Raw genomic sequence first — 83,243 nt, 5'->3', positions numbered from 1 at the left:
AAGCCATGCGAGAGTAGGTCATCGCCAGGGTTTATACCCAAAAACCCCGCTGCTCGCGCAGCGGGGTTTTTCTTTTTTTGCAGGCACCTGTTTTTCGTGCCTGCCGCCCAAGGGCAATCATGTGAGCTGGCGCATAGGCGCTGCTCCCAACGTCTCCCTGGTGAAATCAGCGCTGTGGAACCACCCGATCCCATCCCGAACTCGGAAGTGAAACGCAGCTGCGCCGATGGTAGTGTGGCTCAAGCCATGCGAGAGTAGGTCATCGCCAGGGTTCAAACCAGAAACCCCGCTGCCCACGCAGCGGGGTTTTTTCTTGCCCGGTACGCATGCCCGGCAGTGACGACCGCTGGCCGTCAAACACACACAAAAAAACGGCGCCCCGAAGGGCGCCGCGGATACACATCGGCAGGACCGGCGCTTACTTGGTTGCCGGTGCGGCCTTGCCCTTCATCATCTCGTCGCGCGCCGCCTTGAACGGATTGCCTTCGTACCAGTTCGGCCAGCGATCGCCGGCGGCCAGTTCCTTGCCCACGCCGTGCAGCAACTGCAGGTCTTCGATGGTGCCGTCCAGCTTCCAGGTGGCTGCGTCGAACTCATCCTTCGGGCCGTGGTAACGATTGCGCCCGTAGTCCTCACCGGCCTTGCGGCCCGCTTCCACACCGCCTTCCAGCAGGTCTTCGCCGCCATCGGCATACAGCGCCGGCACACCCGCCTTGGCGAAGTTGAAGTGATCGGAACGGAAGTAGAACCCGCTCTGCACCGCCGACTCACCATGCAGCGTCCGGCCCTGTGCGGCGGCCAGCGGCTTGAGGATGTCTTCCAGCTCCGAACTACCGAAGCCGGTTACCGTCATGTCCTTGGCACGGCCGGCCACCGACATCGCATCGATGTTGATCACACCGGCGATCTTGTCCAGCGGGAAGGTCGGATGGGCGACGTAGTACTTGGAGCCCAGCAGGCCCGATTCTTCCAGCGTCACCGCCAGGAACACCGCCGAACGGGCCGGCTTGGGATCCTGGTGCATCATCGCGTCGGCCACTTCCAGGATGCCGGCCACGCCGGTGGCGTTGTCCACGGCACCGTTGTAGATGTTGTCGTCCGCTTCGCCCTCATGCTTGCCGAGGTGGTCCCAGTGCGCCATGTAGAGCACCGCTTCGTCGGCCCGGCTGCTGCCCGGCAGCACGCCGACCACGTTGCGCGAGGTCTTCTCGGCGGTGGTGCTCTTCAGGTCCACCGACAGCTTGGCGTTCAGCGGCACCGGCTTGAAGCCGCGCTTGTTGGCGTCCTTGTAGGCCTGCGCCAGGTCCAGCCCGGCACCGGCGAACAGCGCCTTGGCGGCATCGGCGCTCAACCAGCCCTGCACCGGCAGGCGGGGTTCCGGATCATTCTTGGCCGGCAGGTCGTACTGCGGTCCGGCCCAGGAGTTCTTGACCACGTCCCAGCCATACGACGCGCCGGCGGTGTCGTGCACGATCAGCGCGGCGGCCGCGCCCTTGCGCGCGGCCTCTTCGAACTTGTACGTCCAGCGGCCGTAGTAGGTCATGCGCTTGCCGTCGAACAGCTTGGCATCATCGACGTGGAAGCCCGGGTCGTTGACGAACATCACCACCGTCTTGCCCTTCCAGTCCTGGCCGGCGTAGTCGTTCCACTGCTGCTCCGGCGCGTCCACGCCGTAGCCCACGAACACGATGTCACTGCCGTCCACCTTCACTTCGGTCTGGCCGGTACGCGTGCCCACCACCATGTCGGTGCCGAACTTCAGCTCGCTGGCCTTGCCGGCCTGGTCGATCTTCAGCGAGGTGGTTTCGTCGGCCGTGGTCTCGGTCATGGCCACGTCCTGGAACCAGCTGTCGCCGTTGCCGGGCTGCAGGCCGATCCGCTGCATCTGGTCGCGGATGTAGTTGACGGTCAGTTCTTCGCCCTTGCTGCCGGGCGCGCGCCCTTCGAACTCGTCCGAGGCCAGCGTCTTCACCAGTTCGGCAAAGTCGGCGGCGTTGATCTCCGGCGAGAACGTGTGCGTGCTGGCCGGCGCAGTGGCGGCGTTGGCATCGGCGGCCGGAGCGGTGGCCGCCGGCGCGGTGTCTTCGCCCTTGCAGGCGGTCAGTGCCGCAGTGAGGGCAAGGCAGAGCAGTAATTTACGGGGCATGGTCAGGTCCTGCAGGGAGTGAAGCCGGCCTGCAGGCGCAGGCCCGGCATGGAATCAGTTTTCCGGGGCGGTATCGGTGTCGAAGGGGACCGCGGTGGCACCGCTGACCGGGCCGGTCTTCGCGCTGCGGTGCACGTACAGCACCACCTCGCGTTCGAACTGCAGGGCGCCGTTGACCACCGCATTGGGCCCGATGATCACGCGCGGCTTGCGGTTCGGCGTCAGCGAAATGCTGAAGCTGGGCTTCTTGATGTGGATACCGCCGTTGACCGCCGAACCGACGCCGACGGTGATATCGCCGTTGACGGTCTCGATATCGCCGGCGAGCCGGGTCTCCACCAGGCCGATGCCACCGTTGACGGTCTCCACGCTGCCTTCGATCTGGCTGCGGCGGTCGGCGAAGATGCTGCCGTTGACCGTCTCCACGTTGCCGCGCGCGATCACGCCGCCCGCCAGCCGAACGCCACCGTTGACGGTGGAGATGCTGCCGGTGCGTGCGCCGTCACCCACTTTGATGCTGCCGTTGACGGTCTCGATGTCGCCCGTTTCCACGCCATCGGCGACCCGGATGCTGCCGTTGACCGTATCCAGGTCGCCGTAGCGCTGGCCGGATTCGGCGCTGATGCTGCCGTTGACCTTGCTGATGTCTTCCTGTGCCACTGCCGGGTTGGCGGCCGCGGCAAGGACGAGCGCGAGCGCCAGGGTCAGGGATGAGGCTTTCATGAGAGGTTCCTTGTCAGTGACATGCGGCTGGCCGGCCGCCCGGCAAAGATGTCACCATGTTGCACTGGAAACCGCATCTGCCTGAAGTCACTGGAACGCCCTTGCGCGACAATGCTTTTCCCTCACGCATCGCTAACACCCGCTGGCCCGTGCTGGCCGGTGGCGTGCTGCTCGTCATCGCCGCCAGCCTGCTGCCGGCGCTCCCGGCCGGTGCCCAGTCCACCCGCGAAGCGGAGCGCAAGCTGCAGAAGCTGCGTACCGAACTGAAGGGCGTCGCGCAGGAGCGCAGGCAGCTGGACAACCAGCGCGGCCAGGCCAGCCGGCAGCTGCGCGAGATGGATGAAAAGGTCGCGCGCACCGGCCGTACCCTGGCCGAAACCGAAGCGGCGCTGCAGGAGCAGAACAGCGCCCTGGCCGACCTGGAGAAACGCCGCGTTGCGCTGCAGGGCGGGCTGCAGAAGCAGCGCACGGAGCTGGCTGGCCTGCTCAACGGCGCGTACCGGCTGGGCAACCATGCGCCGTTGAAGCTGCTGCTGTCACAGGACACCGTGGCCGATGGCAACCGCTCGTTGGCCTACCACCGCTACCTGCAGCGCGAGCGCAGCCAGCGCATCCATGACATCACCAGCGACCTGAAGGAACTGGACACCCTGCAGGCGCAGATCGGGCAACGCCAGCAGCAGCTGCAGTCCACCCGCCAGCAGCAGAAACAGCAGGCCACTGCGCTGGCCAACGACCGCCGCCAGCGCGAGCAGGCCGTGGCCACTCTGGACGAACAGTTCAAGGACCGCAGCGAACGCGAAAAGGCACTCGGCCAGGATGCGAAAGCGTTGGAGACCCTGCTGGCCAACCTGCGTGCCGCCGCCGCGCGTGCCGAAGCCGAACGGCGTGCCGCGGCCCGACGCGCGGCCGCCGAGCGCGCCGCCGAAAAAGCAGCAGAAAAAGCCGCCGCCGACCGCGCCGTGGCCGAAGGCCGTCCGCCGCCGCCGCCGCGTGCCACCAAGGTGCCGCCGGTGGCCGCCGCCGCGCCTGCGCCACGCGTCGGCGGGCTGGGTTGGCCGTTGTCCGGCAATCTGCTGGCCCGCTACGGCGGCAAGCTGCCGGACGGCCGCACCAGCAGCGGCGTGCTGATCGGTGCGGCAGCCGGCAGCACGGTCACCGCCGTGGCCGATGGCACCGTGGTGTTCTCCGACTGGATGACCGGCTACGGGATGATCCTGATCGTCGACCACGGCAACGGCTACATGAGCCTGTACGCACACAACGACACCCTGCTGAAGGATGCCGGCGCTGCGGTGAAGCGGGGTGATCCGCTGGCCAAGGTCGGCAATTCCGGCGGGCAGGGCGTCACCGCGCTGTACTTCGAACTGCGGCGCGGTGGCCAGCCGGTGAACCCGGACAGCTGGTTGCAGCGTCGCTGAACCGTCGCGCGCGCGTTCGTCGGATATTCAACGGGAATTTACCGGCACCTGACGCATAATCGGGACCTGCATCGGTCGTGCGCGCACTTCACCGGAGCATTCGAATTCGACCCCAGGAGTGCTTCATGCGTGTAGCCCGAACCGCCACCCTGCTGCTGGCCATGATGCCTTCGCTGGCGCTGGCCCAGCAGGCCGAACCAGCCGCAGCCGCCCCTGCCGACGTCCCCGCCGACGCCAAGCCGTCCACCGCGGCGAGCAGCGAAGAGGCGGCTACGTCGAAAGTGCCGCTGGAGGAGATCCGGCGCTTCGTGGCGGTATACAACGCGGTGCGTGCGGCCTACGTGGACCCGGTCGACGACAAGAAGCTGATGCAGGACGCGGTGCGCGGCCTGCTGCTGGACCTGGATCCGCACAGCACCTACTTCGACAAGGAAGACGCCGAAGCCTTCGACGAGCAGGCCAACGGCGCCTATGAGGGCATCGGCGTGGAGCTGCAGCAGCAGCCGGACAACGCCAGCCTGAAGATCATCTCGCCGATCGACGACACCCCGGCCGCACGCGCCGGCATCCTCGCCGGTGACCTGATCATCGCCATCGACGGCAAGCCGATCAGCGCCATCCAGGCCAGCGAACCGCTGCGTGGCCCGGCCGGCAGCAAGGTGGTGCTGACCATCGTGCGCGACGGCAAGCCCAAGCCCTTCGATGTCAGCCTGGCGCGCGAAACCATCCGCGTGACCAGCGTGCGCAGCCGCATGCTGGAGCCGGGTTACGGCTACATCCGGCTGAGCACCTTCCAGGCCGACACCGCGGCCGACTTCCAGAAGCACGTGCGGCAGCTCTCCAAGCAGGCCGGTGGCCAGCTCAAGGGCCTGGTGCTGGACCTGCGCAGCAACCCCGGCGGCCTGCTGACCGCGGCAGTGCAGGTGGCCGACGACCTGATCGAGAAAGGCAACATCGTCAGTACGCGTGGCCGTATCAGCATCAGTGATGCACGTTTCGATGCCACGCCCGGCGACCTGTTGAAGGGTGCCCCGGTCGTGGTGCTGGTGGATGCCGGTTCGGCCAGCGCCTCGGAAGTGCTGGCCGGCGCCCTGCGCGACAACCAGCGTGCACGGGTGATCGGCAGCCGCACCTTCGGCAAGGGCTCGGTGCAGACCGTGCTGCCGCTGGACAACGGCGATTCGGTGAAGCTGACCACCGCGCGGTACTTCACGCCCAGCGGCAAGTCGATCCAGGCCACCGGCATCGTGCCGGAAGTGGAGCTCAAGCCGGCCCCGGTGGAAGGCGAGAGTGCCCTGCCTGCGAGCCTGTCCGACTTCAGCGAAGCGACCCTGCCGGGCCACCTGCATGGGGATGGCGAAGGCGAAGAAGGCTACCAGGCCGGCGACGTACTGCCGGGCGACGGCCCGATCAACGACGCACTGGCCGAATTGAAGGCACCCGGTTCGGTCGCCACGCGGCTGAAGGCCGAAGCGGCCAAAGCCGCTGCGGACAAGGCGGCTGCGAAGCCGGAAGTGAAGCCGGAAGTGAAGCCGGAAGTGAAGCCGGAAGTGAAGCCGGCCGAACCGTCGGTCAAGCCCTGACGGCCGGCGGCCGTCACTACCGAAGCCCGCGCCGCGGTAGCGCCGAAGGCAGCGGCAGAGCGAAGCGCGTGACGACCAACGGTCGTCACCCACCACACCAGGCGTGACGACCAACGGTCGTCACCCACCACACCAAGCATGACGGCCAGCGGCCGTCACTACCGGAAGTGCGTCAGAATCCCTGGCGCTTGCGCAGGCGGCGGGCGATCGCTGCGCGCACGTACACGCCGTACACCACCCCGAAGCCGAACCCGGCGATATGCGCCCACCAGGCCACCATGCCGAAGCTCGGGCCGATATGCGCGAACACCACCTGCAGCACCGCCCAGAAGCCGATCAACAGGTACGCCGGCGCGCGGACGAATTCCAGGAACAGGCCCAGGGGAATCACCACGCCCAGGCGCGCCCCCGGGAACAGCGCCAGGTAGGTCCCGATCAGGGCCGATACCGCGCCGCTTGCGCCGATGATGATCTGGTCCGGCGTGCCCATGGTGTACACCGCCACCAGGTTGGAAAACGCCCCGCCGAACAGGAACAGCAGGATCAGCCGCCACGGCCCCAGCACGCGCTCAGCCGGCAGCCCGAAGATCAACAGGAACACCAGGTTGCCGAGCAGGTGCGACCAGTCGGCATGCAGGAACAGCGCGGTGAACAGCCGCAGCACGCTGCCGTCCTGCAGGGTGGCCCACCAGTCCAGTGGTCGCATCAGGCCTGCCGAGAGCGCGCCCCAGTCCATCCACAGGCTGCTGCGCGCTTCATGCGGGCGCGAGATCGACCACAGGAAAGCCAGCCAGACCGTCGCGAACAGCAGCGGGGTCGCCCAGCGGAAGGCGGCTTTGCGACGGGAGGGCAGCGACAGGAACATGGTGGCTAGGGTATCTCGACAGCCGATGGCGGAGGTCTGCGCATTCAGTTTTTTAAGCTGGAAATGCACCCTATCTGTTATTGTTTCATTAACACGTCTGGGTAATACTCGCATACGGCGTCGTATGTCGGGAGGGGAATCCGGCGCGTCCTGGAGGGCCTTGGCCTAAGGGGGACGCAGGCGCATGCAGAGCAAACAACCGCTTTCCGGAGAGATAAAACGATGCAAACCGCTTCTACTTTTGCCCGCATTACGATGCTGGCTGTCGGCATTGCCGGCGTCCTGGCCGCCACCGATGCGAACGCAGCCGCGTTCCAGCTGGCGGAAAAGAGTGCCAAGGGCCTCGGCCGCGCCTTCGCAGGTTCGGGCAGCGCCGAGGGTGATGCCTCGATCATCGCCGCCAACCCGGCTGGCATGCGCCAGCTCGATGGCCGCGTGATCCAGGGCGACCTGAGCGCGATCAGCTTCAAGGCCGAGTTCGAAGGCGCCGGCCGCAAGCCGACCGGCGCTGCACAGACCGGTGGTGACGGCGGCGACGCCGGCATGATCGCTCCGGTCCCGGCCGGTTACTTCCACATGCCGATCGGCGAAAAGGCCCACTTCGGCGTGTCGCTGACCGCACCGTTCGGCTTCAAGACCGACTACGACGACGGCTGGGTGGGTCGCTACAGCGGCCTGAAGACCGACCTGAAGGCGATCGACCTCGGCTTCGCGATGTCCTATGACGTCAATCCGTACGTGTCCTTCGGCGCGTCGGTGTTCGTTGAACACCTGACCATCGAACTGAGCAACAACATCGACTTCGGCACCGCGCTGGCCCAGTCCCGCGTACCGGGCTTCGCCCCGGGCAGTGCCGATGGCAAGCTGACCGTGGAAGGCGACAACAATGCAGTCGGCTGGACCGTCGGCGGCCTGTTCAGCCCGGATGAGAACACCCACATCGGCATCAGCTACCGTTCCAAGGTCGAGCACAAGATCACCGGCGGCGACGCCACCTTCGACGTGCCGTCCAACGCCGCTGCCGTGCTGGCCGTGGCCCAGCCGGGTCGCTTCGTGACCACCAGCGGCAAGGCCACGGTGACCCTGCCGGCGTCGGCCACGCTGAGCGTGACCCACAACATCAACGACCGCTGGACCGTGATGGGTGATGTCACCCGTACCGCATGGTCCTCCGCGTTCGACCAGGTGGTCATCGACTACGCGTCGGCCCAGCCTGATTCGGTGCTGGAGTTCGGCTACCGCGACACCACCTTCGTGTCGCTGGGTACCGACTTCAAGCTGAGCGATACCGTCACCCTGCGTGGCGGCGTGGCACTGGACCAGACCCCGACCACCGACGCCCACCGCGACGTGCGCGTGCCGGACACCAGCCGCAAGTGGCTGTCGATCGGCCTGGGCTGGACCCCGTCGGATAACGTCGAATACAACTTCGGCTACACCCACCTGCTGACCAGCGATCCGAACCTGTTCGTGCAGCCGGGTACCAACAACCAGGGCAACTCGCTGACCGGCAAGTACAAGGTCCGCGGCGACGTGCTGGCTGCGTCGATGCAGTACAAGTTCTGATTCCACGCTTCAACGCGTGACAGCAGGACAAGGAAGCCCCGCGCAAGCGGGGCTTTTTCTTTGCGCACTACAATGGCCCATGGATTTCTCAGACCCCGCGTTCCAGCTTGAGATCGCCGCCAACGTCGCGGCGGCCGCGTCGATCCTGTTGGCCGGGCGCAACAGCGTGCATGGCTGGTGGATGAGCATCATTGCCGGGCTGTTGTTCGCGGTGGTGTTCCTGCAGGCGCGGCTGTACGGGCAGGTGGCGCTGCAGGGCTTCTTCATCGCCGTCGGCGCACTGGGCTGGTGGCAGTGGTTGCGCGGCAACCAGGGCGCGCCGCTGCCGATCACCCGCCTGCGCGCCTCTGCGTGGCCGTGGCTGGTGCTGCTGGTGGTGGCGGGCACGTGGGGTTACGGCTGGATGCTCAGCCGCCACACGGACGGACAGGCGCCCTACGTGGATGCCGGCATCCTGCTGCTGAGCATGGTCGGCCAGTTGATGATGATGCGGCGCAAGCTGGAATGCTGGTGGGTGTGGTTGCTGGTGAACACCCTGGCGGTGCCGCTGTACTACGCCGGCGGCCTGCAGCTGACCGCGCTGTTGTACGTCGGCTACTGGATCAACGCGATCGTCGCACTGCTGCACTGGCGGCGGTTGATGGTGGCCGCGCGCTGACGCGCGCGCGGTCGGAAGCAACGTCAACGTCAACGTCAACGTCAAAAGCTGCGGGGCCGTGGGTTGGCGGGTCCATGGGGGCCTTGGGCATACATCCGGGTTGGACGGGGTAATGAGGAGGGGTCAGAGTCCTTTCGCGCAGCGAAAGGACTCTGACCCGCTCTTCGTTCCTGCACCCGCTGGCCGCCGCGGGAAACCGTCAGGGGTGGGGCGGGGTGGGTTGGCGGGAACGCTCATCCGCAGGGATGCGGATGGCGAGCCTCCAGGGATGGATTCACGGCGTTTCCCGCCAACCCACCCCGCCCCACCCAACCACCACGACCACGACCACCACGACCACCCGCAGCACAGGCGAAAAAAATCAATCGCCCAAGGTCAGCAGCGAGGCGTTGCCGCCGGCCGCGGTGGTGTTCACCGTGACCGTCTTTTCGGTGGCAAAACGCAGCAGGTAGTGCGGGCCACCCGCCTTCGGGCCGGTGCCGGACAGGCCCTGGCCACCGAACGGCTGCACGCCCACCACCGCACCGATCTGGTTGCGGTTGACGTACACGTTGCCGACCTGGATGCCGTTGGTGATGCGGTCCACGGTCTCGTCGATGCGCGAATGCACGCCCAGGGTCAGGCCGTAGCCGGTCGCGTTGATCTGGTCGATCACCGCCTGCAGCTGGTCGCCCTTCCAGCGGATCACGTGCAGCACCGGCCCGAAGATCTCCCGGTGCAGCTGGCCCAGGTCCTTCAGCTCGTACGCACGCGGCGCGAAGAAGGTGCCGTGCGCCGCGTCATCGCCAAGCGTGGCGGCGGCGATCAGGCGGGCTTCGCCGTCCATGCGCACGGCATGGTCCTGCAGGATCTGCAGCGCGTCCGCGTCGATCACCGGACCGACGTCGGTGGACAGTTCGCCCGGGTCGCCGATCTTCAGTTCCTTCATCGCGCCGGCCAGCATGGTCATCACCTTGTCGGCGATGTCGTCCTGCACGAACAGCACGCGGGCGGCCGAACAACGCTGGCCGGCCGAGGTGAACGCCGAACCGATCGCATCCTTGACCAGCTGTTCCGGCAGCGCCGACGAATCGGCGATGAAGGCATTCTGGCCACCGGTCTCGGCGATCAGCACACCGATCGCGGCATCGCGTGCGGCCATCGCGCGGTTGATCGCACGGGCGGTGTCGGTGGAACCGGTGAAGGCCACGCCGGCCACGCGCGGGTCGGCAGTCAGCGCCGCACCAACGGTGGCGCCGTCACCCGGCAGGAACTGCAGCACGCCTTCCGGCACGCCTGCATCCAGCAGCAGCTTCACCGCGTAGTAGCCGATCAGGTTGGTCTGTTCGGCCGGCTTGGCGATCACGCTGTTGCCCGCCGCCAGCGCCGCAGCGACCTGGCCCAGGAAGATCGCCAGCGGGAAGTTCCACGGGCTGATGCACACGAACACGCCGCGGCCATGCAGTTGCAGTTCGTTGGATTCACCGGTCGGGCTGGGCAGCTTCTCGGCGTGCGCGAACTGCTCGCGTGCCTGCTTGGCGTAGTAGCGCAGGAAGTCGACCGCCTCGCGCACTTCGGCCACGCCGTCGGGCAGGCTCTTGCCGGCTTCCTTCACGCACAGCGCCATGAACTCGGCGATGCGCGCTTCCAGCTGGTCGGCGGCGTGTTCCAGGATCGCCGCGCGGCTGGTCGCCGGGGTGCGGTTCCAGGCCGGCTGCGCGGCGACGGCATTGGCCAGGGCCTTCTGCACGGTCGCCGCATCGGCGGCCTGCCAGTGGCCCACCACCTGGCGGTTGTCGGCCGGGTTGGTGACCGGCAGCGAAGCGGCGGTGACGGTGGCGCCGGGCACCAGCGGTGCGGCAGTCCACGGCTTCACCGCGGCATTGAGCTGCTCGGCAAGGGCGCGCAGGGCGTTGTCGTTGGCCAGGTTGATGCCCATGGAATTGTTCCTGTCGTGGTTCTGGCTGCGCAGCAGGTTCACCGGCAGCGGGATCTTGGGGTGGGCGATGTTGGACGGCGAAACGGCGGCGAAGGCACTGACCATTTCCACCGGATCGCGGACCAGCTCGGCAATCGCCACGCGGTCGTCGGTGATGCGGTTGACGAAGCTGGAATTGGCGCCGTTCTCAAGCAGGCGACGCACCAGGTAAGGCAGCAGGTCTTCGTGCGAACCGACCGGCGCGTACACGCGGCAGGGCAGGCCCAGGCGGTCGGCCGGGACCACTTCGGCATACAGGTCATCGCCCATGCCGTGCAGCTTCTGGTGCTCGTACACACCGCCCTTGGCGATGGTGCGGATGGCCGCGATGGTGTGCGCGTTGTGCGTGGCGAACATCGGGTAGATCGCATCGCTATGGCCGAACAGGCGCTTGGCGCAGGCCAGGTAGGACACGTCGGTGTTCTGCTTGCGGGTGAACACCGGATAGCCCGGATAGCCTTCGATCTGCGCGCGCTTGATCTCCGCATCCCAGTACGCGCCCTTGACCAGCCGCACCTGCAGGCGACGGCCGTTGCGGCGGGCCATGTCGGCGAGGAAATCGATCGTGTACGGGGTGCGCTTCTGGTACGCCTGCACCACCACGCCGAAGCCATCCCAGCCGGCCAGCGAGGCATCGGAGAACACCGCATCGATGATGTCCAGCGACAGTTCCAGGCGGTCGGCCTCTTCGGCGTCCACCGTGCAGCCGATGCCGTAGCTTTTCGCCAGTTGCGCCAGTTCCAGCACGCCAGGCACCAGGTCCTGCAGCACGCGGGCGCGCTTGGCGTGCTCGTAGCGCGGGTACAGCGCCGACAGCTTGATCGAGATGCCCGGGGCGTTGTTGACGTCGCCCTCCGGGCGGCCACCGCGGGCCTTGTGGTCACCACCTATGGCATGGATCGCGCGGCGGTAGTCCTCCAGGTAACGCAGGGCATCCTTCATGGTCAGCGCGCCTTCGCCGAGCATGTCGAACGAATAGCGGTAGCTGGCGTTGTCCCCCTTGTGCGAACGCTCCAGCGCCTCGCCGATGGTGCGGCCCATCACGAACTGGTGGCCCATGATCTTCATCGCCTGGCGCACGGCCAGGCGGATCACCGGCTCGCCCACGCGGCCCATCAGGCGCTTGAACGCGCCCGGTACGTCGGCACGGGTGACGTCGTTGATCTGCACCAGCTTGCCGGTCAGCATCAGGCCCCAGGTGGAGGCATTGACCAGCACCGAATCGCTGCCGCCCATGTGCTTCTTCCAGTCCGCATCGGCCAGCTTGTCGCGGATCAGCTTGTCGGCGGTGTCCTGGTCCGGAATGCGCAGCAGCGCTTCGGCCACGCACATCAGCAGTACGCCTTCCTCGCTGCCCAGGTCGTACTGGCGCATGAAGGCTTCGATCGCGCCCTGGTCCTTGGCGCGCACGCGCACCCGGGCCACCAGGTCGGCGGCCAGCGCCTGCACCTGGGCCTGTTCGTCGGCCGGCAGGCGCGCCTGCGCCAGCAGCTCGGTCACGTGGGTCGCCTCGTCCTTCAACCAGGCATCGGTGATCGCCTGGCGGAAGGGGGAGGGGGATGCCGGCAGTTCCGGCGACAGCAGCGCGTCGGCCGGCGGCGTAAAGCCGGGGGCAGCGGGCGAAAGAGTAGGTGCGTTCATGCCGGTCCGGCCAGTGGAAAACTTGGCGATTTTAATCATTTTTTGGCCTGCGGATAGCCCCCTGATCGCCCCTTACGGGATTCCTGATAGCACCGCCCTGTAAAGGATTCAGCTGGATCGACGGGCGCGGCTCGAATTGTGCCGAAATCGGCAAATCGGCCGACGACACATTGCTGTGCTGCAGCATCGCATTTACCGTGAATGGACCTTGTAAGTGTCGAGAGGGCAGGGCTACCATCGAGACGTAACTCGCGGCAGGAACGCAGTTGCGACAGGATCAGGGCGCCGAACGCGCTGCGGGGGATCTGAATACGCAACGGCGACGGTGTCCCCCACGGACGCTTGATGCCCGGGACCAGCTTGAAAGCTTGCTCGCCGCCAGCGATGGCGGTCACCGATGACGTCAAGGGTCTAGGCAATGAAGCAAAGCAGCGCGTGGGGCGGCAGGTGCGTGTCCGGGATCGCCATGATGGCGGCCGGAATGGCTTTTCCGGCACTGGGGTGGGCGCAGTCCGCCGATCCCAAGCCATGGCAGTTGAACATGGGCCGGGGGGTTACCCAGACCTCGCGACTGGCCTGGGAATCGAACATGCTCTCGCTGATCGTGGTCACGGTCATCGGCGTAATCGTGTTCGGCGCGATGGCCTACGCCATCTTCAAGTTCCGCAAATCCAAGGGCGCGGTCGCGGCGACCTTCAGCCACAACACCAAGGCCGAAATCATCTGGACGGTGATCCCGGTGGTGATCCTGGTGGTGATGGCGTGGCCGGCCACCGCCAACCTGATCAAGATGTACGACACCCGCGATGCCGAGATGACCGTCAAGGTCACCGGTTACCAGTGGATGTGGCGCTATGAATACCTGGGCGAAGGCGTGGACTTCACCAGCCGGCTGGACCGCGAGTCTGACCGCGTGCGCCAGAGCGGCAAGGTGCCCACCCGCGAAAGCAATCCGCACTACCTGCTCGACGTGGACAACCGGCTGGTGCTGCCGGTCGATACCAAGGTGCGTTTCGTCATCACCTCCGATGACGTGATCCATGCCTGGTGGGTGCCGGCGCTGGGCTGGAAGCAGGACGCCATCCCGGGCTTCATCAACGAGGCCTGGACCAGCATCGACACCCCCGGCGTCTACCGCGGGCAGTGCGCCGAACTGTGCGGCAAGGACCATGGCTTCATGCCGATCGTGGTCGAAGCGGTGTCCAAGGAAGACTTCAAGCAGTGGCTGGCGCAGAAGAAGCCGGCGCCTGCCGCCGCACCTGCCACGCCGAACGCGCCGGAGACCATCACGCCGCCCGGCGATGGGAGCGCGCCCCGGCAACCGGTGACCCCGGCCGAGCCTGCTGCTGCTGCTGCTGCACCGGCCCCGGCGCCCACCACCGACGCCTGACCCAACCGCCCGTGGCCGCACCGCGGCCACCGTGACAAATCGATCTGAGAGGTGTTTTGCAATGGCGCACTCGGCAGTTGGGCACGACGAACACCACGGTCATGCGCAGGGCTTTTTCCAGCGCTGGCTGTTCAGCACCAACCACAAGGACATCGGCACGCTGTACCTGCTTTTCAGCTTCTTGATGTTCATCATCGGCGCGGCGATGAGCGTGGTCATCCGCACCGAACTGGCACAGCCCGGCCTGCAGTTCGTCAAGCCGGAGTTCTTCAACCAGATGACCACCATGCATGCGCTGGTGATGATCTTCGGCGGGGTGATGCCGGCCTTCGTCGGCCTGGCCAACTGGATGATCCCGCTGCAGATCGGTGCGCCGGACATGGCGCTGCCGCGCATGAACAACTGGTCGTTCTGGCTGCTGCCGGTAGCCTTCGGCATGCTGCTGCTGACCCTGTTCCTGCCCGGTGGCGCACCGGCAGGCGGCTGGACGCTGTATCCGCCGCTGTCGCTGCAGGGGGGCTACAACGTGGCGTTCACCGTGTTCGCCATCCACGTGGCCGGCATCAGTTCCATCATGGGCGCGATCAACATCATCGCCACCGTGCTCAACATGCGCGCACCGGGCATCGACCTGCTGAAGATGCCGATCTTCTGCTGGGCCTGGCTGATCACCGCCTTCCTGCTGATCGCGGTGATGCCGGTGCTTGCCGGTGCGGTCACCATGCTGCTGACCGACAAGTTCTTCGGCACCAGTTTCTTCAACGCCGCCGGTGGCGGTGACCCGGTGATGTTCCAGCACATCTTCTGGTTCTTCGGGCACCCGGAGGTGTACATCATGATCCTGCCGGCGTTCGGCGTGGTCAGCGAAATCATCCCCACCTTCAGCCGCAAGCCGCTGTTCGGCTACCAGGCGATGGTCTACGCCACGGCCGCCATCGCCTTCCTGTCCTTCATCGTCTGGGCCCACCACATGTTCACCGTGGGCATGCCGTTGGGCGGCGAGATCTACTTCATGTTCGCCACCATGCTGATCTCCATCCCGACCGGGGTGAAGGTGTTCAACTGGGTCAGCACGATGTGGCGCGGTTCGCTCACCTTCGAAGCGCCGATGCTGTGGTCGGTCGCGTTCGTCATCCTGTTCACCATCGGCGGTTTCTCCGGCCTGATGCTGGCCATCGTCGCGGCGGATTTCCAGTACCACGACACCTACTTCGTGGTCGCGCATTTCCACTACGTGCTGGTCACCGGCGCGGTGTTCGCGCTGATCGCGGCGGTGTACTACTGGTGGCCGAAGTGGACCGGCCGGATGTACAGCGAAAAGTGGGCGAAGTTCCATTTCTGGTGGTCGATCGTGTTCGTCAACCTGCTGTTCTTCCCGCAGCACTTCCTCGGCCTGGCCGGCATGCCGCGGCGCATCCCGGATTACAGCGTGGCCTTCGCCGACTGGAACCTGATCAGCTCGATCGGTGCGTTCGGCATGTTCGCCACGCCCTTCATGATGGCCGCGATCCTGCTGGCCTCGCTGCGCAACGGTGAAAAGGCCGAAGCGCGCAGCTGGGAAGGCGCGCGCGGGCTGGAATGGACGGTGCCGTCACCGGCGCCGGCGCATACCTTCACCACCCCGCCGGTGATCCGCCCGGGCGATCTGGCCCACGATGACATCAGCCACTGAGGTGCCCATGCACGACGCCAACCCGGTCCGCGATGACATGGCCCTGCGCCGCCAGCGCGCACGCCGCACTGCCCAATGCGTGGGGGCGGTTGCGGTGCTGGTGTATGTGGGCTTCATCCTCAGTGGGGTGATCGGCCGATGAACGCGCCGCAGGCCACGGCCCCGTCCCGGCATGCCGGCCTGCCGCGCCTGATCGGCGTGGCGGTGGCGGTGTTCCTGCTGACCTTCTCGCTGGTGCCGCTGTACCGCATCGCCTGCGAAAAGGTGTTCGGCGTACGCCTGGAACGCGGCCCCGGCGCGCAGGCCAGTGTCGGCGCCGCGGCCGGCAAGCGCACCGTGCGCGTGGAGTTCGACGGCGGGGTGAACTCGCAGCTGCCGTGGGCCTTCCATCCCGAACAGCTGACCATGGACGTGGTGCCCGGCGAGCTCAACGAAGCGCTGTATTTCGCGCGCAACGACGGCAAGGTCGCCATCGTCGGCAGCGCGGTACCGTCGGTGGCCCCGGCGCGCGCGTCCGGCTATTTCAGCAAGACCGAATGCTTCTGCTTCACCGCACAGACCCTGCAGGCCGGGGAGAAGCGCGACATGCCGGTGCGTTTCATCGTCGATCCGTCGCTGCCGCCGGAGATCCGCACCATCACCCTGTCCTACACCTTCTACAAGAACGACGCGCTCTCCGCGCGCCTTGCACCGGCCAGCGTGCCGGCCGATGCGCACGCCGCGCCCTGAGCGCGCCACCGAACCGGACAACGACCATGGCCCAGCTTCCTTCCGACGCCAACGTGTACTACGTGCCGACCCACAGCCGATGGCCGTTCATCGGCTCGATCGCGATGATGGTGACCATGGTCGGCGTGGCCAGCTGGCTCAACGACGCGACGTGGGGCAAGTGGAGCTTCTTCACCGGGCTGGCGATGCTGGTGCTGACCCTGTTCTGGTGGTTCAGCGACGTGGTGCGCGAATCGCAGGCGGGCCACTACAACCAGCAGGTGGACGGCTCGTTCCGGATGGGGATGGTGTGGTTCATCTTCTCCGAAGTGATGTTCTTCGGCGCCTTCTTCGGCGCGTTGTTCTATACCCGCGCGCTGGGCCTGCCGTGGCTGGGCGGCGAGGGCGACGGGGTGATGACCAACGAACTGCTGTGGCAGGGCTATTCGTCCGGCTGGCCGACCAACGGACCCGCCGCGATCGGTGGCCAGTTCCAGACCATCCCGGCGTGGGGCCTGCCGCTGATCAACACGCTGATCCTGCTGACCTCCGGCGTCACCCTGACCATCGCCCACCATGCGCTGAAGGCCGGCCATCGCCGCCAGCTGCTGACCTGGCTGGGCATCACCGTGGTGCTGGGGCTGGTGTTCCTGACCCTGCAGGCGGAGGAATACATCCACGCCTATACCGAGCTCAACCTCACTCTCGGTTCGGGCATCTACGGGTCCACGTTCTTCATGCTGACCGGTTTCCATGGCGCACACGTGCTGCTGGGAACGATCATGCTGGCGGTGATGTGGCTGCGCGCGGCCAAAGGCCACTTCACCCGCGACAACCATTTCGGCTTCGAAGCCGCGGCCTGGTACTGGCACTTCGTCGACGTGGTGTGGCTGATGCTGTTCCTGTTCGTCTACGTGCTTTGAGCGACGCAACGCTTGCCTCAGCGGGCGATGCCGTGCGGCTGGATCCAGCCGCCCCAGATGCCGATGACCACCAGCAGGATCAGCGCCACCGACACCGCGATGCGCCGGGTCAGTGCATTGACGGTGCGCTTGGTCTGGCCCCGATCCACCAGCAGGTAGTACAGGCCGGCACCCAGGTTCCAGACGATGACGATGAGGAACGCAATCACCAGCAGGGTCTTCAGCGAATCGTTCATGCGCGGCTCGATGGCGGGGCGGATGGGCCTATCTGACCGCGTTTGCGGCCGTTTGTCATGATGCGACGGCACACGCGGTTGCTGGGCTGGATGCTGGCCCTGGTGGCGATGGCGGTGTTCTGCCTGCTCGGCTGCTGGCAGCTGCAGCGCATGCAGCAGAAGCAGGCCTTGCTGCAGGCGCAGGCCGCGGCGGCCGCACACCCTCCCAGCACCCTGTCGCGCGCGCTGGCCGCTGCCGGCCCCGTGCACGGCATCGTCGACCACGGCCGCTTCCTGCCGGGGCTGGTGCTGCTGGACAACCAGATGCGCCACGGCCGCGCCGGGGTGAAGGTCTATCGCCCGTTCCGCAGCGACGAGGGCGCGCTGCTGCTGATGGACCTGGGCTGGCGTGTGCTGCCTGCCGATCGCACGCTGCCGGTGATACCGCCGCCGCCCTCCCCGGTGGCCGTGCGCGGCCTGCTGGCGCCCGCGCCGGCGCCAGGGCTGGCGCTGGGGCCGGTGGCCAGCCCTGCCGGTCCGCAACGCTGGCTGGCCAGCCGCCTGCAGTCCGACGCGCTGGCCCCGCTGCTGGGCCTGCCCGGCCTGCCCACGCGCGTGCTGCGGCTGGATCCCGCGCTGCCGTTCGGCGACGAGCGCGATCTGGACCTGCTGCCCAACACGCTGCCGCCGCAGCGTCATCTCGGCTATGCCGTGCAGTGGTTCGGCCTGGCCCTGACCGTGCTGGTGGTGGCGCTGGTGCTGGAATGGCGCCGCCGCCGGCGGTAGTGACGGCCGCTGGCCGTCAATCGCTGGCCGCTGGTGGGTGACGACCGTTGGTCGTCACGCGCTTGCCGGCAGCAGAAGCGTGACGACCAACGGTCGTCACCCACCGAACCCACCACCGAACCCACCGGCACACCCTTCCCCAACATGAGAAAATGCTGCCCATGAACGCTGCTACGTCACCGCAGGACACCGCGCGCGGCAAGGGTCGCCGCACCCTGGTGCTGCTGTTCGTCCTGTTCTTCGGCGCGATGGCACTGGCCGGGGTGCTGCGTTTCTCCGGCTGGCAGCCGGCCGCCCACAAGAACGTCGGCCAGCTGCTGCAGCCGCCGGTTGACCTGCGCCTGCAGCCGCCCGTGCTGGCCAGCGGCGCGCCGTACGCCTGGAAGGGCGAGGAAAAGATCTGGCGCATCCTGGTCGCGCCGCCCGCCGCGTGCGCCGAACAGTGCGTCACTTTGTCGCAGGGACTGGCCAAGGTGTGGCAGCTGTTCGGCCATAACGCCGATAATGTAGAGATCCTTTGGCTGGGAACGCCGCCGGCGCCCCTGGCTGGAACCCCTGCACTGCGCGCGCTGGCACCTTCGCCGGCACTGCGCGCTGCATTGCCCGGTGTCGACGACCCGGCCGGCGTGCCGGTCTACATCGTTGATCCGAACGGCTTCGTGATCATGCGCCATGCGCCCGGCACCGACCTCGGTGGCCTGCGCAAGGACCTGTCCACGTTGCTGAAACTGAAGTGAGCCCTGTTTGATGAGCCTTTCCGCGCGTCCGGCGCTGCACCGCAATTTCCACCGCCTGGCGTGGTTCGCGATGATCATGACCGCGAGCACCATCCTGTTCGGTGCCTTCGTGCGCCTGTCCGATGCCGGCCTGAGCTGCCCTGACTGGCCGACCTGCTATGGCCAGGCCACCTGGCCGCAGCACGTGGAGGAGACCATCGGCCATCCGGCCGCAGACATCCGCCCGCTGGAAACGCACAAGGCATGGCGCGAGCAGGTGCACCGCTTCCTGGCCGGCGCGCTGGGCATCGAAATCCTCACCCTGGCGCTGCTGGCCACCCGCCGTCGACGCTTCGGCAGCGCCGCGGTGGTCACCGCCTGCGTGCTGGTGGCTGCGGGCATCCCGTTGTACATGATGGGCTGGCATGCCACCGCCAGCGTGCTGGCGCTGCTCGGCGAGGTGATCCTGCTGGTCGCCGCGTTCCGCTGGAGCAACAGCGACCTCGCCCGCGCCGCCGTGTTGACCCTGGCCGTGGTGATCTTCCAGGCGCTGCTGGGCATGTGGACCGTTACCTGGCTGCTCAAGCCGATCGTGGTGATGGGCCACCTGCTGGGCGGCATGCTGATGTTCGCGATGCTGGCCTGGATGGCCTGGCGCGCGACCCACCTGCCGATCACCCTGGCCGAAGCACCGAAGCTGAAGTGGCTGCTGCGCATCGGCATCGCCGTGCTGACCGCGCAGATCGCGCTCGGTGGCTGGGTCAGCGCCAACTACGCCGCGCTCGCCTGCGGCGGCGGCAGCCTGTCGCTGGACAATTTCCCGCGCTGTGCCAACCAGTGGTGGCCGCAGCAGAACTTCGCCGAAGGCTTCACCCTGTGGCGCGGCATCGGCGTGGATTACGAAGGGGGCATCCTGGATGGTGCCTCGCGCATCGCCATCCAGATGGGCCACCGCATGTTCGCCATCGTGGTGGCGGCGTACCTGCTCTGGCTGGGCGTGCGCCTGTTCCGTACGCCGAGCATGCGCGGCTGGGCGGTCGCCCTGATCCTCGGCCTCATCGCACAGGTCAGCCTGGGCATCGCCAACGTCAAGATGGCACTGCCGCTGCCGGTGGCGGTGCTGCACAACGGCGGCGCGGTGCTGCTGCTGTTCGTGATGGTCAGCCTGCTGGCCCGCCTGCGGGCACCGGACTGACGCCATGGCCAATTATCGTCAGTACTGGGACCTGACCAAGCCCAAGGTCGTCGCCCTCATCGTGTTCACCGCGCTGGTCGGCATGGTGCTTGCCATTCCCGGCGTACCCAGCTGGGAGCAGGTGCGCCTGGGTGCGCTCGGCTTCTTCGGCATCTGGCTGTCGGCCTCCGCTGCCGCAGCGATCAACCAGCTGCTGGATGCCAAGATCGATGCGCAGATGGCGCGCACCTCGTGGCGCCCGCTGGTGGTGGGCAAGGTCAAGCCATGGCAGGTGCTGGCCTTCGCCGGTGCGCTGATCGTGCTGTCCATGACGATCCTGGTGGTGTGGGTCAACGTCATCACCGCCATCCTCACCTTCGCCTCGTTGATCGGCTATGCGGTGATCTACACCGTGTACCTCAAGCGTGCCACCTCGCAGAACATCGTCATCGGCGGACTGGCCGGCGCGATGCCGCCGATGCTCGGCTGGGCCGCGGTCACCGGCATGCAGACCTCGGCCGACTGGTGGTATTCGGCGCTGCTGGTGCTGATCATCTTCATCTGGACCCCGCCGCATTTCTGGGCGCTGGCGATCTTCCGCCGCGAAGACTATGCCAAGGCGAAGATCCCGATGCTGCCGGTCACCCATGGCGTGGTGCATACGCGCAGGCAGATCCTGGCCTATTCGATCGTGCTGGCGATCATCTGCGTGCTTCCGTACGTGGTCGGCATGAGCGGACCGTTCTACCTGGGCGGAGCGATCGTGCTCAATGCCGTGTTCCTCTGGTACGCGTGGCGCATGCAGGACCCGCCGGACGAACTGTTCTCGATGAAGATGTTCAACTGGTCGGTGGTCTACCTGATGGCGCTGTTCGCCTTTCTGCTGGTGGACCACTGGATCCTGCCCTGGTTGTAATGCCCGGCCGGCAACAGCGCTGACGGCCAGCGGCCGTCACTACCGGCGCGCGCTGACCGTTGGTCGTCACGCCCGTCGCGGATGGTGCACCACATGCTCCGGTAGCGCCGAGCCACGCTCGGCGGAATGTGTCCGGCGCCGATGCAGGAAGCCGCTAAGCATGGCCCGGCGCTATCGTCATCTGGCGCCTCCAACCCATCCGAGCGCTCGCGGCGTGTCAGGAGATTGGAAGGTGGCACACGGACAAGCCAGTGTCCTGCCCTGAGCTGCATGATGAGCATCGTACTTTCCGTCTGGCGCGCGATCCCAAGCGCTTGCAGGAAGGGATAACGGTGCTGCACGAATGTCCGTGCGCGACGCGGGAAGCCTCCATGCAGAAGCGTATGAGAGCAGTATGGGCAATGATTTCTCCAGCACTACTGATTCTGTCGCAAACAGCATCCGCTGAAATCAAGACGCTGAGCCGCGCCAACTGCATAGGATTTATCAACGAGTCGGTGACCTATGACCGTCCGTCCTTCGTTCGGTTCCTGGGCACTTCCGCAAGCACGCACATCCCACAAGGAAACATCAGACCGAAGCATGTTCTCGGGGCAGCCAACAATGGATTCCTCTCCGCCAGGTTTTACGCCGGTGACGGGTCTGACAGCGAGCGCATGCTGGTTCGCGGTTACCACACGTGGGTTACGGCCGGAAGAGTTTGGACATCCAATACAGCCGCTGTTGATTGCAATCTTGTTGAATGGTGACCTGATGAAAATTTCGATCTTGATTCTTGCCGTCATGTCTTGTGGTGCGTGCCCGGAGGTGTCTGCGCAAGCAGGGCCCAACGTAGACGCGGTCGGCCAGTGGCTACGGGATCTGACTGAAGAAGGCGTTGCCCGCCAGCAGGACGCGCTGCTGCACGATGCGCCCAGCGCTGAGGGGGCCTACGTCGTGCAATCCATCGCGGACTTGGACGCACCCCCGATAGTGAAGACACATTTCCAGGACGAGGCAGTCGCGCGGTACACAGGCGTGATGACTGTAGCGATGGGCACAATTCCATCGGTCGCTGCACTGATGGCTCAAACGCCGGTCCGGGTGCTGTCTGACCAGATACTTCGTGAACGGCTGCCCGTCCCGCCGGCTGGCATTGCTGGCACGCCGCTACGGGCTGCCAGGCTCGTCAACACGGATTGGTGGGGAACCCGCAGTGGTATCAACGCTACCGGGCTAAGCCGGATCTACCTCCTGGAGGGGACGGGCTTCATAGAGTTCAGTGAGGACAGTTATCGCTTGGGCGCAGGAAAAATCATTCAGTTCAAGGAAGCGCTCAACGCAACGGTGGGTGATACACCCGCCATGTCCCACATGGAGCGCTCTGTCGATGGAAGGGGAATGGCAGTCCTGTCCTGGGTAACTCCTGAAAAGTCGTTCCAACTGAGGCTGGTGACCGATGATGGTGCGTCGATAGAAAAGGGTGCTGAGCTGCTGATGCAGATTGCAGAGGGCATAGACCGATAGCGCCACGCCAGACGCGGCGGAATGCTGCAGCGTTGGTGATACTGGATGGGACAACCGCCGGGCTTGGCTCGTGGCTACATACCGGCGGGCCGCCTTGAATTGCGCGCAGTACGCCACCATCGCCTCCGTACCTACCCGAAGGAAGCGAGGTGGCACCGATGCACCGATGGATGCGTAGCGCCTGCACGTTGCTGTTGAGCTTGTTGCTGGCCAGTCCCGCGCTGGCCGATGAGACGACTGCCGCGCAGATCCGCCAGCATGCCGGCGAACATCGCCTGCTGGTGATTGGCGAGTACCACGGCACGCGTGAAACGCCGTTGCTGGTGAGGCAGCTGGTCGATGACTACAGCCATGAGGGCGCGCCGGTGGTGCTGGCGCTGGAATTGCCGCGCGGCGAGAATCGGTTGCTGGCGGACTACGTGGAATCGAACGGTGATGTCTCGGCGCGCGATGCACTACGCACCAGCGGCTTCTGGGCCGTGCGTGACGACCAGCATGATGGTCGTCGCAGCCGCGACATGCTCGATCTCATCGAAGCCGTGCGCGTGCTGAAGGAGCATGGCCGCAGTGTGTCCGTGCTGGGCTACGACGTGGATTCCAGCGACGGGAGCAACCAGGTCCGGGATGACGCACTGGCCGCCGAACTTCAACGCGCATACCGGCGCTTGCCCGTGGATGGGACGATGCTGGTGCTGGCCGGCAACGTGCATGCCATGCGTCATCGACCGATGGATGCGCCAGAGGAAATGCAACAACGACCGATGGCTTCGCAGCTCGTTGATCTCGACGTGTACAGTGTCCGGCTGGAGGCCCTGCAGGGTGAGTTCTGGGCATGCATGCAACGCTGCCAGGCGCTGCCGCTGCGTGTACGGGCGGCGCGGCTGCCGCGCGTGGAAACGGCCGAAGATCGCATGTACGACCTGATCGTGTGGATGCCGGAATTCAGCGTGGCGCGGTTGTTTGATTGACGGCCAGCGGCCGTCACTACCGGGCTTACCGGGCTTCTTTGGCGTAGCGCTGGGCGATGATGCCGCACACGATCAACTGGATCTGGTGATAGATCATCACCGGCAGCACGATGGCGCCGAGGCTGCCGCCGGCGAACAATACCTTGGCGATCGGGATGCCGGTGGCGAGGCTCTTCTTGGAGCCGCAGAACACGATCGCGATCTCGTCTTCGCGGCTGAAATGCAGTTTGCGCGCGGCCAGCGTGATCAGCGGCATCGCGATGCCCAGCAGCACCGCCGCTACCACCGCGACCGCGGCCAGCGAGATCAGTGGGGTCTTCGACCACAGCCCTTCGGTCACCGCCGCGCCGAACGCCGAATACACCACCAGCAGGATGGTGGCCTGGTCGGTGTAGCGCAGCAGGCCACGCTGGCGTTCCACCCAGCCGGCGATCCAAGGACGCAGCAGGTGGCCGGCCACGAACGGCACCAGCAACTGCAGCATGATGCCGCCGATGGCCTGCAGCGGGTTGTGGATGCCGCCCTGGGTGCCGGCCAGCGCGGTCAGCAGGAGCGGCGTCAGGAACACCCCCAGGATGGACGACAGCGACGCGCTGCACACCGCCGCAGGCACGTTGCCGCGCGCCATCGAGGTGAACGCGATCGACGACTGCACGGTGGAGGGCAGGGTGCACAGGAACAGCACGCCCAGGTACAGCTCAGGGGTGAGCAGCCAGCCGGACAGCGGATGGAACAACAGGCCCAGCAGAGGGAACAGCACGAAGGTGCAGGCCAGGATCAGCAGGTGCAGGCGCCAGTGCAGCAGGCCGCCGATCACTGCCTCGCGCGGCAGGCGCGCGCCGTGCAGGAAGAACAGCAGGCCGATCGCCACGTTGGTGACATCGTCCAGTACCAGTGCGGCGGGGCCGGTCATCGGCAGCAGCGATGCCAGCAGTACAGTGCCGAGCAGGGCGAGGGTGAAGTTGTCCGGTCGCAGTCGCGACCACCAGCGTGTCATGTCAGGCAGGCTCCTTGGCGGGCGCCCACGCGATCAGATGCGCAGGCTGGCGCGGGCCTTCAGCAGCTCGCGCATTTCGAACTTGTCAGTATCGTCCAAGCCGTGTTGTCGCTGCTTGGCGTTAAGGTCTTCGATGCGCTGGAACAGCAGCTGCTTTTCCAGCTGGCCCACCGCGTCGTGCAGCTCTTCGGTCCACTTCGCTTCGTCGCCGGCCAGCGTCTGCGCGGCCAGCGTATGCAGCGATGCCTGCTCTTCGCGGCCATCGAAGTGTTCCAGCAGCGCGCCGGTGCTGATGTCCGGGCGCTGTTCCACCAGTGCCAGCAGCTCCAGCAGCAGTTCGATGCCGGGCAGGCGCAGGCCATGGAAATGGTGCTGGCCGCCCAGCGACATCGCCAGCGAAGGCTGCTGCAGCAGGATCGCGATCGCCGCGCGGACCAGGCTGCGCTTGGCCACCGGGGTCACCGGCCGGCCCGACGCCGCACGCGCGGCCGGCTGCGCACGCTGGGCGGAGTTGCCGCCCAGCCCGGTCAGCACGCCCAGCTGCTGCTTCATCAGGTCACCGAAGGCGCCATCGGGAATCTGCGCCAGCATCGGCCGGGCCCGTTCGGCCAGCCGCGCCTTGCCATCCAGCGTGCCCAGGTTGATCTCGCGGGTCAGCTCGTCGAAGAAGAACTGCGACAGCGGCGTCGCCTGTTTCAGGCGCTCGTCGAAGGCGGCGGCGCCTTCCTTGCGCACGATGGTGTCCGGGTCTTCGCCATCGGGCAGGAACAGGAAGAACGCCTGGCGGCCATCCTTCATGCGCGGCAGCACCGACTCCAGCGCCTTCCAGCCGGCGCGCCGGCCGGCTGCATCGCCATCGAAGCAGAAGAACACATCCGGCGCGTTGCGGAACAGCAGCTCGGCATGGTCCGGGGTGGTCGCCGTGCCCAGCGTAGCCACCGCCTGGGTGACCCCGAACTGGAACAGCGAGACCACGTCCATGTAGCCTTCGACCACGATCAACCGTTCGATCTTCTGGTTGGCCTGGCGGACCTGCCACAGGCCGTACAGTTCGCGTCCCTTGTGGAACAGCGCGGTCTCCGGCGAATTGAGGTATTTCGGGCCGTCGTCCTTTTCGAACACGCGGCCGCCGAAGGCGATCACCCGGCCACGGCGGTCGAAGATCGGGAACATCACCCGGTCGCGGAACTTGTCGTAGACGTGGCCGCGGTCGTTCTTGGAAAACAGGCCGGCGCGGTCGAGCAGCTTCATCCGCCGCTCGTCCTTGCCCAACGCGTCGCGCAGCCCGCTGTAGCCATCCGGTGCGTAGCCGATCTGGAAACGCGTGCGGTTGGCTTCGTCCACGCCGCGCCCGTCCAGGTAGGTGCGGGCCTTTTCGCTGTCCTCCAGGTTCTTCTGGAAGAAGCGCGCGGCCGCATCCAGCGCCGAATACAGTTCGCGGCCTTCGTCCTGCTGCTGGGCGTTGCGCGGGTTCTCGCTGCGCGGCACTTCCATGCCGACCCGCTTGGCCAGTTCGTCCACCGCATCGAGGAATTCGAGGCGGTCGTAGTTCATCAGGAAGCTGATCGCGGTACCGTGCGCGCCGCAGCCGAAGCAGTGGTAGAACTGCTTGGTGGGCGATACGGTGAACGAGGCCGAGCGTTCGTCATGGAACGGACAGCGCGCCGAATATTCCTTGCCTTGGCGCTTCAGCGGAACGCGGCTGCCCACCACCTCGACGATGTCGGAGCGGGCCAGCAGGTCATCGATGAAAGCGTCTGGAATGCGGGCCATGGCAACCGGCAGGGCACCGCCGGAAGGCAGTGCGGGCGAACGGGAAGTCCGCCTAGTTTACCCGTTGCCGGCGGCCGCGCCCGGCTTGGGCGGCACGATGCCGGCGGCAGCCAGGTGGTGCTCTGCCCGCAGTCTCTCGTCGATCACCGAGGTCATCAGCGCGCCGACGAAGAACACCACCATGGCGTAGTAGATCCACACCAGCGAAATCACCAGCGCGCCCATCGAGCCGTACGCGCTGCCCGGCGCCACCTGCGCGATGTACACACCGATCCCATAGCGCCCCAGCGCGAACAACGCCGAGGTGATGGCACCGCCGATGAAGGCCTGGCGCCACGCCACGCGCCGGTCCGGCAGGTAGTGGTACATGAAGGCGAAGGCCACCGTGTACAGCAGCAGCGTGCTGATGTAGCCCAGCGCGGGCAGCAGCGAAGGCAGCTGCGCGAAGGCTACCTGCAGCATGGTGGTGGCGGTCATCGACACCACCAGCAGCAGGCCCAGCGCCAGCACCACGCCGAAGGAAAACACGCGCTTGCGCAGCCACGCGGCCAGCCCGTCCAGGCGTTCGCCGCTGGTACGGAAGATCAGGTTCAGCGCGCCCTGCAACTGGGCGAACACCGCCGTGGCACCGATGAACAGCAGCAGGGTGCTCCAGATGCCGGCCAGCGAGCCGATGCTGGGCTGCTGGTCGGCGTTCTTCAACACGGTTTCGGCAACCACCGCCACGCTGCTGCCGGCAGCCGTGCCGATCTGGTCGACCAATGCCTGCTGGGCCGGCGGGTACAGCGATGCGGTCAGCCACAGCAGCAGCACCAGCAGCGGCGCCATCGACAACAGGGCGTAGAAAGATACCGCAGCGGCCTGGCTCAGCACGTCCACTTCGATGAAGCGGTTGAGCACCGCCATCGGGAAACTGCGGTTGAGCCGGTCCACGTACTTGCGCATGGCATGCGGGACGCCGCGGTGCGGATCGGCGGCGGCGGGGGCGTTGGTCGGATCGGACATGCGGGCTGTTTTACCAGCGGCAGGTCGAAGAAAGGGTGAAGCGTGGGGCAGGGGAGCGCCAAGCCATGCCCGGCGGCTTTCCGTTACGGCGTTGCAATGCGGTCGGCCGAGCGGGGCTCGGCGCAACCGGGGCAGGCGTTCGCGTCAGCCTGCGAGCTGCTGCTTGACCAGCTTGGACACCAGGCCCATGTCGGCCTTGCCGGCGACCTTCGGCTTCAGCGCGCCCATCAGCTTGCCGATGTCGGCCGGGCTGGTCGCGCCGGTTTCCGCCACGGCGGCCTGGATGGCAGCGACGATCTCGGCTTCGCCCATCTTGGCCGGCAGGTAACGCTCGATCACCACCATTTCCTCGCGCTCGATCTGCGCCAGGTCTTCGCGGTTGGCCGCTTCGTACTGGCTGATCGAGTCCTTGCGCTGCTTGACCATCTTGTCCAGCACGGCGACCACGGCGGTGTCGTCCAGCTCGATGCGCTCGTCCACTTCCTTCTGCTGGACGGCGGCCTTGATCAGGCGCACCACGCCCAGGGTGTGCTTGTCGCCGCTCTTCATGGCGGCCTTCATGTCGTCGGTCAGCTTCAGCTTCATGCTCATGGAGCACCTCGTGTGTCGTAAGTCAGGCAAATGGGGGGCGCCGTGGCGGCGGCCCGGGAACGCAAAAAGCCGGCGACGCTTGCGCGTGCCGGCTTCTTCCCCACCGCGACAGGCAGAACCTGTCGCCATGAGTGCGTCCGATCAGTACAGGCGCTGACGCTTGGTGACGTCGCGCGACGAACGGCGCAGCTGACGCTTCACTGCAGCAGCAGCCTTGCGCTTACGTTCCTGGGTCGGCTTTTCGTAGAACTCGCGCTTACGGGTTTCGGCCAGCACACCGGCCTTTTCGCAAGTGCGCTTGAAGCGGCGAAGAGCAAACTCAAAAGGTTCGTTCTCGCGGACTTTGACGCTGGGCATGGAATCTCCGGACACTGTGTAGAACCGGGTCTATACCCGGCGAGCCGCACATTATAGCGGCGCTTCGACAAACTGCAAGCATCCCGGCCTGAATACGGGCCGGTTTTCTTGCATCTCAAGGGCCTGCATCGCCCCTGAGGAGCACGCAGGGGGCGCATAATACACCACATGCGAGTACTTGGTATTGAATCATCGTGCGATGAGACCGGCGTGGCGGTGTATGACACCGACCTGGCCGGCATCGAAGCCCTGCGCGCCCACGCGGTGTACAGCCAGATCGCGCTGCACGCCGAATACGGCGGCGTGGTGCCGGAACTGGCCAGCCGTGACCATGTGCGCAAGCTGCTGCCGCTGATCCGGCAGACGCTGGACGAAGCCGGCATGACGGTCGGCGACATCGACGGGGTGGCCTACACCGCCGGTCCCGGCCTGGTCGGCGCGCTGCTGGTCGGTGCCGGCGTGGCGCGTTCGCTGGCCTGGGCACTGGAGGTGCCGGCCGTGGGTGTCCACCACATGGAAGGCCACCTGCTGGCGCCGCTGATGGAAGACGACCCGCCGCAGGCGCCGTTCGTGGCGTTGCTGGTGTCCGGCGGCCATACCCAGCTGGTGGCGGTGGATGCCATCGGTAAATACCGGTTGCTGGGTGAGACGCTGGACGATGCCGCCGGCGAAGCCTTCGACAAGACCGCCAAGATGATGGGCCTGCCGTATCCGGGGGGCCCGCAGCTGGCCGCGCTGGCCGAACAGGGCCGTCCGGGCGCCTACCGTTTCTCGCGCCCGATGACCGACCGCCCGGGGCTGGACTTCAGCTTCTCCGGGCTGAAGACCCAGGTACTGCTGGCCTGGCGCGACAGCGACCAGAGCGAGCAGACCCGCGCCGACATCGCACGTGGCTTCGAAGATGCCGTGGTCGAGACCCTGGTGATCAAATGCGGCCGCGCGCTGGAAGCGGCCGGCACCAATGTGATCGTGGTGGCTGGCGGGGTCGGGGCGAACAAGCGGCTGCGCGTGCGGCTGCAGGAAATGGCCGCCAAGCTGGGGGGCAGGGCATGCTTCCCGCGCCCGGCGCTGTGCACCGACAACGGCGCGATGATCGCCTTCGCCGGCGCACTGCGCCTGCAGGCCGGGCAGCACAATCCGCCGCGCGTGGACGTCACTCCGCGCTGGGACATGGCGACGCTGCCGGCGGTGTGATCGGTCGCTACGGCGGCGTTGCGCTCTTTCCTTCCAGTGGTGAAGCGGCAAGTACCGTTGAAGCCTCTTCGTGGCGCAGCAACCAGTGCAGAGTGGAGGGGCTGCGCGCATGGATGATCCGTGTCGCTGCGGCGAGGTCCGCCCTGATATCGCGCTGGAAGATGGGCTCGTGATGGGCGATGCGGTTGCGGAGCTGACGCAGGCGTGACAGGTCCGCGTACGCAGCAGCGCGCAGTGCATGCGAAGGCAGCGGTAGTGCATGGGGGAATACCCGGCTGAAGCCGGTCATCCACAGGCTCTGATCGAACCGCCGGGTAAACAGTTGATGCCAGAACGCGAAGCTGAGGCCTGCCACCACGTCGTCTACCCGCGTCGAGCGGCTGATTGCCTTCTCCAGCTCGGACCCGGCGCAATATCCGGTATGGACCCGCGGTAGTCGCCGGCGAAAAGCATCATTGCGTGGCCACGCTGGGCCGTGTTGAGACCCGAGTGCCTCCGCAGCTGCATTCCGCACAAGAATTTCTACCAGATGCAGCGGCATGAGCAACGCGCCGCAAAGGCGCATGTTCCAGAGATAGAGCAGTGTCGGGCACGTATCCACCACCGCAGCTGCGTGCAGGTAGGTCGTCCACCGCGCCGTCGAAACGAGTCGCTCCAAGTCAATCTGTCTGTGCATGGGCTGGAAGCACGAAATGCGGTGATACCAATCTGCCCTCCAGAATCCAGGGCATCCATCAGGGCAGGACAGGGTTGGCGGTCAGTCATGACCGCACGCCAGAAGGTCGATCTGAATCTGTCGCATTTGGCTATTGAAGCACCGCTGGGGCGGGCTTAGGCTTGTCCAACGAGCCGCCGGGAATCGCGACCGATAACCTCGGTCCCCCCCGGGGACAATGGCAGTACCAGAGGGCCCGCTAGCAGGGCCCTTTGTTTTTCCCCCGCCCCGCTGTTCATCCCACGTCCCTGCACCCCGCGGCCTGTCCCGTTACCATGACCGCCTCTTTCGTGTGGCAGGCATCATGGACAAGGTATTCATCGAAGGGCTGGAAATCGACGCCCTGATCGGTATCTACGACTGGGAACGACGGATCCGCCAGACGCTGGTGTTCGACCTGGAAATGGGCTTTGACAACCGCCGTCCGGCCGCCACCGACAACATCGAGCACACCCTCAATTACAAGGCCGTCAGCAACCGGCTGCAGGAGTACGTGCGGGCCTCGGACTTCGGCCTGGTGGAAACCCTGGCCGAGCGCTGCGCGGAGATCGTGCTGCAGGAATTCGACGTGCAGTGGCTGCGGCTGAAGCTCAGCAAGCCCGGTGCCGTACGCGGTGCGCGCGCCGTCGGCGTGATCATCGAGCGCGAACGGGCCCTGTAACCCGGCAGCGCCGGCCCCGGTCGGCTACCGGAAACCAAAAAACGATCTACAAGAAGGAGGCGACCTGGTGGTGGATGCGGTAGTGGTGGTGAACTGGCTGGACAGCCTGCAGCATTCGTTGGCGCCGTATCCCGGTGCCTATCTCGCGCTGATGCTGTCGGCGCTGGTGATCGCCGCCGCGCTGGCCAACTGGGTCACCAAACGCATCCTGCTGCGTGGCCTGCGCCGCCTGCTCGCCCGCCTGCCGGGGGCCGATTCCGGCCGCGGCAGCAATGTGATGCGGGTGATCTCCCGGCTGTCGAACGTGGTGCCCAGCCAGGTCATCGCCTCGGGCATCACCTACGTGCCGGACCTGCCCGGCGGGCTGGTGGCGTTCATCGTCGCGGCCTGCCAGGCCTGGGCCATCCTGACCGTCTCGATGGCACTGTCGCATGCACTGGATGCCGCCAACGATCTGTACGAGCGCCGGCCGGACGCGCGCAACAAGCCGATCAAGGGCTACCTGCAGGTCGCCAAGATCGTCATTTTCGCGATTGCCGGGCTGGCGATCGTGGCGACGCTCGCCGGCGTGGAACTGCGTTACCTGGTGACCGGCCTGGGCGCGGCCACCGCGGTGCTGATGCTGATCTTCCAGGACACCATCCTGTCGCTGGTGGCCAGCGTGCAGATCAGCGGCGATGGGCGGATCCGCCTGGGTGACTGGATCGAGATGCCCAGCCAGAACGCCGATGGCGATGTCATCGACATCGCGCTGCACACCGTTACCGTGCAGAACTTCGACAAGACCATCACCACCATCCCGACCAAGAAGCTGGTCACCGAATCGTTCAAGAACTGGCGTGGCATGCAGGAGTCCGGCGGCCGCCGGATCAAGCGCGCGCTGTTCCTGGACCAGCACAGCGTCGGTTTCATGGACGCCGAGGCACGCGCGCGGGTCGGCCAGTTCGCCCTGCTGGCCGACTACCTGCAAGAAAAAGACGCCGAGCTGGGCCAGTGGAACGCGCAGCTGCGCGCGCAGGGAGCCGGTGAGATCAACAGCCGGCGGGTCACCAACCTGGGTACCTTCCGCGCCTACGTCGAGCGCTATCTGCGCAGCCACGCGGGGATCAACACCGACATGATCCTGCTGGTGCGCCAGCTGCAGCCCACCACCGAAGGCCTGCCACTGGAGCTGTACTGCTTCACGCGCAGCGTGGCCTGGGCCGAGTACGAAAGCGTGCAGTCGGACGTCTTCGACCACCTGCTGGCGATCCTGCCGGCCTTCGGGCTGCGCGTGTTCCAGGCTTCCAGCGACGCGATGCTGATGGACGCCCGGTCCCGCAGCGCCGACGTGGGCCGCCCGGCAGCCCCGGAACAGCCGCCGACTCCGCCCGCCACCCCGGCGCCCGGCATGCTTTAAGCTGACCCCGGCCGCGCCGTCGCACTCAGCGCGGGCGGAAAACATGAACGCAGAAGATGCGCACTTTTGTGCCCGGTAGCTTTAGAATGCCGGCACTGAAAACGTTTACATCAAGGACACCCGGTGGCTTCCGAACGTATCGAATCCCTCATTGCGCAGATGACCGTGGAAGAAAAGGTCGGTCAGCTGGGCGTGTTCGCCGACATGGTTCGTCCCTTTGCCCCGGACGTGAACCCGGAAGCCAACGTCAGCAACGCTGACCAGGTGCTGCAGCAGGTGCGCGACGGCAAGGTCGGCTCGCTGTTCAACGGCGTCGGCGCCGAGCTGGGCCGTCGCATCCAGCAGGTGGCGATCGAAGAAAGCCGCCTCGGCATCCCGGTGATCCTGGCCGCCGATGTCATCCATGGCATGCGTACCGTGTTCCCGATCCCGCTGGGCGAAGCGGCCAGCTTCGAACCGGAACTGGCGCGCCGCACCGCCCGTGCCACCGCCGTGGAAGCGACCGCGGCCGGCCTGCACTGGACCTACGCACCGGCCGTGGATATCGCCCGCGACCAGCGCTGGGGCCGTGGCGCGGAGGGCGCCGGCGAAGACGTGGTGCTGGGCTGTGCGTTCGCCGCCGCCCGCGTGCGCGGCTTCCAGGGCGATGACCTGCGTGCGCACGACGCGCTGCTGGCCACGCCCAAGCATTTCGCCGCTTATGGCGCGGTGATGGCCGGCATGGAATACAACATGGTGGACATTTCGCCGCAGACCCTGCGTGACGTGCACCTGCCGCCGTTCAAGGCCGCCTTCGATGCCGGCGCGATCACCGTGATGTCCTCCTTCAACGACATCAACGGCGTGCCGGCCAGTGCCAACGCCGAACTGCTGACCGACATCCTGCGCGGTGAGTGGAACTTCCCCGGCGTGGTGATTTCCGATTACACCGCCGACATGGAACTGGTCGCCCACGGCTATGCCGCCGATGACCGCGATGCCACCGCCAAGGCGTTCACCGCCGGCCTGGACCTGAGCATGCAGAGCGGCTTCTATGCCGAACACCTGCCGGGCCTGGTGGAAAGTGGTGAAGTGCCGATGGCGGTGCTGGACGAAGGCGTGCGCCGCATCCTGTGGCTGAAGGAAACCATCGGCCTGTTCGATGATCCCTACCGTTCGCTGGACCCGGCGCGCGAAGCGGACGATTCGCATATCGCCGCGCATGACGCGCTGTCGCGCGATGCGGCACGTCGCTCCATCGTGCTGCTGAAGAACGAACAGTCGGCGCTGCCGCTGCGCCGCGACGGGCAGAAGATCGCGCTGATCGGCCCGTTCGTGCAGGACCGCGAAAACATCGAAGGCTGCTGGACCCTGTTCGGCGACAAGAGCCGCTACGTGGACCTGGAAACCGGCGTGCGCGCCGCCATCGGCGATGAAGCGCTGCTGGAAGTGGTGCCGGGCTGCGAACTGGAAAGCGGCATCGCCGGTGGCATCGAAGCGGCCGTGGCCGCCGCGCTGCGCGCCGACGTGGTGGTGCTGGCACTGGGCGAACCGCAGCGCTACAGCGGCGAAGCCCAGTCGCGCGTGGAAATCACCTTGCCGCCGGCCCAGCAGGCGCTGGCCGAAGCGGTCGCGATGGCCGGCAAGCCGATGGTAGTGCTGCTGCGCAATGGCCGGGCGCTGGCCCTGCAGGGCGCGGTGCGCAATGCGCAGGCGGTGGCCATCACCTGGTACCTGGGCACCCAGACCGGGCACGCCGTGGCCGATGTGCTGTTCGGGGATTACAACCCGTCCGCGCGCCTGCCGGTGAGCTTCCCGCAGGTGTCCGGCCAGCAGCCGTACTTCTACAACCATCCGCGTACCGGTCGTCCGGAACTGCCGACCATGTCCGAGTTCAAGGCACGCTGGCGCGAGATCCCCAACGAGCCGCTGTATGCCTTCGGCCATGGCATCAGCTACACCAGCTTTGCCTACGGCGTGCCGCAGCTGAGCAGCACCCGGCTGGGCTGGGATGACACGCTGACCATCACCACCACGCTGACCAACACCGGCAGCGTGGCCGGCGAAGAAGTGGTGCAGCTGTACATCCACGACCGCGTGGCCAGCCGCGTGCGGCCGGTGCGCGAGCTCAAGGGCTTCCGCAAGGTGATGCTGCAGCCCGGTCAATCGACCGAGGTGAGCTTCAGCGTGCAGCGCTCGCAGTTGGCCTTCACCGGCCGCGATGGCGTGCTGCGTGCCGAAGCGGGCCTGTTCGACCTGTGGGTGTGCGCATCGGCGATCAGCGGCTCCCCGGTGCAGTTCGAGCTGCTCGCCGACTGAGGGTGCTGACGCGTCCGGCCTGTCCGGACGCGCTGTTTGTTGCCTGGAATGGGCCCGGGACCGGGCCTGCACGGGCCATGCATGCCCGGCTCACGTTGGCGCCGCTAGGCTGGGTGCCTTCGTTCCTGCCGGAGTCGTGCATGCGCCTGTCCCGTTCATTCACCTTGCCGCTGTTGCTGGCCACCCCGTTCTGGTTGGTCGCCTGTTCGCAGGCAGATGCGCCTGCTGCGCCTGCCGATGCTGCGCCGCCGCCGATGTCTGCTGCCGCAGGCCCGGGTGAAACGCCGGATGACCCGATCGTGGCACCGTCACCGAACGAGCCGACCGCCCCGTTCGTGCCGGCCGATGGCGCCCAGGCGCCGCCGGCCGAATCCGGCCCGAACGCACCGGCCGACGCGGCCGCGCCGGGTACCGGCGATGCGCGCGGGCGGATCGAGCGCGTGCTTGGCGATGCCGACCAGTACGAAACCGTGTTCAAGGCGTTGCAGCAGGGTGTCGCCGGCGATGACCGCGCGGCCGTGGCCGCGCTGATGCGCTATCCGTTGCGCGTGGACACTGGCGGCAGCAAGCGTGAGGTGCCCGATGCCGCGACGTTCCAGCGCGAATACGAGCGCATCATCACCGCCCCGGTGGCCCGTGCGATCAGCGCGCAGTCCTTCGACACCGTGTTCGCCAACCAGCAGGGCGTGATGATCGGCAACGGCCAGGCCTGGTTGAACGGCACGTGCCTGGACAAGGCCTGCAGCCGCACCGACGTCAAGGTGGTCGCCCTGCAGGAATGACCGGTAACGCCGAGCGCAGCGGCAAGGGCAACGGCGTGACGACCAACGGTCGTCACCCACCAAGGGCGTGACGGCCAGCGGCCGTCACTACCGGGTCGTCAGTCACCAAGGGCGTGACGGCCAGCGGCCGTCACTACCGGGTCAGCTCTTCGGGGTGAGCTTCAGCAGCTTGCCGTTCTTGCCGTCTTCCAGCACCCACACCGCGCCATCAGGGCCCTGTTCCACTTCACGGATGCGTGCGCCCATGTCGAAACGTTCGGCTTCGCGTGCGTTCTCGCCATCGAAGCTCACGCGTACCAGCGCCTGCGATGACAGGCCGCCGATGAAGCCGCTGCCCTTCCACTGCGGGAACAGGTCCCCGCTGTAGATGATGAAGCCCGCCGGCGAGATCACCGGGTTCCAGGTCACCTTGGGGGCCGCGAATTCGGGGCGGGTGGAATGGTCCGGAATCGGGCGGCCATCGTAGTGGTCACCGTTGGATACGATCGGATAGCCGTAGTTCTCGCCGCGGGTGATCAGGTTCAACTCATCGCCACCGGCCGGGCCCATCTCGTGCACCCACAGCTTGTTGTTGGCATCGAACGCGATGCCCAGCATGTTGCGATGGCCCAGCGACCACACCTGCGCTGCGACCCCGCCCTGCGAAACAAACGGATTGTCAGCCGGCACCGATCCGTCGTCATTCAGGCGGATCAGCTTGCCGAGGTTGCTGGCCATGTCCTGTGCGGGGTCGAACTTCTGCCGTTCGCTGGAGGTGATCCAGAGCTTGCCGTCCGGTCCGAAGGCGATGCGGTGGCCATAGTGGCCGTTGCCGCTGACTTTCGCGTCCTGCCGCCAGATAACCGAAAGATCCTGCAGCGTGCCGGCACCGCTGGCATCGAGCACCAGCCTGGCGCGCGCCACGGCGGCGCCGCGGGTGTTGTTGCTGCCTTCTTCGGCGTAGCTCAGGTACACCAGCTGGTTGCTGGCGAAGTCCGGGTGAAGCACCACGTCACCGAAGCCCCCCTGGCCGCCGTAGGCGACCTTCGGGCCACCGGTGATTTCATGCTTGGTCCTGCTGGTGAGATCCAGGTGCTGCAGGCGCCCGGCTTTTTCGGTGACCAGCAGGCTGCCGTCGGGCAGGAAGGTCATTGCCCACGGCTCGTCGAACGTGGCGAACTCGGTGGCGTTGAACGCGCTGAAGGATTTCTGCGCCGGTGCAGCGGCCGCAGGCGCGGGTGCGTCCTGGCTGGCGGCGCCACAGGCGGTGGTGGCAAGCAACGGGGTCAGGCCGATGGCCAGGGTGAGAAGCAACTTACGGGTCATGGGTATCTCCAGGCGGGGATGCGGATGGCCAACCCCCTCTGTATACCATTGCGACCGTGCACGCCGCAGCGTCCCCCTGAATGGTGGGACGCTGCGGCCTTGTGATGGATCAGGCGTGACGCATCAGATGCCGCGCGTCGGGCCCTTGTCCAAGCGCGGATCGGCAAGCAGCGCATCTTCCCAGCCGCGTTTCACCGCGTGCTGCGCCTGCAGCCATTCCAATCGGCTCTCGCCACGTTCGGCTGCCCAGCGCGTCTGCAGCTCCCGCTCCACTTCTTCATATGCACGGATGACATCCTGCGCACGTGACTGGTGGCCCAGCCGGTAGGCGGGTTCGTAGTCATCGAAGGACGAGCTGGCGTCGTAATAGGGCTCGCTCGGATAGCGCTCACGCCAATAGTTGGCAAAGGCTTCGCGCTGTACGCCGTCTTCCGGCACGCGGCCGGGAATCTGGTAATCGGGGCTCATTCGTCGGCTCCGTCTGTGGTCGTTGGATGAGGTTCCATCCTGACGACCGGCCGGTTAACGGCCCGGACCCGGCGCGTGAGCGCAGCGTAGAGCCGATCCGCCGGCCAGCGATGCATCAACCGTCCTTGCGCGGCAACAGGTAGATCACCGCGCCCACGGCGAAGGCGGCCAGCGCGGCGAGGATGTTCGCCCAGCTGGCGCTGGCAAACAGCGCCAGGCACAGCACCAGCGCCAGGACCGGAATCAGCGGCCCCCCCGGCAGCTTCAGCGCGCCGGGGCGGTCGGCGTAGCGCTTGGCCAGCACCAGCACCGCGGCGGCCGTACCGATATAGGCGAACAGCCGCGTGGTCATCGACAGCAGCGCCAACTGCACGAACGAACCGCTCAGGGCCAGCAGCAGCGAGATGATGCCCTGGCACAGGATCGCCGCCGCCGGCGTGCGGAAGCGCGGATGCACGTGGGCCAGCACCTTCGGGCCATAGCCATCGGCGGCCAGTGCATACAGGAAGCGCGGGCCCATCATCATCGTGTTGCTGTTGGTGCCCAGGATGGAGATCGTCGCGCCGACGGTCAGGATCAGCGCCAGCGCCTCGCCGCCGAAGCCCGCTGCGGCATCGGCCAGCGGCGTGGCCGAGCCGGCCAGGCCGGGCAGGGTGCCCTGCGCCACGATCTGCACCGCGGCGTAGATCACGGTGACGGTGATGATCATGGTGATCAGCGCGAACGGGATGTCACGCCGCGGATTGCGGTACTCGCCTGCGGCGGCCGGGATGTTTTCGAAGCCGGCGTAGGCGTACAGCAGCAGCAGCGCCGCCTCGCCCATGCGCTGCAGGTCGTGCGGGTCCGGACGCTGCCCGGAGAACGCCAGCTGCGGGTCGATGTAGAACGCACCGATGGCCACGAACAGCAGCAGCGGCACCAGCTTGCCGATCACCAGCACCACGCCGGTGCGTGCCGCCGAGCGCACGCCGATGATGTTGACCCCGGTCAGGAAGGCGAGCGACAGCACGATCACCGCGATGCGCCCACCGCCGCTGCCGGCCAGCGGCCAGAAGCGCGCCACCGCATCGGCCAGCGCGTTGCTCAGGGCCGCCGCCGAACTGATGCGGGTCAGCCAGATCATCCAGCCGATCTCGAAACCGGCGAAGCGGCCGAAGGCCTCGCGGGCATACAGGTAGCTGCCGCCAGGTTCGTCGAAGTAGCTGGCGGCCTGCGCGTAGCACAGCACCAGCAGCGCGACCACGACGCCGGCAGCAAGCACGCCCCACAGGCTGAACGGCCCGAGCAGCATCACCGTGGCGGCCGGCAGCAGGTAGATGCCACTGCCGATCACATCGTTGATGGACAGGCCAACGATCTGCCAGCGGCTGACCGCGCGCTGCAGGCTGGGGGTGGGCTGGGTGTCCGGCGCGCTCACCGGGCGTGGCCGTTGGCAGCGGGCAGGGCAGGCAGCTGCCATGCCTGCTGCAGGCGCGCGTATTCCTCGCGCGGCAGCAGCACGAACACCGGCGCGCTGCGCGGATCCAGCCAGGCCAGCAGCTGCCGCATGTGCGCGGCGGTCATCGCGGTGCAGCCGGCGGTGGCCTCGCCTTCCCTGCGCCACAGGTGGGCGAAGATGCAGCTGCCCTGGCCGGGCACGTTGCGCGGGTTGTGGTTGATCACGAAGCCTTGCTGGTAGCGCACGTCGCCGTGGTTGTGCAGGTCAAGCCGCATCGGTTCGGTAGACCCTTCCACGGCCTCGGCGCCGACCCGCCCGGCATCGACGATGCGGTTGTAGTACGGCGAATCCGGCACGTCCATGCAGTAGCTGCTTTCCTGCATCGGCTGCCAGGGCAGGGCGGTGTCCGCCTGCGCTGCGTAACCGAACGCGGTGCCCAGCGCGAACACCCCGGCCGGGCTGCGCCCATCGCCTTCGCGCTTGCTCGGCAGCGCGTCCGTCGCTGGATGCAGACCGATGCCCCAGGCGCTGCCACTGCGGCCCAGGGCCACATCGAACGCGGCGCCTTCCGGCTTCCAGCCGTGGTCGGTGCGGGCGAACGCCTGCAGGCGTCCCTGCGTGCTGTCCCAGCCTTCGCTGGTGACCACCACCACCTGCCTGGCACCGTCCAGCGGGCTGGCCGCCCACGCCGGACCGGCCAGTAACAGGGCTGCAACGGCAAGGCAACGCAACAGCGACTTCATGGGCGGCTCCGGTCAGGTATTCAGCAGGTGTTCGATGCGTTCCAGGTTCACCGCCAACTGGCGGTTGCGATCCGGATTGGCGTCGCACAACAGCACGAAAACAAAATCCAGCAGGGACTGCAAGGACGCACGGTACAGCACCTGCGCCATGTGCGGCGCGCGGTCTTCGGCGCAGACCGCAAGCGAGGCATCGGCATGGGCACGCAGCGGGTTGGCGGTGTGCCGGGTGATCGACACAACCTTGCCGCCCAGGTCCTGGAACTGCCGCGACAGCATCGACAGCTGTGGCAGCTTGCCGAACTCGGAGAACACCAGCATCACATCACCCGGGCGCGCAGCGGACAGGTTGGCCAGCATCAGGATCGGATCGGCGTGGTGCACCACCAGCATGCCCAGCAGGGACAGCCGCATCGCGAATTCGCGTGCGTACAGGCCATCGTCGCCCAGCCCGTACACGAACAGCTTGGGCGCCGCATCGACCAGGGCGACGATGCGCTCCACGTCGGCCTGCGGATTGGCCGCCCGCGTTTCGTCCTCGGCTGCCGCCTTGCTGGCCTGCAGCGCCTGGGCAATGCGCAGGTATCCGTCCAGCCCTCCGGCGACCGCAGGCGGTGAAGCGGGTGCGGCGCCGCTGCGGGCCACGTCCTGGCCAATGGAGAATTTCAGGTCCGGATAGCCCCTGAAACCCAGCTTCTGCGCGAACTTGACCACGCTGGACTGACTGATGCCCAGCGCGCTGGCCAGCTGCTGCGAGGAGTAATCGCGCAGCAGGTGCGCGTTCTCAAGGATGAAATCCGCGATGCGGCGCTCGATCGCCGACATCTGTCCGCGCTCGGCGCGGATCTTCAGCAGCGGCGGCATGCAACAGCATCCAGGGCGTTACCGCAGCGGACCGCACTCACGCCAGCATCTCCAGTCCACGTACTTCGGTGATGCCCAGCCCCGGTGCGTCGCTGATGCTGATTTCCGATTCGTTGAAGGTCACCCCGCCACTGACCGGGTCGAACTGGCCCAGCGACGGCCCATCCAGGTCGACCTTGGTGATCACATCGCTTTTGGCCACCGCCAGGTGCACCGCGGCGGCCACGCTGATGCTGGATTCGATCATGCAGCCGATCATGCACGGCACACCGTGGATGGCGGCGATGTCGGCGATGCGGATCGCATTGGACAGCCCACCGGTCTTCATCAGCTTGATGTTGACGATGTCCGCGGCGCGCTGCTGGATCAGGTCGATCACCTGGCTCGGATTGAACACGCTCTCATCGGCCATCACCGGCGTGTTGACCCGGTCGGTGACGTACTTCAGGCCGGCGATGTCAGCGGCCTTGACCGGCTGCTCCAGCAGTTCCAGCACCACTCCGGCCTCTTCCAGTGCACGCATCGCCTGCACCGCCTGCTTGGCGGTCCAGCCCTGGTTGGCATCCAGCCGCAGCAGCGCACGGCCCTGCACGGCGGCATGGATGGCCTTGACCCGTTCGATGTCCAGGCCGATGTCCTTGCCGACCTTGATCTTCAGCGATTCGAAGCCGCGATCCAGCGCGGACAGGGAGTCGGCGACCATCTTGTCGATGTAGTCCACGCTGATGGTGATGTCGGTGGTGATCACCGGATCGCCGCCGCCCAGCATCTGGTACAGCGGCGCGTCGTGCAGCTGCGCCCACAGGTCGTACAGGGCGATTTCCACCGCGGCCTTGGCGCTGCTGTTGCGCTCCATCGACGACTGCACCAGGGCGCACAGGCGGTTGAGGTTGGCCACGTCCTGGCCGACCAGCCGCGGCTTGATGAAGTGGCGGATCGCTTCGATGATCGACCCGTGCGTATCACCGGTGATCACCGCGGTCGCCGCTGCTTCACCGTAGCCGGTGTGGCCGGTGTCGGTGCGGATCATCACCACCACGTCCTCGACGGTGTCGACGGTGCGCAGCGCGGTCTTGAAGGGTGTCTTCAGGGGCACGCGCAGCATGCCCAGTTCGATATCGGTGATTTTCATCAAGGCGTCTGTCGCGTGCTCTGCGGGCGCACCCGCTGGATGTTGGTGATGCGGTCGATGTAGCGCAGGTCATCGCTGGCCATCATCGGCTCCAGCGGGGTGACCGATACACCGTTCAAGTGCGCCTGGATGCGGGTGCCGTCCTCGCCTTTCCAGCTGCCACCGGCGGTGTCATGGATCACCCAGGTACGGCCGTCGACGTGGCCGATCGCCATCATCACGTGGCCGGGGATGTACACCAGGTCGCCCACCTGCAGGTCGGCCACGGCGCGCTCGCGTCGGGCGGCGCCGTCCTTTTCGGTGAAGGCGATGCGATCCAGCGCCGGGCTGATGCCCTGCGCGCTGGTATTGCGCGGCAGCAGCACGCCGGCGCTGCGGTAGATTTCCGAAACGAAGCCGCTGCAGTCGCGGGTGTCGTAGTCGTGGCCCCAGCCGTAGCGCTCGCCCAGGAATTTGTACGCCTGGGTGAGCAGGGTGCGCGGGGTCAGCGGCAGGTAATCGGCGCTGCTGTCCTGCGAACGCGGCAGCAGCGCGGGCACCAGCTTCAGCGCGCCATCGGCTTCGCGCACGGGCAGCTGCACCACCCAGCTGGCGTGCGCCTGCTGGCCGTTGACCGCCTGCGCCGGCGACCACTGCGCCAGCACCGGCAGGCGCACGCCCATGTCCAGCTGCAGGCGCGAAACGCGCGGCTCTTCCGGCGTGAACGCGGTATGCGCCACTGCACCGGTGATCACCCGGTACGGGCCGGTCGCGGCGTAACCCAGCACCGTGTCCCTGCTGCCGGTGGCCACGTACTGCGCTTCGATCCACGCGCTGTAACGCTCGCTGTGGACGAACAGCCAGGCGCCATCGGCGCTGCGGTGGACCACCGCGACCTTGTCGCCGGGGAACAGCGCCGATTCCTGGAACCGGTCGATGTCGGTGTTTTCGGTGCTGCTGAAAACACGCTGCCGGGTCGGGAAGGTGCGCAGCGCCGCGCGGTGCACCACCAGCCCGTACTGCGGCGCGGTGCGGGCGGGCAGCCTGTCCAGTGCTAGGTTGGCTTCGATGTCGGCACGCTGGCCGGCCGGGATCGCGGTGCCGTGGGCGTCATACAGCGCCCGCGTCGGCCAGCGCGACAGCGCGGTGATCGACTCGCGCAGCGTGGCGGCGGGCAGCGATGCGGGCAATGCCGCGATGTCCTGGATGTGCGGGTCTTCAGCGCGCATGCGCGTGTTCTGCGCGGCGATCTGCGTACGGTCCAGGATCAGCGCATCGGCATCGGGCAGCCGCGCGGCCCAGTACTGTGGCGTCAGATAGGCCTCGTGCAGGCCGATGACATAGGGCAGGGCGGGGCCGGGATCCGGCGTGGCGGCCGGCGCGCGCGCAAGCGCTGATGCCGCGCTGCTGCCCAGGGCCAGGCACAGGGCCAGCATCAGGGCACGGCGGGTGCTGCGGGGAGCCAGGAACATGCGGCAGTGACCCTGTTGGAAAGCTGTTGGAATAGTTATTCCTTTCGTCGCGGAACGCAAGAATAAATTATTGACCCTCATCTCGCTGCGTGTTACACAGCTGTTACCACCCGCGCTGGGGAAGTGTCGCTGTGGATCCGGTCGTTCGCAAACTGTTGCTGCCTGCTGCTGCCTGCCTGTGCGCGGCCGTGGCGTGGGCGCAGCCTGCAGCGGACGCGGCCACGCCGATACCCGCTGCGGTGTCCGATGCGGCGGTGATCGCGATGATCGACCAGGGGCGATTCGCCGAGGCCAACGCGCTGCTTGATGCTTGGCTGGCGCGCCCTCCCGGTGCCGTAGATCGGGATGTGCTGGCCTTTCAGCAGGAGCGCATGCGGCGCATCCGCCTGGACTTCAGCCTGGATGAAGCGGCCGCCAAGCAGAAGCTGCGGCACTGGATCCCCGACCTGCGCGATGACGAGTTCGCGCGCTGGGACGCACAGGGACTGATCGAGCACCTGGATATCGATGGCGAGCGGCGGTACTTCAAGCGTGCCCCGGCCAACCTGTTCCGCCTCAGCAGCGAGGCCCGCGCACGCCGCCGTGCCGATGCCCCGATGCCGGCCGATGGACCCTACGAAAGGCTGGCCCCGTACCACGCGCAGGTGGTCGCTGCCGCCGCGCGCAGCGGCGCCGATTCGGTCCTGCCGCAACGCGTGGAGGTCACCCAGTCCCTGGTGGTGAAGGCCGATGCGGTGCCGGCCGGCGAGACCGTGCGTGCCTGGATTCCGTACCCGCGCGAAATCCCCGGCCAGCAGGAGCAGCTGCAGTGGATCGGCAGTTCGCCGTCCGGCGCGCAGGTGGCACCGGCCAGCACGCTGCAGCGCACCGCCTACCTGGAAGCGCCGGCCGTGGCCGGGCAGCCGACCCGTTTCCAGATCCGCTACGCGCTCACCGTCAGCGCCCGCCACACCGCGATTGATCCTGCTGCGGTGCAGCCCACGCCGAACGATGCGGCGCTGGCACCGTACCTGGCCGAGCAGCCACCGCACGTGCGCTTCACCCCGGCACTGCGCGCCTATTCCGAACGCGTGCTGCAGGGTGAGACGCGGCCGCTTGAAGTGGTGCGCCTGCTGTATCACGCGGTTGACCAGATCCCGTGGGCCGGCGCGCGCGAGTATTCCACGATCAGCAACATCAGCGAACATGCGCTGCAGGCCGGCCACGCCGACTGCGGCCAGCAGACCCTGCTGCTGATCACCCTGCTGCGCATGAACGGCATCCCGGCGCGCTGGCAATCCGGCCGCGTGTTCTCCGACAACGCGATCGGCTACAGCAACCTGCACGACTGGGGCGCGGTGTACCTGGCGCCGTACGGCTGGCTGCCGATGGACGTCACCACCGGTGCACTGGACAGTGACCAGCCGGCGTTGCGCGACTTCTATCTCGGTGGCATCGACGGCTACCGGATCGCCTTCAACGATGATTTCGGCCAGGCCTTCGTGCCGGCCAAGCAGCACTTCCGCTCGGAAACGGTGGACTCGCAGCGCGGCGAGGCCGAGTGGGCAGGCGGCAACCTGTACTTCGACCAGTGGGACGACCAGTTCCAGTGGACGGTACGGCCTGCAGGCGGCAAACCCAGCGCGACACCCTAGTCAACCACACCGTTCAATTTCTGCAGGAGAGAGCAGGGGATGAAGGCAATCAGCATCAAGCGGGCGGCGTTGGCCGTCGCCCTGGGCGCGTGCCTGGGCATGATCGTGCCCAGCGTCGCAACGGCACAGACGGTCTCCGGCGCAGTCGCTGGCCGGGCCACCGCCGGGGACCTGGTCACCGTGGTCAACCGCGGTACCGGGCTGACCCGTTCGGCCACCACCGCCAGCGACGGCAGCTACCGCCTGGGCCAGCTGCCGGTCGGCGATTACACCCTGCAGCTCAGCCGCGACGGTGCCGCCCTGGGCGAGCCGGTCAGCGTCAGCGTTGCCGTTGGTGGCACCACCACGGTGAACCTGGCCAGCGGTGGCGGGGTGGTCAACCTGGATGCCCTGCAGGTGGTCGGTTCGCGGGTGATCAACCGGGTGGACGTGTATTCCACCGAGACCTCGTTCAACGTCAACCGCCAGGAAATCTCGCGCTTGCCGGTGGCGCAGGACCTGTCCGCCGTCGCCCTGCTGGCGCCGGGCGTGGTCGGGGGCAACTCGTCGTTCGGTGGGCTGTCCTTTGCCGGTTCCTCCGTGGCCGAAAACGCGGTCTACATCAACGGCCTCAACGTCACCGACATGTACACCCGGCGGGGCTTCTCCAGCGCACCGTTCGGCTTCTTCCAGGAATTCCAGGTCAAGACCGGCGGTTATTCGGTGGAGTTCGGCCGCTCCACCGGCGGGGTGATCAACGCGGTGACCCGCTCGGGCAGCAATGAGTTCGAAGGCGGCGCGGAAGTCACCTTCGAACCCAATGCCTGGCGCTCGGCGGCACGCGATCATTTCCACCGCGACGGCTCGCCGCACGCCTACGCCAGCACCGACGCCACCTCGTTCACCAAGACCAACGTCTGGGGTTCCGGCGCGCTGGTGAAGGACAGGCTGTTCCTGTTCGCGATGTACGAAAAGCGCGATACCGATGGCAACAACACGTCATCCGATGGCCGCACCTGGTTCGACAACAGCGGCAACGATGATTTCTGGGGTGCCAAGCTGGATTGGAACATCACCGACAACCACACCCTGGAACTGCTGGCGTTCTCCGACGAGACCGAAACCACCCAAGCCTCTTCCGGCTACACCTGGGACACCCGCACGCTGGGCCAGTGGGGCGGTGACACGCTGACCGACGGCGGCGGCAGGAACTGGTCGGCCACCTATACCGGCCGCTTCGGCGAAAGCTTCACCGCCAAGGCGATGGTCGGCCAGAACAACCAGCGGGCGTTCTCCAATTCCACGCTGGACCTGTACTGCGATGCCGTGTTCACCGATGCCACCTATGCACCCTACCTGGGCCAGTTGAACGGCCTGCGCGCCGGCTGCCATCCCACCGGCACCGCCATCGCCGAACGCGATGACACCCGCGATGCCGCGCGGCTGGACTTCGAATGGGCACTCGGCCGCCACCTGCTGCGCTTCGGCGTGGACCGCGAACTGATGACCACCGAGCAGTCCACGCGCTACCCGGGCCCGAGCCAGATGACCTACACCGCGTATGCGGCGCGGCCCGGCGATGAGGTGTGGGACGGCGCCAACGCCTACGTGCCGGCCGGGGTCAACCAGATGCTGCGCGCGCGCAACCGCGTGTCCGGCGGCACCTTCGAAACCGAGGCCAACGCCTTCTACCTGGAAGACATCTGGAACGTCACCTCCACCCTGATGTTGAACCTGGGCGTGCGCTGGGACCGCTTCGAGAACCGCACCGCCGATGGCGATGCCTTCATCAAGATGGACGACCTGATCGCCCCGCGCGTGGGCTTTGCCTGGGACATGAAGGGGGACGGCAGCACCAAGCTGTTCGGCAACGCCGGCCGCTATTACCTGCCGGTGACCAACAACATCAACGTCAATTTCGCCGGCGGGCTCACCGACGAATACACCTACTACGTGCTCAACGGCTGGCAGCAGCAGAGCAACCCGGTCACCGGTGCGCCGTACATGGCGCCGGTCATCGGCCAGCAGGTCGGTCCGACCGATACCCGTATGAACACCGGCGCGGCCGATCTGCGCCAAAGCGTGGACAAGGACCTGAAGGCGGTCTACCAGGACGAATACATCCTCGGCTTCCAGACCATGATCAACCAGGCTTGGTCGTGGGGCGTCAACGGGACCTACCGGCGCATGACCCGCGCGCTGGACGACATGCGCCTGAACTACACCCCGTGCGGCCCGACCGGCAGCACCCTGTGGCCGATCGCCAACCCCGGCGAGAGCCTGACCATCTGGGGCGATTCCAGCATCGGCTGCGCCGAGGAAGGCTGGATCACCATCGACACCGCCAACAGCGGCTACCGCAAGGGCGGCAGTGGCGAAGTGGTCGGCTATTCCAAGCCCAAGCGCACCTACAAGGCGCTGGAGTTCCAGCTGGACCGTGCGTGGGACGAGAAGTGGATGTTCAACGCGTCCTACCTGTGGTCCAAGAGCGAGGGCAATTTCGAAGGCCCGGTGAACTCGGACACCAACTACGGTGACACCGGCATGGTCCAGCACTGGGACCATCCTTCCAACAACGAACGCTACGGGTCGCTGTTCAACGACTTCCGCCACCAGTTCAAGTTCCGCGCGGCGTATGCGTTGAACGAACAGTGGTCGTTCGGCACGACGCTGCAGGTGCAGTCGGGTGGCCCGATCACCGCCTTCGGCGTGATGTGGCCGGGCGACACGGTGGCCGGCGGCAGTACCTCCAGCGAAGGCAGCGGGGGCGGCACCGGCTGGCTGTGCGTGGCCAACTGCAGTGGCAGCTACGACCAGCGCGTGTTCGAGCCTACTGCCCGCGGTGCGTTCGGCAACCTGCCGTGGACGTGGACCATGGGCGCGAACGTGACCTGGCGGTTGCCGGTGGACGGCATCGACCTGAGCGCGCGGCTGTCGGTCTACAACCTGTTCAACAACCAGACCGTCATCAACGTGCACCAGCGCTATGAAAGCCAGCCGGGCGTGTACCGCGAAGCCACGTTCAACACCGGCACCCGCTGGCAGGCACCGCGTTACGCGCAACTCGTGGTGGCCTGGAATTTCTAGCCCGGCAGCGACGGCCGGCCCCGGTAGTGACGGCCGCTGGCCGTCAGCTCTTGCCCTGGTGGGTGACGACCGTTGGTCGTCACGCTTCAGCTCCTGCCGCTTCGCTCGCCGAGCATGGCTTGGCGCTACCCATCCACGCTGAAGGTTGATTCCATGTTCGCGCCCCTGCTGCTGTTCGCCCTGGCAGCCCCACCGTTCGACGCCCTGTTCGAACGCACGATGCAGCGTGAGCAGCTGCCCGGCATCGCCATGGGCGTGGTGGAAGACGGCAAGGTGGTCTACCGCCGCGCGGAAGGCAGCCGCGGCGATACCCCCGACGCCCGCATCGATGCCGATACGCTGTTCAAGATCGCCTCCAACAGCAAGGCGATGACCGCCGCCCTGCTCGCCCGCCTGGTGGAACAGGGCAAGCTGCGCTGGGACGATCCGGTGCGCAGGCACCTGCCGTCCTTCACGATGTTCGATCCCTGGGTGGGCGAACAGATGCAGGTGCGCGACCTGCTCATCCACAACAGCGGACTCGGCCTGGGCGCCGGCGACCTGATGCTGTGGCCGGAACCGAACCACTTCACGCGCGCCGACATCATCGCCGGGCTGGCCCACCTCAAGCCGGTCACCAGCTTCCGCAGTGGCTATGCCTACGACAACCTCCTGTACGTGGTCGCCGGTGAAGTGGCCGCCGCAGCCGCTGGAAAACCGTATGACCAGCTGATTCGCGAACAGGTGTTCATCCCGCTGGGGTTGTCGCGTTGCCAGGTCGGCGCGTGGTCTCCCCCGGCCGTGGGCAACATCGCCCAGCCCCACGTGCGCCGCGAGGGGCGCAACGTGGTGATCGCCGCGGACGGCGACAGCAGCCCGGATTCGCCGTCGATGGCGGCCGGTGGCATCCGCTGCTCGTTGAACGACATGTTGCGCTGGATGCAGGTACTGCTGGATCCGTCGCAGGTGCCGGGCTGGCTGGGCAGTGAACAGCGCCGCCAACTGTGGACGCTGCAGATGCCGATGCCCTTGGGCGAGCGGCAACGGCGCTGGGACAACTCGCACTTCGCCGGCTACGGATACGGCTGGCGCCTGTCCGACCTGGACGGGCAGTGGAAGGTGGCGCATACCGGAACGCTGTCCGGCATGTATTCCTCGCTGGCGCTGCTGCCGGACCGCAAGGTCGGCGTGGTGCTGCTGATCAACGGTGAAGGCGAAGATGCGCGTACCGCGCTGATGCAGGCCGCGTTGAAGCACTACACCGCCCCGGGCGCCACGCAGGGGGTGGATGGCTGGCTGGACGACCTGGCGCAGGCACGCGCGCCATCGCCGACAGAGGCCGATCCGCTGCCCGATACCCGCACCACAGTGCCGGCGCCGGCAACCGCGCTGGCAGCACTGCAGGGCCGCTATCGCGATCCGTGGCTGGGCGAGGCGTCGCTGTGCCCGTGGCAGGGGAGGCTGCGCTTCAGCGTGGACAAATCGCCGCGGCTGCAGGCCGATGTCGTGCAGGCCGGACCGCGCTGGGCGCTGCGCTGGGATACGCTGGAACCGGCCGCGCAGGCGTGGCTGCAGCCCAACGACACGCCGGTCCCCACGCTGGACCTGCGCGCCATCGACCCGGATATCGACTTCAGCTATGACTACCAGGACCTGCATTTCACTCGCATTGGCGATTGCCCTGGCAACCAGCGCCGGCGCCGCTGAAGCACCGACCGTATCGCCTGCGCGCAGCGCCGCCGAGGCCGGGCTGGTGGACATCCGCACGCGCGCGCCCGGCATCGCGCTGGATATCCGCTACGCCACCTCCAACAACTTCACCGGCCGCCCGGTGCCCGGCTATGAGGCAGCTGCCTGCTATCTGCTGCCGCCGGTCGCCGATGCCCTGGCCAAGGTGGAACGCCAGCTGCGCAGCCAGGGCCATGCATTGCAGGTGCATGACTGCTACCGCCCGGTGCGTTCGGTGCAGGCCTTCGTGGCCTGGGCGCGGGACCCGCACGAAACCTCGCGCAAGGCCACGCAGTATCCGGACGTGGACAAGTCCCGCCTGTTCGCCGAGGGCTACATCGCCGAGCAGTCCGGCCACAGTCGCGCCGCCACCGTGGACGTGGGCCTGATGCAGTGCGAAGCCGCGCGCTGCACGCCACTGGACATGGGCACCGACTTCGATTTCTTCGGCGTGCGTGCGCACACCGCTGCCGATGGACTCAGCACCCTGCAACAGGCCAACAGGACCTACCTGCTGCAGGCGATGGCCGCTGCCGGCTTCGCCAACTACCCGAAGGAATGGTGGCACTACACCTTCCAGCCCGAGCCGGACCCGCACACCGCCTACGACGTGCCGGTGGACTGATTCGCGCAGTTGGCCCGGCCATTACACTGTGGCCATGAACCTTCCCCTCCATTTCGGTCTGCTCGGCACCCTGGAAGCTGCGGGCATCGCCCTGCTCGTGGGCCTGCTGGTGTATTTCCTGTTCCACCACATCGCACGCGTGCTGCGCTGGACCCACGGCCACGCGTTGGGCTGGGCCAGCGGTATCGCGGTGGTCATCTCCGCCGGCATCGACATGTGGAAGCTGTTCTACATGGGCATCGTGCGGATGGAATCGCCGTTCTACGCGCGCCTCTACCTGTCCACCATCCACGATCCGAACGAACTGGGCAGCCGCGTGGTGCTGGAGATCCTCGGTGCGTTGTCCGGTGTCGCGCTCGGCTGGGTGCTGTTCAGTTCGCGGTCAGCGCCGGAACGTGGTGACGCAGGCTGAATTTCGTTCGCGCCTCGTTAAATCCGCGCCCGCTGAATGCGCACCTTACTTTCCGCTCACCGCCTTCTAACCAAGCCGGTAGCCGATGCCCGGCCGGTAGTGGTTAATGCCGCGTATGAAGGCCGATCGCGCCCCAATTTGCGTTCATCGGCGCGCTGCCAACGTAGGCCCCGTACGGAACACATGGCCGTGCAACATCACATCCAAGGAGACCACCCAATGACTCTTCGTAACCGCAAGCCGCTGATCGCCCTCCTCGTTGCCGCCGGCAGTGTGTTCGCCCTTCCGGCCATGGCGCAGAGCGCCGCACAGGAACAGGCGGCCACTGCACAGGCGCAGGCCGTGCAGGCACAGCAGGCAGCAGCTGCGGCCGGCAACCAGGCGGCTGAAGCAGGCAATGCCGCAGACCAGGCCACGCATGCCGCCGGCCAGGCTGCTGCACAGGCCAATGGGGGCGGCCAGACCTGGGCCAGCATCGATACCGATGGCAATGGCACCATCAGCAAGACCGAGGCACAGGTGAACGCCGGCCTCGCACAGGTCTTCGACCAGGCCGACACCAACAAGGACGGCGAGCTGTCGGCCGATGAATACAAGGCCTTCGTGCAGGCCCAGCAGGGCGCCGCCGGCGCGCAGGGCAACTAAGCCCGGCAACACCCGCGTAGCGCCGGGCCACGCTCGACGAGCGCACCGCGCGGCAGCACAAAGCGCCGACCCCGGGTCGGCACGTCGCAACAGGCAGGGCGGCCCACGCAGGCCAGTGCGTGGGCCGCCCTGTTATTCTTCGCGCATGAAAATATCCACGCCCGCGCGCGGCAGCGCCATCGGCCTGGTTGGTTTTGACGGTGACGATACGCTGTGGAAGAGCGAGGATTACTACCGCAAGGCCGAACAGGATTACCTCGACCTGCTTTCGCACTACATCGACGTGCATGACACGCAGACCGCCCGGCACCTGCTCGACGTGCAGCGCCGCAACCTCGCGGTATTCGGGTATGGGGTCAAGGCGATGACCCTGTCGATGATCGAAGCGGCCATCGAAATCACCGACAGCCGCGTCAGCGCAACGCACATCCAGCGCATGCTGGACATCGGCCACGACACCCTGCGCCATCCGGTGGAGCTCATCGACGGCGTCCGCGAATCGGTGGCCCTGATCGCCGAACAGTATCCCGTCGTGCTGATCACCAAGGGTGACCTGTTTCACCAGGAAGCCAAGATCAAGGTGGCCCAGCTGCACGACCTGTTCCCGCGCATCGAAATCGTGTCGGAGAAAGATCCGGAGACCTATGCCCGCGTGTTGGCTGAATTCGACCTGCCGATCAACCAGTTCGTGATGGTCGGCAACTCGCTGCGCTCGGATATCGAACCGGTGGTGACCCTCGGTGGCTGGGGCGTGCATACGCCTTACGCGGTGACCTGGGCGCACGAAACCGAACACGGCGTGGCCGACGATGAACCGCGCATGGTCACCGCCGATACGGCGTGGGACTGGCCGGCCGCGCTGCAGGCCATCGAAGCCAAGGCCGCGGCCGCCTGAAGCGGTGACCTGAAACGGCTGACCTGACACGGCGGCCCGGCTGGGTCACAATCCCAGCATGATGCGCCTGCTGAAAACGCTGCTGTTGCTGTCCGCGCTGCTGGTGCCGGCGATCACGCTGGCCCAGCAGACAGCGGAGAAATCGGCCACCTATACGGTGGACACCGGTGATGCGTGGATCGACACCTGGCTGGCCGACATCAACCATTACGCCGAGCGCTATCCGGACAGTTTCCTGGACGAGGTCGCGCGCTACAGCGGGGTGGATCGCGGTTACGCCGCCGCGCTGGTCAACAACCACGGCTGGCACGCGGCCGATGTGTACTTTGCCTGCTTCTGGGCCAAGGCCATCACGTTGAGCTGCCGCGAGGTGGTACGGGCATTCAGCGCCCACCGCGACGCCGGCTGGGAGGCGGCCGTGGAAGCCTTGCCGGTGCCGCCGGACAACCTGCACAAGCGCGCGCTGCGCCACGCCATCGTGGCCAGCTACCGGCATTGGGATCGACCGATCACCTTGGATGCCACGCTGCGCCGCCAGCTGGGGCAGTAACGGTAGCGCGGGGCCGTGCTCGGCCGGCTGCTGGCAATCCGCCGAGCACGGGCGCTACCAAAGCGGCGATGGCCCGGCGACAATGCCTGCCAACGCATGTTCCGTGTTCCTTGCTGGATACCCCATGAGCGCTGCTGAATTCGTTTCGCCCGATGCCATCCGCCGCCTGTTCGCACAGGCCATGTCGCGCATGTACCGCACCGAAGTGCCGCTGTACGGCGACCTGGTCGACCTGGTCGCGCAGATCAACGCGCAGGTGCTGGCCGACGACACCGACCTGGCCGCGCAACTGGAGCGCAACGATGGCCGCGGTCGCCTGGATGAAGAGCGGCATGGCGCGATCCGGGTCGGCAGCGCCGACGAGCTGTCCACCCTGCGCCGCCTGTTCGCGGTGATGGGCATGTATCCGGTCGCCTATTACGACCTCAGCGTGGCCGGCGTGCCGGTGCATTCCACCGCGTTCCGCCCGATCGACGCGGCGGCGCTGGCGGCCAATCCGTTCCGCGTGTTCACCTCGCTGCTGCGCCTGGAGCTGATCGAAGATCCGGCGTTGCGCGAGCAGGCCGCGCAGATCCTGGCGCGCCGGCGCATCTTCACCGACGATGCATTGGCGCTGGTCGAACAGGCCGAGCGCGAGGGCGGCCTGCACGCCGCCGACGCCGAGCGCTTCGTCGCCGAAGCACTGGAAACCTTCCGCTGGCACAGCGATGCCACCGTGGCGCTGGATACCTACCATGCCCTGGGCAATGCACACCGGCTGATCGCCGACGTGGTCAGTTTCCGTGGCCCGCACATCAACCACCTCACCCCGCGAACGCTGGACATCGATGCGGCGCAGGCGGCGATGATCGAACGTGGCATGGCCGCCAAGGCGGTCATTGAAGGCCCGCCGCGCCGTGCGTGCCCGATCCTGCTGCGGCAGACCAGCTTCAAGGCGCTGGAAGAGCCGGTGCATTTCCCGAAGGACGACGGCGGCGATGCCGGCACCCATACCGCACGCTTCGGCGAGATCGAGCAGCGCGGTCTGGCGCTGACGCCGAAGGGCCGCGCGCTGTACGACCAGTTGCTGGCGCAGGCACGCGAAACCGAGGGCGCCGGCAGCACCGGCGGTGACTATGGCCAGCGCTTGCAGGCGGCGTTTGCCGGCTTCCCGGACGACCACGCCACGCTGCGCAGCGAAGGCCTGGGCTACTACCGTTACCAGCTGACCGACGCCGGCCGTGCAGCCCGGCAGCGCGTGGCCGACCTGCCCGCCGAAGTGCTGATCGGAGAAGGCCTGGCGACCGCCGATCCGATCATCTACGAAGACTTCCTGCCGGTCAGCGCCGCAGGCATCTTCCAGTCCAACCTGGGCGGCGGCGAACAGCGTGCGTATGCGGCGCATGCCAACCGCGATGCCTTTGAAACCGCGCTGGGCGCGCGGGTGCATGACGAGTTCGCGTTGTACGAAAAGCTGCAGCAGGACTCACTGGTGGCGTTGCGGGCGTAGCTGCAGGAGGCTGCCCCGGTGTCCGCAGACGCGGTGCCGCGCACTCACCCTGCGGCCTCGGGCGGGGATTCTTGATCAGCGGGTCACCTTGCCGGGTGTGGCAAGCGATTGACCGGGTGACGGCCAGGGATGAAACGCGCGCAGTTCGGCAAGCACGGCTGCTGCATCGTCCGTTGTTTCGTTCAATGCGAAGGCGTAGGCCGTCGGTCCCAACGGATCTCCTTCCTGCCGGGGCCACATCAGCGGGTCGACTCCCGCTATCGCCTGACGCGCACCGCGCTGCCAGTGCAGTGCATCATTCAGCACCGTTCCGGCGACATGGACGGACGGGGCCTTGTCCACGCGGTACAGGCAGTGCCGCATGTAGGTGGTAAAGCCGTAGGTTCCGCTCATCACCGCACCGTTGGCTGCCACGGCGCGCAGCAGGTGGTCAATCGCATCCCTGTACTCCTGCAGCAGCGGCGGCAGCGGTGAAGCCGGTGCATTCGGCGACGGCGCAGTGCCCTGTCGGCGTTGTTCCGCCAGCGACGCGGCCAACGTCACGTCATCAGCCAGCGCCAGCGTGGTCGCGCGAAGGTACACGGCCGATTCCTGCCTTGTCAGGGTGCCGATGAAGGTCAGTCCGTCGCCGATCAGCTGCGGTGCACCGGCCTCCCCGCAACGTCGGCGCAGACACGCGACCAGATCGTTGCCGGTTTCGTCCGCAGCAAGCCGCAGCAGCGGTGGTACCGACTCCCTGTCAGTTCTCGCGGGCGTATTGGAAACGGCGCGCAGGGAAGCGTGCGTCGGTAAAGCCGGCGCACGGGTGTCGGCAGATACGACTGCAAATGCGGAGTGGCGGGAAGGGATGCTGGTCGGCTGTATGTACATGCCGCCAGCAAACGCGACGCGGCCGCGGCGCGCTTTCAGCGACCGCTCACCGTCCTGGTGCGCCGCATGGCATCAGGCCTTCATGCTGCCCGTATCCAACCACCGCTGGTGCCAGCTCAGCGCCTCCGGCAGCAGGTGCGGGGTGTGCTTGCCGTAACTCTCACGGCTGGCGCGGTCGAAGTAATCCTGCAGCTGCGCGCGGAAATCCGGGTGCGCGCAGTTGTCGATCAGCACCTGCGCGCGCTTGCGCGGGGTCAGGCCACGCAGGTCGGCCAGGCCCTGTTCGGTGACGATCACCGATACGTCGTGCTCGGTATGGTCGACATGGCTGACCATCGGCACGATGGCCGAAATGCTGCCATTCTTCGCCGTGGACGGGCTGAGGAACGCCGACAGGAAACCGTTGCGCGCGAAGTCACCGGAACCGCCGATGCCGTTCATGATCCGCGTGCCCATTACGTGGGTCGAATTGACGTTGCCGTACAGGTCCGCCTCGATCATACCGTTCATGCCGATGCAGCCCAGGCGCCGCACCAGCTCGGGATGGTTGGAGATTTCCTGCGTGCGCATGATGATGCGCTCGCGGTAGAAATCGATGTTCTCCTTGAACGTCTCGTTGGCCTGCGGGCTCAGCGCGAAGCCGGTGCACGAGGCATAACTCAGCACGCCGTCGCGCAGCAGGTCGAGCATGCCGTCCTGGATCACTTCGGTGAACGCGGCCAGGTCGCGGAAACCACTCTTGGCCAGGCCGGCCAGCACCGCGTTGGGGATGTTGCCCACCCCGCTCTGCAGCGGCAGCAGGTTGGCCGGCAGGCGGCCCTTGGCCACCTCGTGCTTGAGGAACTCGATCAGGTGCGCGGCGATCTGCTCGCTGGTGCTGTCAATCGGGCTGAACGGACTGTTGCGGTCCGGGCCGTTGGTGCGCACCACCGCCACGATCTTGTCCGGGTCGCAACGCAGCGCGGTTTCGCCGATGCGGTCATTGGCCTGCACCAGCGGAATCGGCTTGCGATGCGGCGGCAGCGCGGTGCCGTAGTAGATGTCATGCATGCCATCCAGGCCGGCCGGCTGCCACTCGTTGACCTCGACGATCACCTTCTTGGCCAGGTCCAGCCAGGTCTTGTTGTTGCCCACCGAGGTGGACGGCACCAACGCGCCGTCCTCGCGGATCGCCGACACTTCGATCACCGCCGTATCGATATCGCCATAGAAGCCGAACCACACGTGCTGGGCGACGTGGCTGAGGTGGATGTCGATGTAGTCAAGCTTGCCTTCGTTGATGCGATTGCGCGCATCCGGGTCGCTCTGGAACGGCATGCGCATGGCGATGCCATCGGCCTTGGCCAGCGCACCATCCAGTTCCGGGGCGGTGGAGGCGCCGGTCATCAGGCTGATCTGGAAGGGCAGGCCCTGGGCGTGCACCGCTTCGATGCGGCGGGCCAGTTCCACCGGCACGGCCTTGGGGTAACCCGATCCAGTGAAGCCGCTCATGGCCACGGTTTCACCGGGCTGGATGAGCGCGGCTGCGGCCTCGGCGGAGACCACGCGGTCACGGAGACGCGCGTTGGCGATGCGATCTGCAGGCATGACGACGATGTTTCGTGGGGGAAAGATCGATTATCGGCCAAACCTACCCGTACGGGGCCTGCGACCTTGGTGGGATGGCGCTTCCGGCGTGAAGGCTTCTGTACCCTCCAGTATTGTTTTGCAGTGCAGCGTGCAATGTGCTTTTGCAGTCGGCACGATGGCCCTGCATCCCGACGTGGGGGAGGGAGCAGAGCCCGCTGGCAGTTCGCTGCAAGCGGGCTTTTTTACGCCTGCAGCGAACTGCTGAATACGCACCGGTAGTGACGGCCGCTGGCCGTCAACACGCCGCACCGTCCTACAATCCTCCCATGACCCAACCCTATGCGCCGCTCCCCGACGCCCTCGTCCCGCTGGCCGACCGTGCCCTCGCACGCCTGACCATTGCCCTCGGCAGCGCGCCGGGCACCCCGCTTGAACCCTTCCTGCGCCAGCTGGCGGTCGCCAGCGACTTCGCCATCGATACGCTGTGCCGGCAGCCGGCGCTGCTCGCCCACCTGACCCAGCCCGACTGCCCGCCGTTGCCGTTGCCGGAGCTCACCCCGCAGCAGCCCGCCGAATGGCCCGGCCTGCTGCGGCGCTACCGCGCGGCGATGTCGACCCGCCTGGTATGGCGCGACCTGGCCGGGATGGACAGCGTGCAGCAGACCCTGGCCGGGTCCACCGAGCTGGCCGAGCAGTGCCTGCAGCTGGCGCTGGGCGCGCTGGAAATCGAGTTCGCCAGCCGCCACGGCGTGGTCCGCGACGATGCCGGCAAGGCGCAACGGCTGGTGGTGTTCGGGCTGGGCAAGCTGGGGGGCGGTGAGCTGAATTTCAGTTCCGACGTGGACCTGGTGTACGCCTTCGCCCAGCGCGGTGAATCCGATGGCGCGCGGCCGCTGGATGCCGATGAGTACTTCGCACGCGTCGGCCAGCGCCTGGCCAAGCTGCTCGATGACACCACCGCCGATGGTTTCAGCCACCGCGTGGACCTGCGCCTGCGTCCGTTCGGCCGCGCCGGCCGGGTGGCGATGTCGTTCGCGGCGATGGACCAGTATTTCCAGCGCGAAGGCCGCGACTGGGAGCGCTACGCCTGGCTGAAGGCCCGCACCGTGGCCGGTGACATCGACGCTGGCGAGGAGTGGCTGAAGTCGCTGCGCCCGTTCGTGTACCGGCGCTACCTGGACTTCACCGCGCTGGATGGACTGCGCGACATGAAGGCGGCGATCACCGCCGAAGTCGCGCGGCGTGACATGCACGAAGACATCAAGCGCGGTGCCGGCGGCATCCGCGAAATCGAGTTCCTGTGCCAGTCGCTGCAGCTGATCCGAGCCGGTCGCGAACCGGTGCTGCGCGAGCGCCGCCTGCTGCACGCGATGGCCGCGCTGGTGGACGCCGGGCAGATCGCCGCTGAAGACGGCGCGGCGCTGCGCGAGGCCTACCTGTTCCTGCGCCGGCTGGAAAACCGGCTGCAGATGCTGCGCGACGCCCAGACCCACACCTTGCCGGCCGATCCACTGGAACGGCTGCGCATCGCGATCGGCCTGGGCTACCCGGACTTCGACAGCCTGCGCGATGCGTTGGCCGTGCAGCAGCAGCGCGTCAGTACCGAATTCGGCGCGCTGCTGGCCCCGCGCAAAGGCAAGGCCGCGCCGGATGCCGTGGCCAGCTACTGGCGCGGGCTGCCCGCACATGGCGATGCGCAGTTGCTGGTGGACGCCGGCTTCGCCGATGCCCACGGTGCCGACCAGATGCTGCGCGACTTCGCCCAGTCGTCCGGGGTGAAGTCGCTGTCCGATGGGGCGCGCACACGGTTGGATCGCGTGCTGCCGGCGCTGCTGCACGCCGCCACGCGGTCGCCGCAGCCCGATGCCGCGCTCAAGCGCGTGCTGGGACTGCTGCAGGCGATCCTGCGCCGCACCAGCTACCTGGCGCTGCTGGACGAACAGCCCAGTTCGATGGCGCGGCTGGTGGACGTGCTGGCCCGCAGCGCGCTGCTGGCCGAACGGCTGGAAGCCTATCCGCTGCTGCTGGACGAACTGCTGGACGTGCGCGTGTCCGGGCCGCTGCCCAGCCGCGAGGAAATGCAGGCCGAGTGCGCGCAGGTGCTGGCGGTGGAAGACCCCGAATCGGCGCTGCGCTGGCTCAACGAGATCCGCCTGGCCCTGAGCTTCCGCATGGCCATGGCCAGCCTGGATGGCCGCCAGGGCGCGGTGGAGACGACGCGCCAGTTGGCCGAACTGGCGCAGGTGGTAGTGGATGTGGTGCTGCAGCTGGCACAGGCGGACATGCGCGCCGCGCACGGCGACATCCCGGATGGGCGCTTTGCGATCATCGGTTACGGCAGCCTGGGCGGGCTGGAACTGGGTTTCGGCTCGGACCTGGACCTGGTGTTCCTGCACGACAACCCGGCGGAGGTGGACGCCAGCGATGGCGTGCGTCCGTTGGAACCCGCGCGCTGGTACGCCCGGCTTGCGCAGAAGGTGATGGCCCTGCTGGGCGCGGTGACCGCCGCCGGACGGCTGTATGACATCGACGTGCGGCTGCGCCCGGATGGGGGCAAGGGCGCGCTGGTGTCATCGCTGGCCAGCTACCGCGAATACCAGCGCGAACGTGCGTGGACCTGGGAACACCAGGCACTGGTGCGCGCACGCGGCGTGGCCGGGGATGCCGTGCTGCTGGAGGCGTTCGAAGACGTGCGCGCGCAGACCGTGGGCCGCCCGCGGGACGGCGAGGTGTTGCACGCGGACATCGTCAAGATGCGCCAGCGCATGCGCGCGGAACTGGACCGCAGCGATGCCGCGCGGATGGACCTCAAGCAGGGCGCGGGTGGCGTGGCGGACCTGGAGTTCCTGCTGCAGGCGGGTGTGCTGGGCACGGCGTCCGCGCAACCGGCGCTGCTGGAACCACGTGATACGCCGGGCTTGATCGCCGCACTGGCGGCGAGCGGTTGGCTGCCGCCGGAACGCGCCAGCGCACTGCAGACCGCGCACGCCACGCTGTTGGAACTGGGGCTGGCATGCACGCTGGACCGCCGCCCGCGCATGGCCGCGCCAAGCGACGCACTGGAGCACGCACGCGCCACGATCAGCGCCGCCTGCGTGGACGCCAAGCTCCCGTTCGACACCTGACCCCGGTAGTGACGGCCGCTGGCCGTCATGCCTTCGCCGTCAACCCGCGCTCTTCACCGGCGCCATCTTCCACAACAACGCGCGGAACGGCGCCAGCAGGCACACGCCGATCGCCAGCTTCACCGCCAGATCGCCCAGTGCCCAGCTCATCCACGGCAGCGAAGACCCGGCAAACGCGATGCTCCAGAAGATCGCGGTATCCACCGTGGCACTGCAGGTCGTGGCCACCATCGGCGCGCGCCACCAGCTGCCCCGACGCAGCCGGTCGAATACCGTGATGTCCAGCAACTGCGCCACGATGAACGCCGAACAGGACGCTACCGCGATACGCGGCGTGGCCACCCAGAACGACAGCACCACCGCCAGCGCGAAGCCGGCCCATGCCACCCGACGGGCCGGGCCCGGGCCGAAGCGGCGGTTGATCAGGTTGCTGACCAGGAAGGCGACCGGATAGCTGAAGGCGCCCCAGGTCAGCCAGTCATTGATCGGGTACTGCACCAGCACGTTCGAACCCAGCACCACCGCGCCCATCGCCAGCACCGCCAGCAGCAGCGCGCGCAGGGTCATCGGGGCAAACACAGGGACAGGGCGCACGGACATGGCGAGCCAGTGAGTTCAAAGGAAGGCGCGCATTATCCGCCCCGGCAGGGCACGCGGCCAGCCGGGACGTTCAGCCGACAGCCATCACCAGGTGGTGCTGGTGCTGTCCGCTGCGGCGTAGGCGGTGGGCACGTAGGCCAGCTGGCGGCCCGCGGCATCGTGCACGTTCCAGCCGGCGCCGGCCGGGGTCGGCACGAAGGCCACCGTCTGCCCGACCACGAAACCGGCGCCGGGATCATCCGCGCGCGCCGGCCATTCCAGGGTGGCCGTCTGGTCATCCTTGCCCGGCACCTGCAGCTGCACGCGGCGCCCGCCATCGGGCAGGGGGGTGACGTCCTTCACCTCCATTTCCGGCAGCGGCGTGGCCGGCACCCGCTTGGCGGCCTTGTGCCGGTCGCTGGCCTTGAACGGTGCCGCGGACAGGCCCGCCAGCCCGGCCGACGCGGCCAGCGGGATCGACAGGGTCAACGCGACGGAGATGAACACCGTCGCCTCGCTGCTGTTGAGCTCGCCGGCGCGTGCAGGCGGCGCCAGCAGGGAGGAGGCGAGGATCAGGGCGAGTGCCGGCGTGGCGAAGGAACGGGACATGCGTGTCTCCTGCGGAATGGGGTCAGGGCGTAGCGGCCGTGGCACCGGCCACGGGGACATGCGGAATGGAAAGCTCCTGCGGCAGCTGCTGGCGCGCGCGCAGGAAATCGAACACCGATTCCACGCTCACCACCGAATAGTTGCCGGACACGCGCTCGGCCACCGGGTGGTCGGTCGTGGTGGCATTGGCCACCGCCACGCGCGCACCCACGCGCTTGCCCAGGCTGATATGCAGCACGCTGGGCAGGTAGCCGTTGGCGCGCAGCCACTGCTGCACCTGGGCGCGGTCCTGCAGGGGCGCGGCGCCATCGGCACTGGCCATCGCCGCGGCCAGTACTTCCAGCACCCAGCCGTTGGAGTTCTGGAAATCGGTGCGGTACGGATAGGCCACCACGTTGTAGCGGGGTTCGTGCAGTGCGTGCGCGGCCGTGGCCGGCGATTGCAGCATCGCCTTCAGGCGGGCGGCCAACGCGGGCGCGAGCAGGCCGATGCGCAGATCGGTATGGCCGCCGGTTTCGCCGATGAAGTTGGCCAAGCCTTCGTAATACAGAAGCGAACGGTCGGTCTTGCAGCGGTTGAGCAGGTGCACCGCGCGCCAGCGTCCGTCGTCGTCGCGCAGCAGGAAGGCCAGGTGGCTGTGGCGCAGGCCGTAGCGGCTGAGGTCCTGGCCGCCGCGTGCGGCAATCACCACATCCACGTCGGGCAGGGCGTCGAGGCGCTCGGCGGTGGTCCACGCCACGTCGAACATCGCCGCTTCGGCGGCCGGGCTGGGATAGCGTTCGCGGCAGGTGCCACTGTCGGCCCAGGCAGTGGCCGGGGCGAGCAGCAGGAGCAGGGCGAGGGATAAGAAAGGACGGTCCATGTCGCGGCCATCATAGACTGGTAGTGCCGATACAGGGTCGGCGGGTGCCGCGCGGACAGCGTGACGACCAACGGTCGTCACCCACCACAGCGGGGATGACGGCCAGCGGCCGTCACTACCTGTGGCGGGGGATGACGGCCAGCGGCCGTCACTACAGGGCCAGGCGCTGCTTCACTTCGGCGGCGATGCGTCCGGTTTCGCGCAGCGGCGCGATGGGCCCATGGTCCCAGTCCAGCCAGCGCGGCTGCAGCCGGCCGCGTTCGTGCAGTGCCTGCTGGAAGTGCTGCATGCGGCCCTGTGCACTGGCCGCCAGCGCCACCATCACCGGTGCACGCGTGGCACTGGCTTCGGACAGCAGGTTCACCGAATCCGGCGATACCACCACCCGGTCGGCCCAGCCCAGCAGCCCGGCATACGGATTCACCCCATCACCGCCATCGCCCCAGATCACGTTCGGGATATCGGCAAACGTGTCACGCAGCGCGTCTGCCAGTGCCGGCGGGGTGCGCCGCGAGGTGGTCGCCAGCAGGCTGCCACCCTGTTCGCGGATCTGCGCGGCCAGCTGCTCGAACACCCCGCGCATGGCCTGTTCGTCCCATGCCGCGTGGGCGGTCGGCCCGCCGACCAGCAACGCGGTACGTGGGCCCGGCAGGCCACGGAAATCGGCAAAGGCGGCTCGCCCCAGCGACAGCCAGTCATCGTCCACCGGGTTCAGGCTGCCGAGCAGGGTCAGCACGTTGCCGCCGCGCAGGCGGTCGTGTTCGGGCACGACCACCAGGTCCCAGTGGCGCGCGCTGATGCGCGGATCCAGGATCTGCACCACCCGGCTTCCCCGCGCACGCAGTGCCCGCAATGCCCCGGCGGCCTGTCGTCCACAGCCTATTGCCAGTGTCGGAGGCGACGTCGCCAGTGCCGCGAATGCCTCGCCGTAACCGTGCCGGATGTCACCGGCCAGGCGTCGTGGCGACAGCCAGCGCCAGGGCGCACGCGGCACCAGCGTCAGGGGTTGGTGCGTGCCCAGACGCAGCGCGCCGGCCAGCGCCACGGCCTGCCGGACGTTGCCGGCGCGGCCATCGGTAATCGTCGAGGGCGCACTCGATCGTTTCACGATTGGCATTAATTCGTTTCAGCCCTGCTGGGTGTTGCAACAGACGCGACACTCTACACTGCCCCGCATGGACCCGGCTGCAGGCCTGTTGGCAGGCAGCACCGGGCTGACGCTCTTTACCTGGAGGATGCATGTCGCACGAACTCGACGCTGCCGCACTTGACCAGTTGTTCCGCACTGCCCGCACCGCGAATGACTTCCACGACAAGCCGGTGGACGAGGCCACGCTGCGCGCGCTGTACGACCTGGTGAAGTTCGGTCCGACTTCGGCCAATTCCAGCCCGGCACGGTTCGTGTTCGTCACTTCCGAAGAAGGCAAGGCCAAGCTGGCCCCGGCACTGTCCGAAGGCAACCTGGCCAAGACCATGGCGGCACCGGTCACGGTGATCATCGCCCACGACCTGGACTTCCACGAAAAGCTGCCCTACCTGTTTCCGCACACCGATGCCAAGGCGTGGTTCGACGGCCCGCAGGAAAACCGCCAGAAGCCGGCCTTCCTCAACGGCAGCCTGCAGGGCGCGTACCTGATCCTGGCCGCACGCGCGCTGGGCCTGGACGCCGGCCCGATGACCGGCTTCGATCCGGCCAAGGTGGATGAAGCGTTCTTTGCCGGCACCTCGCTGCGCAGCAATTTCCTGGTCAACCTGGGCTACGGCGACACCGCCGGTCTGTTCCCGCGTTCGCCGCGCCTGTCCTTCGACGAAGCCGCTCGCATCGTCTGAACCGGGTTTGTGTTTGAATCGGCCGGTCCCGCTTGGACGGGTCGATGTTTGCAGTCCATTCCCTTACTGAAATCGAGAGAGTCCTGAACATGACCAAGACCACCAAGCTGCTGCTTCCGCTGGCCCTGACCCTGGCGATCGCTGCCTGCTCCAAGCCGGCCGACGAAGCCACCCCGGCTGCCGACGCCGCCGCCACCCCGGCCGCCACCGAGCAGACCACCACCCCGGCCGCCGATGCCGCCGCCGCCGCACCGGCTGCCCCGGCCGCCGACGCGATCCAGATTGCCTCGGGCACCTACAAGCTGGATCCGACCCACACCGACGTGCTGGCGCAGTGGAGCCACTTCGGCTTCTCCAACCCGACCGCCCACTTCGGCAGCGCCGAAGGCACGCTGGTGTATGACGCGGCCGACGTGACCAAGTCCACCGTGGAAGTGAAGCTGCCGCTGACCGGCCTGAACAGCTTCACCGCCAAGTTCGACGAGCACCTGAAGAGCGCCGACTTCTTCGATGCCGCCAAGTTCCCGGCTGCCTCGTTCAAGAGCACCAAGGTGGAATCGGCCGGCACCAACAAGCTGACCGTCACCGGCGACCTGACCATCAAGGACCAGACCAAGCCGGTCACCCTGGACGTCACCATCAATGGCGGCGGCGAGCACCCGATGGCCAAGGTGCCGGCGGCGGGCTTCGATGCCACCACCACCATCAAGCGCAGCGATTTCGGCGTCGGCGCGTACGCCCCGAACGTCAGCGATGAAGTGAAGATCCGCATCACCACCGAAGCCACCGGCGAAAAGCCGGCTGCCTGAACCCAGGTGGTTTGAACGGAAAAACCCGCCGGCGACGGCGGGTTTTTTTTTGCCGCTTCGGTAGCGCCGATACACACTCGGCGAGCCGGTAGCGCCGAGCCACGCTCGGCGAGCGCAGCGGCCATGGATCACCCCAACTTCGTCTGCATCCAGCGGTCGGCCACGGCGATCGGGGTCAGCCGCGGGGTGATCTTCAACGACAGCGCCCGCACGAAATCCTGCGCGGCGCGGCCATACGCCTGGCGCGCGATCAACGCCGCCTGCTTGGCACTGGCCTGCTGCTTGCGCAGCTGCACCAGGTGGATCGACGGACGCCCCGGCGGGGCGAACTTCTGGTCGCGGCGCAGCATGTCGGCGACCAGGCCGACATCGGCGTCGGCCTTCAGCGCCTGCTGGCGCGTGTCCAGCAGTTCCTGCAACGAAGGACGCAGTGCGCCGGCATCGCCATGGGGGGCCAGCACGGTGTCAAAGGCGGAGGGGTCGGTCTGCAGGCGCGAAAGCGCCGCGGCGACGGTGGCAGCAAAGAGGTCGGTCATGCCGCCATTATCGCGTTAATCCGGTAGTGACGGCCGTTGGCCGTCAAAAGGCAGGTTGACGGCCAGCGGCCGTCACTACCGGGTTGTCGGGTTGACGGCCAGCGGCCGTCACTACCGTGGTCTGTCGGGTTGACGGCCAGCGGCCGTCACTACCTTTCAGTCGCCGTCGGTGTCATCCGGGTGCGCCTTCCAGTACCCGGTGGAGCGGATCCAGTCGCGTGGCACGGCGTGGTGGCCTTCGAAGAACTTGCGCATCATCCGCGCACGGCGCGATTCGGTGGCGATCCAATAGAACACATCGCCTTCCGGTGCCTCGAAGTCCACCAGCGCGTCTTCCAGCAGCGAACTGCTGGCCGCCGGGAAGCCATTGCGTTCCAGCCACTGGATGCGCACGTTGTCACCCTGCGGCAGGTCCTGGCGCTCGGCCTCGTCGGCCACTTCGATCAGCACCTGCACTTCGGCTTCTTCGGGCAGGATCTCCAGCCAGCGGCCAATCGCCGGCAGCGCGGTTTCATCGCCGATCAGCACGTAGCCATCGTAGTCATCGGCCACCTGGAACGAACCGCGCGGACCGCCGACGGCCAGCGTATCGCCCGGCTGCGCGCGTGCGGCCCACGGCCCGGCCACACCGTGGTCGCCGTGCAGCACGAAGTCGATTGCCAGCTCGCCGGCCTCGTGGTCCCAGCCGCGCGGGGTGTAATCGCGGGCCACCGAATGTTCCTTGCCTTCCGGGTAGCGCGGGCCTTCGGGGGTCATGGTCGGCAGCACCAGTTCGCCGCTGCTGTTGGGGAAGAACAGCTTGATGTGGTCATCCGGGCCGGGTGAATCGAAGCCCGCCAGGTCGGCGCCACCCAGCACCACGCGGCGCATGTTCGGGGTGACTTCTTCGGTGCGCAGCACGGTCAGTTCGCGGAAGCGGACATCCAGGCGCAGGCGCTTGTTTTCATGGGAAGACATAGGGAATCCTGAAGAGGGAAGGGGGCGCGACAGGCGCGGGGCGACCGGGCTGGCTCAGGCGGGCGGGGTCGCAGGTTCGGGGGATGCGGCGGGCACGGGCGGCTGGCCGTTCAACAGGGCGGCGGCCTGCAGCAGCAGGGCGGCCACCTGGGCGGCTTCGCCTTCCTGCCAGCGGCCGTGGTGGCGCACCAGTGCGCCCTTGAACTGGCGCAGGGCATCACGCAGGTCCGGCGGCATGTCGGCCTTGGCGATCTCGCGGGCACGGTGCCAGGCGCGGTGCTGGGCGGCTTTGACTTCATCGCGGCGTGCCAGCAGTTCGGCGCGGCCGCTGTCGGTGATGCGGAAGCGGCGGCGCCCAGCGTCGTCTTCGGCCAGCACCCAGCCGGCCTGCTCGAAGCTGGCCAGCAGCGGGTACATGGTGCCGGCGCTGGGGGTATAGGCGCGCGCGAACAGCTCGCTGACGTGCTGGATGAGCTCGTAGCCGTGGCGCGGTTGGTCACCGAGCAGCGCCAGCACCAGCAGGCGCAGGTCACCGCGGCTGAGCAGGCGGGTGGTGGCGGGGGCGGGGCGCGGCGGGGTCATTTCGATATATCGGTTCGGATGGCGAAACGATATATCGATATGGGGTTGGGTGCAAGGGTGGGGTGGGTCGTCACCCCACCGGGGCTGGGTCGGCGCCTACCGGGAGAGCTGACGACCAGCGGTCGTCACTACCGGCTACAGTTCGCCGCTGGCTACTTTCTGCTGGATCGCTGAAAGGTAATCGTCCAGTTCCTGCTGGGAGGCGAAGACCTCTTCCACCGGGACCGCTTTGACCAGTTCGAATACCTTGCGCACGCCCGGGCGGGGCTGCATCACCAGCAGGCGGCCGGCGTGCGGGTGCAGGGCCTTGCGCGCGCGGAAGATGGAGCGCAGGCCGGCGCTGGAGATGTACTCCAGCCCGGCCAGGTTGAGTTCCAGGATGTGCGTGCCGTCGTGCAGCAGCGGCGCCAGCGCCGCGTCCAGTTCGGCATGCGTGCTGCCATCGAGCCAGCCGGACAGGAACACGCGCTGGTACGGGCTGTCGCCGGGATCGATACGCAGGGTCAGGCGGGGCATGGGCAACTACTCCTTGCGCGCTGCGGCAGGCAGCAGCAGAAGACGGACGTGATTGCTGCCATCGCGACGGCAGTATTCGATGTGGTCGCTCAGCGAGCGCACCAGGTGCAGGCCCCAACCCCCGATGGCGCGGCGTTCCATTGCCGCGTCCAGGTCTGGCGCGGGCGTAACGGTGGGGTCGAAAGCCTGCCCGTCATCGCGCACGTCCAGTGCGAGGCCATCCTCATCCAGGGTCGCGGTGACGTCGAGAGTCACACGCGACAGAACCCGCTGATAGCTCATCGCGTTGGTGCCCAGCTCTTCCACGACCAGCCGCGCCACGCCGATGCGCGCGCTGTCCACCTGCATGCCCTGCAATCCCGCCACCAGGCGCTGCAGCAGCTCGGCCAGGCCATCGGCGGTGGCCGCCGCCCGCAGCCGCAGCGGTGACCACAGCGCCTGCCGCCCCACGCTGACCAGCGCCAGGTCGTCCGGGTTGCCGGTGCCTTCGCAGAAAGCGTGCAATGCGTCCACCACGCGGGCGCACACGCGGCGGTCGTCGGGTTCGGCGGCCACCGCCGCGCGCAGCCGCTCCAGGCCGAACCAGCGGCGGCGCGGACACTGCGCCTCGCTGATGCCATCGGTATAGGCCAGCAGGTAGTCGCCCGGCGCCAGCAGCCCGCGCGCGCATGGGTAGTCCGCATCGGCGCTGATGCCCAGCGCCGGCCCGCTGTGCATCGCCTGCACGCGTACGCGGCCATCGGCCTGGCGCAGCAGCGGTGACTCATGGCCGGCGCTGGCCAGTTCGAAGCGGCCGCTGGATACATCCACCACCCCGCACAGCACGGTGGCAAACATACAGGCCTGGTTGCGTTCGGCGATATGCCGCCCGGCTTCGGCCAGGATGGCCGGTGGGTGCCGATGGCGCTGCATCGACGCTTCCAGCACGGTCAGCACGCGGGTCATGAACAACGCCGCCGGCACGCCGTTGCCGGACACATCGCCAATGACGAAGCACAGCGTGGTGCGGTCCAGCTGGGCGATGTGCTGGAAGTCCCCACCGACGTCGCGCGCGGGCACCAGCAGCGCCGCACTGCGCAGCAGGAAGCCGTCGGCCTGCAGGCGCGGCGGCGGCGCCAGCATGCCCTGCTGGATGCCATGGGCAATGCGCATCTCGCTTTCGGTGCGTTCGCGTGCGCTGGCCATCCGCGCGATGGTGTCCATCTGCCGTAGGATGGAACAGCGCGCCCCTTCCAGCGAACGGGTCAGCTGGCCGACTTCGTCATCGTGGCGTGGCAACGGCAACGGCTGGTGGAAGTGCCCGGCGCTGAACCGGCGCGCGGCGGCGGTGAGTGCTTCCATCGGCTGCAGCAGGCGCATCGCATGCCGGCGCACCAGCAGCAGCCACAGCCCCACCCCCAACAGCCCCAGTCCCACCGCCCAATGCGCCACATCGCGCAGGTCGGCCAGCAGCAGATCGCGATCGGCCGACAGCACCACCTGCCAGCCGGGCTGCTGCAGCGGGGCGATGCGGCTGAGGAAGCGGGTGCCATCGCTGCCGCGGTGGGCCAGTCCCTGTCCGGGAGCCAGCCCCGGCCCGCGCTGGTCGAACAACGGCGCCAGGTCCGGGCGCAGCTGCAGGTACTGCTGCAGCGACATGCCGGGCTCGATTTCCGGCACCGAACTGAGCACCACGCGGTGGTCCGGGCCGAGCAACGTGGCGCGCAGGCCGACGGTCACCGGCAGTTCGCCCAGGTCCTGCTGCAGCCGCGCCAGCGGCACGTCCACGCTGACCAGGCCGGCCGGCAGCAGCTCGCCCGGCAGCCGCAGCGGATTGCTGTAGGTGATGAACAGACGCCCTTCGGCCTGTGGGTTGGCATACGGCGCCGACCACCACGGGCCACTGGCGCGCAACGCATCGCGGTACCAGCTGCGCCGGTGCGCATCGAAGCCCAGCTGGCCGCTGCAGGACTGCTGCACGCTGCCATCGCTCAGCACGTCATTGCACGCATAGCCATCGGGCAGGTCGACCACCCGGCCGGGTTCGATGATCACCGTGGCCCCGTCCACGTTCGGGTCGGCCACCACCGCCGCGCGCAGCAGGCCATCCAGCTGGGCGGCATCGAAGGCCTGGCGGCCCAGCGGGGACAGCAGCATGTCGCCGGTGATTTCCGCCGAACGCAGCGAATTGCCCAGGCTGCGCGCGGTCTGGTCGGCCAGCGAACGCAGCTGTTCGGCGGCCTGCTGGTGCACCAGCGTGCGCGCACCCAGATAGAACAGTGTCACCAGCAGCAGCAACAATGCGGCCTGCACAACGCTTGACCACAGCATCAGCCGCGTGCGCAGGCTGCGGCCGGCGGGCCGGTCGGGGGAAGGCGGCGTAGGGCGACCAACCATGGCGCGATCCTTGGTTTTCCGTCCCGGATCAATGGCATGGCCGGGGCGGGCAGGGCAAGGAACCCGGTCCGCTGCGCGCGTAACACCTTGGAAACATTGGCCGGGACAGCTTCGGACAGTCCGCAGGGACACAGGCCATTTACGACCATACGCAGGCGTAGCCAAGTGACGGAAGCCACTGGTGCGCTACACTTTGCGGTCTAGAAATCAATAACAGTCGCGCGCGTGCGTGCGGTAATGGGAGCGCTAATGAACTGGTTGAACGAGCTGCTGAACAACGACCCGAACCCGGTAGAAAGCCAGGAGTGGATCGAGTCGTTGAAGGCCGTGATTGATGTCGAGGGCCCGGAGCGCGCGCATCAACTGCTGGAAGGCATGGTGGAACTGACCCGTCGTTCGGGTGCGTACCTGCCGTTCTCTCCCACCACCGAATACGTGAACACCATCGCGCCGAACCTGGAGGCCAAGAGCCCGGGCGACGCCGACCTGGAATGGCGCATCCGTTCGATCATCCGCTGGAATGCGATGGCCACCGTGGTGCGCGCCAACCGCAAGCCGGGCGACCTGGGCGGCCATATCGCCAGCTTCGCATCGGGTGCCACGCTGTATGACGTGGGCTTCAACCACTTCTGGCGCGCGCCGAGCGACAACCACCCCGGCGACCTGCTGTTCATCCAGGGCCACAGCGCCCCGGGCATCTATGCGCGTTCCTACCTGGAAGGCCGCATCGACGAAGCGCAGCTGGACAAGTTCCGCATGGAAGTCGACGGCGGTGGCCTGTCGTCCTACCCGCACCCGTGGCTGATGCCGGATTATTGGCAGACCCCGACCGTTTCCATGGGCCTGGGCCCGCTCGCCGCGATCTACCAGGCGCAGTTCCTGCGTTACCTGGAAAACCGTGGCCTGATCGAAAAGTCCGACCGCAAGGTGTGGTGCTTCATCGGCGATGGCGAGAGCGACGAGCCGGAAACCCTGGGCGCGATCGCGCTGGCCGGCCGCGAAGGCCTGGACAACCTGATCTTCGTGGTGAACTGCAACCTGCAGCGCCTGGATGGCCCGGTGCGCGGCAACGGCAAGATCATCCAAGAACTGGAAGGCGTGTTCCGTGGCGGCGGCTGGAACGTGATCAAGCTGCTGTGGGGCGGTTACTGGGATGCCCTGCTGGCCAAGGACACCGATGGCGTCCTGAAGAAGCTGATGATGGAAACCGTCGACGGCGAATACCAGAACTGCAAGGCCTTCGGCGGCGCGTATACCCGCGAGCATTTCTTCGGCAAGTATCCGGAAACCGCTGCGATGGTTTCGGGCCTTTCCGACGACGACATCTGGCGCCTGAACCGTGGTGGCCATGACCCGCACAAGGTGTTTGCCGCCTACCACCAGGCCGTCAACACCAAGGGCATGCCGACCGTCATCCTGGCCAAGACGGTCAAGGGCTACGGCATGGGCAGCGCTGGCGAGGCACTGAACCCGACCCACCAGACCAAGAAGCTGGACGACGAAGCGGTGCGCCACTTCCGCGACCGTTTCAACATTCCGGTGACCGACGAGCAGCTGAAGGACGGCCAGGTGCCGTTCTACCACCCCGGCCCGGATTCGCCGGAAGTGAAGTACCTGCAGGAACGTCGTGCCGCGCTGGGTGGCTACCTGCCGCAGCGTCGCCGCAAGGCCAGCAAGAGCTTCAACGCACCGAAGCTGGAAACCTACGAGCGCCTGCTGAAGAGCAGCGGCGAACGTTCGTACTCCACCACGATGGCCTTCGTGCAGAGCCTGAACATCACCCTGCGCGACAAGGAACTGGGCCCGCACATCGTGCCGATCGTGGCCGACGAAGCGCGTACCTTCGGCATGGAAGGCTTGTTCCGCCAGATCGGCATCTACGCCCCGTTCGGCCAGAAGTACAAGCCGGTGGATGCGGACCAGCTGATGTTCTACCGCGAAGACCAGAGCGGCCAGGTGCTGCAGCAGGGCATCAGCGAGCCGGGTGCCATTGCATCGTGGATGGCCGCCGGTACCAGCTACTCGGTTTCCAACGTGCCGATGCTGCCGTTCTACATCTACTACTCGATGTTCGGCTTCCAGCGCGTGGGCGACATCGCCTGGCAGGCTGCCGACATGCGTACCCGCGGCTTCCTGCTGGGTGGTACCGCCGGCCGCACCACGCTGAACGGTGAAGGCCTGCAGCACGAAGATGGCCACAGCCATCTGGCCGCCGGTGGCATCCCGAACGTGCGCAGCTATGACCCGACCTTCGGCTTCGAAGTGACGGTGATCCTGCAGCACGGCACCAAGGCGATGATGGAAGACCAGGTGGATGAGTACTACTACATCACCCTGATGAACGAAAACTACACCCACCCGGAAATGCCGGAAGGTGCGGCCGAAGGCATCGTCAAGGGCATGTACCTGCTGACCGACGCCGGCAAGCCGAAGAAGAACGAGCTGCGCGTGCAGCTGCTGGGTTCGGGCACGATCCTGCGCGAAGCGATTGCCGCGGCCGAGCTGCTGGACAAGGACTTCGGCGTGACCGCTGATATCTGGAGCTGCCCGAGCTTCAACGAACTGCGCCGCGATGGTTTCGACGTGGAACGCTACAACCGCATGAACCCGGAAGGCGAACAGCGCAAGGCCTACGTGACCGAGCTGCTGGAAGGCCGCCAGGGCCCGGTTGTTGCTGCTACTGACTATGTGCGGGCTTATGCGGATCAGATCCGTGCGTTCATCCCGGGGCACTACACCGTGCTGGGTACGGATGGCTTCGGTCGTTCGGATACGCGGGCTAACCTGCGTCGTTTCTTTGAGGTTGACCGGTATTACATCGCGCATGCGGCTATTGCGGCGCTGGCGAAGGAAGGGAAGATGACCGGGAAGGATGTGGCCCGGGCGATCAAGCAGTACAAGATTGATGTGGAGAAGTCGAATCCTGTTGGGGTTTGATTGATTGAACTGATGGAGGCGCGGACTGAGTTCCGCGTCTCCGTTGGTGAGATGAGGGAAAGTTAGACTCGCCAACATGACAGGAACAATCGCCATGACCGTTCTGGACCACAACGCAGCGTTTAACGCCGTGCTTGAAGAGTTCGAACAACTGGTGGCACAGTAGCTCCGGCGGGGCCAGACCACTCAGCGACCCGATGGGTCGCTGAGAGTGGACCCGACGAATGTGTACATCGATGCGCGGGAAGCCACACGTTCGTTGGAGAACCTGCGCCGGTTCAAGGCCGTAGGGAAGTAACCCAGATGGGGCCCGGTGGCTCGGCAATCATACTGTTGTCGCTTGTCACCAGCGGCTACCTGTTCAACTTCGTCTTTCATCCTCTCCGCTTCTTTACCCGGCAGGCCGAAGGGCAGCGGCCCTTCTTCATGTCCGCCGGGTCAGGCATAGCCTTGGCTGCGGTGGTATTTCCCGCAGCGGCTCTACTCAGGACTCGTTTGCCTGCGGACAGCTGGTTGATGATGCTGGCCCACGCGTTTGCATCTGCCGTCGGGGTTCCGCATGCGACCAAACTGCTGCTCACGTTGGTGGCCGCGATCGTGCTGGATAACGCGCTGAACCTGGCATCGGTTCGACTGGTCAGGGGAAGGCGTTCCACGCATCTGATGAGCTTCGGTGGCAAGGCGAAGACGCGTGCTCGGTGTGTCTACGACACCCTTACCGAACGGCATGGTACGCCGATGGCGCAGTTGCTGCGTCGCGCGGCGGATCAGCAGAAGTTGGTCATGCTCACGTTGAAATCGCGAAAGCTATACTGCGGCCGCATCTTCCAGGTGTCTTCAGATATCGACTCTGCCGAGGCTTGCCTGAAGATCCCCCCATCCTTCTAAACTTACCGCGACAAGGACACGCTGAAGATGGGTGAAGAGCGTACTGAGTACCCGGTCATCTACTTCTGGGTGACGATGCAGCGTGCCTACTCGTTGAAGCCGAAGCTCCAGATTTTCCGGAGCCAGTTCGAAGCCTTCGCTACCAAGCGAGACGTAGCATTGACTGCAGCACTGTCGTCCGCTGTCGTGAGACATGAACAGGATCTCGTCAACCAGATCGCCGAGCTTAAAGCGTAGATAGAAGGCACCCTCCACGGACGGGGATTCGAGGTCGAGTACTGGGTGGAAGTGATTCCGCTGAAGAAAGTCGAATCTGCGTCCTTCTACGATGCTGACGCCTACAGGGATTGGTTTTCGTCGGCTGGTGAGCACGGCCCGCCCTAGCGTCACCGACTGATCGTGCGGGGCTGCAGGATCCGGTTCGGACCTGTAGGTCGATAACTCCGAATAAATCAGCTCTGTATGAGTCTCCAACCCGGTTACACACCTAGACCTTCTCACGGGCCATAGGTCGGCGGCACCTAGGCATGGGTCGGCCCATAAGTGATACTTGCGTCACGCTTAGGGAAGCTGCGGGATGGATCGTGGCTGGGCGTGCGAAGGACTCAAGCGTGAAAGGACTCGTAATCGATGAACCGTGGCTTTCGTTGATTGTCAGCGGGAACAAAACCTGGGAAATGCGGTCTCGGCCCACTTCTCACCGGGGCCGCATCGCCCTTATCCAGAAAGGATCGGGCGTGGTTGTTGGTCTGGCCGATCTGGTCGACTGCATTGGTCCCCTGGATGCGGTCGCATGGCGTGCACACGCAGACAAGCACTGCATTCCGCCTGACAAGCAGGAATCGACCCGCCCGTGGACCATGGCATGGGTACTGGAAGGTGCAGTCGCACTCGGCGAACCCGTGCCCTATGAGCACCCCAACGGAGCCGTTGTCTGGGTTCGCCTTCAGGACGAGGTGGTCGCCAAGATACAAGCGTCCCTCTCGCGGCCAAAGATTGTGCTCGCGGGACCGGAGGTTGCTGCTACCACGCGCCTTACGCTGACCAGCACTTTCAAGAGTGCCGTTGCGTCGGCTAACGGGACCTCCGATACCACAGCCCCAGGGACACTTGGGCCGGTTGCCAATGACGGAACGTGATTCTCGCCAGACGTCAGACGTGGTCGTGGATACACCATTGGTCCTAAGGGTGAAGAGTCCGCGGTCGATAACTACATCGAGGCGCTCCAATGTCTCCGAGAGATGAAGAAGCCCGTCTGGCGTCGGCTGAGCACCCCCGGTAACTGGCGCGCCGACGCCTGATCTCCAGCTGCCGTCAAGCCTTTGATCGATGTGTGGCGTAAGGGCTGGCTTCATTTCTAGGGCTGAAAGCGCTACGCGTCATGACGTTCTGCTGGAAACGTCCCAGCCCTAACGCCTGCCGCGGCACGCTACATGCGGCCCTCTGTGGGTAGTCGATTCATCGAAATGTTTCAGTTGCCTTGACTTACTAACAGAGGCCTTCTGGGCTCCGGAATTGGCGCGCAGACCTGCGTGATTCGGGCGCTGACGAAGCAGGGAGGGCGAACAAAGATGTTGCGCGGACAATCAAGCAGTACAATGCCGACACAGGAGAGCCCAAGTCTGTTAGGGTCGAATCGAATTTTCGGTAACAAGATGAGAAGCAATCTCTCTCCATACTCAAGGGGGCAAGGATGAAGATTCTAGGGGTGGCGCAGGATAAGCGGACTGATACGCCTGTCGTCTATGCGCAAGTTCCGATTCGGCAGCTACTTGAAATTGTAGGTCCGACGTTTGGTGACTTTTCAATCCAGCGCAGGCGCGAGAAACACCGTGCCTACGAGCGTTTAAAGCGGGATCTTAGTCTGGGCGCGTTGTTGCCTTCGATTATTCTTGCTGTCGAGCCACAGCGAGTTCCTTCACTTAAGAAACTATTTTTCGAACAGGACTTTGAGGCGTTAGGTGTCGAGCTTCAGCGCGCAGGTGGGGTCAACATTCTGGACGGACTGCAGCGCACATATATTATTCAAGATCTCGTGGATGATGGGATTGAGTTTGCTCTAGACCATATGCAGCATCTGGAGTTCTGGCTAGAAGAAAGCACTGACAACCTTGTCTACAGGATGATCGTGCTAAACGCCGGGCAGAAGGCGATGAGCATGCGCCATCAGGTTGAGTTGCTATTCTCAACGCTAAAGGAGCGCCTACAAGCCAAGGTTCCGGGTCTCGTGATTCTCTCAGAGAAGGACGGCGCAAGGCGTCACAAATCGAGAAGCTACCCGCTGGATAGACTTGCGACGAGCTATCAAGCGTACGTAACTAAATCGCCTGAAATAACCCGAGAGAATGTAGTGGCGCAGGAGCTGGTCGAGTCTGAGGTGCTAGATTCGTCTGAGCAAGAAATAACCGAGCAATTTAATAGGTTTGTCGAACTCCTAGCCGACTACGCAACTATTGATGACGATGTTTGCAGGATTTATCCAGAGCGAGACAAGGAGGAGGGAGTGCCGACTGGCGCTAGCTGGTTTGGTAGCGACAATGTAATGCTGTCATTTTTCGCGGCATACGCCCAGTTTTCGCTCGGAAGTGAGCCGCACTCCCGCCGCGCGGGCGAGGCTCTAGCGAGTTTGCGCAATCTGGTTCGGCACGCGCCCGTAGACAGTGACCCCATGGGCTTGCTTACGCTGGTGCAAATCCAGAAGGGATTGAGTCCCAGGAAACATAATGTCGGCTTCGCGACGAGAAGGCTGCTTACTGGGGGGTTCAAGGAGTACTTTCGGAATGGTGGTGAGGAGTCCTTGGAAAACTGTTGGAAATTTGCGGCGGAGTAAGCATGGATGCTAATAATGTTCGTCTTCTAGCAAATACTGACGCTCTGGATGGTTTCAACGTAGACGTGCATGAGCGCGATGGCAGATTGGTCGTCAACGGCAGGGTGGCCCTCCCCGTCAGATGCGACGTTTCGACGACTTTCAGTGTCGATCTAGACGTCTATTCTCCAGAGGGACACTTGATCGGGCTCCTATGCTTCACCAGTCGTCCGGTTGAGAATCCACTAGGGCGATCCGATTATCACCTTTGCGCATATCTAACAGAGCAGGAGAGAGTTGATTTTTCTCTTTCTCGTGTTCTTGGAAATGATTACCTGGTGCTTGATGAGTTGGAGGTGGCGGACTATCTTTCATCTTGTGCAGAGACGTCCGTGCTTTGGGGTAGCTTTGTCCATGTTGGGGAGCCTTTGGGCGTAAGAAAGCGCTCGGGCGTACCTTTCATTAAGGCAAGCCGGGAGATGAAGCTGGTCCATCCCTCATCTAATATGTTGTGCGCGCGCGCGGCATTGGCCGCGCACCCGTTTGACCGGTTTCTGAAACACTATCATCAGTTGGAACTGCTGGTCGACTGGTACATCGTACAGCGGATGACAAGACTTCCTCCTAATCTGAATGGGCTGAACAAATTAATGTCCTCATACGCAGCGACTGATCTTGAAAAGATAAAGTCCCTGTTGAATGAGTTTTGTGAAAACCATCAGGATATTAAGCTTGCGTTAGATGCCGTCTCTCATCATTGGGATGTCGCGACTGAGGTTTTCCAGGATTTCGGAAAGGACAAAAATCCTTACAAGGAGATCTCTCAATGGGCTGCAGTCAAAGTTAATGGGGTGACCATAGGGCAAGCCACGACGGTCGCGGCGTATTGGCTTTTTCGTGTACGATGTAGCATTGCTCATCACCGTGCTGGGGAGTATTTAATGAAGGAAAGCGATCAAGACTTTGTAGTTGAGTTTGCTGAGCCGCTCCTGTTGGAGGTGATTCGCCAAGTGTTGAGCAATGAAAAGCTCCAGCGCCTCGCCGTTTAGCTCTGACTGCGCAAGGCGGAGCGATTCGAAGGTTTGTCCGGTTATCTCTACTATATTCTTAGGTAAATCTACGGGCCAAGCTAGGAGGGAAAGGTTTTTGGCGGTTTCTGGATTCGTTTTCAAATGATAATTCGATGAAACTTATTGGGCCCGTTAACGGCTTCCTATCAGGTTCTAAACCTGCGCGACCGTCAGTTGGAGCCCTGACGTACTGTCTATGGATGGCGCTAACAGCAGGTCTAGGGCCCCGCTCTGAGTGTTAGCAACTTCGCCGGCCTTGCTTAGTATTAAATTTTAAAGAGGCCGGTGCCTTTGATTCAATAGCAATATTTCCCCGGTAAATTGCTGTTTAAGCGTGCGCCGATCCTTCAGATTGTGGCGTCTATGCGTTCTGCACATAGCCTCTGGCGCTCTCGGTTCCCCATCAGTATCTAGCGTGGCCCCATAGTGATTAGCTAATACATCGAACGCTACAATAGAACCCTTCGATACGCGTGGCTTGCCAGCAACCTGTTCAACGACATCGAGCAGGTTCAGGACATTGCCACCCGCTGGCTGTGGACTTACAACCATGAGCGGCCGAATATGGCGCTCGGCGGCATCACGCCAATGCAGAAGTTGGCGTTGGCAGCATAGTTCCACTTTTGGCGACGGCTAAAAACGGGGGGTTACCGAAGAGCGGGCTCACCACACCGGATTGCCTCTACAAAACGACGTTGAAAAAGCTTTATCTCGGCACTAAAGGAGCAGCTATCGCGATCGGTCGCTCTGAATGCAGGACGCATGGCCATCGGCGGGTCGTTGCCCGGATTGTCTTCTGCAGCCGTTCCTTTGGGTTGCGGAGCGCGACGCCTCAGGCACTACCTATGCAGCCCGGCAGCATGACTTCTAGTCAGTACAGCCGCTCAGAATATTGCACCATTTCGAGTACCAGACGGTCTGGCGTGTTTGTGAAGTACCCTCTGCTTGCGTTCGCTAGCTAAGACCGTCTTTTTACCAAGTCTGCGTCTTTGTGTGTGGCGTCCTGCCTGGATGCAGGCCAGTAGCATTGCTGACACGTCAAGGCCGCAGCCCGATGACGGATCTGGTTACCTGGCGACGGAAATGGCACCATCGATCTACGATAGTTCTCGTGGATCAATGGAATGCTTGCGATAGCCAATAGGCCCCTTGAAGAAGCCATTCGCTTCTTCGCACAATTTGGAGCGGAAGCGGGCTACCTAGTCCCTACCGCAACTGGACTAGCCAAGTCCATCATGGACGCGCATCTTTCTTTGCGCGATTACTTGGCGAAAGTCGGCTACCACGACTTCAGCAAACAAGCGCAGGGACCGGCGGCCAAGCTGCGGCAGCCGGTGAAGGTGCTGGAGCGCGACGGTTGGCGCGACGAATTCATATCGTTGTACCGCCCTGAGACGAAGTCGGGCGACCCGCGGGTTTGGATCACCAAACTCGGCAACTATGCTGGCGCCGGCGATCTTCTGGCGGTTCTACATGTACAAGGCCAGTTGTACATCGTAAATGCGGGCCGAGATGGCTTGTTGGAGTCTGGTGCAGATCCGGGGACTCCGCTCGGTAGGCTGTTGGCTGTTCTGGCGAGTCCAAGCCATGTGGCGGAGGAGCTCTTGCAACACCTGCGGCAGATTTCTGCAGAAGGTCCCTTGCTGACGGTGGTTCCTGGTCCCACCGGGGTAGGCATGACATTGGAACGCAGGCTCGGAATTGCGCCGAACAGCCGCAAGGAGCCGGATTTCAAGGGCATCGAACTGAAGGCATCACGCTCGATGAAGGGGGGTAGAAAAAGCGCCAACCGCATTACCCTTTTCTCACGCGTACCTCTCTGGAAAGACAGCCCGGTAGGCACCGGTTTAGAGCTGCTTGAGAAACACGGGTATGAGGATTGTGACGGGCGAGTCCAGATCTACGGAACGCTCAGCGCCAAGCCAAATAGCCAGGGGTTTTATCTCGAGCGTGAGGCTGGGCTCCTCTACGCGACTCGCCTCGTCGAAGGTCGCAGTGAACGGTTGCTTTGCTGGAAGGTAGAGGACTTGCAGAAGAGCTTGACCGCGAAGCACCACGAGACATTCTGGGTGAAGGCCGAGAGCAACGGCGCAGGTGCGGGCGAGCAGTTCCACTATGTTGAGGTGGCTCACACCAAGGGTCCGCTTGAGGCAAACTTGCCCGACTTGTTGGACATAGGCAAGATCGAGCTGGATCTCGTGATGCATCGCGTGCCCGCCGCGCGCAAGGATACTTTCCGGGTTAGGGACCATGGGTACCTGTTCAAGATCCGCCCTCACGACTTAGATTTGCTCTTCCCTCCGGCTACCCGTTACAGGCTCGATCGAGTTGGCTGACGGAGGGCCGATGCGGTGCACGTGCAACGGGCGCTCTTCTGCGCGCCCGTTGCATCAGGCATGCTTAGCCTTTCAGTTTCGGGGCGGGCCGCAAAATCTTCGCGAGATGTTCGCCGACGGCATTCGCAAGTCCGACGGGGACCGCGTTGCCGATCTGCGTGTATTTGGGGACTTCTCGATCGAAAATCCCTTCCCTGGGGTTGCCCGCACGACGGATGCCCCCAGTGGTTCGCTTGCCGGCAAACTTGTACCAATCCGGGAACATCTGAAGGCGCGCCCACTCACGCACAGTTAGGACGCGTGGTTGTGAGAAGTGGACGTAATCATCGGCTAGGGACGTCGCCGTGATCGTGGGCCCCTCCTCACCCCAGTGCGCGGGTAGCAGGCGCTGGGCGAACTTCTTCGTCTGGAACTCGCTGGGTACTTTGCCACCATTGGTCTGCATGGCCCTGAACTTGGCCAAGACGAGAGCGTTATGCTTACTGTAATCATGCTCTGTGATGATGTCCCCCTTTTTCAAGGGCGTCCCACCAGCCTGCGGAGTGCGAAGCAGCTTTTGGATAGGCGTGCGCGCAGCTGCCGGATAGCGGGTCGTCGATCCGCCATTCTCGTAATCCGGGTCGATCAGGTCACCCAGCAGATCAATTAAGTCAGGAGTTTGGATGTCCTCTCTTTTCGCGGGCAGGTAGCCACGGCTGATTGCATCCTCTGCGTTACCCTCACGTTGGATATCGCTGCCGACGTCATCCCGTATACCTACCATGAGCACACGGGGGCGATTCTGGGGAACGCCGTAGTCCTTCGCGTAGACAAGGGAGTAAGCCACGGAGTAGCCCGGGATGTCTTGATAGGTTCCCAGAATATCCTTGAAGATCTCGCCCTTAGTGCCGCTTTCGGTCCACTTGCTGTTCAGTAGGCCGCGAACGTTCTCAAAAAGAAAAGCACGAGGCCGCAGTTTATGGATGATTGCTGCCATGTCCTGGAAGAGATGGTTCGAAGGCAACTGCTCCTTGTCCACGGCATATGACCGCCGATGTCCGATGCCGGAGAAGCCCTGACACGGTGGCCCTCCTACCAACAGGTCGAGCTCGCCGTTCTCGATGCCAAATGTCCCCTTCAGGCGGGACTCAAGAGATGGTAGGAACTGCTTGTCAAGGACCATTCCCTTTACATCAGCGGCGCTGAAGCCAGCTTCGCCAAGCCATTCGTGCCTGCCTACCCGATTCTGGATATAAGTGGCTCGCGCGTGGTCATTCAGCTCGTTGACAAAAACCGGCATGAAGCCTGCCTGCTCAAGGCCAAGGGACAGGCCCCCACATCCCGCGAAAAGATCAACGACCTTGAGGCTCTTTTCCACCACTGTACCTCTCCTAACTCGAAATTCTGATCTGATTCTGGCTTGCGGGCGTCTCAATGCCCGCGACGGATCTTGCTTACCAGACGTACAACGGCCCGCTCCCTTGATGCAGCGGACTTGAGCTCACACTCCCAGACCGTGAGGACTCGCCACCCCGTCGACCGGAGCGCCCGATAATTCTTGGCATCACGGCGTCGATTCGTGTCGAATTTCTCTTTCCAAAACATGGGGTTGGACGCCGGAATACGCCCCTTTTGGCAGGAGTGAGCATGCCAATAGCAGCCATGGACGAAGATCACCGTGGCGTACTTTGGCATAACGATGTCCGGCCGTCCAGGCAGGGTGCGCACATGTAGCCTGAAACGGAAGCCGAGGGCGTGCAGCGAGCGCCTTACCCATAGCTCCGGCTTCGTGTCCGTGCCCCTAATCCGGGACATGCGCTCACTTCGCTCTTGCACCGTTAGTGTATCCGCCATTGACAGAGTCTCCTACCTAATTCGTGTCGCGTCCAAGGGGGGGGGGGGGCTACACATAGCTCGTGGAGTGGTCGGCCAGCTCCTAAACGGGCGGCGTAGCGCACGCCGTCGTGCTGAGAGCTGCGGCCAGTGCCAAAGCAAGGCATCGACTGGGTGACAGGACACTCATGGGACCAATCCTTTCTGGGTCAACGGCAAAGTTGTAGGGGTCGCAGTGTCAAAGTCTCGGTAAGCGATCACGGTTTCTATCGCAAGTTCCATCAGGAACCAATCCGCGTCATCTCAGCTTTGAGTGCGCCAATGCGGACCGACCCCAGGCCCCCCGGTCCGGACCTCATATCCAGTGCGAGGCACTGTTGGATAGCGTAGTAGCCTGACCCGCTGTAGGCGAATCTGCCATTGCCCGCTGCTTGCCCACGTGGTACCTGCCCCACGCGGCTGCCATGCCAAGGCACGCGAAGATGATGCCCACCTGCCACCGCGTATCACGCAGGCCGGATGCGCCCAACAGAATCAGCGCGAAGCCAATAAAGCCCACGTGGTAGCCGATAGCCAGCACCAGGAAAAGCAGCCCGAAAAGCAAAAGGACAACACGTAGTTGGCTACGGCGGTCAGACGTATGCAGCATGATGTTCCTCCTTGGAATCACTGGCGGTGTAGAAGCAGCGCGATCGGTTGGTAGCGGACACAGTGGCAATGGTGCCACTTTATGTGCCCTGCCTTGGGCCCCGTCTGCGACATCACCGCGTGCCGGCCCGGCGCGCACCTGACACCCATCCTCTTCGTGTCCGTCAGTCCCTCTCCCACGAGCACCAGTCCAGCCTCGCCAGCTCATGATCGTCGGCAAAGGCCATCGCACCGCTGTCGCCCGGCAAGTCAGCGTAACGCTGCAGTACCTCCGCATCCGCTCCGACGTCCGCGTGATCGACGGCGAAGTACCTGCGCAGCGTTGCATCAAACGCCGCCAACCATGCGGGATCGATGGGGTGCTGGCACCCCACTCAAATCACCTCTATCCGCAACCGGATACCCAGCGCCCGCATCGCGGCCAGTACGCTGTCCAGGTACAGCGGCCGGTTGCCGCTCAACTGCCGGCGCATTACCTCGCTGCTGTGCCCGCATTCGCGCGCGATATGGCTCATGCCATGCAGTTCGGACACCAGCAGCAGGGAGCGCGCGAACGTGGTTTCATCGTAGTTGGCCATGTTCAAGCGGGCATCCAGGTACTCGGCCATCTCGGCTGCACGCAGGTTGCTGACGCGCGCATTGGCGAAGCCGCCGTCCGGCCCGCTCAAGACCGGCTCCACATGGCATCCGCCGATGACCGCACCAGTTCCCGTCCGGTGATGATCAGCCCTTCGACGAGGTATTCGCCGAAGCCATTATCGGGCTGGCCCTGCTGCCGGCCGACATGCACCGAGTGCAGCACTTCGAAGATCGAGGCCAGCGCCTGCAGGGTGCGGATCGGCACGGCGACGTCCGCGGTGCGCTGAGGCTCCCGGTGGCAACCGCTGCCTTCTTTAGGTGCATCCGCTGCGGGTTCTGGCACCACGCGAAGGTGCATCACGCGATGTTCGTTGGTGCGTGAGGTTTCGAACGCTTCGAGCCTCCGCTCAAGGCGTTCGATGAAGTGGGGAGGGAAGTCGATCATCCGATCGCCCATCAGGGCGTATAGACGCTTTGCGCTAAGAGGGTAGTGCGAAACCATCGGCGTACCTCACAAGGCTGGAGGCCACCTGCGCCGAAGCGCGAGGTGGCGGGCGATGCGGGTTGGCATACCGGGCGACCAGATCAAAAAGACCGGCGGATCAGGGATCCCCCACATCGCCCGCCATAAAACCGACGTGCGATGCAGTGCATTCTCCGCCGTGCCCAAAGGGCAAAACAGAGTCAAAGATCCAGTGCGCTTGCAGGATGCCAATCCCGGCTGACGCTCTTCGTCGCCAGCGCGTCCATACCATCAGCCATAGGCCATTGCGTACATGGGCGAATCTGCAAAAGTGACACGACATCGACCCGCCACAAGTCATGCGGGCGTACGGCGAGCCCGTCACCTACACAGGCGCCACGCCCCCCCTGCGAGGGCCTGCAGTGACCGTGAACGCGGCCCGTCGCGACACCCGGCCTCACATTATTTTTGCAACTCATCCCCCGGCCATTGCTAAGTTCGCCTCATAAACCCCCCAAGGAACCTGCCATGACCCGGACGTCCCCTCTTGCCCTGCTCGCCCTTTGCCTCAGCCCCGTCTTGGCCTTCGCCCAGGCCGACCGCGAGGTGGCCGCAAACATGGTCACCCGCGCCGCCAACGTCTGCCCCGGCCACAGCGCCGAGCGCACCACGCCGACAGTGAAGAAAGTGCCGGTTGGCGCACTGCGCGTCATGATCGACCGCGGCCTGGTGATGTGCCCGGACCGCCGCCTGG

Annotated in this window: 76 protein-coding genes, 1 rRNA gene and 1 pseudogene (1 of these 78 cut by a window edge); 43 read left to right on the top strand and 35 right to left on the bottom strand. The window is 65.7% G+C overall.

Annotation, left to right across the window (positions count from 1 at the left end):
• Positions 1-156: 156 nt before the first annotated feature.
• A 5S ribosomal RNA gene (rrf, locus tag RTX79_RS14010) occupies positions 157-271 on the top strand.
• Positions 272-418: 147 nt separating this feature from the next.
• Here rrf and RTX79_RS14005 read toward each other — a convergent pair.
• Positions 419-2,146, bottom strand: a complete 1,728-nt coding sequence (locus RTX79_RS14005) for a M28 family metallopeptidase (protein WP_312684416.1) — start codon at positions 2,144-2,146, stop codon at positions 419-421.
• A 54-nt stretch (positions 2,147-2,200) separates the two neighbouring features.
• Positions 2,201-2,869, bottom strand: a complete 669-nt coding sequence (locus RTX79_RS14000; RefSeq protein WP_312684415.1) for a hypothetical protein — start codon at positions 2,867-2,869, stop codon at positions 2,201-2,203.
• Positions 2,870-2,970: 101 nt separating this feature from the next.
• Here RTX79_RS14000 and RTX79_RS13995 point away from each other — a divergent pair, with 101 nt between their 5' ends.
• On the top strand, positions 2,971-4,290 hold the full coding sequence (locus RTX79_RS13995) for a murein hydrolase activator EnvC family protein (protein WP_123698826.1): 1,320 nt from the start codon (positions 2,971-2,973) through the stop codon (positions 4,288-4,290).
• A gap of 125 nt (positions 4,291-4,415) precedes the next feature.
• Positions 4,416-5,873, top strand: a complete 1,458-nt coding sequence (locus tag RTX79_RS13990; RefSeq protein ID WP_312684413.1) for a S41 family peptidase — start codon at positions 4,416-4,418, stop codon at positions 5,871-5,873.
• A 172-nt stretch (positions 5,874-6,045) separates the two neighbouring features.
• On the opposite strand, the gene RTX79_RS13985 is transcribed toward RTX79_RS13990, so the two are convergent.
• Positions 6,046-6,738, bottom strand: coding sequence for a rhomboid family intramembrane serine protease (locus tag RTX79_RS13985; RefSeq protein ID WP_309688718.1), 693 nt, complete (start codon positions 6,736-6,738; stop codon positions 6,046-6,048).
• A gap of 222 nt (positions 6,739-6,960) precedes the next feature.
• Between RTX79_RS13985 and RTX79_RS13980 the strand changes: the two genes are divergently transcribed.
• Positions 6,961-8,304 carry an outer membrane protein transport protein gene (locus RTX79_RS13980; protein WP_123698824.1) on the top strand — a complete coding sequence of 448 codons (1,344 nt, stop codon included), beginning with the start codon at positions 6,961-6,963 and terminating at the stop codon, positions 8,302-8,304.
• Positions 8,305-8,383: 79 nt separating this feature from the next.
• Positions 8,384-8,962 carry a nicotinamide riboside transporter PnuC gene (gene pnuC / locus RTX79_RS13975; RefSeq protein WP_057687193.1) on the top strand — a complete coding sequence of 193 codons (579 nt, stop codon included), beginning with the start codon at positions 8,384-8,386 and terminating at the stop codon, positions 8,960-8,962.
• Between the two features lie 361 nt (positions 8,963-9,323).
• Here pnuC and putA read toward each other — a convergent pair whose 3' ends face one another.
• Together putA and RTX79_RS13965 are read right to left on the bottom strand one after the other, a co-directional pair.
• Positions 9,324-12,560 (bottom strand): bifunctional proline dehydrogenase/L-glutamate gamma-semialdehyde dehydrogenase PutA, encoded by a 3,237-nt coding sequence (gene putA / locus RTX79_RS13970; protein ID WP_312684407.1) that lies wholly within the window; start codon positions 12,558-12,560, stop codon positions 9,324-9,326.
• A gap of 35 nt (positions 12,561-12,595) precedes the next feature.
• Entirely contained in the window at positions 12,596-12,955 is a 360-nt protein-coding gene (locus RTX79_RS13965; RefSeq protein ID WP_312684405.1) for a hypothetical protein, read from the bottom strand.
• A 23-nt stretch (positions 12,956-12,978) separates the two neighbouring features.
• Here RTX79_RS13965 and coxB point away from each other — a divergent pair, with 23 nt between their 5' ends.
• From coxB to RTX79_RS13940, 5 genes are all read left to right on the top strand, one after another.
• Positions 12,979-13,950 (top strand): cytochrome c oxidase subunit II, encoded by a 972-nt coding sequence (coxB, locus tag RTX79_RS13960; RefSeq protein ID WP_312684404.1) that lies wholly within the window; start codon positions 12,979-12,981, stop codon positions 13,948-13,950.
• A 61-nt stretch (positions 13,951-14,011) separates the two neighbouring features.
• Positions 14,012-15,622 (top strand): cytochrome c oxidase subunit I, encoded by a 1,611-nt coding sequence (gene ctaD / locus RTX79_RS13955; RefSeq protein WP_312684403.1) that lies wholly within the window; start codon positions 14,012-14,014, stop codon positions 15,620-15,622.
• 7 nt (positions 15,623-15,629) lie between these two features.
• Positions 15,630-15,764, top strand: coding sequence for a hypothetical protein (locus RTX79_RS13950; RefSeq protein WP_312684402.1), 135 nt, complete (start codon positions 15,630-15,632; stop codon positions 15,762-15,764).
• Positions 15,761-16,351 (top strand): cytochrome c oxidase assembly protein, encoded by a 591-nt coding sequence (locus tag RTX79_RS13945; RefSeq protein ID WP_057508191.1) that lies wholly within the window; start codon positions 15,761-15,763, stop codon positions 16,349-16,351. The genes RTX79_RS13950 and RTX79_RS13945 overlap by 4 nt, the downstream gene beginning before the upstream one ends.
• Before the next feature lie 26 nt (positions 16,352-16,377).
• Positions 16,378-17,253, top strand: a complete 876-nt coding sequence (locus RTX79_RS13940; protein ID WP_057508192.1) for a cytochrome c oxidase subunit 3 — start codon at positions 16,378-16,380, stop codon at positions 17,251-17,253.
• 17 nt (positions 17,254-17,270) lie between these two features.
• Here the strand turns inward: RTX79_RS13940 and RTX79_RS13935 are convergent, their stop codons facing one another.
• Positions 17,271-17,489, bottom strand: a complete 219-nt coding sequence (locus tag RTX79_RS13935; protein WP_042611977.1) for a twin transmembrane helix small protein — start codon at positions 17,487-17,489, stop codon at positions 17,271-17,273.
• Positions 17,490-17,546: 57 nt separating this feature from the next.
• On the opposite strand from RTX79_RS13935, the gene RTX79_RS13930 reads away from it, so the two are divergent.
• From RTX79_RS13930 to RTX79_RS13900, 7 genes are all read left to right on the top strand, one after another.
• On the top strand, positions 17,547-18,254 hold the full coding sequence (locus tag RTX79_RS13930; RefSeq protein WP_312684399.1) for an SURF1 family protein: 708 nt from the start codon (positions 17,547-17,549) through the stop codon (positions 18,252-18,254).
• Positions 18,255-18,415: 161 nt separating this feature from the next.
• Positions 18,416-18,991 carry a hypothetical protein gene (locus RTX79_RS13925; RefSeq protein WP_309688694.1) on the top strand — a complete coding sequence of 192 codons (576 nt, stop codon included), beginning with the start codon at positions 18,416-18,418 and terminating at the stop codon, positions 18,989-18,991.
• A gap of 10 nt (positions 18,992-19,001) precedes the next feature.
• Complete coding sequence (locus tag RTX79_RS13920; RefSeq protein WP_312684398.1) at positions 19,002-20,165, top strand: COX15/CtaA family protein; 1,164 nt, start codon at positions 19,002-19,004, stop codon at positions 20,163-20,165.
• A gap of 4 nt (positions 20,166-20,169) precedes the next feature.
• Complete coding sequence (gene cyoE / locus RTX79_RS13915; protein ID WP_309688692.1) at positions 20,170-21,060, top strand: heme o synthase; 891 nt, start codon at positions 20,170-20,172, stop codon at positions 21,058-21,060.
• Positions 21,061-21,311: 251 nt separating this feature from the next.
• Entirely contained in the window at positions 21,312-21,809 is a 498-nt protein-coding gene (locus RTX79_RS13910; protein ID WP_312684397.1) for a hypothetical protein, read from the top strand.
• 4 nt (positions 21,810-21,813) lie between these two features.
• Complete coding sequence (locus RTX79_RS13905; RefSeq protein ID WP_312684396.1) at positions 21,814-22,566, top strand: hypothetical protein; 753 nt, start codon at positions 21,814-21,816, stop codon at positions 22,564-22,566.
• A gap of 158 nt (positions 22,567-22,724) precedes the next feature.
• Entirely contained in the window at positions 22,725-23,534 is an 810-nt protein-coding gene (locus RTX79_RS13900) for a calcium-binding protein (protein ID WP_312684395.1), read from the top strand.
• A 25-nt stretch (positions 23,535-23,559) separates the two neighbouring features.
• Here the strand turns inward: RTX79_RS13900 and RTX79_RS13895 are convergent, their stop codons facing one another.
• The 5 genes from RTX79_RS13895 to rpsU form a co-directional block, all read right to left on the bottom strand.
• A complete protein-coding gene (locus RTX79_RS13895; protein WP_057508199.1) occupies positions 23,560-24,531 on the bottom strand; it encodes a bile acid:sodium symporter family protein in 972 nt (323 codons plus the stop codon).
• A 33-nt stretch (positions 24,532-24,564) separates the two neighbouring features.
• Positions 24,565-26,304, bottom strand: coding sequence for a DNA primase (dnaG, locus tag RTX79_RS13890; protein ID WP_312684393.1), 1,740 nt, complete (start codon positions 26,302-26,304; stop codon positions 24,565-24,567).
• 57 nt (positions 26,305-26,361) lie between these two features.
• Complete coding sequence (locus tag RTX79_RS13885; RefSeq protein ID WP_312684392.1) at positions 26,362-27,309, bottom strand: YihY/virulence factor BrkB family protein; 948 nt, start codon at positions 27,307-27,309, stop codon at positions 26,362-26,364.
• Between the two features lie 144 nt (positions 27,310-27,453).
• Complete coding sequence (locus RTX79_RS13880) at positions 27,454-27,900, bottom strand: GatB/YqeY domain-containing protein (RefSeq protein WP_057508202.1); 447 nt, start codon at positions 27,898-27,900, stop codon at positions 27,454-27,456.
• A gap of 141 nt (positions 27,901-28,041) precedes the next feature.
• Entirely contained in the window at positions 28,042-28,257 is a 216-nt protein-coding gene (gene rpsU, locus RTX79_RS13875; protein ID WP_002808376.1) for a 30S ribosomal protein S21, read from the bottom strand.
• 168 nt (positions 28,258-28,425) lie between these two features.
• Here rpsU and tsaD point away from each other — a divergent pair, with 168 nt between their 5' ends.
• Positions 28,426-29,451: a tRNA (adenosine(37)-N6)-threonylcarbamoyltransferase complex transferase subunit TsaD gene (gene tsaD, locus RTX79_RS13870; RefSeq protein WP_057508203.1), complete on the top strand. Its 1,026-nt coding sequence runs from the start codon at positions 28,426-28,428 to the stop codon at positions 29,449-29,451.
• Positions 29,452-29,458: 7 nt separating this feature from the next.
• On the opposite strand, the gene RTX79_RS13865 is transcribed toward tsaD, so the two are convergent.
• Positions 29,459-30,127 (bottom strand): hypothetical protein, encoded by a 669-nt coding sequence (locus RTX79_RS13865; RefSeq protein ID WP_312684390.1) that lies wholly within the window; start codon positions 30,125-30,127, stop codon positions 29,459-29,461.
• Positions 30,128-30,470: 343 nt separating this feature from the next.
• Here RTX79_RS13865 and folB point away from each other — a divergent pair, with 343 nt between their 5' ends.
• From folB to RTX79_RS13845, 4 genes are all read left to right on the top strand, one after another.
• Complete coding sequence (gene folB / locus RTX79_RS13860) at positions 30,471-30,827, top strand: dihydroneopterin aldolase (RefSeq protein WP_057508231.1); 357 nt, start codon at positions 30,471-30,473, stop codon at positions 30,825-30,827.
• A gap of 67 nt (positions 30,828-30,894) precedes the next feature.
• Complete coding sequence (locus tag RTX79_RS13855) at positions 30,895-32,226, top strand: mechanosensitive ion channel family protein (RefSeq protein WP_312684389.1); 1,332 nt, start codon at positions 30,895-30,897, stop codon at positions 32,224-32,226.
• Positions 32,227-32,349: 123 nt separating this feature from the next.
• A complete protein-coding gene (locus RTX79_RS13850) occupies positions 32,350-34,524 on the top strand; it encodes a glycoside hydrolase family 3 N-terminal domain-containing protein (protein ID WP_312684388.1) in 2,175 nt (724 codons plus the stop codon).
• A 140-nt stretch (positions 34,525-34,664) separates the two neighbouring features.
• A complete protein-coding gene (locus RTX79_RS13845; RefSeq protein WP_312684387.1) occupies positions 34,665-35,306 on the top strand; it encodes a hypothetical protein in 642 nt (213 codons plus the stop codon).
• 141 nt (positions 35,307-35,447) lie between these two features.
• Here the strand turns inward: RTX79_RS13845 and RTX79_RS13840 are convergent, their stop codons facing one another.
• The 7 genes from RTX79_RS13840 to RTX79_RS13810 all read right to left on the bottom strand — a co-directional run bounded on the left by RTX79_RS13840 (position 35,448) and on the right by RTX79_RS13810 (position 42,704).
• Complete coding sequence (locus RTX79_RS13840) at positions 35,448-36,611, bottom strand: PQQ-dependent sugar dehydrogenase (protein ID WP_312684385.1); 1,164 nt, start codon at positions 36,609-36,611, stop codon at positions 35,448-35,450.
• Between the two features lie 123 nt (positions 36,612-36,734).
• A complete protein-coding gene (locus RTX79_RS13835; RefSeq protein ID WP_057508208.1) occupies positions 36,735-37,079 on the bottom strand; it encodes a hypothetical protein in 345 nt (114 codons plus the stop codon).
• A 115-nt stretch (positions 37,080-37,194) separates the two neighbouring features.
• Positions 37,195-38,496 carry an APC family permease gene (locus RTX79_RS13830; RefSeq protein ID WP_312684383.1) on the bottom strand — a complete coding sequence of 434 codons (1,302 nt, stop codon included), beginning with the start codon at positions 38,494-38,496 and terminating at the stop codon, positions 37,195-37,197.
• Complete coding sequence (locus RTX79_RS13825; protein WP_312684381.1) at positions 38,493-39,260, bottom strand: L,D-transpeptidase family protein; 768 nt, start codon at positions 39,258-39,260, stop codon at positions 38,493-38,495. Before RTX79_RS13825 ends, RTX79_RS13830 begins: the two co-directional genes overlap by 4 nt.
• A 12-nt stretch (positions 39,261-39,272) precedes the next feature.
• Positions 39,273-40,121 (bottom strand): MurR/RpiR family transcriptional regulator, encoded by an 849-nt coding sequence (locus RTX79_RS13820; protein WP_312684380.1) that lies wholly within the window; start codon positions 40,119-40,121, stop codon positions 39,273-39,275.
• Positions 40,122-40,158: 37 nt separating this feature from the next.
• Positions 40,159-41,253 (bottom strand): dipeptide epimerase, encoded by a 1,095-nt coding sequence (locus RTX79_RS13815; protein WP_123700254.1) that lies wholly within the window; start codon positions 41,251-41,253, stop codon positions 40,159-40,161.
• A complete protein-coding gene (locus tag RTX79_RS13810) occupies positions 41,253-42,704 on the bottom strand; it encodes an SH3 domain-containing protein (protein ID WP_312684377.1) in 1,452 nt (483 codons plus the stop codon). The genes RTX79_RS13815 and RTX79_RS13810 overlap by 1 nt, the downstream gene beginning before the upstream one ends.
• A gap of 131 nt (positions 42,705-42,835) precedes the next feature.
• On the opposite strand from RTX79_RS13810, the gene RTX79_RS13805 reads away from it, so the two are divergent.
• The 9 genes from RTX79_RS13805 (at position 42,836) to hglS (ending at position 53,727) form a co-directional block, all read left to right on the top strand.
• Positions 42,836-44,338, top strand: coding sequence for a transglutaminase-like domain-containing protein (locus tag RTX79_RS13805; RefSeq protein ID WP_312684375.1), 1,503 nt, complete (start codon positions 42,836-42,838; stop codon positions 44,336-44,338).
• Between the two features lie 39 nt (positions 44,339-44,377).
• The gene (locus tag RTX79_RS13800; protein WP_312684374.1) at positions 44,378-47,404 is read left to right on the top strand and encodes a TonB-dependent receptor; all 3,027 of its coding nucleotides are present in this window, start codon (positions 44,378-44,380) and stop codon (positions 47,402-47,404) included.
• Between the two features lie 153 nt (positions 47,405-47,557).
• A complete protein-coding gene (locus RTX79_RS13795; protein ID WP_312684372.1) occupies positions 47,558-49,090 on the top strand; it encodes a serine hydrolase domain-containing protein in 1,533 nt (510 codons plus the stop codon).
• Complete coding sequence (locus tag RTX79_RS13790) at positions 49,023-49,736, top strand: M15 family metallopeptidase (RefSeq protein WP_312684371.1); 714 nt, start codon at positions 49,023-49,025, stop codon at positions 49,734-49,736. The genes RTX79_RS13795 and RTX79_RS13790 overlap by 68 nt, the downstream gene beginning before the upstream one ends.
• 34 nt (positions 49,737-49,770) lie before the next feature.
• A complete protein-coding gene (locus RTX79_RS13785) occupies positions 49,771-50,148 on the top strand; it encodes a hypothetical protein (RefSeq protein WP_312684370.1) in 378 nt (125 codons plus the stop codon).
• A gap of 219 nt (positions 50,149-50,367) precedes the next feature.
• Positions 50,368-50,793, top strand: a complete 426-nt coding sequence (locus RTX79_RS13780) for an EF-hand domain-containing protein (RefSeq protein WP_057508218.1) — start codon at positions 50,368-50,370, stop codon at positions 50,791-50,793.
• A 145-nt stretch (positions 50,794-50,938) separates the two neighbouring features.
• Positions 50,939-51,688 carry an HAD family hydrolase gene (locus tag RTX79_RS13775; protein WP_312684367.1) on the top strand — a complete coding sequence of 250 codons (750 nt, stop codon included), beginning with the start codon at positions 50,939-50,941 and terminating at the stop codon, positions 51,686-51,688.
• Positions 51,689-51,749: 61 nt separating this feature from the next.
• A complete protein-coding gene (locus tag RTX79_RS13770; RefSeq protein WP_312684421.1) occupies positions 51,750-52,238 on the top strand; it encodes a hypothetical protein in 489 nt (162 codons plus the stop codon).
• Positions 52,239-52,362: 124 nt separating this feature from the next.
• The gene (gene hglS / locus RTX79_RS13765) at positions 52,363-53,727 is read left to right on the top strand and encodes a 2-oxoadipate dioxygenase/decarboxylase HglS (protein ID WP_312684366.1); all 1,365 of its coding nucleotides are present in this window, start codon (positions 52,363-52,365) and stop codon (positions 53,725-53,727) included.
• Positions 53,728-53,802: 75 nt separating this feature from the next.
• Here the strand turns inward: hglS and RTX79_RS13760 are convergent, their stop codons facing one another.
• Both RTX79_RS13760 and RTX79_RS13755 read right to left on the bottom strand, forming a co-directional pair.
• Positions 53,803-54,597, bottom strand: a complete 795-nt coding sequence (locus RTX79_RS13760) for a hypothetical protein (protein WP_312684365.1) — start codon at positions 54,595-54,597, stop codon at positions 53,803-53,805.
• Between the two features lie 72 nt (positions 54,598-54,669).
• Positions 54,670-56,184 carry an acetyl-CoA hydrolase/transferase family protein gene (locus RTX79_RS13755; RefSeq protein WP_312684364.1) on the bottom strand — a complete coding sequence of 505 codons (1,515 nt, stop codon included), beginning with the start codon at positions 56,182-56,184 and terminating at the stop codon, positions 54,670-54,672.
• 308 nt (positions 56,185-56,492) lie between these two features.
• Here RTX79_RS13755 and glnE point away from each other — a divergent pair, with 308 nt between their 5' ends.
• Complete coding sequence (gene glnE, locus RTX79_RS13750) at positions 56,493-59,291, top strand: bifunctional [glutamate--ammonia ligase]-adenylyl-L-tyrosine phosphorylase/[glutamate--ammonia-ligase] adenylyltransferase (protein ID WP_312684363.1); 2,799 nt, start codon at positions 56,493-56,495, stop codon at positions 59,289-59,291.
• A gap of 39 nt (positions 59,292-59,330) precedes the next feature.
• Here the strand turns inward: glnE and RTX79_RS13745 are convergent, their stop codons facing one another.
• The 4 genes from RTX79_RS13745 to RTX79_RS13730 all read right to left on the bottom strand — a co-directional run bounded on the left by RTX79_RS13745 (position 59,331) and on the right by RTX79_RS13730 (position 62,458).
• On the bottom strand, positions 59,331-59,891 hold the full coding sequence (locus RTX79_RS13745) for a queuosine precursor transporter (RefSeq protein ID WP_057508225.1): 561 nt from the start codon (positions 59,889-59,891) through the stop codon (positions 59,331-59,333).
• Positions 59,892-59,975: 84 nt separating this feature from the next.
• Positions 59,976-60,479: a hypothetical protein gene (locus RTX79_RS13740; RefSeq protein WP_312684361.1), complete on the bottom strand. Its 504-nt coding sequence runs from the start codon at positions 60,477-60,479 to the stop codon at positions 59,976-59,978.
• 22 nt (positions 60,480-60,501) lie between these two features.
• A complete protein-coding gene (locus RTX79_RS13735) occupies positions 60,502-61,341 on the bottom strand; it encodes a DUF2145 domain-containing protein (protein ID WP_312684360.1) in 840 nt (279 codons plus the stop codon).
• Positions 61,342-61,492: 151 nt separating this feature from the next.
• Entirely contained in the window at positions 61,493-62,458 is a 966-nt protein-coding gene (locus tag RTX79_RS13730; RefSeq protein WP_312684359.1) for a mitochondrial fission ELM1 family protein, read from the bottom strand.
• 122 nt (positions 62,459-62,580) lie between these two features.
• Here RTX79_RS13730 and RTX79_RS13725 point away from each other — a divergent pair, with 122 nt between their 5' ends.
• Both RTX79_RS13725 and RTX79_RS13720 read left to right on the top strand, forming a co-directional pair.
• Positions 62,581-63,171 (top strand): malonic semialdehyde reductase, encoded by a 591-nt coding sequence (locus RTX79_RS13725; protein ID WP_123700266.1) that lies wholly within the window; start codon positions 62,581-62,583, stop codon positions 63,169-63,171.
• Between the two features lie 89 nt (positions 63,172-63,260).
• Positions 63,261-63,980 (top strand): YceI family protein, encoded by a 720-nt coding sequence (locus RTX79_RS13720; protein ID WP_312684358.1) that lies wholly within the window; start codon positions 63,261-63,263, stop codon positions 63,978-63,980.
• 128 nt (positions 63,981-64,108) lie between these two features.
• On the opposite strand, the gene RTX79_RS13715 is transcribed toward RTX79_RS13720, so the two are convergent.
• The 5 genes from RTX79_RS13715 to RTX79_RS13695 all read right to left on the bottom strand — a co-directional run bounded on the left by RTX79_RS13715 (position 64,109) and on the right by RTX79_RS13695 (position 68,947).
• Positions 64,109-64,516, bottom strand: a complete 408-nt coding sequence (locus RTX79_RS13715) for a hypothetical protein (protein WP_123700268.1) — start codon at positions 64,514-64,516, stop codon at positions 64,109-64,111.
• A gap of 156 nt (positions 64,517-64,672) precedes the next feature.
• Positions 64,673-65,473: a siderophore-interacting protein gene (locus tag RTX79_RS13710; RefSeq protein WP_312684355.1), complete on the bottom strand. Its 801-nt coding sequence runs from the start codon at positions 65,471-65,473 to the stop codon at positions 64,673-64,675.
• A 54-nt stretch (positions 65,474-65,527) separates the two neighbouring features.
• Positions 65,528-66,055: a PadR family transcriptional regulator gene (locus RTX79_RS13705; protein WP_312684354.1), complete on the bottom strand. Its 528-nt coding sequence runs from the start codon at positions 66,053-66,055 to the stop codon at positions 65,528-65,530.
• Positions 66,056-66,190: 135 nt separating this feature from the next.
• Positions 66,191-66,571 carry an STAS domain-containing protein gene (locus RTX79_RS13700; protein ID WP_312684353.1) on the bottom strand — a complete coding sequence of 127 codons (381 nt, stop codon included), beginning with the start codon at positions 66,569-66,571 and terminating at the stop codon, positions 66,191-66,193.
• 6 nt (positions 66,572-66,577) lie between these two features.
• Positions 66,578-68,947, bottom strand: a complete 2,370-nt coding sequence (locus RTX79_RS13695; RefSeq protein WP_312684352.1) for a SpoIIE family protein phosphatase — start codon at positions 68,945-68,947, stop codon at positions 66,578-66,580.
• A 249-nt stretch (positions 68,948-69,196) separates the two neighbouring features.
• Here RTX79_RS13695 and aceE point away from each other — a divergent pair, with 249 nt between their 5' ends.
• The 8 genes and pseudogenes from aceE (at position 69,197) to RTX79_RS13655 (ending at position 78,987) form a co-directional block, all read left to right on the top strand.
• Entirely contained in the window at positions 69,197-71,884 is a 2,688-nt protein-coding gene (gene aceE, locus RTX79_RS13690; protein WP_057507355.1) for a pyruvate dehydrogenase (acetyl-transferring), homodimeric type, read from the top strand.
• Between the two features lie 333 nt (positions 71,885-72,217).
• A complete protein-coding gene (locus RTX79_RS13685) occupies positions 72,218-72,772 on the top strand; it encodes a hypothetical protein (RefSeq protein ID WP_312684351.1) in 555 nt (184 codons plus the stop codon).
• 27 nt (positions 72,773-72,799) lie between these two features.
• A complete protein-coding gene (locus RTX79_RS13680; protein WP_312684349.1) occupies positions 72,800-73,009 on the top strand; it encodes a hypothetical protein in 210 nt (69 codons plus the stop codon).
• Between the two features lie 374 nt (positions 73,010-73,383).
• Positions 73,384-73,911: an ASCH domain-containing protein gene (locus tag RTX79_RS13675; RefSeq protein WP_312684348.1), complete on the top strand. Its 528-nt coding sequence runs from the start codon at positions 73,384-73,386 to the stop codon at positions 73,909-73,911.
• A 554-nt stretch (positions 73,912-74,465) separates the two neighbouring features.
• Entirely contained in the window at positions 74,466-75,602 is a 1,137-nt protein-coding gene (locus RTX79_RS13670; RefSeq protein WP_312684346.1) for a hypothetical protein, read from the top strand.
• A 2-nt stretch (positions 75,603-75,604) separates the two neighbouring features.
• Positions 75,605-76,630, top strand: a complete 1,026-nt coding sequence (locus RTX79_RS13665; protein ID WP_312684344.1) for a hypothetical protein — start codon at positions 75,605-75,607, stop codon at positions 76,628-76,630.
• Between the two features lie 459 nt (positions 76,631-77,089).
• Positions 77,090-77,266, top strand: a pseudogene (locus tag RTX79_RS13660) (integrase core domain-containing protein); the annotation flags it as partial.
• Positions 77,267-77,775: 509 nt separating this feature from the next.
• A complete protein-coding gene (locus RTX79_RS13655; RefSeq protein ID WP_312684343.1) occupies positions 77,776-78,987 on the top strand; it encodes an MvaI/BcnI family restriction endonuclease in 1,212 nt (403 codons plus the stop codon).
• Between the two features lie 64 nt (positions 78,988-79,051).
• On the opposite strand, the gene RTX79_RS13650 is transcribed toward RTX79_RS13655, so the two are convergent.
• The 5 genes from RTX79_RS13650 to RTX79_RS13630 form a co-directional block, all read right to left on the bottom strand.
• On the bottom strand, positions 79,052-80,344 hold the full coding sequence (locus RTX79_RS13650) for a DNA cytosine methyltransferase (RefSeq protein WP_312684341.1): 1,293 nt from the start codon (positions 80,342-80,344) through the stop codon (positions 79,052-79,054).
• Positions 80,345-80,397: 53 nt separating this feature from the next.
• Positions 80,398-80,820, bottom strand: coding sequence for a very short patch repair endonuclease (locus tag RTX79_RS13645; RefSeq protein ID WP_312684339.1), 423 nt, complete (start codon positions 80,818-80,820; stop codon positions 80,398-80,400).
• Positions 80,821-81,154: 334 nt separating this feature from the next.
• On the bottom strand, positions 81,155-81,448 hold the full coding sequence (locus RTX79_RS13640; protein ID WP_312684338.1) for a hypothetical protein: 294 nt from the start codon (positions 81,446-81,448) through the stop codon (positions 81,155-81,157).
• Between the two features lie 373 nt (positions 81,449-81,821).
• The gene (locus RTX79_RS13635; protein ID WP_312684337.1) at positions 81,822-82,115 is read right to left on the bottom strand and encodes a DNA-binding protein; all 294 of its coding nucleotides are present in this window, start codon (positions 82,113-82,115) and stop codon (positions 81,822-81,824) included.
• On the bottom strand, positions 82,112-82,471 hold the full coding sequence (locus RTX79_RS13630) for a hypothetical protein (protein ID WP_312684336.1): 360 nt from the start codon (positions 82,469-82,471) through the stop codon (positions 82,112-82,114). Before RTX79_RS13630 ends, RTX79_RS13635 begins: the two co-directional genes overlap by 4 nt.
• Positions 82,472-83,041: 570 nt before the next feature.
• Here RTX79_RS13630 and RTX79_RS13625 point away from each other — a divergent pair.
• Positions 83,042-83,243, top strand: partial view of a hypothetical protein gene (locus RTX79_RS13625; protein ID WP_312684420.1) — the 5' portion only. 230 nt of this gene lie beyond the right edge of the window; the window shows 202 of its 432 coding nt (coding positions 1-202); the start codon lies at positions 83,042-83,044; the stop codon falls past the right edge of the window.

Origin of the sequence: Stenotrophomonas chelatiphaga (assembly GCF_032054965.1) — a bacterium.
Lineage (GTDB): Bacteria > Pseudomonadota > Gammaproteobacteria > Xanthomonadales > Xanthomonadaceae > Stenotrophomonas > Stenotrophomonas chelatiphaga.
This window is presented reverse-complemented; position numbering and strand designations above follow the sequence as displayed.

Coding starts and splice junctions, on each gene's coding strand:
- RTX79_RS13720 (WP_312684358.1), top strand. CDS start 63,261: ATGACCAAGACCACCAAGCTGCTGCTTCCGCTGGCCCTGACCCTGGCG.
- RTX79_RS13645 (WP_312684339.1), bottom strand. CDS start 80,820: ATGGCGGATACACTAACGGTGCAAGAGCGAAGTGAGCGCATGTCCCGG.
- RTX79_RS13810 (WP_312684377.1), bottom strand. CDS start 42,704: ATGTTCCTGGCTCCCCGCAGCACCCGCCGTGCCCTGATGCTGGCCCTG.
- RTX79_RS13790 (WP_312684371.1), top strand. CDS start 49,023: ATGACTACCAGGACCTGCATTTCACTCGCATTGGCGATTGCCCTGGCA.
- RTX79_RS13670 (WP_312684346.1), top strand. CDS start 74,466: ATGAAGATTCTAGGGGTGGCGCAGGATAAGCGGACTGATACGCCTGTC.
- RTX79_RS13700 (WP_312684353.1), bottom strand. CDS start 66,571: ATGCCCCGCCTGACCCTGCGTATCGATCCCGGCGACAGCCCGTACCAG.
- RTX79_RS13775 (WP_312684367.1), top strand. CDS start 50,939: ATGAAAATATCCACGCCCGCGCGCGGCAGCGCCATCGGCCTGGTTGGT.
- RTX79_RS13740 (WP_312684361.1), bottom strand. CDS start 60,479: ATGTCCCGTTCCTTCGCCACGCCGGCACTCGCCCTGATCCTCGCCTCC.
- putA (WP_312684407.1), bottom strand. CDS start 12,560: ATGAACGCACCTACTCTTTCGCCCGCTGCCCCCGGCTTTACGCCGCCG.
- RTX79_RS13820 (WP_312684380.1), bottom strand. CDS start 40,121: ATGCCGCCGCTGCTGAAGATCCGCGCCGAGCGCGGACAGATGTCGGCG.
- coxB (WP_312684404.1), top strand. CDS start 12,979: ATGAAGCAAAGCAGCGCGTGGGGCGGCAGGTGCGTGTCCGGGATCGCC.
- RTX79_RS13935 (WP_042611977.1), bottom strand. CDS start 17,489: ATGAACGATTCGCTGAAGACCCTGCTGGTGATTGCGTTCCTCATCGTC.
- rpsU (WP_002808376.1), bottom strand. CDS start 28,257: ATGCCCAGCGTCAAAGTCCGCGAGAACGAACCTTTTGAGTTTGCTCTT.
- RTX79_RS13930 (WP_312684399.1), top strand. CDS start 17,547: ATGATGCGACGGCACACGCGGTTGCTGGGCTGGATGCTGGCCCTGGTG.
- RTX79_RS13680 (WP_312684349.1), top strand. CDS start 72,800: ATGGGTGAAGAGCGTACTGAGTACCCGGTCATCTACTTCTGGGTGACG.
- pnuC (WP_057687193.1), top strand. CDS start 8,384: ATGGATTTCTCAGACCCCGCGTTCCAGCTTGAGATCGCCGCCAACGTC.
- dnaG (WP_312684393.1), bottom strand. CDS start 26,304: ATGGCCCGCATTCCAGACGCTTTCATCGATGACCTGCTGGCCCGCTCC.
- RTX79_RS13725 (WP_123700266.1), top strand. CDS start 62,581: ATGTCGCACGAACTCGACGCTGCCGCACTTGACCAGTTGTTCCGCACT.
- RTX79_RS13755 (WP_312684364.1), bottom strand. CDS start 56,184: ATGCCTGCAGATCGCATCGCCAACGCGCGTCTCCGTGACCGCGTGGTC.
- RTX79_RS13640 (WP_312684338.1), bottom strand. CDS start 81,448: ATGCTGCATACGTCTGACCGCCGTAGCCAACTACGTGTTGTCCTTTTG.
- RTX79_RS13840 (WP_312684385.1), bottom strand. CDS start 36,611: ATGACCCGTAAGTTGCTTCTCACCCTGGCCATCGGCCTGACCCCGTTG.
- RTX79_RS13880 (WP_057508202.1), bottom strand. CDS start 27,900: ATGAGCATGAAGCTGAAGCTGACCGACGACATGAAGGCCGCCATGAAG.
- RTX79_RS13945 (WP_057508191.1), top strand. CDS start 15,761: ATGAACGCGCCGCAGGCCACGGCCCCGTCCCGGCATGCCGGCCTGCCG.
- glnE (WP_312684363.1), top strand. CDS start 56,493: ATGACCCAACCCTATGCGCCGCTCCCCGACGCCCTCGTCCCGCTGGCC.
- RTX79_RS13795 (WP_312684372.1), top strand. CDS start 47,558: ATGTTCGCGCCCCTGCTGCTGTTCGCCCTGGCAGCCCCACCGTTCGAC.
- RTX79_RS13800 (WP_312684374.1), top strand. CDS start 44,378: ATGAAGGCAATCAGCATCAAGCGGGCGGCGTTGGCCGTCGCCCTGGGC.
- RTX79_RS13900 (WP_312684395.1), top strand. CDS start 22,725: ATGCACCGATGGATGCGTAGCGCCTGCACGTTGCTGTTGAGCTTGTTG.
- RTX79_RS13990 (WP_312684413.1), top strand. CDS start 4,416: ATGCGTGTAGCCCGAACCGCCACCCTGCTGCTGGCCATGATGCCTTCG.
- RTX79_RS13710 (WP_312684355.1), bottom strand. CDS start 65,473: ATGTCTTCCCATGAAAACAAGCGCCTGCGCCTGGATGTCCGCTTCCGC.
- RTX79_RS14005 (WP_312684416.1), bottom strand. CDS start 2,146: ATGCCCCGTAAATTACTGCTCTGCCTTGCCCTCACTGCGGCACTGACC.
- ctaD (WP_312684403.1), top strand. CDS start 14,012: ATGGCGCACTCGGCAGTTGGGCACGACGAACACCACGGTCATGCGCAG.
- RTX79_RS13760 (WP_312684365.1), bottom strand. CDS start 54,597: ATGTACATACAGCCGACCAGCATCCCTTCCCGCCACTCCGCATTTGCA.
- aceE (WP_057507355.1), top strand. CDS start 69,197: ATGAACTGGTTGAACGAGCTGCTGAACAACGACCCGAACCCGGTAGAA.
- RTX79_RS13665 (WP_312684344.1), top strand. CDS start 75,605: ATGGATGCTAATAATGTTCGTCTTCTAGCAAATACTGACGCTCTGGAT.
- RTX79_RS13950 (WP_312684402.1), top strand. CDS start 15,630: ATGCACGACGCCAACCCGGTCCGCGATGACATGGCCCTGCGCCGCCAG.
- RTX79_RS13730 (WP_312684359.1), bottom strand. CDS start 62,458: ATGCCAATCGTGAAACGATCGAGTGCGCCCTCGACGATTACCGATGGC.
- RTX79_RS13940 (WP_057508192.1), top strand. CDS start 16,378: ATGGCCCAGCTTCCTTCCGACGCCAACGTGTACTACGTGCCGACCCAC.
- hglS (WP_312684366.1), top strand. CDS start 52,363: ATGAGCGCTGCTGAATTCGTTTCGCCCGATGCCATCCGCCGCCTGTTC.
- folB (WP_057508231.1), top strand. CDS start 30,471: ATGGACAAGGTATTCATCGAAGGGCTGGAAATCGACGCCCTGATCGGT.
- RTX79_RS13630 (WP_312684336.1), bottom strand. CDS start 82,471: ATGATCGACTTCCCTCCCCACTTCATCGAACGCCTTGAGCGGAGGCTC.
- RTX79_RS13985 (WP_309688718.1), bottom strand. CDS start 6,738: ATGTTCCTGTCGCTGCCCTCCCGTCGCAAAGCCGCCTTCCGCTGGGCG.
- RTX79_RS13735 (WP_312684360.1), bottom strand. CDS start 61,341: ATGGACCGTCCTTTCTTATCCCTCGCCCTGCTCCTGCTGCTCGCCCCG.
- RTX79_RS13715 (WP_123700268.1), bottom strand. CDS start 64,516: ATGACCGACCTCTTTGCTGCCACCGTCGCCGCGGCGCTTTCGCGCCTG.
- RTX79_RS13770 (WP_312684421.1), top strand. CDS start 51,750: ATGCGCCTGCTGAAAACGCTGCTGTTGCTGTCCGCGCTGCTGGTGCCG.
- RTX79_RS13835 (WP_057508208.1), bottom strand. CDS start 37,079: ATGAGCCCCGATTACCAGATTCCCGGCCGCGTGCCGGAAGACGGCGTA.
- RTX79_RS13695 (WP_312684352.1), bottom strand. CDS start 68,947: ATGGTTGGTCGCCCTACGCCGCCTTCCCCCGACCGGCCCGCCGGCCGC.
- RTX79_RS13815 (WP_123700254.1), bottom strand. CDS start 41,253: ATGAAAATCACCGATATCGAACTGGGCATGCTGCGCGTGCCCCTGAAG.
- RTX79_RS13825 (WP_312684381.1), bottom strand. CDS start 39,260: ATGAAGTCGCTGTTGCGTTGCCTTGCCGTTGCAGCCCTGTTACTGGCC.
- RTX79_RS13885 (WP_312684392.1), bottom strand. CDS start 27,309: ATGTCCGATCCGACCAACGCCCCCGCCGCCGCCGATCCGCACCGCGGC.
- RTX79_RS13845 (WP_312684387.1), top strand. CDS start 34,665: ATGCGCCTGTCCCGTTCATTCACCTTGCCGCTGTTGCTGGCCACCCCG.
- RTX79_RS13785 (WP_312684370.1), top strand. CDS start 49,771: ATGAACCTTCCCCTCCATTTCGGTCTGCTCGGCACCCTGGAAGCTGCG.
- RTX79_RS13745 (WP_057508225.1), bottom strand. CDS start 59,891: ATGTCCGTGCGCCCTGTCCCTGTGTTTGCCCCGATGACCCTGCGCGCG.
- RTX79_RS13925 (WP_309688694.1), top strand. CDS start 18,416: ATGAACGCTGCTACGTCACCGCAGGACACCGCGCGCGGCAAGGGTCGC.
- RTX79_RS13920 (WP_312684398.1), top strand. CDS start 19,002: ATGAGCCTTTCCGCGCGTCCGGCGCTGCACCGCAATTTCCACCGCCTG.
- RTX79_RS13895 (WP_057508199.1), bottom strand. CDS start 24,531: ATGACACGCTGGTGGTCGCGACTGCGACCGGACAACTTCACCCTCGCC.
- RTX79_RS13655 (WP_312684343.1), top strand. CDS start 77,776: ATGCTTGCGATAGCCAATAGGCCCCTTGAAGAAGCCATTCGCTTCTTC.
- tsaD (WP_057508203.1), top strand. CDS start 28,426: ATGCGAGTACTTGGTATTGAATCATCGTGCGATGAGACCGGCGTGGCG.
- RTX79_RS14000 (WP_312684415.1), bottom strand. CDS start 2,869: ATGAAAGCCTCATCCCTGACCCTGGCGCTCGCGCTCGTCCTTGCCGCG.
- RTX79_RS13780 (WP_057508218.1), top strand. CDS start 50,368: ATGACTCTTCGTAACCGCAAGCCGCTGATCGCCCTCCTCGTTGCCGCC.
- RTX79_RS13705 (WP_312684354.1), bottom strand. CDS start 66,055: ATGACCCCGCCGCGCCCCGCCCCCGCCACCACCCGCCTGCTCAGCCGC.
- cyoE (WP_309688692.1), top strand. CDS start 20,170: ATGGCCAATTATCGTCAGTACTGGGACCTGACCAAGCCCAAGGTCGTC.
- RTX79_RS13905 (WP_312684396.1), top strand. CDS start 21,814: ATGAAAATTTCGATCTTGATTCTTGCCGTCATGTCTTGTGGTGCGTGC.
- RTX79_RS13865 (WP_312684390.1), bottom strand. CDS start 30,127: ATGCACAGACAGATTGACTTGGAGCGACTCGTTTCGACGGCGCGGTGG.
- RTX79_RS13980 (WP_123698824.1), top strand. CDS start 6,961: ATGCAAACCGCTTCTACTTTTGCCCGCATTACGATGCTGGCTGTCGGC.